General features: G+C 72.0%; 110 protein-coding genes and 1 pseudogene (2 of these 111 running past the window's edge). 67 read left to right on the forward strand and 44 right to left on the reverse strand.

From position 1 onward, the window contains the following. From ABZ810_RS12645 to ABZ810_RS12655, 3 genes are all read right to left on the reverse strand, one after another. On the reverse strand, positions 1–554 hold the 5' end (the start) of the coding sequence (locus ABZ810_RS12645) for a lysylphosphatidylglycerol synthase transmembrane domain-containing protein (RefSeq protein WP_358402558.1). 601 nt of this gene lie to the left of the window's left edge; the window shows 554 of its 1,155 coding nt (coding positions 1–554); the start codon lies at positions 552–554; the stop codon falls past the left edge of the window. Between the two features lie 130 nt (positions 555–684). Further along, positions 685–942: a hypothetical protein gene (locus ABZ810_RS12650; protein ID WP_358402560.1), complete on the reverse strand. Its 258-nt coding sequence runs from the start codon at positions 940–942 to the stop codon at positions 685–687. Positions 943–1,036: 94 nt separating this feature from the next. Further along, the gene (locus tag ABZ810_RS12655) at positions 1,037–2,578 is read right to left on the reverse strand and encodes a hypothetical protein (protein WP_358402562.1); all 1,542 of its coding nucleotides are present in this window, start codon (positions 2,576–2,578) and stop codon (positions 1,037–1,039) included. 130 nt (positions 2,579–2,708) lie between these two features. Between ABZ810_RS12655 and ABZ810_RS12660 the strand changes: the two genes are divergently transcribed. Continuing rightward, the gene (locus ABZ810_RS12660) at positions 2,709–3,398 is read left to right on the forward strand and encodes an HAD family hydrolase (protein ID WP_358402564.1); all 690 of its coding nucleotides are present in this window, start codon (positions 2,709–2,711) and stop codon (positions 3,396–3,398) included. A 178-nt stretch (positions 3,399–3,576) separates the two neighbouring features. Here ABZ810_RS12660 and ABZ810_RS12665 read toward each other — a convergent pair whose 3' ends face one another. Continuing rightward, entirely contained in the window at positions 3,577–4,458 is an 882-nt protein-coding gene (locus tag ABZ810_RS12665) for a hypothetical protein (protein WP_358402566.1), read from the reverse strand. A 112-nt stretch (positions 4,459–4,570) separates the two neighbouring features. Continuing rightward, positions 4,571–5,668, reverse strand: coding sequence for a ferritin-like domain-containing protein (locus ABZ810_RS12670; RefSeq protein ID WP_358402568.1), 1,098 nt, complete (start codon positions 5,666–5,668; stop codon positions 4,571–4,573). 216 nt (positions 5,669–5,884) lie between these two features. On the opposite strand from ABZ810_RS12670, the gene rimP reads away from it, so the two are divergent. The 13 genes from rimP (at position 5,885) to ABZ810_RS12735 (ending at position 20,905) form a co-directional block, all read left to right on the forward strand. Further along, entirely contained in the window at positions 5,885–6,559 is a 675-nt protein-coding gene (gene rimP, locus ABZ810_RS12675; protein WP_358402570.1) for a ribosome maturation factor RimP, read from the forward strand. Positions 6,560–6,584: 25 nt separating this feature from the next. Continuing rightward, positions 6,585–7,688 (forward strand): transcription termination factor NusA, encoded by a 1,104-nt coding sequence (gene nusA, locus ABZ810_RS12680; protein ID WP_358402865.1) that lies wholly within the window; start codon positions 6,585–6,587, stop codon positions 7,686–7,688. Between the two features lie 34 nt (positions 7,689–7,722). Beyond that, positions 7,723–7,995 carry a YlxR family protein gene (locus tag ABZ810_RS12685; RefSeq protein WP_358402572.1) on the forward strand — a complete coding sequence of 91 codons (273 nt, stop codon included), beginning with the start codon at positions 7,723–7,725 and terminating at the stop codon, positions 7,993–7,995. A gap of 110 nt (positions 7,996–8,105) precedes the next feature. Beyond that, the gene (gene infB / locus ABZ810_RS12690) at positions 8,106–11,219 is read left to right on the forward strand and encodes a translation initiation factor IF-2 (protein WP_358402574.1); all 3,114 of its coding nucleotides are present in this window, start codon (positions 8,106–8,108) and stop codon (positions 11,217–11,219) included. Between the two features lie 215 nt (positions 11,220–11,434). Continuing rightward, on the forward strand, positions 11,435–11,737 hold the full coding sequence (locus ABZ810_RS12695) for a DUF503 domain-containing protein (RefSeq protein ID WP_358402576.1): 303 nt from the start codon (positions 11,435–11,437) through the stop codon (positions 11,735–11,737). Between the two features lie 35 nt (positions 11,738–11,772). Next, positions 11,773–12,249, forward strand: coding sequence for a 30S ribosome-binding factor RbfA (rbfA, locus tag ABZ810_RS12700; RefSeq protein ID WP_358402578.1), 477 nt, complete (start codon positions 11,773–11,775; stop codon positions 12,247–12,249). An 85-nt stretch (positions 12,250–12,334) separates the two neighbouring features. Continuing rightward, the gene (locus ABZ810_RS12705; RefSeq protein ID WP_358402580.1) at positions 12,335–13,360 is read left to right on the forward strand and encodes a bifunctional oligoribonuclease/PAP phosphatase NrnA; all 1,026 of its coding nucleotides are present in this window, start codon (positions 12,335–12,337) and stop codon (positions 13,358–13,360) included. Further along, a complete protein-coding gene (gene truB / locus ABZ810_RS12710; RefSeq protein ID WP_358402582.1) occupies positions 13,357–14,235 on the forward strand; it encodes a tRNA pseudouridine(55) synthase TruB in 879 nt (292 codons plus the stop codon). The genes ABZ810_RS12705 and truB overlap by 4 nt, the downstream gene beginning before the upstream one ends. A 97-nt stretch (positions 14,236–14,332) precedes the next feature. Then, positions 14,333–15,019, forward strand: a complete 687-nt coding sequence (locus ABZ810_RS12715; protein WP_358402584.1) for a hemolysin III family protein — start codon at positions 14,333–14,335, stop codon at positions 15,017–15,019. A 320-nt stretch (positions 15,020–15,339) separates the two neighbouring features. After that, complete coding sequence (locus ABZ810_RS12720; RefSeq protein ID WP_358402586.1) at positions 15,340–16,290, forward strand: bifunctional riboflavin kinase/FAD synthetase; 951 nt, start codon at positions 15,340–15,342, stop codon at positions 16,288–16,290. 236 nt (positions 16,291–16,526) lie between these two features. Then, entirely contained in the window at positions 16,527–16,796 is a 270-nt protein-coding gene (gene rpsO / locus ABZ810_RS12725) for a 30S ribosomal protein S15 (RefSeq protein ID WP_358402588.1), read from the forward strand. A 373-nt stretch (positions 16,797–17,169) separates the two neighbouring features. Next, positions 17,170–19,509 carry a polyribonucleotide nucleotidyltransferase gene (locus ABZ810_RS12730; protein WP_358402867.1) on the forward strand — a complete coding sequence of 780 codons (2,340 nt, stop codon included), beginning with the start codon at positions 17,170–17,172 and terminating at the stop codon, positions 19,507–19,509. Between the two features lie 70 nt (positions 19,510–19,579). Beyond that, on the forward strand, positions 19,580–20,905 hold the full coding sequence (locus ABZ810_RS12735) for a pitrilysin family protein (RefSeq protein WP_358402590.1): 1,326 nt from the start codon (positions 19,580–19,582) through the stop codon (positions 20,903–20,905). Here ABZ810_RS12735 and ABZ810_RS12740 read toward each other — a convergent pair. After that, positions 20,895–22,010 (reverse strand): AI-2E family transporter, encoded by a 1,116-nt coding sequence (locus ABZ810_RS12740; RefSeq protein WP_358402592.1) that lies wholly within the window; start codon positions 22,008–22,010, stop codon positions 20,895–20,897. The genes ABZ810_RS12735 and ABZ810_RS12740 overlap by 11 nt on opposite strands. 119 nt (positions 22,011–22,129) lie before the next feature. On the opposite strand from ABZ810_RS12740, the gene ABZ810_RS12745 reads away from it, so the two are divergent. Next, complete coding sequence (locus ABZ810_RS12745) at positions 22,130–22,504, forward strand: phage holin family protein (RefSeq protein ID WP_358402594.1); 375 nt, start codon at positions 22,130–22,132, stop codon at positions 22,502–22,504. Here the strand turns inward: ABZ810_RS12745 and ABZ810_RS12750 are convergent. After that, entirely contained in the window at positions 22,476–23,297 is an 822-nt protein-coding gene (locus ABZ810_RS12750) for a VanZ family protein (protein WP_358402596.1), read from the reverse strand. The genes ABZ810_RS12745 and ABZ810_RS12750 overlap by 29 nt on opposite strands. A 65-nt stretch (positions 23,298–23,362) precedes the next feature. On the opposite strand from ABZ810_RS12750, the gene dapB reads away from it, so the two are divergent. From dapB to ABZ810_RS12765, 3 genes are all read left to right on the forward strand, one after another. Then, positions 23,363–24,106, forward strand: coding sequence for a 4-hydroxy-tetrahydrodipicolinate reductase (gene dapB, locus ABZ810_RS12755; protein WP_358402598.1), 744 nt, complete (start codon positions 23,363–23,365; stop codon positions 24,104–24,106). Further along, the gene (locus tag ABZ810_RS12760) at positions 24,103–24,645 is read left to right on the forward strand and encodes a transglutaminase family protein (protein WP_358402599.1); all 543 of its coding nucleotides are present in this window, start codon (positions 24,103–24,105) and stop codon (positions 24,643–24,645) included. The genes dapB and ABZ810_RS12760 overlap by 4 nt, the downstream gene beginning before the upstream one ends. Before the next feature lie 558 nt (positions 24,646–25,203). After that, positions 25,204–26,487: a DUF222 domain-containing protein gene (locus tag ABZ810_RS12765; RefSeq protein WP_358402601.1), complete on the forward strand. Its 1,284-nt coding sequence runs from the start codon at positions 25,204–25,206 to the stop codon at positions 26,485–26,487. 220 nt (positions 26,488–26,707) lie between these two features. Here the strand turns inward: ABZ810_RS12765 and ABZ810_RS12770 are convergent, their stop codons facing one another. Continuing rightward, on the reverse strand, positions 26,708–26,905 hold the full coding sequence (locus tag ABZ810_RS12770) for a DUF397 domain-containing protein (RefSeq protein WP_358402603.1): 198 nt from the start codon (positions 26,903–26,905) through the stop codon (positions 26,708–26,710). Further along, positions 26,902–27,330 (reverse strand): DUF5753 domain-containing protein, encoded by a 429-nt coding sequence (locus ABZ810_RS12775; protein ID WP_358402605.1) that lies wholly within the window; start codon positions 27,328–27,330, stop codon positions 26,902–26,904. The genes ABZ810_RS12770 and ABZ810_RS12775 overlap by 4 nt, the downstream gene beginning before the upstream one ends. Before the next feature lie 78 nt (positions 27,331–27,408). Between ABZ810_RS12775 and ABZ810_RS12780 the strand changes: the two genes are divergently transcribed. From ABZ810_RS12780 to ABZ810_RS12805, 6 genes are all read left to right on the forward strand, one after another. Then, positions 27,409–27,780, forward strand: coding sequence for a helix-turn-helix transcriptional regulator (locus ABZ810_RS12780; protein ID WP_358402606.1), 372 nt, complete (start codon positions 27,409–27,411; stop codon positions 27,778–27,780). Positions 27,781–27,924: 144 nt separating this feature from the next. Further along, the gene (locus ABZ810_RS12785) at positions 27,925–28,746 is read left to right on the forward strand and encodes a helix-turn-helix transcriptional regulator (protein WP_358402608.1); all 822 of its coding nucleotides are present in this window, start codon (positions 27,925–27,927) and stop codon (positions 28,744–28,746) included. A 70-nt stretch (positions 28,747–28,816) separates the two neighbouring features. Beyond that, a complete protein-coding gene (locus ABZ810_RS12790) occupies positions 28,817–31,948 on the forward strand; it encodes a PDZ domain-containing protein (RefSeq protein WP_358402610.1) in 3,132 nt (1,043 codons plus the stop codon). A gap of 114 nt (positions 31,949–32,062) precedes the next feature. Beyond that, positions 32,063–32,281: a hypothetical protein gene (locus ABZ810_RS12795; protein WP_358402612.1), complete on the forward strand. Its 219-nt coding sequence runs from the start codon at positions 32,063–32,065 to the stop codon at positions 32,279–32,281. Between the two features lie 114 nt (positions 32,282–32,395). Further along, the gene (gene mltG, locus ABZ810_RS12800; RefSeq protein ID WP_358402614.1) at positions 32,396–33,481 is read left to right on the forward strand and encodes an endolytic transglycosylase MltG; all 1,086 of its coding nucleotides are present in this window, start codon (positions 32,396–32,398) and stop codon (positions 33,479–33,481) included. 134 nt (positions 33,482–33,615) lie between these two features. Next, positions 33,616–34,215 carry a hypothetical protein gene (locus tag ABZ810_RS12805; protein ID WP_358402616.1) on the forward strand — a complete coding sequence of 200 codons (600 nt, stop codon included), beginning with the start codon at positions 33,616–33,618 and terminating at the stop codon, positions 34,213–34,215. Here ABZ810_RS12805 and ftsH read toward each other — a convergent pair. Further along, on the reverse strand, positions 34,212–36,263 hold the full coding sequence (gene ftsH, locus ABZ810_RS12810; RefSeq protein ID WP_358402618.1) for an ATP-dependent zinc metalloprotease FtsH: 2,052 nt from the start codon (positions 36,261–36,263) through the stop codon (positions 34,212–34,214). The two genes, ABZ810_RS12805 and ftsH, sit on opposite strands and share 4 nt — an antisense overlap. A 172-nt stretch (positions 36,264–36,435) precedes the next feature. Here ftsH and ABZ810_RS12815 point away from each other — a divergent pair, with 172 nt between their 5' ends. Next, positions 36,436–36,948, forward strand: coding sequence for an SRPBCC domain-containing protein (locus ABZ810_RS12815; protein ID WP_358402620.1), 513 nt, complete (start codon positions 36,436–36,438; stop codon positions 36,946–36,948). A gap of 50 nt (positions 36,949–36,998) precedes the next feature. On the opposite strand, the gene modA is transcribed toward ABZ810_RS12815, so the two are convergent. Next, positions 36,999–37,775 (reverse strand): molybdate ABC transporter substrate-binding protein, encoded by a 777-nt coding sequence (gene modA, locus ABZ810_RS12820; protein WP_358402622.1) that lies wholly within the window; start codon positions 37,773–37,775, stop codon positions 36,999–37,001. A 112-nt stretch (positions 37,776–37,887) separates the two neighbouring features. Here modA and ABZ810_RS12825 point away from each other — a divergent pair, with 112 nt between their 5' ends. Beyond that, entirely contained in the window at positions 37,888–38,577 is a 690-nt protein-coding gene (locus ABZ810_RS12825; RefSeq protein ID WP_358402623.1) for a uracil-DNA glycosylase, read from the forward strand. A 38-nt stretch (positions 38,578–38,615) separates the two neighbouring features. Here ABZ810_RS12825 and ABZ810_RS12830 read toward each other — a convergent pair whose 3' ends face one another. The 5 genes from ABZ810_RS12830 to ABZ810_RS12850 form a co-directional block, all read right to left on the reverse strand. Beyond that, a complete protein-coding gene (locus tag ABZ810_RS12830; RefSeq protein ID WP_358402869.1) occupies positions 38,616–39,482 on the reverse strand; it encodes a 1,4-dihydroxy-2-naphthoate polyprenyltransferase in 867 nt (288 codons plus the stop codon). A 2-nt stretch (positions 39,483–39,484) separates the two neighbouring features. Next, on the reverse strand, positions 39,485–41,125 hold the full coding sequence (locus ABZ810_RS12835; protein ID WP_358402625.1) for an MFS transporter: 1,641 nt from the start codon (positions 41,123–41,125) through the stop codon (positions 39,485–39,487). A 135-nt stretch (positions 41,126–41,260) separates the two neighbouring features. Beyond that, the gene (locus tag ABZ810_RS12840; RefSeq protein ID WP_358402627.1) at positions 41,261–41,803 is read right to left on the reverse strand and encodes a GNAT family N-acetyltransferase; all 543 of its coding nucleotides are present in this window, start codon (positions 41,801–41,803) and stop codon (positions 41,261–41,263) included. Positions 41,804–41,863: 60 nt separating this feature from the next. Beyond that, positions 41,864–42,373: a GNAT family N-acetyltransferase gene (locus tag ABZ810_RS12845; protein ID WP_358402629.1), complete on the reverse strand. Its 510-nt coding sequence runs from the start codon at positions 42,371–42,373 to the stop codon at positions 41,864–41,866. 103 nt (positions 42,374–42,476) lie between these two features. Continuing rightward, a complete protein-coding gene (locus tag ABZ810_RS12850) occupies positions 42,477–43,130 on the reverse strand; it encodes a CGNR zinc finger domain-containing protein (RefSeq protein ID WP_358402631.1) in 654 nt (217 codons plus the stop codon). 132 nt (positions 43,131–43,262) lie between these two features. Here ABZ810_RS12850 and ABZ810_RS12855 point away from each other — a divergent pair, with 132 nt between their 5' ends. Both ABZ810_RS12855 and ABZ810_RS12860 read left to right on the forward strand, forming a co-directional pair. Then, a complete protein-coding gene (locus ABZ810_RS12855; RefSeq protein WP_358402633.1) occupies positions 43,263–43,637 on the forward strand; it encodes a VOC family protein in 375 nt (124 codons plus the stop codon). A gap of 10 nt (positions 43,638–43,647) precedes the next feature. After that, entirely contained in the window at positions 43,648–43,956 is a 309-nt protein-coding gene (locus ABZ810_RS12860; protein ID WP_358402871.1) for an antibiotic biosynthesis monooxygenase, read from the forward strand. Positions 43,957–43,971: 15 nt separating this feature from the next. On the opposite strand, the gene ABZ810_RS12865 is transcribed toward ABZ810_RS12860, so the two are convergent. After that, complete coding sequence (locus ABZ810_RS12865; RefSeq protein WP_358402635.1) at positions 43,972–45,354, reverse strand: PLP-dependent aminotransferase family protein; 1,383 nt, start codon at positions 45,352–45,354, stop codon at positions 43,972–43,974. Positions 45,355–45,370: 16 nt separating this feature from the next. Here ABZ810_RS12865 and ABZ810_RS12870 point away from each other — a divergent pair, with 16 nt between their 5' ends. From ABZ810_RS12870 to ABZ810_RS12925, 12 genes are all read left to right on the forward strand, one after another. After that, the gene (locus ABZ810_RS12870; protein ID WP_358402637.1) at positions 45,371–46,396 is read left to right on the forward strand and encodes a DMT family transporter; all 1,026 of its coding nucleotides are present in this window, start codon (positions 45,371–45,373) and stop codon (positions 46,394–46,396) included. A gap of 349 nt (positions 46,397–46,745) precedes the next feature. Beyond that, positions 46,746–47,465: a hypothetical protein gene (locus ABZ810_RS12875; RefSeq protein WP_358402638.1), complete on the forward strand. Its 720-nt coding sequence runs from the start codon at positions 46,746–46,748 to the stop codon at positions 47,463–47,465. Positions 47,466–47,478: 13 nt separating this feature from the next. Further along, positions 47,479–48,060: a hypothetical protein gene (locus tag ABZ810_RS12880; protein WP_358402640.1), complete on the forward strand. Its 582-nt coding sequence runs from the start codon at positions 47,479–47,481 to the stop codon at positions 48,058–48,060. A gap of 55 nt (positions 48,061–48,115) precedes the next feature. Continuing rightward, positions 48,116–49,147 carry a hypothetical protein gene (locus ABZ810_RS12885; RefSeq protein ID WP_358402641.1) on the forward strand — a complete coding sequence of 344 codons (1,032 nt, stop codon included), beginning with the start codon at positions 48,116–48,118 and terminating at the stop codon, positions 49,145–49,147. Between the two features lie 140 nt (positions 49,148–49,287). After that, positions 49,288–49,485, forward strand: a complete 198-nt coding sequence (locus ABZ810_RS12890) for a hypothetical protein (protein ID WP_358402642.1) — start codon at positions 49,288–49,290, stop codon at positions 49,483–49,485. A gap of 386 nt (positions 49,486–49,871) precedes the next feature. Then, the gene (gene dapA, locus ABZ810_RS12895) at positions 49,872–50,795 is read left to right on the forward strand and encodes a 4-hydroxy-tetrahydrodipicolinate synthase (RefSeq protein ID WP_358402644.1); all 924 of its coding nucleotides are present in this window, start codon (positions 49,872–49,874) and stop codon (positions 50,793–50,795) included. Positions 50,796–50,862: 67 nt separating this feature from the next. Continuing rightward, entirely contained in the window at positions 50,863–52,551 is a 1,689-nt protein-coding gene (locus ABZ810_RS12900; RefSeq protein ID WP_358402645.1) for a ribonuclease J, read from the forward strand. A gap of 205 nt (positions 52,552–52,756) precedes the next feature. Beyond that, positions 52,757–55,303: a DNA translocase FtsK 4TM domain-containing protein gene (locus ABZ810_RS12905; RefSeq protein ID WP_358402647.1), complete on the forward strand. Its 2,547-nt coding sequence runs from the start codon at positions 52,757–52,759 to the stop codon at positions 55,301–55,303. A 230-nt stretch (positions 55,304–55,533) separates the two neighbouring features. After that, the gene (locus ABZ810_RS12910; RefSeq protein ID WP_358402649.1) at positions 55,534–56,280 is read left to right on the forward strand and encodes a RodZ domain-containing protein; all 747 of its coding nucleotides are present in this window, start codon (positions 55,534–55,536) and stop codon (positions 56,278–56,280) included. A 105-nt stretch (positions 56,281–56,385) separates the two neighbouring features. After that, positions 56,386–57,837 (forward strand): 30S ribosomal protein S12 methylthiotransferase RimO, encoded by a 1,452-nt coding sequence (gene rimO, locus ABZ810_RS12915; RefSeq protein WP_358402651.1) that lies wholly within the window; start codon positions 56,386–56,388, stop codon positions 57,835–57,837. Further along, the gene (gene pgsA, locus ABZ810_RS12920) at positions 57,834–58,505 is read left to right on the forward strand and encodes a CDP-diacylglycerol--glycerol-3-phosphate 3-phosphatidyltransferase (RefSeq protein ID WP_358402653.1); all 672 of its coding nucleotides are present in this window, start codon (positions 57,834–57,836) and stop codon (positions 58,503–58,505) included. Before rimO ends, pgsA begins: the two co-directional genes overlap by 4 nt. A gap of 15 nt (positions 58,506–58,520) precedes the next feature. After that, complete coding sequence (locus tag ABZ810_RS12925; RefSeq protein WP_358402655.1) at positions 58,521–59,033, forward strand: DUF1990 domain-containing protein; 513 nt, start codon at positions 58,521–58,523, stop codon at positions 59,031–59,033. 77 nt (positions 59,034–59,110) lie between these two features. Here the strand turns inward: ABZ810_RS12925 and ABZ810_RS12930 are convergent, their stop codons facing one another. Continuing rightward, positions 59,111–59,623: a hypothetical protein gene (locus ABZ810_RS12930; protein WP_358402657.1), complete on the reverse strand. Its 513-nt coding sequence runs from the start codon at positions 59,621–59,623 to the stop codon at positions 59,111–59,113. Positions 59,624–59,792: 169 nt separating this feature from the next. On the opposite strand from ABZ810_RS12930, the gene ABZ810_RS12935 reads away from it, so the two are divergent. The 7 genes from ABZ810_RS12935 to ABZ810_RS12965 all read left to right on the forward strand — a co-directional run bounded on the left by ABZ810_RS12935 (position 59,793) and on the right by ABZ810_RS12965 (position 66,127). Further along, positions 59,793–60,959 carry a histidine kinase gene (locus ABZ810_RS12935; protein ID WP_358402659.1) on the forward strand — a complete coding sequence of 389 codons (1,167 nt, stop codon included), beginning with the start codon at positions 59,793–59,795 and terminating at the stop codon, positions 60,957–60,959. 59 nt (positions 60,960–61,018) lie between these two features. Further along, the gene (locus tag ABZ810_RS12940) at positions 61,019–62,362 is read left to right on the forward strand and encodes a histidine kinase (RefSeq protein WP_358402661.1); all 1,344 of its coding nucleotides are present in this window, start codon (positions 61,019–61,021) and stop codon (positions 62,360–62,362) included. Next, entirely contained in the window at positions 62,355–63,011 is a 657-nt protein-coding gene (locus tag ABZ810_RS12945; protein ID WP_358402663.1) for a response regulator transcription factor, read from the forward strand. Before ABZ810_RS12940 ends, ABZ810_RS12945 begins: the two co-directional genes overlap by 8 nt. Before the next feature lie 78 nt (positions 63,012–63,089). Next, positions 63,090–64,385, forward strand: coding sequence for a CinA family nicotinamide mononucleotide deamidase-related protein (locus tag ABZ810_RS12950; RefSeq protein WP_358402665.1), 1,296 nt, complete (start codon positions 63,090–63,092; stop codon positions 64,383–64,385). 111 nt (positions 64,386–64,496) lie between these two features. Further along, positions 64,497–64,853 carry a helix-turn-helix transcriptional regulator gene (locus tag ABZ810_RS12955; protein ID WP_358402667.1) on the forward strand — a complete coding sequence of 119 codons (357 nt, stop codon included), beginning with the start codon at positions 64,497–64,499 and terminating at the stop codon, positions 64,851–64,853. A 159-nt stretch (positions 64,854–65,012) separates the two neighbouring features. After that, on the forward strand, positions 65,013–65,480 hold the full coding sequence (locus ABZ810_RS12960; RefSeq protein WP_358402669.1) for a DNA starvation/stationary phase protection protein: 468 nt from the start codon (positions 65,013–65,015) through the stop codon (positions 65,478–65,480). A gap of 140 nt (positions 65,481–65,620) precedes the next feature. Then, the gene (locus ABZ810_RS12965; protein WP_358402671.1) at positions 65,621–66,127 is read left to right on the forward strand and encodes a hypothetical protein; all 507 of its coding nucleotides are present in this window, start codon (positions 65,621–65,623) and stop codon (positions 66,125–66,127) included. Here ABZ810_RS12965 and ABZ810_RS12970 read toward each other — a convergent pair. The 4 genes from ABZ810_RS12970 to ABZ810_RS12985 form a co-directional block, all read right to left on the reverse strand. Next, positions 66,111–66,677, reverse strand: a complete 567-nt coding sequence (locus ABZ810_RS12970; RefSeq protein WP_358402673.1) for an NADAR family protein — start codon at positions 66,675–66,677, stop codon at positions 66,111–66,113. The genes ABZ810_RS12965 and ABZ810_RS12970 overlap by 17 nt on opposite strands. Positions 66,678–66,759: 82 nt before the next feature. Next, positions 66,760–67,920 (reverse strand): protein-L-isoaspartate(D-aspartate) O-methyltransferase, encoded by a 1,161-nt coding sequence (locus ABZ810_RS12975; protein WP_358402674.1) that lies wholly within the window; start codon positions 67,918–67,920, stop codon positions 66,760–66,762. A gap of 31 nt (positions 67,921–67,951) precedes the next feature. Then, entirely contained in the window at positions 67,952–68,473 is a 522-nt protein-coding gene (locus ABZ810_RS12980; protein ID WP_358402676.1) for a DinB family protein, read from the reverse strand. 79 nt (positions 68,474–68,552) lie between these two features. After that, positions 68,553–69,695, reverse strand: a complete 1,143-nt coding sequence (locus tag ABZ810_RS12985) for a hypothetical protein (protein WP_358402678.1) — start codon at positions 69,693–69,695, stop codon at positions 68,553–68,555. 133 nt (positions 69,696–69,828) lie between these two features. On the opposite strand from ABZ810_RS12985, the gene ABZ810_RS12990 reads away from it, so the two are divergent. Together ABZ810_RS12990 and ABZ810_RS12995 are read left to right on the forward strand one after the other, a co-directional pair. Continuing rightward, the gene (locus tag ABZ810_RS12990; RefSeq protein WP_358402680.1) at positions 69,829–70,146 is read left to right on the forward strand and encodes a hypothetical protein; all 318 of its coding nucleotides are present in this window, start codon (positions 69,829–69,831) and stop codon (positions 70,144–70,146) included. Further along, entirely contained in the window at positions 70,143–70,574 is a 432-nt protein-coding gene (locus ABZ810_RS12995; RefSeq protein ID WP_358402682.1) for a RidA family protein, read from the forward strand. The genes ABZ810_RS12990 and ABZ810_RS12995 overlap by 4 nt, the downstream gene beginning before the upstream one ends. Here the strand turns inward: ABZ810_RS12995 and ABZ810_RS13000 are convergent. Continuing rightward, positions 70,549–71,448 (reverse strand): LysR family transcriptional regulator, encoded by a 900-nt coding sequence (locus ABZ810_RS13000; RefSeq protein ID WP_358402684.1) that lies wholly within the window; start codon positions 71,446–71,448, stop codon positions 70,549–70,551. The two genes, ABZ810_RS12995 and ABZ810_RS13000, sit on opposite strands and share 26 nt — an antisense overlap. A gap of 187 nt (positions 71,449–71,635) precedes the next feature. Here ABZ810_RS13000 and ABZ810_RS13005 point away from each other — a divergent pair, with 187 nt between their 5' ends. After that, the gene (locus ABZ810_RS13005) at positions 71,636–72,064 is read left to right on the forward strand and encodes a PaaI family thioesterase (RefSeq protein ID WP_358402872.1); all 429 of its coding nucleotides are present in this window, start codon (positions 71,636–71,638) and stop codon (positions 72,062–72,064) included. A 45-nt stretch (positions 72,065–72,109) separates the two neighbouring features. Continuing rightward, the gene (locus ABZ810_RS13010) at positions 72,110–72,976 is read left to right on the forward strand and encodes an arylamine N-acetyltransferase (protein WP_358402686.1); all 867 of its coding nucleotides are present in this window, start codon (positions 72,110–72,112) and stop codon (positions 72,974–72,976) included. Positions 72,977–73,076: 100 nt separating this feature from the next. Here the strand turns inward: ABZ810_RS13010 and ABZ810_RS13015 are convergent, their stop codons facing one another. The 7 genes from ABZ810_RS13015 to ABZ810_RS13045 all read right to left on the reverse strand — a co-directional run bounded on the left by ABZ810_RS13015 (position 73,077) and on the right by ABZ810_RS13045 (position 78,145). After that, positions 73,077–73,844, reverse strand: a complete 768-nt coding sequence (locus tag ABZ810_RS13015; RefSeq protein WP_358402688.1) for an ABC transporter permease — start codon at positions 73,842–73,844, stop codon at positions 73,077–73,079. Further along, positions 73,841–74,569, reverse strand: a complete 729-nt coding sequence (locus ABZ810_RS13020; RefSeq protein ID WP_358402690.1) for an ATP-binding cassette domain-containing protein — start codon at positions 74,567–74,569, stop codon at positions 73,841–73,843. The genes ABZ810_RS13015 and ABZ810_RS13020 overlap by 4 nt, the downstream gene beginning before the upstream one ends. A gap of 88 nt (positions 74,570–74,657) precedes the next feature. Then, positions 74,658–75,311 carry a response regulator transcription factor gene (locus tag ABZ810_RS13025; RefSeq protein ID WP_358402692.1) on the reverse strand — a complete coding sequence of 218 codons (654 nt, stop codon included), beginning with the start codon at positions 75,309–75,311 and terminating at the stop codon, positions 74,658–74,660. Then, positions 75,308–76,480: a histidine kinase gene (locus ABZ810_RS13030; RefSeq protein WP_358402694.1), complete on the reverse strand. Its 1,173-nt coding sequence runs from the start codon at positions 76,478–76,480 to the stop codon at positions 75,308–75,310. The genes ABZ810_RS13025 and ABZ810_RS13030 overlap by 4 nt, the downstream gene beginning before the upstream one ends. An 84-nt stretch (positions 76,481–76,564) precedes the next feature. Continuing rightward, on the reverse strand, positions 76,565–76,858 hold the full coding sequence (locus ABZ810_RS13035) for a hypothetical protein (protein WP_358402696.1): 294 nt from the start codon (positions 76,856–76,858) through the stop codon (positions 76,565–76,567). Positions 76,859–76,867: 9 nt separating this feature from the next. After that, a complete protein-coding gene (locus ABZ810_RS13040) occupies positions 76,868–77,662 on the reverse strand; it encodes a DNA-formamidopyrimidine glycosylase family protein (protein ID WP_358402698.1) in 795 nt (264 codons plus the stop codon). 18 nt (positions 77,663–77,680) lie between these two features. Next, positions 77,681–78,145 (reverse strand): Rrf2 family transcriptional regulator, encoded by a 465-nt coding sequence (locus tag ABZ810_RS13045; protein ID WP_358402700.1) that lies wholly within the window; start codon positions 78,143–78,145, stop codon positions 77,681–77,683. Positions 78,146–78,429: 284 nt separating this feature from the next. Here ABZ810_RS13045 and ABZ810_RS13050 point away from each other — a divergent pair, with 284 nt between their 5' ends. After that, positions 78,430–78,570: a hypothetical protein gene (locus ABZ810_RS13050; RefSeq protein ID WP_358402702.1), complete on the forward strand. Its 141-nt coding sequence runs from the start codon at positions 78,430–78,432 to the stop codon at positions 78,568–78,570. A 150-nt stretch (positions 78,571–78,720) separates the two neighbouring features. Here ABZ810_RS13050 and ABZ810_RS13055 read toward each other — a convergent pair whose 3' ends face one another. Continuing rightward, a complete protein-coding gene (locus ABZ810_RS13055; RefSeq protein WP_358402704.1) occupies positions 78,721–79,944 on the reverse strand; it encodes an ROK family transcriptional regulator in 1,224 nt (407 codons plus the stop codon). A 260-nt stretch (positions 79,945–80,204) separates the two neighbouring features. Between ABZ810_RS13055 and ABZ810_RS13060 the strand changes: the two genes are divergently transcribed. The 6 genes from ABZ810_RS13060 (at position 80,205) to secA2 (ending at position 88,430) form a co-directional block, all read left to right on the forward strand. Continuing rightward, positions 80,205–81,473: an extracellular solute-binding protein gene (locus ABZ810_RS13060; RefSeq protein WP_358402706.1), complete on the forward strand. Its 1,269-nt coding sequence runs from the start codon at positions 80,205–80,207 to the stop codon at positions 81,471–81,473. A gap of 157 nt (positions 81,474–81,630) precedes the next feature. Next, on the forward strand, positions 81,631–82,602 hold the full coding sequence (locus ABZ810_RS13065; RefSeq protein ID WP_358402708.1) for a sugar ABC transporter permease: 972 nt from the start codon (positions 81,631–81,633) through the stop codon (positions 82,600–82,602). Continuing rightward, complete coding sequence (locus tag ABZ810_RS13070; RefSeq protein WP_358402710.1) at positions 82,599–83,495, forward strand: carbohydrate ABC transporter permease; 897 nt, start codon at positions 82,599–82,601, stop codon at positions 83,493–83,495. The genes ABZ810_RS13065 and ABZ810_RS13070 overlap by 4 nt, the downstream gene beginning before the upstream one ends. Then, on the forward strand, positions 83,492–84,937 hold the full coding sequence (locus tag ABZ810_RS13075) for a glycoside hydrolase family 3 N-terminal domain-containing protein (RefSeq protein ID WP_358402712.1): 1,446 nt from the start codon (positions 83,492–83,494) through the stop codon (positions 84,935–84,937). The genes ABZ810_RS13070 and ABZ810_RS13075 overlap by 4 nt, the downstream gene beginning before the upstream one ends. A gap of 383 nt (positions 84,938–85,320) precedes the next feature. Beyond that, entirely contained in the window at positions 85,321–85,992 is a 672-nt protein-coding gene (locus tag ABZ810_RS13080) for a hypothetical protein (protein WP_358402714.1), read from the forward strand. Positions 85,993–86,150: 158 nt separating this feature from the next. Further along, positions 86,151–88,430 (forward strand): accessory Sec system translocase SecA2, encoded by a 2,280-nt coding sequence (gene secA2 / locus ABZ810_RS13085; protein WP_358402716.1) that lies wholly within the window; start codon positions 86,151–86,153, stop codon positions 88,428–88,430. Between the two features lie 45 nt (positions 88,431–88,475). On the opposite strand, the gene ABZ810_RS13090 is transcribed toward secA2, so the two are convergent. Both ABZ810_RS13090 and ABZ810_RS13095 read right to left on the reverse strand, forming a co-directional pair. Beyond that, complete coding sequence (locus tag ABZ810_RS13090) at positions 88,476–88,937, reverse strand: DUF3237 domain-containing protein (RefSeq protein WP_358402718.1); 462 nt, start codon at positions 88,935–88,937, stop codon at positions 88,476–88,478. Positions 88,938–88,943: 6 nt separating this feature from the next. Next, complete coding sequence (locus ABZ810_RS13095) at positions 88,944–89,381, reverse strand: ester cyclase (protein ID WP_358402720.1); 438 nt, start codon at positions 89,379–89,381, stop codon at positions 88,944–88,946. A gap of 68 nt (positions 89,382–89,449) precedes the next feature. On the opposite strand from ABZ810_RS13095, the gene ABZ810_RS13100 reads away from it, so the two are divergent. Continuing rightward, entirely contained in the window at positions 89,450–90,019 is a 570-nt protein-coding gene (locus tag ABZ810_RS13100; RefSeq protein WP_358402722.1) for a TetR/AcrR family transcriptional regulator, read from the forward strand. Between the two features lie 6 nt (positions 90,020–90,025). Here ABZ810_RS13100 and ABZ810_RS13105 read toward each other — a convergent pair whose 3' ends face one another. Further along, a complete protein-coding gene (locus ABZ810_RS13105; RefSeq protein ID WP_358402724.1) occupies positions 90,026–90,829 on the reverse strand; it encodes an aminotransferase class IV family protein in 804 nt (267 codons plus the stop codon). Positions 90,830–90,891: 62 nt separating this feature from the next. Then, a complete protein-coding gene (locus tag ABZ810_RS13110) occupies positions 90,892–91,452 on the reverse strand; it encodes a helix-turn-helix domain-containing protein (RefSeq protein ID WP_358402726.1) in 561 nt (186 codons plus the stop codon). An 87-nt stretch (positions 91,453–91,539) separates the two neighbouring features. Here ABZ810_RS13110 and ABZ810_RS13115 point away from each other — a divergent pair, with 87 nt between their 5' ends. Beyond that, the gene (locus ABZ810_RS13115) at positions 91,540–92,457 is read left to right on the forward strand and encodes a DMT family transporter (RefSeq protein WP_358402728.1); all 918 of its coding nucleotides are present in this window, start codon (positions 91,540–91,542) and stop codon (positions 92,455–92,457) included. A gap of 44 nt (positions 92,458–92,501) precedes the next feature. On the opposite strand, the gene ABZ810_RS13120 is transcribed toward ABZ810_RS13115, so the two are convergent. Together ABZ810_RS13120 and ABZ810_RS13125 are read right to left on the reverse strand one after the other, a co-directional pair. Further along, on the reverse strand, positions 92,502–93,329 hold the full coding sequence (locus ABZ810_RS13120; RefSeq protein WP_358402730.1) for an alpha/beta hydrolase: 828 nt from the start codon (positions 93,327–93,329) through the stop codon (positions 92,502–92,504). A gap of 156 nt (positions 93,330–93,485) precedes the next feature. Next, a complete protein-coding gene (locus ABZ810_RS13125) occupies positions 93,486–98,471 on the reverse strand; it encodes a DEAD/DEAH box helicase (RefSeq protein WP_358402732.1) in 4,986 nt (1,661 codons plus the stop codon). Positions 98,472–98,592: 121 nt separating this feature from the next. Between ABZ810_RS13125 and ABZ810_RS13130 the strand changes: the two genes are divergently transcribed. After that, the gene (locus ABZ810_RS13130) at positions 98,593–99,864 is read left to right on the forward strand and encodes an alpha/beta hydrolase (RefSeq protein WP_358402734.1); all 1,272 of its coding nucleotides are present in this window, start codon (positions 98,593–98,595) and stop codon (positions 99,862–99,864) included. A gap of 17 nt (positions 99,865–99,881) precedes the next feature. Here the strand turns inward: ABZ810_RS13130 and ABZ810_RS13135 are convergent, their stop codons facing one another. After that, positions 99,882–100,616 (reverse strand): TetR/AcrR family transcriptional regulator, encoded by a 735-nt coding sequence (locus ABZ810_RS13135; protein ID WP_358402736.1) that lies wholly within the window; start codon positions 100,614–100,616, stop codon positions 99,882–99,884. A gap of 76 nt (positions 100,617–100,692) precedes the next feature. Here ABZ810_RS13135 and ABZ810_RS13140 point away from each other — a divergent pair, with 76 nt between their 5' ends. Beyond that, complete coding sequence (locus tag ABZ810_RS13140) at positions 100,693–101,646, forward strand: alpha/beta hydrolase (RefSeq protein WP_358402737.1); 954 nt, start codon at positions 100,693–100,695, stop codon at positions 101,644–101,646. 77 nt (positions 101,647–101,723) lie between these two features. Beyond that, on the forward strand, positions 101,724–101,918 hold the full coding sequence (locus ABZ810_RS13145) for a DUF3046 domain-containing protein (RefSeq protein ID WP_358402738.1): 195 nt from the start codon (positions 101,724–101,726) through the stop codon (positions 101,916–101,918). On the opposite strand, the gene ABZ810_RS13150 is transcribed toward ABZ810_RS13145, so the two are convergent. The 5 genes from ABZ810_RS13150 to ABZ810_RS13170 form a co-directional block, all read right to left on the reverse strand. Then, entirely contained in the window at positions 101,915–102,643 is a 729-nt protein-coding gene (locus ABZ810_RS13150) for a hypothetical protein (protein WP_358402739.1), read from the reverse strand. The two genes, ABZ810_RS13145 and ABZ810_RS13150, sit on opposite strands and share 4 nt — an antisense overlap. Positions 102,644–102,659: 16 nt before the next feature. Continuing rightward, on the reverse strand, positions 102,660–103,118 hold the full coding sequence (locus ABZ810_RS13155; protein WP_358402740.1) for a DUF350 domain-containing protein: 459 nt from the start codon (positions 103,116–103,118) through the stop codon (positions 102,660–102,662). A 9-nt stretch (positions 103,119–103,127) separates the two neighbouring features. Further along, complete coding sequence (locus ABZ810_RS13160) at positions 103,128–104,288, reverse strand: glutathionylspermidine synthase family protein (protein ID WP_358402741.1); 1,161 nt, start codon at positions 104,286–104,288, stop codon at positions 103,128–103,130. Positions 104,289–104,291: 3 nt separating this feature from the next. Then, positions 104,292–104,684 (reverse strand): hypothetical protein, encoded by a 393-nt coding sequence (locus ABZ810_RS13165; protein ID WP_358402742.1) that lies wholly within the window; start codon positions 104,682–104,684, stop codon positions 104,292–104,294. 209 nt (positions 104,685–104,893) lie between these two features. Beyond that, complete coding sequence (locus ABZ810_RS13170; RefSeq protein ID WP_358402743.1) at positions 104,894–105,754, reverse strand: ATP-grasp domain-containing protein; 861 nt, start codon at positions 105,752–105,754, stop codon at positions 104,894–104,896. Positions 105,755–106,011: 257 nt separating this feature from the next. On the opposite strand from ABZ810_RS13170, the gene recA reads away from it, so the two are divergent. From recA to ABZ810_RS13190, 4 genes and pseudogenes are all read left to right on the forward strand, one after another. Continuing rightward, positions 106,012–107,115 (forward strand): recombinase RecA, encoded by a 1,104-nt coding sequence (recA, locus tag ABZ810_RS13175; RefSeq protein ID WP_358402744.1) that lies wholly within the window; start codon positions 106,012–106,014, stop codon positions 107,113–107,115. A 215-nt stretch (positions 107,116–107,330) separates the two neighbouring features. Then, a pseudogene (gene recX, locus ABZ810_RS13180) lies at positions 107,331–107,915 on the forward strand (recombination regulator RecX); the annotation flags it as partial. A 436-nt stretch (positions 107,916–108,351) separates the two neighbouring features. Beyond that, positions 108,352–109,920 (forward strand): ribonuclease Y, encoded by a 1,569-nt coding sequence (rny, locus tag ABZ810_RS13185; RefSeq protein WP_358402745.1) that lies wholly within the window; start codon positions 108,352–108,354, stop codon positions 109,918–109,920. Between the two features lie 463 nt (positions 109,921–110,383). Beyond that, entirely contained in the window at positions 110,384–111,646 is a 1,263-nt protein-coding gene (locus ABZ810_RS13190) for an alpha/beta hydrolase domain-containing protein (protein ID WP_358402874.1), read from the forward strand. Positions 111,647–111,697: 51 nt separating this feature from the next. On the opposite strand, the gene ABZ810_RS13195 is transcribed toward ABZ810_RS13190, so the two are convergent. Continuing rightward, positions 111,698–112,028, reverse strand: the 3' end of a protein-coding gene (locus ABZ810_RS13195) for a prolyl oligopeptidase family serine peptidase (RefSeq protein WP_358402746.1). Its footprint extends 1,631 nt past the window's final position; the window shows 331 of its 1,962 coding nt (coding positions 1,632–1,962); its start codon lies beyond the right edge, outside the window; its stop codon occupies positions 111,698–111,700.

Consider the following 112,028-nt stretch of genomic DNA (forward strand, 5'->3'; position numbering starts at 1 on the left):
ACGAGCGTGAGCAGCAGGAACATCGGAACGGCCAGCGCCAGGGCCGCCGGGACCCGGGCGCGCGGGTCGGCCAGCAGCGCCAGCAGTCCGATGACGGTGTAGGCCGTGGTGGTGATGATGCCGCCGACCAGGATCACCGCGGCCGAGAGCTGGGCGGAGGCGCCGGTGCGGCGGAACTGGCGGAACGTGTAGACGACGCTCACCGCCGGTCCGGCCGGGAGCGTCGTCGACAGCGCGTTGCCCGCGTACGTGACGGCGAACGCGCGGCGCAGCGAGACGCGCACGCCGCCGACGCGCAGCAGCCTGCGCTGGAGCCGGGCGAAGGCGGCCATCGAGCCGGCCGAGGCCAGCACGACGACGGCCATCCAGCCCGGCTCGGCATGGGTGGCGGAGGCCCACATGGCGCCGAGGTCGGGTAGCTGGTCGCGCATCGCGATCAGGAACCCGGCCGCGACGGAGAGCATCACGACCTGCACGACGAGGCCGCGGTGACGGGCGAGCCAGGGGCGGGCGGGCGCCTCGGCGCGTTCGGGTGCCACGACTGTCTCAGCCATCCCCCGGTCACCTCGCAAGCTCGCTCGCCGTGGGCAACCCCCCGTCTCGCAAAAGCATTCCCCGCGGACGGGATCAGAATCGCAAAGTGATCCCCGTCACGTTCCGTCCGTCGCGGGTACTGCTCCGGGCTCACGTCCCGAGATCGGTCTCCTCGTGGAGCGCGGCCTCCTCGGCCGGTTCGTCGGGCGGCGGGAACGGGCCGCTGCCGCGCCACGACACCTGACGCTCGTACTCGTCGTCGCCGATCGAACCGCCGGGCTCGTCGTCCAGGTCGGGCGGCGGGCGGTCGACGTACCGCTCGGCGAGCGCGACGTCGTCGGCCTGCTCGTCGTCGCCCATGTCGTCGATGTTGTCCTCGGGATCCTTCTCCGGCAGGTACTCGGTCATGGCCCCCTCCATGGGTGGATCGTTCGCCGATCGTTTCCTGGAGGGGGCCCTTCCCGCCGTACGCCCGATTACGCCCGGCCGCGCACGGCGATGGTCATCCCCGGTCGCGGACGGCCACGAGGCCGCCGACGACGCCGACATACGCCGTCCCGTCCGGGCCGAGGGTGATCGGCGCCCAGTTGTTGTCGAACCACTTGCCGGTGCCGGTCAGCACCTTGAAGACGGTCCGGCCGGTGTGGGCGTCGACCGCGGTGAAGTACCAGGCGTCGATGAGGTCCTTGCGGGGCTCCTTGACGTACAGGTAGACCAGCCCGTTGGGCACGGAGGCCTTGGCGACCGTCGAGGGGGAGTGCTCCCCGCTCTCCCACACCGTCCGGCAGCCGCCGCCGCCCGGATCGACGTCCACCCGGCTGACGCCGCCGGCGTTCGAGCCGCCCGGCGGCAGCTCGAAGAAGTTGCGGTAGCCGTAGTTGTTCTCGACGAAGAGGCTGTTCCCGTACCCGATCAGCGAGTTGTCGGTCGCGCTCGCGCCGCTGCGGAAGACCGGGATCCGGCAGACCAGGCCGCCGTCCACCCGGCGCCGCACGATCACGTTCATCCGGTCGTCGGCGTTGTCGGTGATCGCCACGTACCTGTCGCCGAAGAAGGTCGGCGTGGTGCCCGACCCCTGGTCGATCTGGCCGGGCTTGCGTCCGCTGCCCCGGTCGTAGGGCTGGCGCCAGCGCACCTGCGGGGTGCCGTCGGCGGCGGCCTGCAGCCGGTAGAGGGCGTGGTCGGAGACGACCGACACGCCGTCCTCGGCGGCGGCGAAGGAGTTCTGGACGCCCTCGCGCTCGAACTGGACGTGCTTCACCGCGCCCGATCCGGGGTTGATGGTGCCGACCCGGCCGTTTCGGGTGATCCACCAGATGAGCCCGGTCCAGTCGGGGCCGACGGCGGTGATCGGGTCGCACTCGCCCCTGGGCCACGGGTTGGTCCAGGTGGCGCAGTCGTGCGGCAGGCGCGAGCTCAGGTCCCAGTCGTCGGTGACGGTGAACCGCCACGTGCCGTCCGGTGCCTTCTCGTGCGCGAAGCGGCGCACGTGGAACGCCGAGTCGGCCAGCACCGCGCGGTCCTGCGGGTCGAGGTAGTAGTAGGCGCCGCCCGAGGTGTCGGTGAGGACCTTGTCGAGGTCGAGGGAGAAGATCGCCTGGATCGTGGACGGGCGCTGCGGCAGCTCGTAGGTCGCCAGGTCCTGGAGGGTCTTCGGGTCGATCAGCCGGAGGGTGAACGTCTGGCCCTTGGTGCACTGCGCGACGATCAGGCCGGTGCGCTTGGCGAACGTGACGGTCGAGCACAACCCGGGCAGCGCCCCGCCCTTGGACTCCGAGCGCACCTCGGGGGAGCGTCCCAGCGGCCCCGCGAAGGGATAGGTGTCGGAGGCGTAGCTGTCGGCGTGCATCGACGACCAGCCCACCGGGCCCTGGTGTGGGTTGGCCGGGACGGGGGTCCCGGGCAGCGGTCTCGGTGTCGCGGGCCCGCCGACGTAGGCGGGCAGCAGCCCTCTGCCGGGCCCGTCCGGCACCGGCGCGGCGTGCGCGGGGAGGGCGGCTCCGAGGGCGAGCGCGCCGAGCACGCCCGCGATGAACCTGCGCATCGTTTACCCCATTAAATTGGTAGGGAATAGCGGATGGTGATCCTAGTGCCCCCGGTCGCGCCCGCCGGGAGTGATCTCCATCGCATACAGGGATCATCGTGACGGCCGGCCCGATGGTTACGATCCGGGCATGACGGTTGAGGCTGTGATCTTCGATTGGGGCGGCACGCTCACCCCGTGGCACGACATCGAGCTCGCCGGCATGTGGCGGCGGATCTGTACCGCGCACCTGGGTCCCGACGAGGTCGAACGCGCCGCCGCCGCGCTCGCGGACGCCGAGCTGGAGCTCTGGCGCCGGGGCACGCACGAGCACCGCAGCGCCACCCTCGCCGAGGTCTACACGCTGGCCGGGGTCGAGGCCACCGAGGCGATCCTGGCGACGCACTACGAGGCGTGGACGCCGCACACGTTCATCGACCCGGCCGCGCCGCCCCTGCTGGCGGCCCTCCGCGAGCGCGGCATCAAGGTCGGCGTCCTGTCCAACACGATGTGGACGCGCGACTGGCACGAGCGCATCTTCGCCCGCGACGGCGTGCTCGACCTCCTCGACGGCGCCGTCTACTCCAGCGAGATCCCGTGGACCAAGCCGCACGCCGGCGCCTTCCGCGCCGCGATGGACGCGGTCGGCGCCACCGACCCGGGAGCGTGCGTCTTCGTCGGCGACCGCCCCTACGACGACATCCACGGCGCGCAGTCCACCGGCATGCGGGCCGTCCTCGTGCCCAACAGCACCGTGCCCGTCCACGACGGCACCGTGCCCGACGCCACCATCGGCGCCCTCGGCGACCTCCTGTCGCACATCGACACCTGGTCCCGCTGACCGGCCGCCCGTCTTCGGGCGGAGCCGTCCTCAACGGCCCAGGAACGGGCCCTCGCGCTGAGCGCCCGGTCCTGGAACGGGGCGTTTCCTGTGGCTGAACCCCCGGTCAGTCCTGCGGCCGGCCGGTCGCGGAGTGGACGGCGCGCAGGGTGGCGGAGGAAACCCGGCCGAACGCCGGTCAGCGGGCGGGCGCGGCGATCTTGCCGATCCCGAGCGTGTTGGTGCCCGGCAGCAGGCCCGACTCCAGGTTCGCGACGAGGATCGGCAAGGTGAGCTCGGCGAGCCGGTCGGCCGCCTCCCTGCCGAGGGCCTGCCAGGGGCCGATGGCGAGGTCGTCGGTGATCCGTTCGACCGTGTCGCGCAGCTCGCGGCCCCCGGCGGTCGCCGCGCCGTCCGCGCCGACCAGCCCGCGCGAGGCCAGGCGGTCCCGCGCGGCCCCCCATTCGTCGCCGCTCCAGCCGCGGCTCGCGAACGTCTCGACCGGGGCCGCGCCGACCGCCGCGAACGAGACCAGCGCCTCCACGGGATCGAGCCCGGACGTCAGCAGGGCCGCCACATGCCCGTCGCCGCGGTGCTCGCGCAGGATGTTGATGGCCTGCCAGAGCACCAGATGCGGCTCGTCCGCCCAGGGCAGGTCGGCGTTGGCCGCCGCGATCGGGCGCCCGGCGGTGACGGCGGCCTCGGCCGCCCGCCGTGCCAGCCCGGCGGCCTCCGCGATGCCGGGATCGCCGATCCCGTCGCCGAGGAGGGCGCGGTACATGCGGTCCACCGCCTCCAGCCGCGCGGTGACCAGGACCTCGGGGGCCGCGATCTCCCATGCGGCGGGGACGTGCTCCCCGACCATGCGCGGGCTGAAGCTGTAGAACGCCGAAGCCGTCCGCTCACGGCCGGCGGCGCCGAGCGGGGCCGCCCGCCAGGCGAAGTAGCTGGGCCATCGGGTGTCCACGTCGAAGCCGAGTCCCGCCGCCTCCTCGAACACCTGGGGCGCGTACCAGAACAGCGCGTGGACGGGCTCCAGGTTGTGCCACATGTGGCGCGCGAAGCCGGGGTCGTCGATCATGATCTGCTCCTCATCCGCTGGTCGCGCGATCAGTTGACCGCACCCGAACCGTTAGGACAAGCGCGACTTCGTACGAGGTATTTCGTAGGCCCGCTAAACGGTGTGCGGGCCGTCAGAGGCCCGGGGTCGGCCTGGGGGGCAGCGACGAGGACGGCAGCCCGGGGAACGCGGCGTGGGTCAGGGGCAGGCCGCCGGACGTCCGCCACCGCACCGCGCGGACCATGGCGTCCTGCGCGGACCGGCAGGCCTGGGAGCGCAGCTGCGGCGTGTCACCGCCGGCCAGGCGCACGTACGCCAGGATGAGATCGTCTTCGAGCCTGGCCGCGAGCTGGGCGGCCGTCCGGGCGGAGGTCACCCGCACCGGCAACCGGTAGGCCGCGGACGCCGCCACCGGCCTCGCCCCCCGCGCGGTGAGGAGCGCCGTCAGCGTGTCGCGCCCGTCGCGGTGAACGTTCCAATGCTCCTGGGCCGCCTGGTGGGGCGACCCGGTCAGCCGGGAGCCCAGCACGCCGTATCCGTAGACGGCGACGTGCTCGGCGGCCAGGGCCGCCTGCAACGCGGGCAGGGTCGACGCCCGGCTCGGCGGTGTCACCGCGGCAGGGGACGAAGGGGAGGCCGAGGACGGGGACGCGGACGGTGAGGGGGCAGGTGAGGCGGGGGGCTGGGAGCCCTGCGCGCCCGTCCTGCCCGCCGCCGTCCCGGACGTTCCGGCGTGGCCCGCGGCGCAGACGCCCATCGCGGCCAGGAGCTGGGCGAGGCCGGCCCCCGCCCGGCCCGCGTCCGCCGCGTGGCGGGCCGCCGTCCGGCCCTCGGCGGCACGGAGGTCGGCCAGCGCGCTGGAGGCCCGGCCCGGCGCCTGCTGGGGGCTGGGGGCCTGCGGAACGGACGGCACCGTCGGGGCGGGCGACCCGTCCGCCTGCCGTCCCGAGCCGGGCACGTAGTGCCGCCGTAGCACCGCCACGTGCTCGCGGTGATGGGCGAGGGCCGGGTCGATCTGCCCCGCCAGGGACGCGTGGGCGCCGCGCGCCGCCTCGTACCGGCCGATCAGATCCTGCTCGGCGGCGATCGCTCCCGTCAGGAGGGCGACGTCCGGGCCGGGCGCGGGGGCTCGGGCGGGCTCCCCGCCCGAGCAGCCGCACAACGCCGGCAGGACGACCAGGGCGGTCCCGCCCAGCACGGCGCGCCGCGACGGCCCGGGGCCTTCTGGCAAGGGGGCTCCTCACCGGTGATTGCGGGTCCGGGGCCGGACCCCGGAAGACGGCGTGATGTCGGCCCGTGGCGAGTCGTCCGCCCATCAGGCCAGCTCAAGCATTCCATATCCGGCGCGCCGGTGAGCTCTCCGAAAGACCGCTGCGGTGTCCGGCTGTCGATAGTCTTGAGTGGACAACGGACACGCGACGGTGCCGGAACAACATGAGGAGGTCCCATGGGCGTCGAGTCGGGCGACGGCAGCGCTCAGCGGGGCCCCGGCGGCCGCCCTCCCCGCGACCAGGCCGTCAGCGCGCTGACCGCGCTGCTCGAGCCCGCGGTGGCCGAGGCGGGCTTCGACCTCGAGGAGGTCGACGTGCGGCCGGCCGGCCGGCGTCGCCTGGTCAAGATCGTCGTGGACGCCGACGGCGGTGTGAGCCTCGACGACGTCGCCGAGCTCAGCCAGACCGCGTCCGAGCTCCTCGACGGCTCCGACGTCATGGGCACGGCGGCCTACGTGCTCGAGGTGACGTCGCCGGGCGTCGACCGGCCGCTCACCGAGCCGCGGCACTGGCGGCGCGCCGTCGGCCGGCTCGTCGTGGCCCCGCTCACCGCGGGCGGCCAGATCGAGGGCCGGGTGGTGGAGGCCGACGAGTCGGGCGTGGTGCTCGACGTCGTCGCCAAGGGCAAGGGCGCCGCCAAGGGCCAGGGCAAGGGCCACAAGGCCAAGGGCGCGGGCGGCCCCAAGGGCCCGAAGACGACCAGGCGCCGGTTCGGCCTCGACGAGCTGGGACGCGGGCGGGTCCAGGTGGAGTTCCGCCGCCCCGGCGACGTCAACGACACCGCGCACGCGGACGACGCGGACGACGCCGGCGACGCCGGCCAGACGCGTTCTCCGGCTGAGCCGGACTAGAGGGGGGAACCTCGTGGACATCGACATGACCGCCCTGCGGAGCCTCGAGAGCGAGAAGGACATCTCGCTCGAGGTGGCCGTCAAGGCGATCGAAGACGCACTTCTGATCGCGTATCACCGTACGGAGGGCGCCGCTCCCAAGGCCAGGGTCGAGCTGGACCGCGCCACCGGGCACGTGACCGTGTGGGCGACCGAGACCGCCACCGAGACCGGTGCCGAGGGCGACGCCGAGGGGGCGCCGGCCCGGGAATACGACGACACCCCCGAGGGTTTCAGCCGTATCGCCGCGACCACCGCCAAGCAGGTGATCCTGCAGAAGCTGCGCGACGCGGAGGACGAGCTCACGTTCGGCGAGTACGCCGGGCGGGAGGGCGACATCGTCTCGGGCATCATCCAGCAGGGCAAGGACCCGCGGAACGTGCTGGTCGACCTCGGCAAGATCGAGGCGATCCTGCCCCCGCAGGAGCAGGTGCCGGGCGAGTCCTACGACCACGGCGAGCGGCTCCGGGCGTACGTGGTGCAGGTCCGCAAGGGCCACCGCGGCCCGTCGGTCCAGCTGTCGCGGACCCACCCCAACCTCGTGCGCAAGCTGTTCGCGCTGGAGGTCCCCGAGATCGCCGACGGCACCGTGGAGATCGCCGCCATCGCGCGCGAGGCCGGCCACCGCACCAAGATCGCGGTCAGGTCCCGCAAGCAGGGCGTCAACGCCAAGGGCGCCTGCATCGGACCGCTGGGCAGCCGGGTGCGCAACGTGATGCACGAGCTGCACGGCGAAAAGATCGATATCGTGGACTGGTCGGACGACCCGGCCGACTTCGTCGGCAACGCGCTCTCGCCGGCCCGCGTCACCAGCGTCGAGGTCGTCGACGCCGACGCGCGGGTGGCCCGGGTGATCGTGCCCGACTACCAGCTGTCGCTGGCGATCGGCAAGGAAGGCCAGAACGCCCGTCTCGCCGCCCGGCTGACCGGCTGGCGTATCGACATCCGGTCCGATACCGAGCAGCCGCCCGCCCCCGCGGCGGAGTCCGGCGAGGAGCCGTCCGGTTCCAAGGTTGCGGAGTCCGGCGAAACAGGATCAACTACATCAGGAGACCATGCGACAGGTCCTGCCGACGCCTCGGCGCGGTAGACTCATGTCATGTGGCCGGACGGTCCCGCTACGCATGTGCGTGGGCTGTCGGGTTAGCACGGTCAAGTCCGACTTGCTGCGCCTCGTGGTGGTCGAGGGTGTTCTCACCCCCGATCTTCGGGGGCGGCTACCGGGCCGGGGCGCCTATGTGCATCCCGACCTGGGGTGTCTCGAGCTCGCAGAGCGTCGTCGGGCGTTCCCTCGGGCCTTTCGCCTGGCGGGGCCGCTCGACACCAGTGTGCTGCGGGACCGGTTTGCGGCACTCGCCGCGCAGCAGCAGGATGACCGAACGGTAAGCGACGTCTAGTCGGAGAGCAGGTCGAGATTGCTATGAGCGCTCGATGAGCACGCCGCGATGAGTACGGCAAGTTAGCGACGGTCCGGTGGCCGCACCCCCGGACCGAGTAAGGGAGTGCAGTGGCCAAGGTCCGGGTTTACGAACTCGCCAAAGAGTTCGGAGTTGAGAGCAAGGTCGTCATGGCCAAGCTCCAGGAGATGGGCGAGTTCGTACGATCGGCCTCCTCGACGATAGAGGCGCCGGTCGTTCGACGACTCACCGAAGCTTTCCAGTCAGGGTCCGGCAAGCCGGGCCAAAAGGGCGGAGCCAAGAAGCCTTCGGCTCCGCGCCCCGCCGCACCGCGGCCGGGGCCGGCCAACACCGAGGGCGCCCGTCCCGCGGCGCCCAAGCCCGCCGCACCGCGCCCGCCGGCGCCCAAGCCGAGCCCCGCGGCGCCTGCCGCGCCCGCCCCGGCGGCCCCCGCGGCCCCGTCCGGCGGTGGCGGCCCCAAGCCGGGCCCGCGTCCCGCGCCGGGTCCCGTTCCGCCCGTCCCCAGCACGCCGGTGCAGCAGCCCGCCGCGGCCAAGGGCCCGAGCGCCCCGCCCGCGGGCGGCGAGCGCACCGGCCAGCGTCCGGCCCAAGGTGGTCAGGGCGGTCAGGGCGGTCAGGGCGGTCAGGGCGGCCAGGGTGGTCAGGGTGGTCAGGGTGGACGCGGCCCCAAGCCGGGCCCGCGACCCGGCCCGCGGCCCAGCGGCCAGGGCGGTGGACGCCCCGGCGCCCCGCGTCCGGGCAACAACCCGTTCAGCTCGACCAACACCGGCATGGGCCAGGCGCCCAAGCCCGGTCCCCGTCCGGGCCCGCGCCCGGGCGACGAGCGCCCGCAGCGTGACGACCGTCCGCCGCGCGACGACCGCCCCCGTGGCGACCGTCCCGGCGGCCCGCGTCCGGCGGCGCCCGGCGGCCGTGGTCCCGGTGGCCCGGGCGGCCCCGGCGGCCCGCGTCCCGGTGGCGGCGGTCCCGGCGGTCCGCGTCCCGGCGGTCCGCGTCCGAGCCCGATGAGCATGCCGTCCTCGCGTCCCGCGGGCAGCCCTGGTGGCGGCCCCGGCGGTGGCCGCGGCGGACCCGGCGGCGGCCGTGGCGGCCCCGGCGGACGTCCCGGCGGCGGCGGTGGCGGCGGTGGCCGTGGCGGGCCCGGTGGTCGTCCCGGTGGAGGCGGCGGCTTCGGCGGCCCCCGCACCGGCACGGGCGGCGGTCCCGGCGGCGGTCGTCCCGGTGGTGGCGGCGGCTTCGGCCCCCGTCCGGGCGGCGGCGGTCGTGGCCGTGGCGGCACGCAGGGCGCCTTCGGGCGTCCGGGCGGACGCCCGGCGCGCGGTCGCAAGTCGAAGCGGGCGCGTCGTCAAGAGTTCGAGAACATGCAGGCACCCGCCGCCGGTGGCGTTTCCGCGCCGCGCGGCCACGGCAAGTCGATCCGGCTTCCGCAGGGCGCCACGCTGACCGACTTCGCGGAGAAGATCGGCGCCAACCCGGCGTCGCTCGTCGCGATCATGATGCACCTCGGTGAGATGGTCACCGCGACGCAGTCGGTGAGCGAGGACACCCTCAAGCTGCTCGGCGTCGAACTCGACTTCGACGTGCAGGTCGTCAGTCCCGAGGACGAGGACCGCGCGCTGCTCGAGTCGTTCGACATCGAGTACGGCGAGGACGAGGGCGACGAGGAGCACCTCCAGGTGCGCCCGCCGGTCGTGACCGTCATGGGTCACGTCGACCACGGTAAGACCCGCCTGCTCGACGCGATCCGCAACGCCAACGTGGTGGCCGGCGAGGCCGGCGGCATCACCCAGCACATCGGTGCCTACCAGGTCCAGACCGAGGTCGACGGCCAGGAGCGCAAGATCACCTTCATCGACACCCCGGGTCACGAGGCGTTCACCGCCATGCGTGCCCGCGGTGCCGACACCACCGACCTGGTGGTGCTGGTGGTCGCGGCCGACGACGGCGTCAAGCCGCAGACGACCGAGGCGATCGACCATGCCACGGCGGCCGGCGTGCCGATCGTGGTCGCGGTCAACAAGATCGACAAGGAGGGGGCGGACCCCAACCGGGTGCGCGCCCAGCTGACCGAGTACGGCCTGGTGGCCGAGGAGTTCGGTGGCTCCACCCAGTTCGTCGACGTGTCCGCCCGCGAGGGCGTCAACATCGACGGCCTGCTGGAGGCGGTCGTCCTGACCGCCGACGCCGAGCTGGAGCTCAAGGCCAACCCGGACATGCCCGCTCAGGGCTCGGCCATCGAGGCCCACCTCGACAAGGGCCGCGGTGCCGTGGCGACCGTGCTGGTCCAGCGCGGCACGCTGCGGATCGGCGACTCGATCGTCTGCGGCGTGGCCCACGGCCGCGTCCGGGCGATGCTCGACGAGAACGGCAACAACGTCGAGGAGGCGCTGCCGTCCCGTCCGGTCGAGGTGCTCGGCCTGACCGCGGTGCCCGGCGCCGGCGACAACTTCCTGGTCGTCGACGACGACCGGGTGGCCCGCCAGATCGCCGACAAGCGGACCGCGCGCAAGCGCAACGCCGAGCTGCTCCGCAGCCGCAAGAGCAGCTCCCTCGAGGAGCTGTTCAAGGACCTCGAGCGCGGCGAGCGCGACGAGCTCCTGCTCATCCTCAAGGGCGACGTGTCCGGTTCGGTCGAGGCGCTGGAAGACTCGCTCCTCAAGATCGACGTGGGCGACGAGGTCAGCCTGCGCGTCATCCGCCGCGGCGTCGGCGCGATCACGCAGGACGACGTCAACCTGTCGCTGGCGTCCGAGGGCGCGGTCATCATCGGCTTCAACGTGCGTCCCGAGCGGAACGCGCAGGAGCTGGCCGACCGCGAGGGCGTCGACATCCGGTACTACTCGATCATCTACCAGGCGATCGAGGAGATCGAGGCGGCCCTCAAGGGCATGCTCAAGCCGGAGTTCGAGGAGGCCCAGCTGGGCACCGCGGAGATCCGCGAGATCTTCAAGGTGCCGAAGATCGGCAACGTCGGTGGCTCCATGGTCACCTCGGGCCTCATCCAGCGCAACGCCAAGGCCCGCCTCGTCCGCGACGGCGTCGTGGTCTCCGACAACCTCACGGTGTCGTCGCTGCGCCGCTTCAAGGACGACGCCACCGAGGTCCGCGAGGGCTTCGAGTGCGGTATCGGTGTCGGCTACAACGACATCAAGATCGGTGATGTCATCGAGTGCTTCGAGATGCGGGAGAAGCCCCGCGACTAGGCGCACCCGGCGACCGGGGGCGGGCCCGCGCGGGCCCGCCCCCGGCCCCGGAAAACCACATGACGTGACGCCAGGTGGAACCAATAACCTGGCGTCATGTCATGCCGGGGGACCGGCGATGGATCCCGTGTGTCCGGGACGACGTTCTGCCCTGGGAACACCCGGGCCCGCCGTCATCGTTCACACATCGAGAAAACCCTGAGGTGAACGCTTAGGTGTACGTGGGTGCGCTGACACTCGACCTGTTGCTGGGCGACGTCCATTCGCTCAAACAGAAGCGCGCGGTCGTCCGGCCGGTCATCGCCGAGGTGCAGAAGCGCTTCCCGGCGGTGGCCGTCGCCGAGACCGGGAACAACGACCTGCATCGGCGGGCGGAGATCGGGATCGCGGTGGTCGCCGCGACCGCGGCCAACGCGAGCCGGGTGATGGACCAGTGCGAGCGGCTGGTGGCCGAACGCCCTGAGATCGATCTGCTGTCGGCGAGGCAGCGGCTCTTCAGTGACGAAGACGAGGACTGAGTCCCCGGCGGGGACCCTAGAGAGGGAGTGCGATCATGGTGGACGCAGCTCGGGCGCGTAAGCTGGCCGATCGCATCCAGCAGATCGTCGCCGAGATGCTGGAGCGGCGGATCAAGGATCCGCGGCTCGGCTTCGTGACCGTGACCGACACCCGGATCACCAACGACCTGCGCGACGCGACCGTCTACTACACCGTCTACGGTTCGGACGGCGAGCGCGCCGAGACCGCCGCGGCGCTGGAGAGCGCCAAGGGGGTCATCCGGTCCGAGGTGGGCAGGCAGACCGGCGTCCGGCACACGCCGAGCCTCACGTTCGTGGCCGACTCCATCATGGAGAACGTCGCGCACATCGACGACCTGCTCGCCAAGGCGCGGGCCAAGGACGCCGAGGTGGCCAAGGCGGCCCAGGGCGCGGCGCCGGCGGGGGAGGCCAACCCCTACCGCACCGAAGACGATTCCGACGAGCTTGACGAATCAGACGACGACGGGCGCGATGGCGAGGGACACTCGTGACTGTGAGCTCGTCACTGTGAGTGAGCCGGTCGGCCGCGGCGTGAGCGAGCTCCCGTCCGCGGCCCCGAGGCGAACGGGGGGCGCTGTGAGCGGTCGAAGGCATCTGTGGCCTGCCCTGGAATGGGATCGGGCGCTGGAGGCGGTCGGAGCGGCGGACGAGGTCTGCCTGGCCTGCCATGTGTCGCCGGACGGCGATGCGCTCGGTTCGATGCTGGCGCTCGCCCAGGCCCTGCGCGACCTGGGCAAACGCTGCTACGCCTCGTTCGGCCAGCCGTTCGCGGTCCCGGCCAGCCTGCGGTTCCTGCCCGGCCAGGACCTCCTGGTCGAGCCGGGCCGGATGCCCGCCGCGCCGACGTTGATGATCACGCTGGACGCGGCCGGCGCGGACCGGCTCGGCCCGCTCGCCGACAACGCGGCGCGCGCCGACGAGCTGATCGTCATCGACCATCACGAGTCCAACACCGGCTTCGGCGGCGTGCGGCTGGTCGACCCGGCGGCGGCCGCCACCTCCGTCCTGGTGGACGAGCTGATCCGGCGGCTGGGCGCCACGCTCACCAGCGACATCGCCCTCGGCCTCTACGCCGGGCTCGCCAGCGACACCGGCTCGTTCAAGTACCCCTGCACGACGCCCGAGGTGCACGAGCTGGCCGCGCGGCTGATCGACGCGGGCGTGCGCCCGGACGCGGTCGGCCGCGAGCTCTGGGACCGCGCGCCGTTCGGCTACCTCCAGGTGCTGGCGGGCGCGCTGGGCCGGGCCCGGCTCGAACGTGACGCCGCGGGCGGCCTCGGCCTGGTCTGGACGACGATCTCGCGGGCCGACCGGGAGGCCCAGAGCGTTCCGTACGACCAGCTCGAAGGCGTGATCGACCAGCTGCGCCGGGCCGACGAGGCCGAGGTCGCGGTGGTGCTCAAGGAGACCGACGACGGCGACTGGTACGTCTCGACCCGCTCCAAGGGCGGGGTCGACGTCGGCCGTGCCTGCGTCACCCTGGGCGGCGGCGGTCACCGGCTCGCCGCGGCCTTCAGCACCCGGACCGACCCGGCGGTCACCATCGACCGGCTGCGCGCCGTGCTGCGCGGGCCCCTCGACGACGCGGAGATCAGCGCGTGACCTCGACACCGTCCGGGCTCGTCATCGTCGACAAGCCCGCCGACTGGACCTCGCACGACGTCGTCGGCAAGCTGCGGCGGCTGGCGAGGACCCGCCGCGTCGGCCACGCCGGCACCCTCGACCCGATGGCGACCGGCGTCCTGGTGGTCGGCGTCGAGAAGGCCACCCGCCTCCTCGGCCACCTGGCCCTCACCGAGAAGAGCTACGACGGCACGATCCTGCTCGGCCGGTCGACCAACACCGACGACGCCGAGGGCGAGGTCACCGCCACCGCCTCGGCCGGGGGCGTCGCCGATGCCGCCGTCGCGTCCGGCGTCGCCGCGCTGACCGGAGAGATCCAGCAGGTCCCTCCGCAGGTCAGCGCCATCAAGGTGAACGGGCAGCGGGCCTACAAGATGGCCCGCAAGGGCGAGGAGGTCGAGCTCAAGGCCCGGCTCGTGACGATCCACGACTTCTCGATCCTGGAGATCCGCCGCCACGACGAGGTGATCGAGGTCGACGTCTCGATCACCTGCTCGTCCGGCACCTACATCCGCGCGCTCGCCCGCGACCTCGGCGCCGCGCTCGGCACCGGCGGCCACCTGACCGCCCTGCGCCGCACCCGCGTCGGCCCGTACGACCTGAGCATGGCCCGCACGATCGAGCAGCTCACCGAGGAGCTCCGCGTCCTGCCCATGGCCGACGCGGTCTCCGCCGCCTTCCCGCGCCGCGACGTCACCGCCGACGACGCCCGCAAGGTCATGCACGGCGGCAAGCTCCCCGCCACCGGCCAGGGGCCGGGCCCGGTCGGCGTCTTCGCCCCCGACGGCACCCTTCTCGCGCTGGTCGAGGAGCAGGGGCACGCGGCCAAGCCGCTGGCCGTCTTCGTCCCCTGAGCCCGACGTGGCGAGAGTCACGCCCCGGCCCCGGTGCGCTCCAACCTACGGTTGCGTAACCTACGGATGCGTAGGTTCTATTGGGGAGGAGGTGCCCATGACCACTGTGTCCCGTGAAGCCCGGGAGTCACATCAGATCCCCGAGGCTCCGTCGCCCACGAAGCCCCGGCTCCGCGGCTGGCTGCACATCGGCGCTTTCCCCGCCGTGCTGGTCGCCGGTCTGGTCCTGGTCGCGCTGGGCCCGTCGCTGGAGGCGAGGTTGTCGTCGGCGGTGTACGTGGCGATGTCGGGCCTGCTGTTCGGGATCTCCGGCACGTACCACCGGCAGACCGACAACCGGATGATCGAGGTCCTGCGCCGGTTCGACCACGCCAACATCTACCTGATCATCGCGGGCACGTACACGCCGTTCGCCGTGCTGGCCCTCGACGGGGTGACCCGGATCGTGGTGCTCTCGGTCGTCTGGACGGGGGCCGTGGCCGGGGTGGTCTTCCGGACGACCTGGGTGGGCGCGCCGCGCTGGTTGTACGTGGCGCTCTACATCGTGCTCGGCTGGGTCGCGGTGTTCTTCGTGCCGCAGTTCCTGGACGGGGCGGGCTGGGCGGCCTGCGTCCTGGTGGCGCTCGGCGGCGTGGCCTACAGCGTGGGCGGCGTGGTCTACGGGACGCGGCGTCCCGACCCCTCGCCCAGCTGGTTCGGTTACCACGAGGTCTTCCACGCGTGCACGCTCGCCGCGTACGTCATGCAGTACGTCGCGGTCTCCCTGCTCGTCTACCGCGGCTAGATCCCGTCCACCGCGCCCGGCTCCGCTCCACCGCGCCCGCCTCCGGTTCACCGTGGGCGGGCGCGTCTACCGGGGGCGCCCGTCTACGGGGGGCGGAGGCGGAAGTCGGCCTGGACGGCGCGGTGGTCGGCGCCGACCGCACCCCGGCGGCCGCGGTGTCCCGGACGGGGCACGTTTTCACTACCGGCGAGTAGACTGCTCCGTGCGGACGCGCCCGGGCGTTCCGGATGCAAGGGTGAACGGCGACCCCCTCGGTCGTGACGTCATGCGACGCATGGCAGTCTGTGAGGCGACAGGACCTCCAACGCAGGGAGAGCATGGTGCGGCGCTGGCATGGCCTCGACGAGGTTCCCGCCGACTGGGGCAGGTCGGTGATCACCATCGGTGTCTTCGACGGCGTCCACCGCGGCCACCAGCGGATCGTCGGCAGTGCCGCCGAGGGTGCCCGCGAGCGCGGGCTGAAGTCGGTCGTGATCACTTTCGATCCGCATCCGGACGAGGTCGTGCGGCCGGGCACGCACCCGCCGCTGCTGAGCTCCACCAAGCGCCGCATCCAGCTGCTGGAGGGCCTGGGCACCGACGCCGTCGTGGTCGTGCCGTTCACGCTGGAGCTGTCCAAGGTCGGCCCGGACGAGTTCGTCCAGTCCGTGCTCGTCGACCGGCTGCACGCGGCGCACGTCATCGTGGGGGAGGACTTCCGCTTCGGCCACAAGGCCAAGGGCGACGTCGCGCTCCTCAAGGAGCTGGGCGAGAAGTACGACTTCACCGCCGAGGGCGTGCCGCTGGTCGCCAACGGCGACAAGATCTCCTCCACCGGCATCCGGACGCGGCTCGAGGCCGGCGAGGTCGAGGAGGCCGGGCACGCGCTGGGCCGCCCGCACCGCGTCGAGGGCGTGGTGGTCCGCGGCCACCAGCGGGGCCGCCAGCTGGGCTTCCCGACCGCCAACCTGGAGACGCTGCCGCACACCGCGATCCCGGCCGACGGCGTCTACGCGGGCTGGCTGGTCTGCGACTCCGACCGTTACCCCGGCTTCCGCTGGCCCGCGGCGATCTCCATCGGCACCAACCCGACGTTCGAGGGCGCCGGCGAGCGGACCGTCGAGGCGTACGCGCTGGACCGTGACGATCTCGACCTCTACGGCGAGCACATGGCGGTCGACTTCCAGGCCCGCATCCGCGACACGCTCAAGTTCGACTCCATCGAGGCCCTGATCGAGGAGATGCACCGCGACGTGGCCCGCGCCAGAGAGATCACCGCGGCCGGGTCCTGAGCCGTCCCCGGGCCGTTCCGACGCCGTCCCCGGGCCGTTCCGCCAGGCTGATCACGGTCCGTTCCGTGCCGTCACAGGCCGCCTTTCGGGCATGGTACGGTGAAGAGTCGCCGGGACAAGGCCCCGGCGCGGCTGGCTGCACCCTCATGTGGCCGACCACTTTCCATACGCACCATGCGGACCCGCCCTCGTTGCGCGCGGGATCTGCGGGTGACGAGCATTTCAGAAGGAGCCTCGTGTCGCTCGACACCGCCACCAAGAACAAGATCATCGCTGAGTACGCGACTGCTGAGGGTGACACCGGATCCCCGGAGGTCCAGGTCGCGCTGTTGACCCGCCGGATCAACGATCTGACGGAGCACCTCAAGGAGCACAAGCACGACCACCACAGCCGCCGCGGCCTCCTGCTGCTGGTCGGCCGTCGTCGTCGGCTCCTCAAGTACCTGCAGAACAAGGACATCAGCCGTTACCGGCAGCTGATCGAGCGACTCGGTCTGCGCCGCTAGTACGGTGGGAGGGAGTGGCCGTGGCGTCGGGCCCTGCTCGCAGCAGGGGCAGGTGCGCCATCGCCCGCGGTGTCTCCCAGGGGGCGACCCCGGGGAAGGCCGCGAGTGACTCGGCCACTCCCTTCTTCATTTCTCCGGCCGGAACGCGACAAACATGCACGTTCAGGCCGCAAACTGGATAACGAGCCTCGCAGGCGGCGCCCTGGTGCGGCCGGTCCTCGGTAGTGGCTCTCGGAGCACGTTCCCGCCCGTGCGGCGGAGATTCCGGATCCGCGAGCTTCGATCGAAGACCGGCATTGCGTAAACAGCCACGGGAGGCGGCCGCGGGGACCGTTCGAAACCTGGGAGGTTTCCCGTGACAGAAGCTGTGCGCATCGATGGAGCGCAGAGCACCGAAGCCGTGATCGACAACGGTTCCTTCGGCACCCGTACCATCCGATTCGAGACCGGCCGGCTCGCCGGTCAGGCGGCCGGCTCGGCCGTCGCCTACCTCGACGACGAGACGATGGTCCTCTCCGCGACCACCGCCTCCAAGAAGCCCAAGGACAACCTGGACTTCTTCCCGCTGACGGTCGACGTCGAGGAGCGCATGTACGCCGCCGGGCGCATCCCCGGCTCGTTCTTCCGCCGTGAGGGCCGTCCCTCCGAGGACGCCATCCTCACCTGCCGTCTCATCGACCGCCCGCTGCGCCCGTCCTTCACCAAGGGCCTGCGCAACGAGATCCAGGTCGTCGAGACGATCATGGCGCTCAACCCCGACCACCTGTACGACGTCGTGGCGATCAACGCCGCCTCGATGTCCACGCAGCTGGCGGGCCTGCCCTTCTCCGGCCCGATCGGCGGCGTGCGCGTCGCGCTGATCGAGGGCCGGTGGGTCGGCTTCCCGACCCACCCCGAGCTGGAGAACGCCACGTTCGACATGGTCGTCGCGGGCCGCGTCCTCGAGGACGGCGACGTCGCGATCATGATGGTCGAGGCGGAGTCCACCCCGGGCACGCTCAAGCTCGTCGGTGACGGCGCCACCGCGCCGACCGAGGAGACCATCGCCGAGGGCCTCGAGGCGGCCAAGCCGTTCATCAAGGTCCTGTGCAAGGCGCAGAGCGACCTGGCGGCCGTCGCCGCCAAGCCGACCGCCGAGTACCCGATCTTCCTGGACTACCAGGACGACGTGCTCGACGCCGTCACCGCCGCCGTCTCCGCCGACCTGGCGCAGGCGCTGACGATCGCCGGCAAGCAGGAGCGCGAGTCCCGGCTCGACGAGATCAAGGCCGGCGCCGCCGAGAAGCTCGGCGCCGACTTCGAGGGCCGCGAGAAGGAGATCTCCGCGGCCTACCGCGCGGTCACCAAGAAGCTCGTCCGCGAGCGGGTCATCAGCGACGGCCTTCGCATCGACGGCCGCGGCGTCAAGGACATCCGCCAGCTCAACGCCGAGGCGCACGTGATCCCGCGGGTGCACGGCTCGGCGCTGTTCGAGCGCGGCGAGACCCAGATCATGGGCGTGACCACGCTCAACATGCTCCGCATGGAGCAGATGATCGACACGCTCAACCCCGAGCGCACCAAGCGCTACATGCACAACTACAACTTCCCGCCGTACTCCACCGGTGAGACCGGCCGGGTGGGCTCGCCCAAGCGCCGCGAGATCGGCCACGGCGCGCTCGCCGAGCGGGCGCTGCTGCCGGTGCTGCCGACGCGCGAGGAGTTCCCCTACGCGATCCGCCAGGTGTCGGAGGCCCTCGGGTCCAACGGCTCCACCTCGATGGGCTCGGTCTGCGCGTCCACCATGTCGCTGCTCGACGCGGGCGTGCCGCTCAAGCAGATGGTGGCCGGCATCGCCATGGGCCTCATCCACGAGGGCGGCGAGTACGTCACGCTGACCGACATCCTCGGTGCCGAGGACGCCTTCGGCGACATGGACTTCAAGGTCGCCGGCACCCGTGACCTGATCACGGCGCTGCAGCTCGACACCAAGCTCGACGGCATCCCCGCCTCGGTGCTGGCCGCCGCGCTCAAGCAGGCCAAGGGCGCCCGCCTGGCGATCCTGGACGTCATGCAGGAGGCCATCGAGGCCCCGGCCGAGATGAGCCCGAACGCGCCGCGGATCATCACCATCAAGGTCCCGGTCGACAAGATCGGTGAGGTCATCGGCCCCAAGGGCAAGATGATCAACTCGATCCAGGACGACACCGGCGCCGACATCACCATCGAGGACGACGGCACGATCTACGTCGGCGCCACCGACGGCCCGTCCGCCGAGGCCGCGCGGCAGGCGATCAACGCGATCGCCAACCCGCACATGCCCGAGGTCGGCGAGCGTTACCTCGGCACGGTCGTCAAGACCACCACGTTCGGCGCGTTCGTGTCGCTGCTGCCCGGCAAGGACGGCCTGCTGCACGTCTCGCAGATCCGCAAGCTGCACGGCGGCGCCCGGATCGAGAACGTCGAGGACGTCATCAACGTCGGCGAGAAGATCCAGGTCGAGGTCACCGAGATCGACCAGCGCGGCAAGTTGTCGCTGGTCCCGGTCGACGTCATCGAGCGCGAGCGCGCGGAGAAGGGCGACGACGACGCCGGGGACGGTGTCGAGGACGACGCGGCCCCCGCGGCCGAGTCCTCCGGCGGCGAGCGGCGTTCGGAGGGCGGCGGCGACCGCGCCCCGCGCCGGCGCCGCACCCGCCGCGGCAACGACGGCGGCGGCGACCGCAACTCCTGATCCCGATCCGGCCGGCCTGCCCACCTCGGGGCAGGCCGGTCGGCCTTTCTACCCGAGGATCGTGAACCCCGTGACGATTCTGGCGAGTGCGCAGGAGCCCGGCACCACCCACACCGTGCACCCCGGCGCGGACGGCTCCGGCGCCGTCCGCCGCTCGGTGCTGCCGGGCGGGCTGCGCGTCATCACCGAGACGATGCCGACCGTTCGGTCCGCCGCGTTCGGCATCTGGGCCGGCGTCGGCTCCCGTGACGAGGCGCCCGCCGACGCGGGTGCCAGCCACTACCTGGAGCACGTGCTCTTCAAGGGCACCCACCGGCGCTCGGCGCTGGAGATCTCGGCGGCGGTCGACGCGGTCGGCGGCGACCTCAACGCGTTCACCGCCAAGGAGTACACCTGCTACTACGCGCGGGTGCTCGACGCCGACCTGCCGCTGGCGGTCGACGTCGTCTCCGACATGGTGGCCTCCTCGCTCAACCGGCCCGAGGACGTCGAGTCCGAGCGCGGTGTGATCCTCGAAGAGATCCACATGCGCGACGACGACCCGGGCGACCTCATCCACGACGAGTTCTCCACCGCGCTCTACGGCGACGCGCCGATCGGCCGGCCCATCCTCGGCACGGTCGACTCGATCAACGCGCTGAGCCGGGACCGCATCCACGGCTACTACCGCCACCACTACGTGCCCGACAACCTCGTGGTCGCGGTGGCCGGCAACATCGACCACGACGACGTCGTCCGGATGGTCGAGCGCGCGTTCGCGGGCCACCTCGACGGTGCCGCCCGGCCGCGCCCGCCCCGCCTGAACGGTGAGCCGGCGGCCGCCGCGCCGACCGTGCGGGTGGTCGACAAGGACACCGAGCAGGCCCACGTGGTGCTCGGCGGCGTGGGCGTCTCCCGCACCGACGAGCGCCGGTTCGCGCTCGGCGTGCTCAACGCGGCGCTGGGCGGCGGCATGTCGTCCCGCCTCTTCCAGGAGATCCGGGAGAAGCGCGGCCTGGCCTACTCGGTCTACAGCTACACCTCGCAGTACGCCGACACCGGCGTGTTCGGCGTCTACGCGGGATGCCAGACGGCCAAGGTCGACGAGGTGTTGTCGATCTGCCGTGACGAGGTCGGCAAGGCGGCCGCCGGCGGCATCACCGACGAGGAGATCGAACGCGGCAAGGGGCAGCTGCGCGGCGCGATGGTGCTCGGCCTGGAGGACACCGGTTCCCGGATGAGCCGCATCGGCAAGAGCGAGCTGGTCTACGAGTCGCTGCTGCCGGTGGACGAGGTGCTGCGCCGCATCGACGCCGTCACGCCCGACGACATCAGGGCGGTCGCCGCGGACGTGCTGGGCGCCCCGCAGGCCCTCACCGTCATCGGGCCGTTCGGCGACCGCGACTTCAGCTTCTAGCCGGCGCCGGCTCCGCCGGCTCCGCCGGCTCCGCCGGGTCGGTGCCGGGTTTGTCGATCGTCGAGCTGAGCAGTCCCGACAGCCATTTCTTGGACGGGTCGGTGTCGAGCAGCAACGCCCGGACGAGCGTGCTGAGCGGCACGGCCAGGATCGCGCCGAGCGGGCCCAGCACCCAGGCCCACAGGATCAGCGACAGGTTGACCAGCGTGACCGACAGGCCGACGGCGTCGCCGAGGAACTTCGGCTGGATCAGCGACTGGATCACGAAGTTGATGACGCAGTAGGCGACGATGATCCAGAGCATCCGGACCCAGCCGCCGTCGAGCAGGCCCAGCACCGCGGGCGGCGCCAGCCCGATCACGAAACCCACGTTCGGGATGTAGTTGGTGAGGAAGGCCAGCAGCCCCCACAGCAGCGGCACCGGCACGTCGAACGCGTAGAGCGCCGCCACGTCCAGCACCGCGACGATCAGCCCGAACACCGTGCTGACGACCAGGTAGCGGCAGGTGTCGCGGGCGAAGCCGCGCAGCGCGCCGACGAGGTCGGGATGGCTCCCGGCGAGCCTGTCGAGCTGCCGCGACAGCCCGGTCGCGTCGATGCACATACCGAACAACATCAGCACGATGAGGATGATCGCCGAGCCGACGCTGAGCAGCCCGTTGAAGAACGCCTGGACGAAGCTGAACAGCTGGCCCGGATCGAGCTTGGACATCGCCTCCTGGAGCTTCTGCTGGTCGATGCCGTGCTCGGCGAGCTCCTTGGTGACGCTCGCGACCAGGTCGTCGAACTGCGAGGAGTAGCCCGGCAGCAGCGAGGCCAGCTGGGCGGCCGACAACGCCAGCGCCCCGCCGAGGCCCAGGAGCAGCACGATCAGGACGAAGAGCGGCACCGCGACGCAGACCCAGAACGGGGCGCCGCGCCGGTCCAGCCACTGCCGCAGCGGGCTGACCGCGATCGTCAGGATGAGCGCGAGGAAGGCCGGGCCGGCGAACGAGGACGTGGCCTTGAGCCCGGCGACCGCGAGCACGGCGGCGCCGAGGCCCACCATGGCGACCAGCCCGGGTGACCACGGCTGCCCCGCCGTGGACTGCGGCGAACGGTTCATCCCCACCCCCGATGATCATGACTGGTGTTCCCGTGCGTCACGGGTCGCTAACACTCCGTACGAAATGATCGTTAGGCGCCGTCCATGATCGGGTAAGCCTCCCGATCGAGGGGGTGTCCATGAAGATTCTGATCAGGGTGCTCATCAACGCCGTGGCGTTGTGGGTGGCCACGGCCCTGGTGGACGGCATCACCGTCACCAGCGACACCGCGGCGAAGCGGGCGGGGACGTTGCTGGCCGTGGCGGTGATCTTCGGCATCGTCAACGCGTTCATCAAGCCGTTCATCAAGGTGCTCGGCTGCGCGTTCTACGTGCTGACGCTGGGCCTGTTCGCGCTGTTCGTGAACGCCGCGCTGCTGATGCTGACCAGCTGGGCCGCCGGCAAGCTCAACCTGCCGTTCCACGTCGACTGGTTCTGGCCCGCCTTCTGGGGCGCGATCATCATCGGTGTCGTGAGCTGGCTGCTCAGCCTGTTCGTCGCGGACGACGACTGAGCCCGTCGCGGGACCGGGCGTCGGCGAAGCGCAGCCCCGACGCCCACCCCGACAGCCCCCGGTGGTCGGGGACGAACGCGATCACCGCGTGCGCCAGCAACAGCAGCAGCACCAGGGACGACTCGATCAGCAGCAGGAGCAGCAGCGGCCCGGTCGAGACCTGCACCAGGAGCCGCCACCGGGGCGGGGGAGAGCCGTCCGGCCGCACCGGCCGCAGCAGCACGGCCCGCTGCCCGGGCGACCGGCCGCCGTTCAGCAGCGGCAGCAGGATCAGCAGCACGCCGCCCGGCAGCCACCAGGCCAGGATCGGCTCCAGGCGCACCTCCGTCGCCCGGTCGAACGCCCCGTCGCCCAGGCAGTACTCCGCCGCCGAGACGGTGACCAGCAGCCCCTGGCCGACGACGATCACCAGCGCGGCGTCGCAGGCCATCCCGAGCAGCCGCCGCCGCCCGGTCACCGGCCGCGGTGCCGCCCCGGGCCGCAGCAGCGGCGCCGCCAGCGCGCCGATCAGCGTGCCGAGCGTGCCGGACCACAGGTCGTCCACGCCGAACGTGCGCCACGGGATCGCGACGAGCTGCGTCAGCTCGACGCCCAGCGAGGCCAGGAAGCCGATCAGCACCGTCGCCGCGACACCGCGCCCGGACACATGCCGCACGAACACGCCCAGCGGCACGAACAGCGCGACGTCGAACACCCGCACCTGCAACGCCGGATTGCCCAGCACCAGGTCCGGGATCGGCAGGGTCACCAGCACCACCGCCGCGACCGCGTACACCACCCCGTACCCCCGCATGAGCTGCAATCTGCCAGGTCGTTCCCCGCGATAGGCTCAACCCGGAGTCAAGGCAGGAGGCGATCGTGATCAAAGTTGGGGTGCTGGGCGCGCGCGGCCGCATGGGGGCCGAGGTGTGCCGGGCGGTCGAGGGCGCGGACGACATGCGTCTGGCCGCCGCGGTCGACGAGGGCGACAAGCTCGACGCGCTGACGGGCGCGGAGGTGGTCGTCGACTTCACCCACCCCGGCGTGGTCATGGGCAACCTGCGCTGGTGCGTCGAGAACGGGCTGCACGCGGTCGTCGGCACCAGCGGCTTCGACCCGGCCCGGCTCGACGCCGTGCGCGGCTGGCAGGCCGCGAGCCCGGGCGCCAACGTCCTCATCGCCCCCAACTTCGGCATCGGCGCCGTGCTGATGATGCACTTCGCGCAGAAGGCCGCCCCGTTCTTCGAGTCGGTCGAGATCGTCGAGCTGCACCACCCCAACAAGGCCGACGCCCCGTCCGGCACCGCCTACCGCACCGCCGAGCTGATCGCCGCGGCCCGCGCCGAGGCGGGCACGCCGCCCTCCCCGGACGCCACCACCTCCGAGCTGCACGGCGCCCGCGGCACCGACGTCGAGGGCGTGCACGTGCACTCCGTCCGGCTGGCCGGCATGATCGCCCACCAGGAGGTCCTGCTGGGCGGCCACGGCGAGGTCTTCACGATCCGGCACGACTCGATGAACCGCGAGTCGTTCATGCCCGGCGTCCTGCTCGCCGTGCGCGCCGCGCCGACCCTGCCCGAGCCCCTCGTCGTCGGGATCGACGCCCTGCTCGGCCTCGAATGATCTTCGACGCCGAACCCTGGGACTACCTCGCCGCGGACTTGGCCATCGACCTCGAGCACCCGCTCGTCCAGGCGACCGCCTCGGCCCTGCGCACCGGCGATGACATCGCCTACGCCAAGGCCGCCTTCGAGCACGTCCGCGACGAGGTCGAGCACAACCTGGACGTCCGCGACCCCCGCGTCACCTGGCGCGCCTCCGACGTCCTCGAACAGCGGGTCGGCCTCTGCTACGCCCAGGCGCACGCCCTCGTCGCCCTGCTGCGCGCCGGCGGCATCCAGGCGGGCCTGTGCTACCAGCCGTTCGACGTCCTGCACGGCCTGGCCGCCGCCCTCATCGACGACCGCTGGGTCCGCCTCGACCCGCGCGGCAAGGACGTCGAGTTCTCCGCCGCCGAGGACCGCCTGGCCTTCCCGGGCACCCCCGTCCACCCTGTGGTCTATGCTGCCCCGCACTCCGTCGTCCTGAGGGCCTTGCAAACCCACACGGACGCCCTGGTGCTGGCCGAGACCGCTCTCCCCACCTCTGCCGTCCTGAACTGACGCCGTCGGGCGGGGCCAGGGTGTGGCGGTGCTACAGGTCAGCCCATTGCCCGGTTAAATCATTAGGCCCCTTCGGGGATTTGGCGGCACCGGTCACCCCTTTGGCTAGCGCCTATCGCCCGACTGCGGGTGGGTACGGTCTGCAAAAAGCGGCATCGATAAGAAAGTAGGCGACCGGTCCCACTTTTCCGCCATTGTGCGGGTGCTATTGGTGGCTGATGTTCGAACTTTGGAGCCGCGCGAAGCGCGGGTTTCGGCACAACCTCAGGCGGTCACGCACCCTCCCCCTAATCGCATCCTTAGGTTTCTGGACCTGGGCCAACGTGACAGCAACTCTCGGAGGGGCGGGAGTGTGCGCGGCGGGTCAGTTTGGCTCTGCTCAGCCGTCCACCTGCGGAAACCGGCTTAGACTCCGACTCACCCGTGCCGGGCCACGCACCCACCGTAGGACGAACAACCCCGCCCGATTGGCGCCGGTGCAAGAGATGGCCACCTGCGGCCTTTGAAATGTCCGTAATCAACCAATCGCAATCCGTGACGGTCGATATAATCTAAGATATGTGTTCGATCGTCGCGGATCTAGAGACCGCTTCCACCGCAGAACTGGTGGAAGCGGCAGCTGCGATCGCCACACAGCTTGCGCACAGGCCTCTACCTGACTCGGGTGCCGCCTGCATGGAATTGGCCGAGGGTTTGGCACGCGTATTCGATCAAGGTGAATTCGCGTTGGCCGCGATGATCGCGGTGGTGGATCGCACCGGTGAAATGAAGAACTGGGGGTTGCCGTCCACGCAGGCGTGGTTGCGGTGCCGTCTGGGGATGCGCGAGGGCCGCGCCAAGGAGCGCGTCACCCTGGCCCGGCAGCTCCCGCGCCTGGAGCGCGTGAGTAAGGACATGGCCGCCGGTGACCTGTCGCTCGGTTATGCGGCCACCGTGGCTGACGCCGTGCAGCGGTTGAACGATGAGGACTGCGCTAAGGCCGAGGAGATTTTGCTGGACGCTGCTAATGATGGGCTGGCGGCGGGCAAGGTCGCCAAGCTGGGCCGCAAGATCCATGACCTGGTCTCGGAACAGAGCGGCACAGAGAAGGCGCCCGAGGACGTGCAGCGCGGCTACGAACGCTCCTGGCTGACGTTCAACAGGTCGTTGGATGGCGGGTCGTATGTGAACGGGTGGCTCAACCCCGAGGACACCGCGATCCTGGATGGCACCCTCGGTCACCTGGCCAAGCCAGCGGGCACCGACGACCGCCGTGATCTGGGTGAACGGACCGCCGCCGCGCTGACGACGGTGCTGTCGCGGGGACACAAGCCCACCCGCGTCACCGTCATCGCCAACCTCGAGACGTTGATGGGCGATGACGCGCCTGGGTGGTTGCGCGATGGCACCCAGATCCCGGCCGAGCAGGTTCGGCGGCTGGCGGTCACCGCTGGTGTCTCGCCGCTGCTGCTGGGGCGCGACAACGTGCCGCTCTACCTGGGGCACACGGTGCGGATCGCCAGCCGGGGTCAGCGGCGGGTGCTGGAAACCCAGTACGCCACCTGCGCGGTGCGCGGGTGTGAGGTGCCGGGGTTCCTGTGCGAGGTCGACCATGTTGATGGATGGGCGCTGGGTGAGAGCCCGACGAACATCGACAAGCTTGCGCTGTGCTGTGGCTGGCACAACCGGTGGAAACACACCCACCCGGCACAGATGCAGATCAGCAAGGACCAGCACGGGTTGTACGTCTACCGGACGCTGCCCCCGGACGGGGTCGCAAGATCCAGACGTGGCAGATGGCCGACGGGACGATCACCCGATCCCGGTGATGATCCCTGGGGCGATCACCACCTCGCAGCCTGAGCCCACCCTCGCGACATGCGGCCTCATGGCCCGGCGGTCACCACACCCCGGGCCTACAGGCGTGCCCCGGCCACTCTCCGTCGCACCTTCACCCGCAGCCAGCCGCGTCATAGACCCTGCATCAACCACCACGGCCGCCGAGTCCGGCGACCTGCCGCAATCGCCTCCCGAGCCTCCGCTTTAGCTGCTCCTGCGCTACAAGGCGTCAGCTCGGGTCGTGCTACTCGGTCTTGATGTTCCTGATGAGTGTGCGCCATTGGGCGGCGTCGAGACTCAGCTCAGGGCCACTGGGGTCCTTGGAGTCGCGGATGTGAACGGAGGCGCCAAGCTCGGCGACCTCGACACAGGCGCCCCCGGACCCGCCGCTCTGGCTGCTCTTCCGCCACACGGCGGCGGATCGGTTCTTCTGGTGGGTCATCGCTCTCCCCAAGCCGAAACGATCGCGTGAAGGGATTCTTCGGGGCACATCGCCTTCGTACGCATGAGATCGTACGACCAGACGGAGTCCTTGACCATGTCGGGCTGCTCGACGAACCACCCGCTGCTGGGACCGTCGACATAGACCGCGTCGGGCGCGTCTTCGAAGCTCAGGATCTGGAAAGCGCCGTCGAGAGCGGCGTGGGCGCCCGCCGCCAAGGGCAGGACTTGCAGCTGCACGTTCGGAAGCGTCATCACCTCGCGAAGGTGCTCGGCCTGGGCTCGCAGGGTCTCCGCGTCGGCGAGCGGGCGCAAGAGCACCGCTTCGTCGATCACGAACAGGCCGTTCGGAGGTGCCTCGCCCGTCAGCAGGGCCTGTCGCCCCAGACGCGCGTTCACGAGGTGATCGATCTCCTCCTGCTGCACGAAACCACTCCTCGGTCCGGCATCGGCTGCTAGCGTACCTAGGTACATTAAGCTAATGAACCTAGGTACGATAAGCGAATGAGCGGAATCGAGCGGATCACCGGGCCTTTGCTCGACGTGATCGAGCAGCTCTTCGACGCCCATCAGCGGGGTGTCGAGCTGCACGGGTGGCCGATCGTGCAGAGCACCAAGAGGGCGGGGCCGACCGTCTACCGGGTGCTGGACCGGCTGGAGGACGCGGGCTGGGTGACGGCGCGGTGGGAGGAGCAGGACCCCGAGCTCACCCGCCCGCGCCGCCGCTTCTACCGGCTCACCCCGAACGGCGTCGCCGAGGTGCGGTCCCTGCTGGGCGAACGGCGACCGGCCGCGCTCGATCCCGGCGCGCCGCCCGGGCGGCCGGCGCCGGGCACGGCGTTCTGGCGGCGCGGCTTGAGTGGCGGTGCCCGATGAGCGTTCACCTTGTGGGGGCCGGCGTGCTGCTCGTGCTCGGTCTGGTCGAGTACACCGAGTTCGGGCCGCGGGCCGCGCGGTGGATCGTGCGGTGGTCGGCCCATCGAGGCCGAGCCGTACACGGGGGGCTCCACGGTCCGGCGGATGTTGCTCGGCTCGCAGTTGCGGAGGCTGCGTGAGGAGCCGGGCATCCGCCGCGAGGAGGCCGGCTACCGGATCCGTTCCTCGGATTCGAAGATCGGGCGCATCGAACTCGGCCGGGTGGGTCTTCGTGAGCGGGACCTCCGGGACCTGCTCGACCTGTACGGGGTCATCGACGAGACCGAGCGGGATGCGATCTTCAAGCTCGCCAGCGAGGGCAACACGCCGGACTGGTGGCATCGCTACAGCGATCTGCTGCCGTCCTGGTTCCAGACCTACATCGGGCTGGAGGAAGGCGCCGAGCTCATCCGCGCCTTTGAGAACCAGTTCGTGCCCGCCCTGCTCCAGACCGAGGACTACGCCAGGGCGGTGATCCGCGCCGGTTTCCCCGGGGACGAGGAGGGCGAGATCGAGCGGCGGGTGGCGCTGCGGATGGAGCGGCAACGGCGGCTCATCGCCTCCGGCGCCCCTCGCCTGTGGGTCGTCATCGACGAGGCGGCGCTGCTCCGGCCGATCGGTGACGGGGGCGTGATGCGGGGCCAGATCCACCGTCTTCTGGAGATGAACCAGGAGACCAACGTCACGATCCAGGTCCTGCCCATCGAGGCCGGCCACGTCACCGAGGGCTGCGCGTTCAGCCTGCTGCGGTTTCCCGACCGCGAGCTGCCGGACGTGGCGTACATCCGCAACCTCAGCGGCGCGGTCTACCTGGACAAGATCGAGGCGGTGGGGGTCTACAAGGCGGCGTTCAACCACATGTGCGTCAACAGTCTCGACCTGCACCAGACCTCGGACTGGCTCGCTCGGAGCCTCCGGCGCGGGTGATGTCGCGGCGGGGGAAGGCTTTGCCGGGGGTTGGTCTTTTGTTGGGGGTGGGGGCGGCAGGTTTGTAGGGATGTCGGGCTACTTCCGTTTTCCTGATGTGCGCGAGGACCTGGTGGTCTTCGTGGCGGACGACGACCTGTGGCTGGTGCCGACGGAGGGCGGGCGGGCCTGGCGGCTCACCGCTGGGGTGGCGGAGGTCGGGTATCCGCGGATCTCACCGGACGGGACGCGGGTCGCGTTCGTGGGGGAGGGCGAGGGGCCCAAGGAGGTCTACCTGCTGCCGCTGGACGGCGGGAACGCCCGGCGGCTGACCTATCAGGGGGCCAGCTGCGTCGTCAGTGCCTGGGACGCGGGCGGGTCGATCGTCTACGCCAGTGACGCGGGGCAGCCGTTCGCGGGACGGCGGTGGCTGCACCGGATCGCGCCGGGTGGCGGGCTGCCCGAGCGGCTGCCGTACGGGCCGGCGGGCTCGGTGTCGTTCGGGCCCCAGGGCGGGGTGGTGCTGGGGCGCAACACCTCCGACCCGGCGCGGTGGAAGCGGTACCGGGGCGGCACGGCGGGCAACCTGTGGATCTCCGACGGCGGGCCGTTCCGGCCGCTGATCGCGCTGGACGGCAACCTCGCCGCGCCCTGCTGGGTGGGCGACCGGGTCTACTTCCTGTCCGACCACGAGGGCGTCGGGAACGTCTACTCGTGCACCGAGGCCGGCGGCGACCTGCGGCGCCACACCGACCATGAGGACTTCTACGCGCGCAACCTGGCGAGCGACGGGCGGCGGCTGGTCTACCACGCGGGCGCCGATCTGTACCTGCTGGACCCGGGGGAGGAGGCGCGGCGCATCGAGGTGCAGCTGGGCACCTCGCGGTCGCAGCTGGACCGGCGGTTCGTGGACGCCGCCATGTACCTCGACGGCGCGACGTTGCGGCCCGACGGGACGGGGCTGGCGATCACGACCCGGGGCAAGGCGTTCACGTTCGGGAACTGGACCGGGCCCGTCCAGCAGCACGGCGCCCGCTGCGGTGTCCGCTACCGGCTGCTGAGCTGGCTGAACGACCAGGAGCGCATGGTCGCCGCGGCGAGCGACCTCGGCGACCGGGAGATGCTCGTCGTGATGGACGCCGGCGGCGCGCAGACGCGGTTCGAGGCGGCCGACACCGGCCGGATGACGTCGCTCTCGGTGTCGCCGGTGAACGACCAGGTGGCGATCACCAACCACCGCAACGAGCTGCTCCTGGTGAACGCGGGCGACCCGCGCACCCCGGCGGTCCGGCTCGACGCCAGCCCGTTCGGCGCGATCGAGGACCCGGCCTGGTCGTACGACGGCCGCTGGCTCGCCTACACCTACCCCGACAGTGCCCGGACGACGGCCATCAAGATCTGCCGGGTGGGCACCCGGGAGACGCGGATCGTCCTCGACCCGGTGCTCAGGGACCGCGCGCCCTCGTTCGACCCCGGCGGACGCTACCTGTACTTCATCGGCGCGCGGGTCTTCAACCCGATCGACGACTCGCTGCAGTTCGGCATGGGATTCCCGCTCGGCGCGCTGCCGTACGCGATCGCGCTGCGCCCCGACGTCCCGCCGCCCGGCGAGGGCGAGGACGCCGAGCCCGCCGAGACGCTCGAGATCGACTTCGACGGCATCGAGCGGCGGGTGGTGCCGCTGCCGGTGCCCGAGGCCCGGTACGCGCGGGTGGAGGGCATCGAGGGCAAGGTGCTGCTCTCGTACCACCCGATCGAGGGCATCCGCGACACGCTGCTCCACAGCGCGCTCCTCCAGTACGACCTGGGCGAACGGAGGCGGCGGCAGCTCGCGTCCAGGATCAGCGACTTCCGGGTCAGCCGGGACGGGAGCACGCTGCTCTACCGCGCCGGGCAGCGGCTGCGCGTGCTGCCCGCGGGCAAGGACGTGCCCGACGGCGACGCGCCCGGCCGGGCGTCCGGCTGGATCGACCTGTCGCGGGTGAAGGTGTCGATCTGGCCCGAGGGCGAGTGGGGCCAGATGTTCCGGGAGGCCTGGCGGCTCCAGCTCGACCACTTCTGGGCCGAGGACATGTCCGGGCTCGACTGGTACGGCGTGTACGACCGCTACAAGCCCCTGGTGGACCGGGTGAGCACCCGCAGCGAGTTCTCCGACCTCCTCTGGGAGGTGCAGGGCGAGCTGGGCACCTCGCACGCGTACGAACGCGGCGGCGCGTACCGCCCGCAGCCCGCCTACCCGCTCGCCCATCTCGGCGTGGACTGGGCCCTGGAGAGCGGCACCGGCCACTACGTGGTCGCGGGCATCGTGCACGGCGACCCGTGGGACGCGGCGGCGACGTCGCCGCTCAACCGTCCGGGCGTGGACGTCCGGGTGGGCGACGTGGTGCTCGCGGTGAACGGGCAGTCGGTCGGGCTCGGCTTCGGCGGCCCGCAGGAGCAGCTGGTCAACCAGGTCGGCCAGGAGGTGCGGCTGACGTTGCGGCGCGGCCGGCAGGAGCCGTGGACCATCGAGGTGCCGACGCTCCGGGACGAACGGCCCGGCCGGTACCGCGACTGGGTGCGGGGCAACCGGCGGCTCGTCCACGAACGGACCGGCGGCCGGGTCGGCTACCTGCACGTGCCCGACATGAAGGCGGGCGGGTTCGCCGAGTTCCACCGGGGGTTCCTGGCCGAGTACGACCGCGACGCGCTGATCATCGACGTGCGCTTCAACGGCGGCGGCCAGGTGGGCGGGCTGCTGCTGCAACGGCTCATCCGGCCCCGGCTCGGCTTCGACCATCCCCGCTGGGGCGTGCCCGAGCCCTATCTCCGGGAGTCGCCGGCCGGCCCGCTGGTCGGCCTGATCAACGAGTGGACGGGGTCGGACGGCGACGTCTTCGCGCACGCGTTCAAGGTGCTGCGGCTGGGCCCGCTGGTCGGCAAGCGCACCTGGGGAGGCGTGGTGGGCATCCATCCCCGGCACCGGCTCGCCGACCGGACGATCACCACCCAGCCGGAGTTCTCGTTCGCCTTCGATGATGTCGGCTGGCGGCTGGAGAACTACGGCACCGATCCCCACATCGACGTGGACATCACCCCCCAAGACCATGCAAAGGGATGCGACACCCAGCTTGAACGTGCCATGGAGACCGCCCTCGAACAGCTGGCGACACGCCCGCCGCACCGGCCGGATCCCGCCGACCGGCCCCGTTTCGAGGCGCCGAAACTCCCGCCCCGCCCGTGATCGCGGCTCGTTCACCGCAGATCTCCGGTCGCCTGACCTCGACGTTACGTTCCCCCGGGTACTGGTCGTAGTGGTGCAGGTCATGCACCTCCGCGAAAAAGGGGGAAATTCCTGATGGGTGTCTTCGACAACGCCAAGGACAAGGCCTCGGACATGGCCGACCAGGCCAAGGAGAAGGTCGGCCAGTCCGGCGACAGGGCTCGCGACGACGGCGGGGACTCCATGGAGCAGGGCCGCGAGCAGGGCGACAACCTGCAGGACCGGGCCCGCGAGCAGGGTGAGAACCTGCAGGACCAGGCCCGCGAGCAGGGCGAGAACTTCGACCGCCACTGAGGCGTTCCACCTCGGTGAACTGAGGTCAGGCGGGGCGCGCGGGGTCACTCGCGCGCCCCCTTCGTTACTATAAGTACGTCATCGACTACACAGAGTCGTGAGGGGATGGCGGCGGTGGGCAGTCTCGAACGGCGCGACCTGACCTGGCCGCTCGCGGTGGGAGCCGTGCTCCTGCTCGTGCTGGCGGGCTGCGGCCTCGCGTTCGGCGGCATGGTCAAGTCCGCGCTGGCGCCGGACGACTTCGAGGGGCGCGGGCAGGGCGAGGCGATGGTCCGGATCGAGCCCGGCCAGTCGGCCCGCGAGGTCGGCACGGCACTGGAGGAGAAGGGCGTCGTCGCCAGCGACGACGCGTTCATCAAGGCCGTCGAGGGCTCGGCCAGGGCCGCCGCGCTGCGCCCGGGGCTCTACCGGCTGCGCCGGGAGATGAAGGCCGCCGACGCGCTCGGGCTGCTGTTCGACCCGGCGGCGCGCGTCCAGCGCAAGGTCACCGTGCGCGAGGGGCTCCGGCTGGACGAGACGCTCACCGTCCTGGCCAGGGGGTCGGGCATCCCGCGCGCCGAGTTCGCCAAGGCCGCCGCCGACCCGTCCGACCTGGGCCTGCCCTCGTACGCCGACGGGCGGCTCGAAGGTTTCCTGTTCCCCGCGACGTACCCGATCGAGCCGGGCCAGGACGCCAAGGCGGTGCTCGCCGCGATGGTCCGGCGTTTCCGCCAGGCCGCCGCCGACCTCGACCTGGAGAGCAGGGCCGAGGCGGTGCGGCTGACGCCGCTCCAGGCCGTCACGATGGGCAGCATCGCCCAGGCCGAGGGCGGCACCGCCGCCGACTACCCGAAGATCTCGCGGGTCGTCTACAACCGGCTGGAGTCGGGCGGGCGGCTGCAGCTCGACACCACCGTGCTGTACGCGCAGCGCCGCCACGACCTGCGGGTCTCCGAGAGCGACACCCGCGTCGACTCGCCGTACAACACCTACACCAACGACGGCCTGCCGCCCGGCCCGATCTCCAACCCCGGGGAGGCCGCGCTCAAGGGCGCGCTCAACCCGGCCAGGGGCGACTGGACGTTCTTCGTCACCACCGACCCGAAGAACCGCGTCACCCGGTACACCGCGTCGGAGTCCGAGTTCGTCCGCTTCCGGGAAGAGCTCAACCGCGCACTGGACGCCATGCGCGACCAGCCGTTCCCGACCAGGCGTCCGTGACCGGGGCGAACGCCTGACGCCGCACCGCCGCCGTGGCCGCATCCGGACTCGGCCCGTCGTTGCCGCGGATTGATTCGCGCCCGACCCTGGGGTGGGGAACGGGGCCAGGCCGAGCGTGGTCGGGAGTCGTGGCCGTGAACTGGACCGGACGGGAGATCACCGGCGGCGCGGGGGACGCCCTGATGTGGTTCGACCTCCTCCGCGAGGGAGGCGAGCTCCGGCCGTTCCATCCGCGGCTGCGGCTGAGGCCCGCCGAGTTCGCCGTCGCGGAGCGGCCCGCCGACTACGCCCGCCTCTACGCCGTCGACGCCGAATGGACGCACGTCGGCTCGCCGTTCGGCCTCGACCCGTTCCGGCACGCGGGCCACGCCCTCGCCAACGGCGGGCGCGAGGAGCGCGCCATGCGGGACGCCGTCCTCCAGTGGCGCGAATGGCACCGGAACCTCGTCACCGTGACCAGCCTGCGGCTCATGATCCACCACGAGGTCTGGCACTCCTTCTGGTACGAGGAGATGGACGAGCTGGTGCCGGTGTTCGACCATCCGCGGCGTGGTCACTACGGGCTCACGGCGGCCTTCTCCGACGCTCCCCGGCTCGGGCTCTTCGGCCCGTACGTGCTGTCCATCCTGCTTCTGGCCGAGTACTTCTCGGGCCGTTTCGAGGTGCTCACGTCGGAGCCGGGATTCCGGCGGTGGCACGCGGAGATGACGGGCGGCATCCCCGCGCCCGGCTAACCCTTCGACAGGTCCGGGCGTTCGCCGGGAGTCTCGATGGACGCGCTGTCGGGGCGGCGCTCGATGCCCGCGGCGGCGTAGGCGGCGGCCTCGTCCAGGGTCTCCTGGTCCAGCAGGGTGGTGGCCAGGGACTCGAGCCTGTCCCGGTTGTCGCGGAGCATCCGGAGGGCCTCGTCGTAGCAGTCGTCGACGATGCGCCGGGTCTCCTCGTCCACGGCGTCCAGGGTGCCCTGCGCCGCGTACTGCGCCATCGGGTCCGCGCCGTCGGGCGGCAGGACCGACAGCGGGCCGATGCGCTCGGACATGCCCCAGCGGCCGACCATGCTGCGGGCGATCCTGGTGACCTGTTCGAGGTCGCTCTCGGCACCGGTGGTGACGACGCCGAAGACCAGCTCCTCGGCCGCCATGCCGCCGAGCGCGCCGATGATGCGGCCGCGCAGGTAGTCCTCGTCGTAGGCGTACCGGTCGCCCTCGGGCGTGGAGACGGTCACGCCGAGCGCGCGGCCGTGCGGCACGATGGTGATCTTGCGTACCGGGTCGGCGCCCGGGTGCAGCATGCCGAGGAGCGCGTGCCCCGACTCGTGGTACGAGGTGCGGCGGCGTTCCTCGGGCGGCATCACCAGCGAACGGCGCGTGCCGAGCTGGACCTTCTCCAGCGCGGTGTGGAAGTCGGCCATGTCGACCGCGGTCTTGCCGCGCTTGACCGCGAGCAGCGCCGCCTCGTTCACCAGGTTGGCCAGCTCGGCGCCGGTCATGCCGGGCGTCATCTTGGCGATCGCGGTGAGGTCGGCGTCCGCCGCCAGCGGCACCTCGCGGGTGTGCACCCCGAGGATGGCGACGCGGCCGTCCAGGTCGGGCGGCGAGACGGCGATCGTGCGGTCGAACCGCCCGGGGCGCAGCAGCGCCGCGTCGAGGATGTCGGGCCGGTTGGTGGCGGCGATGACCACCACGCCCTCCGACCCCGAGAACCCGTCCATCTCCGTGAGGATCTGGTTGAGCGTCTGCTCGCGCTCGTCGTGGCCGCCCATGCCGGCGCCGCTGCCGCGGGTCCGGCCGATGGTGTCGATCTCGTCGATGAAGATGATGGACGGCGCGGTCTTGCGGGCCTCGGTGAACAGCTCGCGCACCCGGGCGGCGCCGACGCCGACGACCATCTCGATGAACTCCGACGCGGCGGCCGAGTAGAACGGCACGTCCGCCTCACCGGCCACGGCGCGCGCCAGCAGGGTCTTGCCGGTGCCGGGCGGGCCGGTCAGCAGCACGCCGCGCGGCACCCGGGCGCCCAGCTTGCGGTACTTGCCGGGGTCCTTGAGGAAGTCGACGATCTCGCTGAGCTCGTCCTCGACCTCGTCGATGCCCGCGACGTCGGCGAACGTGGCGCGCTTCTCGTCCGGCGTGACCGGCTTGGGGGAGCGGCCGAACGAGCCCATCAGGCCGCCGCCGGCCCCGCCGGACATGCGCCGCTGGATCCAGATCATCGCGGCGATCCAGAGTCCGACGAACAGCAGCACCGGCAGCAGCGACAGCAGCAGGTTCGCCAGGAAGCCGCGGTCCTCGGAGACGGGCTTGGCCTCGACGACCACGCCCTTGGCCACCATGTCGCTGTAGACCTTGTCGTCGGCGAACGAGGGGCGCAGCGTCTCGAACTTGGTGTAGGTCTTGTCCTTGTCGGACTGCCCCGGGATCTGCTGCGCCTTCTTGAGGTCGCCCTGGATCTGGTAGCCCTTGGTGTAGACGTCCTTGACGTTCCCGGCGGCCACCTGCTGGGTGAACGCGGTGTAGGGGATCGTCGAGCGTTCCTCCTTGCCGGTGTAGTGCATCGACAGGAAGCTCAGCGCGAAGACCAGGAGCAGCAGCGCCCAGAAGAGGTAGGTGTTGCGGCCCGGCCTGAAGCCGCCGCCCTTGTAGTCGTCGCCGCCCTTGCGGGGTTTCCCGTCCTTGCCGTCGGTGCGGGCCGGCACGCCCTCGGCGCGCCATGGCTGGTCGGGATCGTTGCGCGGCGGCACGGACTGGCGCTTGTCGGGCTGTCTCGGCTGGTTGGACGGCACGACTGATCTCCCCGTTGCGCATCCTCCGGCCCCCCGCCGAAGTGATCAAGACCTTCCCGTCCTCGACCGCCCGAAACGGAGCGGGTCCCGGAGCCCTCTTGCGCTGGCTAATGTCTTTAGCTAACGTTTTGGCTAACTAGATTAGCTAAGAAGGAAAGGCAAGGAGCCTCTCGTGAAGATCCGCCGCATCACCCTCGGGACCGCCGCCCTCCTCCCGCTGTCCGCCGCCGGCCTGTTCGCCTGGGGCACGCTGGCCCCGCACGAGGTCCGCACCTCGGTCGAGATCGCCGCCCCGGCCGACAAGGTCTGGCAGGTGCTGACCGACTTCCAGAGCTACCCCGAGTGGAACCCGTTCATCGTCAGCGTCCAGGGCACCGCCCGCCAGGGCACCCGGCTCGACAACACCCTGCGGGGCTCCGACGGCGGCACCATGAACTTCAGGCCGAGGGTGCTGAAGGCCGACCCGGGCCGCGAGCTGCGCTGGATCGGCCGGACGTGGGTCCCCGGCATCGTGGACGGCGAGCACTACTTCCTCATCGAGCCCGCCGGGAACGGCACGGTGCGCCTGACCCAGGGCGAGCGGTTCAGCGGAGCCCTCGTGCCCGTCGCGGGCGGCCTGCTGCGGATGGCCGACGAGTTCGACGCGATGAACGCCGCCCTCAAGGCCCGCGCCGAGCGCGCGTGATGACGTGCCCCTGGAGCCCGGCGGCCTCAGGTGACGCCTCGCGTGACGTCTCAGCGGCCGGGGGCGGGAGTGGAGAAGCCGTGCTTGTTGAAGAGCGCGCGGGCCGTGGGCGAGGACAGCCAGGCGACGAACGACCGGGCCTGGTCCAGGTCCGCGCCGTCCTTCACGGCCATCGCGGGATAGGTCGCGGTCACGTTGTCGTCCGCCGGGATGGGCACGCTGCTCGCGGCGGCCCCGGCCGAACGCAGGTCGGTGATGTAGACGATCCCGGCGTCCGCCTCGCCGCCCCGGACCCGGTCGAGCACCGCGCGGGCGCTGACCTCCTCCGACGTCCACCGCACGGTGACGCCGGCCCGCGCGAAGACCTCCCGCGCGTAGCGGCCCACCGGCACCGTGCCCGCGCCCACCGCGACGCGCAGCCCGCGCCGTGTCAGGTCGCGCGGCCCGCGGATGCGCTGGGGGTTGCCCGGCGCCACCGCGATGGTCATCGAGCCGAGCGCGACGACGCGCCGCGGCCCCGTCAGATGCTCGGCCACCGCGTTCATGGACGTCTCGTCGGCCGTCACGAGCACGTCACCGGGGTTGTGGTCGTCGACGCGTTCGGCCATCTCCTGCGAGCCGCCGTACACCGGCTTCATCTTCACGTCGCGGTGCTCGCGCCGGTAGGCCGCGCCGAGCTCGCGGCCGACGTCGGTGAGCGACGAGGGCATCAGCACGGTCAGCGTTCCCTCGCCCGGCGCCCGGCCGCAACCCGCCGCCAGGGCGGCGAGAGTCGCGATAAGCGCGGCAAAGGCGGTGACATGCCGCCGGAGGGGGGAGTCGGGCATATGTCGGCATCCTAGAGTCGGGGGCCCTTCCCTCCCGTGATTCGCCGTGGCGTGTCAGACCTCGGCAATAGGGTTTCCGGTAGCTGAAGAATCCTTCCCCGGAGAGGTCCCGATGTCCTTCGACCTGATGGAACTGCTGCCCGACGGCTGGCGCGAGCGGCTCGACCCGCTGCTCGACCCGATCGGGACGGCGGCGCTGAGCGCGTTCGTGGCGCAGGAGTACGCGGCGCGGACGGTCTACCCGCCGCAGGACGACCTGTTCAACGCGTTCCGGCACTGCACCTACGACAAGGCGCGGGTGCTCATCCTCGGTCAGGATCCCTACCACGGCGCCGGGCAGGCGCACGGCATGAGCTTCAGCGTGCGCGACGGAGTCCGCTTGCCGCCGTCGCTGCGCAACATCTACAAGGAGCTCGCGGCCGACCTTGACGTGCCGGTCGCCAAGACCGGCGACCTGACGGCCTGGGCCGACCAGGGCGTGCTGCTGCTCAACGCGGTGCTGACGGTGCGCGAGGGCGAGGCCGGGGCGCACGCGGGCAAGGGCTGGGAGGAGTTCACCGACGCCGCCATCCGGGCACTCAACGACAAGCCCGAACGTGTCGTCTTCGTGCTCTGGGGCGCCTACGCCCGCAAGAAGGCCAAGCTCATCACCGGCGTGCACCACACCGTCATCGAGTCGGCGCACCCGAGCCCGCTCAGCGCCAAGAAGTTCTTCGGCACCCGGCCGTTCAGCGCGGTCAACAAGGCGCTCGCCGACGCGGGCGAGCCCGAGATCGACTGGGCCGTGACCCCGCGCCCCTAGACCGGGCCGGGACGCCTGGAGCGCCAGGCCGACGGCGCCTAGAGCGCCAGGCCGACGGCGAGCAGCACGCCATAGGCGATCTGCAGGCGGCCGGTCTCGCCCAGTACGGGGATGAGGGCGGGGCCGGTCGCGCCGTGCAGCACCTTCTGCGTCGGCGGCACCGACAGCGGGGCGGCGAGCAGCGCGATCAGCACCCAGGGGTGCGGCGCGGCCAGCGCCAGCACGAACATGAACGGCAGCGCGGCGCACGCCGCGTACAGCACCCGCGTCCAGCGGTCGCCGAGCACCACCGCGAGGGTGCGCTTGCCGGAGACCTCGTCGGTCGGGATGTCGCGCAGGTTGTTGGCGACCAGCAGCGCGCACGCCAGCAGCCCGATCGGCACCGCCGCCGCCCACGCCTCCCACGGGACGCCCTCCACCTGCACGTACACCGTGCCGACCACGGCGACCAGCCCGAAGAAGACGAGCACCGAGATCTCGCCGAGCGCGCGGTAGCCGTAGGGGTTCTTGCCGCCGGTGTAGAACCACGCGGCGAGGATGGCGAACGCGCCCACCAGCAGCAGCCACCAGGTCGTCACCGCCGCCAGCACGAACCCGGCGATCGCGGCGAGCGCGAAGCAGCCCAGCGCCGCGGCCAGCACCTGCTTGGGCGCGGCGACCTTGGAGCCGACCAGCCGCAGCGGCCCGACCCGTTCCTCGTCGGTGCCGCGCACGCCGTCGCTGTAGTCGTTGGAGTAGTTGACCCCGATCTGCAGGATCAGCGCGACGAACGCGGCCAGCAGGGCGCGCCACCACACCGCGCCGTCCGCACCGATCGCGATGCCGGTGCCGACGACGACCGGCACGAGGGAGGCGGGCAGGGTGCGGGGCCGGGAGCCGGCGACCCATTGGGAGAGCGTGGCCACAGTCACCGTTGGTTCTCGTGGGACGACAGAGTTTCCGGCTCCGATTGTCCCCGATGCCGATCACTGCTCGGACGCAGCCGCAACGACAACGCCAGCCCGGCGGCCAGGATCAGCGCCGTGGCCAGGGCGCCGCGCCGCGCGGCCGTGGCGAGGCTCTCGTCGGCCGCCGCCGCGACGGCCGGGGTGAGATGCGCCTCCCGGGCGTACGTCCCGGCGCTCTCGCGCAGGTCGTGCGCGATCGCGGCGCGCTGCTCGGCGGGCAGCCCGGCGTTCTCGAGCCGGTCGTTCATCGCGTGGCCGAGGCTGGTGGCGAACACCGTGCCGATCACCGCGATCCCCAGCGCGGCGCCGACCTGGCGGGCCGTGGACTGCGTGCCGGACGCCTGGCCCGCGTGCTCGGGCGGCACGTCGGCCAGCGAGACGTTGGTGAGCTGCGCCGAGGTCAGGCCGAGGCCCAGGCCGTACAGCAACATCCAGGGCGCCAGCCCGAGCCCGCCGGTGGACGCGGTGATCGTCAGCGCCAGCGCGAGTACCGCGACCACCTCCATGACCATGCCGATCTGCACGGCGCGGTGCGCGCCGCGCTTGCCGGCCAGCCGCCCGGCGTAGCCGCCGGACAGGAACGCGCCGAGCGCCAGGGGCAGCAGGGCCAGGCTGATCTGCAGCGGGGACGTGCCGTGCACGCCCAGCAGGAAGAGTGGAAGGACGAAGACCAGGCCGAGCTCGCCGACGTTGATCAGCGCGCCGGCCAGGTTGCCGCGCCGGAAGTTGGGGATCTGGAAGAGGGTCAGGTCGAGCAGCACCGGCCGCCCGGCCGCCGCTCGCGCCCGTTCCACGATCACCAGCGCGGTGAGCAGCACCGCGCCCAGCGCCAGCACGACCGGAACGGGCGACAACCCGGCGATGGACCCGCCGCCCGCCGAGGGGTTGGGCGTCCACCAGCCGTACGTCTGGCCCTCGATGATCCCGCAGACCACCGCGCCCAGGCCGAGCACCGACAGCAGGCCGCCGAGCCAGTCGATCCCGCGCGGCCCGGCGCCCGGCAGCCGGGTCTCGGGCATGAGCGCGAACGCCCCGGCGATCAGCAGCACGCCGAGCGGCAGGTTGACGCCGAACGCCCAGCGCCAGCCGCCGCCGGTCGCCAGCGCACCGCCCAGCAGCGGGCCGAGCGCGGCCATGCCGCTGATGAGCGAGCCCCAGATGCCGAACGCCACGGCGCGGTCCCGGCCGGTGAACATCGCGTTCACCGTCGACAACGTGGCCGGCATGATCATCGACGCGCCGACGCCCTGCAGCGCGCGCGAGCCGATCAGCTGCGGCGCACTCTGCGCCAGCGCCGCGAGCACGCTGGCGACCATGAAGACGGTCACGCCCAGCACGAACACGCGCCGCCGCCCGATCACGTCGGCGGCCCGGCCGAACGGGATCAGCAGCGCGGCGAACACCAGCGCGTAGACCGAGTTGACCCACTCGGCGTCGGACGTCGTCAGCCCCAGCCCGTCCACCATCTGCGGCAGGACGACGCCGACGATGGTGGCGTCCACGACGATCAGCGACACGCCGAGGCTGATCACGACCATCGCGAGCCAGCGGCGGCGGCCGGACGCGGCACCGGCCGGCGCCGGCGCGCGCGGCGGCGTCATGGATGTTGTCAATGGACGTCCCGAAGCTGATCAATAGACCCTGGAGGCATGCGCTTCAAACATACGGGCGGGCCCGCCGTGGCTCTCACCGGGTCGGTGTTAACGGGGCCTTAAGGCACCGTCAAGGGTCTCAGGTCACCCGTCGGTGATGTCGGTGTGGAGGCGGATCTGGCTGATCGGCTCGCCCATGTCGAGGGTGCGGGCGGTGCCGTCGGGCGCCCAGCCGGCCGAGCCGAGGAAGGTCCGGGTGACCTCGTCCGCCTCGAAGACCCAGCTGATCAGCGTGCCGACGCCGTCCTCGCGGAGCAGGTCGACCGAGGCGGCCAGCAGCCGGCTGCCGTGCCCGACCCGGCCGTGCATGGGGTCGACCAGCAGGGTGATCAGCTCGGCGGTCCGCGCCGGATCGTGGTCGGGCTCCTCCGCGGGGCCGTGCGCGGCGAAGCCCACGACCAGGTCGGAGGCCACCGCGACGAGCAGCCGGTGCCGCGGCGACGGCGGCGCGGTCGCTGCCTCGGCCCAGCGCTCCCGCCACACCTTGGCCGCGTCCTGGCTGGTCACCTGGTCCAGTACGGCGGGCGGCAGCAGGTCGCGGTACCCCTGGCGCCACGCGCGCACCTGGATGTCGGCGACGGCGGCGGCGTCCGCGCGCCTGGCGGGGCGTACGCCCGCATCGGCCATGGGTTCTGCGTCCTCTCGTCCGGCTCCACGCCCCGCCCGGAGGGCGCGGCGCCGCCAAGCCTAGAGGGCGATCTCGTACCGGACCTCGTCGAACGCGTGTCCCCACAGCTCGTGGCGGCGTTGCTCGCCGGCGGTGAACCCGGCCCGCTCGTAGAAGCCGCGGGCCCGGGCGTTGCTCTCCAGCACCCAGAGCGTGACCCGGTCGCGGCCGGCCTTGCGGCTCTCGGCCATGACCCGTTCGACCAGGGCCCAGCCCACCTTGGCCGACCAGTGCTCGGGTGCGACGTACAGCGAGTAGAGCTCGACCGCGTCCGGGTGCGGCGGCAGGTCGCGTTCCGGCCCGAAGGCCGCCATGCCCAGCGGTGTCCCGTCGGCGGCCTCGGCGAGCAGCGTGCGGGCCTCGGGCGCGCCGGCGAACGAGGCGAGCCGCCGCTCGAACGCCTCGGGGCCGGTGGCCTCGTCGATCAGTTCCTGCGGGAGCAGCCCGGCGTAGGCGGCGCGCCAGGATCGGGAGCGGACGTCCTCGATCGCCACCACGTCCCCGGGACCGGCGAATCGGATGAGCGTCATCGCCCGAGCCTAGGGCGTGTCTCGAGGTCGGCGTCCGTGGCGAGCGGCGTCCAGGTGCGTGCCTGGGCGGCGCGGAGTAGGGCAGTCGACCTCGAGACACGCCCTAAGTGCGCTCCCGCGGCGGGGTCGCGGCATCGGACGCTTCGCCGCCGGGCACCTCACCGCCGGATACGCCGGGCGCGCCGGACCCGGGGGCCGGGCGGCGGCGGGCGCGGTAGGCGCGCGTCTTGGTGCGGTTGCCGCAGACCCGCATCGAGCACCAGTTGCGGGAGCGGTTCTTGGACGTGTCGAGGAACGCCCAGCGGCAGGTGCCCTCCAGGCACACCTTCAGTCGCGGCCAGCTGCCGTCGGCCACGGCGTCGAGCACGGCCGCCGCCAGCCGGGCGAGCGCCGCCGGGGCGCCGGCGCCGAGCGGGACGAGCACCGGCCGCTCGCCGGCCAGGCTCAGCCGGAGCGGCAGCCGGGCGAGCACCGCGTCCAGCTCGGGCGGGAGCGGCTCGCCGGTCGGCGCGTGGTGGTCGTGCATGGCCTCGCGCAGGCCTTCGCGCAGGTCGCGGGCCATTTCGAGATCGCCCTCGTCCGGGGCCGCCGCCGTGCCCGGGGGCTGCCCGGCGGCGAGGAGCCCCCGGCCGGCCAGCCATGCGCCCAGCTTGGCGGGCGTCGCGAGCTCGTCGGCGTCGCACTCGACGTCGCGGGTGTTGACGAAGTCCCGGAGCAGCAGGGCGGAGTTCGACTCGGGACGGGATGTCGCGTTCATCGTCCCTCCTCCCTGTCAAGGGGACTCTATCAAGGAACGACACCGGTATTCGGTTTTGACCGGTTGCGCCGACCGGTGACACCGTCATAGCGTGTTAGACGGTGTCGATGACAAGAGCAAGGAGATCCGGACGTGACGGAGGCGGTGGACGTGGTCCCGCGGGTGACCCATCTGGCGATCGACTGCGACGACCTGGACGGCATGGCCCGGTTCTGGGGCGCGCTGCTCGGCATGAAGGTGACCGAGCGCGACGAGGTCTGGCTCGAGCTGGAACGGCTCGGTGAGGGCGGTCCCGTCCTGTCCTTCCAGCGCGTCCCGGAGGGCAAGCAGGTCAAGAACCGGCTGCACCTCGACCTGACGGTGCCCGACCTCGACGCGGCCGGGGTCCACGCCCGCGCGCTGGGCGCCAGGCCGGTCAGTGCGCTGATGGGCAGCGACCCGGAGGCGCCGTTCCAGGTCTGGCAGGACCCTGAGGGCAACGAGTTCTGCTTCGTGACGGGAGGCTGACGCCGTGCTGATGCGCGTGTGGAAGGGCTGGACGCGGCGGGCCGACGCCGACGAGTACGAGGACTACATGCGCCGCACCGGCGTGGTGGGCTACCAGGCGACCGAGGGCAACCTCGGGATCCACCTGACCAGACGGGAGGTCGGCGACAACACCGAGTTCTGCTTCGTGACGTTCTGGGAGTCGATGGACGCCGTGCGCACGTTCGCCGGCGACGACCCCGAGCGCGCGGTCTTCTACCCCGACGACGACCGCTACCTGGTCGACCGCGACTGGGTGGTCACGCACTACTCGGTCGTCGACGGCGCCGGGCACCCCTAGGCCGCGCCCGCGGCCCTAGGCGCGGGCCCGGGCGATCGCGCCGGCCAGGCGCCGCACCCCCTCGGCGATCTCGGCCTCGGAGGTCGCGCACGCGAAGCTGAGCCGCAGGTGCGGCGCGGGCGGCTCGGCCGGGAAGAACGGGCGGCCGGCGCTGACCAGCACCCCGGCACGCAACGCCGACTCGGCGAGCGCGACGTCGTCGATGCCGTCCGGGAGCCGCACCCACATGTGCGGGCCGCCGGACGGCCGGTGGTACCGCACCTCGGGCAGGTGCCGCGCCAGCGCCGCGCAGAGCGCGTCCCGCCGGGACTTGAGCGCGGTGCGGACCGCCCGCAGATGGCGCGGCCAGCCGGGGGAGCTGACCAGCTCCAGCAGCGTCTCCTGGAGTGGCCGGGCCGGGAAGAAGCCCTCGACCATCTGGACGGCCCGGATGCGCTCGGCCACCGGCCCGCGCGCGATCACGCCGGCGATCCGCATGCTGGCGGACGTCGCCTTGGTCATCGGGGCCACGTAGACGACCCGGCCGTCCAGGTCATGGTTGATCATCGCTGCCGGGGCGGTGTCGATGGCCAGATGGCGCGCGAAGTCGTCCTCGATCACGAACGCGCCCGCCGCGCGGGCGACGGCGATCACCTGGGCGCGGCGTTCGGCCGGCATCCGGGCGCCGCTCGGGTTGCTGAACGTGGGCTGGCAGTAGAAGACCCGCGCCCCGGTCATGGCGAACGCCTCGGCGAGCAGGTCGGGCCGGACGCCCTCCGCGTCCGCGGGCACCGGGACAGGCTGCAGCCCGTTCGCCCGCGCGATCGCGAGCACGCCGAGATAGGTCGGCGACTCGACGAGCAGCGGCGCCCCCGGCCGCAGCAGCGCCCGCAACGTCGAGGTGAGCGCCTGCTGGCCGCCCGAGGTGATCAGCACGTCGGACGCGGTGAGGTCGCCGCCGGCCGACCGCGCGAACCACGTGCGCAGCCCGGCGAGCCCGTTGAGCGGCGGCGTCTCCCAGGCGTCCGGGCGCCGCGCCGCGCGCGCCCCGGCGGCGGCCAGCGCCCGGAGCGGTTGCAGCGACGGATGCAGGTAGCCGCCGCTGAGCGGTATCACCCCGTCCGGGGCCGGGGTGAGCAGCCAGGTCACCCCGGCGGCGTCGACCGAACGTTCGCCCAGGGCGACGGACTGCCAGCCCAGGTCGGCGCCGCCCGGCGCGGGCGCGGGCCGTTCGGCGGCGAACGTGCCGCTGCCGGGCCGGGTCACCACCAGGCCCTCGGCGGCCAGCAGCCCCAGCGCACGCGACACCGTGACCGGGCTGACCCGGTGCCTCTCCACCAGCGTCCGGCTGGACGGCAGGCGCTCGCCGGCGCGGAGCCGGCCCACTTCGGCCCGCAGCCGATCGGCGAGAGTGCCCACACTGCTATCCTGTTGCATGAGAGAAAACGATAGCGCTACTGCCCCCTCTCCGATAGCGCTCGGCGGGCTCGGCGGCTTCGGGCTGGCGGCCCTGGGCGTGCTGGCCTTCTCCTTCTCGTTCCCCGGCACGGTCTTCGCGCTCGACGGGCTCGACCCCCACCTGGTCGGCTTCGGCCGCGCCGCCGTGGCCGCGCTCCTCGCCGCCGCGCTCCTCGCGGCCGTCCGCGCGAAGCGGCCGCGCGGACGCCAGTGGGCCGGGCTCGCCGCCGTCGGCGGCGGCGTGATCTTCGGCTTCCCGATCCTGACCTCGCTGGCGCTGGACGGCGGCGCCTCCTCCGCGCACTCGGCCGTGATCATCGGCCTGCTGCCCGCCGCGACCGCCGTCATGGCGGTGCTCCGCGCGGGCGAACGGCCGTCCCCGGCGTTCTGGCTGGCGAGCGGGGCGGGCGCGGCGTGGATCACGGGGTTCGCCCTCGTGCGCGGCGCGGGCCACTTCACCACCGCCGACCTGCTGCTGTTCGCCGCGCTCGTCGTCTGCGCCGTCGGCTACGCCGAGGGCGGCCGCCTGGCTCGCGAGATGCCCGGCTGGCGGGTCATCTCCTGGGCCCTGGTGCTGGCCGCCCCCATCACCCTCCCGGTGACGATCTGGCTGCTCGCCACCACGGAGCCGCACTGGACCGGACGCGCGGTCTCCGGGTTCGCGTACGTGTCCCTGATCTCGATGTACCTCGGCTTCTTCGCCTGGTACGCGGGCATGGCCAGGATCGGGATCGCCCAGGCGAGCCAGGTCCAGCTGGCCCAGCCGATCCTGACCCTGGTCTGGTCCGGGCTCTTCCTGGGCGAGCTGGTCGACGCCACCACCGGCCTGGCGGCCCTCGGCGTGCTCGTCTGCGTCGCGCTCACCCAGCGCACCCGCGTCCGCCGCGGTCCCGCCCCCGGCCTGGCACCCGCGCCCGTCGCGGTCTCCGTCACGGCCTCGGCGCCCCCCTCCGCGGGCCTGGCCGGCTCGTCCGGGCGTTCGACATCGGGGGCGCCGAAGTAAAGGTCATCGACCCGGGGACATCATTCCGGTGTTTTGATCATGCACTTATCGTCCTCCTGTACCAAAGGTCTGGCCGGGGTGGACGCTGATCCCTAAGCTTTGCCGACATGACGGACATGGGGGAGCAGTGCGGTCAGGTCCGCCGGGTCGGTAGGCGCACCCGGAGGCACGTCGAGGCGGCCGCCCGCTGAACCGGGCGGAACAGGCGGCGGCCCAGCTGCGGCACGTCAAGCGGCTGGCGGAGGAGCACGGCCCCGCCCTGCGACAGGCGTTCACCCTCCTGCTCGACGGCGCGCTGACCGGGCCGGCGGGGGACCGGCTGCTGGACGAGCTGGGGGAGCGGCACCGCATGGCGCGCTCGGGCTTCTACGCCGCCTTCGACGCGGTCGAACGGCTCGCCGCGTCCGGTAACACGCCCGGCGGGTTCGGCGACCTGGCGGCGTCGGGGAGCGTGCTGCGCGTCGGCGAGCCGTACATCCCCGGGCCCCCGCGCGGCGGCCGGCGGGCGTCCGCGGACGTCCGCGGCGGATCGCCCGAGGCGCTGACCCGGCTCGCCGCCGAGCTCGGCCGCGCGGGCCGGGGCTGGCAGGACGCCGGCCGGGCGCTGGCGCACATCCTCGGCGGCCTCGGGCTCGGCACCGGACCGGCGCAGGACGTCGTCCGCGCCGGCGAGCAGGTCACCGCCCGGCAGGCCGGCATCGCCCGCCGCCGCGACGAGCTGCTGAGGGCCGACGACCGCGCCGGCCGCGCCGAGCGCGGGCGGCGCCTGTGGAACGACTACACCCGCCACTACCTGCCGGGGTTCGGCGAGGGCACCCGCGACGTCGGGCTGACCGCGATGGCGTGCGACCAGACGACCGCGTCCCTCCAGGCCATGGCCGACCCCGACGGCTGGATGAAGCGCGGGCCGATCGGCCAGTTCGCGGGTCTCGTGCACGGCGCGCAGCACCCGGTCGCCTTCCCCGGCCCGGCGGTCGGCTGGGACCTGTGGGGGCGCGACCCCGGGCGCCTGCACGCACCGCAGGTGCCCTCGCTCATCATCGGCGCCGTGACCAGGGGCGCCCCATGAGCCGGAGCGCGCCGTGACGGACCACGACGTCACCGAGGTGTGGGTGCCGGTCGCCGCGACCGGCGCCGTGCCGGTGCTGCTGACCGACAGCCGCCGCCTGGTGGTCGCCTTCGCCGACGAGGCGGCGCTGCCGCCCGAGCTGCCGCCCGACTGCGCCGAGTGGCAGCGGCTCCCGGTCGAGCAGCTGGCCATGGTGTTCCCCGAGGACGTGGCGCTCTTCCTGGAGCCCGGCGGCCAGATCGTCGAGCTCGGCGGGCCCAGGGAGCGGGCGACCGCGCTGGTCCGGGCCGCCGCGGGCTTCCAGCGGGACGAGATCGGCATGCCGGAGCTGATGGAGGTGTTCCGGCGCTCGGTCGTCTACTGCCAGGCGCCCGGCGACCCCGGCTTCCTCGCGCACGCGGGCACCGTCGCGGTGTTCAGCTCCCTGGTCACCCTCACCCAGGCGCTGGGCGACACGGCCTGGTTCGCCAGCACCGGGCGGGACGTCCTCGACCAGCTCCCCGCCGGGTACGAGCTCTTCCTCGATCCGCTGACCCCGCACGCCACCGGCATCCCGAGCACCGTCGAGGGCGCCGGGCGGGCCGACCACGCGTGATCATGATCTCGCGTGAACCTGTACGGGTTTGTCGGCGTCTGTCCTGGTGATGACCATGATCCGCGTAGTTCTCAAGAAGTTCGCCTGGCTGGCCGCGTACACGCTGGGGCTGGTGGCCCTGCTGCTCGCCGGCGTCTGGGTGTGGTGGCAGCCCGCGCCCGCCGCGCGCGGCACCGAGGTGAACGCCCTGTGGGCCCGGCACCAGTGGGTGGGGGAAGCGCACACCGAGGCCGAATACCGGGCGCTCGGCACGCTCCTCCGCCAGAACCGGATCACCGACGTCTACTTCCACGCCGGGCCGTTCGAGCCCGACGGGAGCGTCCCGCCGGCCAAGTACCGCAACGCCGGAACGCTGATCAAGGCGATGCGCGCGCACGCGCCGGGCGTCCGGGCGCACGCCTACCTGGGCCAGATCCGCAAGGTGCGGGGGCACGGGCTGGTCGACCTGGACGACCCGGCGGTACGGCAGCGCGTCCTGAAGACCGACACGATCTTCCTCGACCTCGGGTTCGACGGGATCCACTACGACTTCGAGCCGATCTACACCGGCGACCGGGCGTTCCTGACGCTGCTCGACCAGACCCGGGCGCTCACCAGGCCCCGCGGCCGGCTGCTGTCGGTGGCGATCGAGCAGCTCACCCTGGTCGACGCTCTGCAGCCGGTGTACAAGGCGGTCCTGCCACAGGGCTGGGGCCGGTTCCATTACCCGCCCCGGCCGACCCGGGACTACCTCGTCGCGCTCGCCGACCGCGCCGACCAGGTCGCGATCATGACGTACGACGTGTCGCTGCCCACCCGTTCGCTGGCCGGCTGGCACTTCGCCCACCACACCGAGCAGACGCTGCGCCTCATCGGCGACCGCACGACCGTCTTCATCGGCGTCCCCACCTACCGGCCGCTCATGGACTGGGCGGAGGACCTGCCGGGCGCCCTGCGCGGCGTGCGGCGCGGCCTGGACGCACTGGACAGGCCGCCCGCGCGGCCCTTCGGCGTCGGGGTCTACGCGGAGTGGACCACCAGCCCGCAGGACTGGGCCCGTTACCGAGCTACGTGGCTGCCGCGCGGGTCAGCAAATGTTGGCGGTTAGGAAACCCCCCTTGTCACGTTCCTTTTTCCGCGTTTTCGCAGGTCAATTCGCTAGTTGCAGGGGCCCTGACATCGGGTAGGGCTGGGTGCGTGTCAAAACCCCTCCTGGCGGACGGACAAGGGAAGTGGGGAACGAGCCCGATGAGCATTGAGCAGACCGCGTGGCGCGATGCCGAGGCGCTCAGCGAGATGGCGACCGAGTTCGCCGGCTGGCGGCTCGGCCGTGGAGGCTCGGGGCACTACTGGGCCGTGCGAGGCAACGACCTCGTCCGGACCCGCAACGTCGAGGAGTTGCGCGCTCGTCTGCACGAACTCACCACCATGAAGCGGAGCGCCTGACTCCGTCCCGTACGGCGTGCTCCCGGACCCACCGCGCCGTACGGGTCGAACCCCCAGGAGGCCGTGTGCGCACGTTATCCAACCGAGTCCGGAAACTGGCCGGACTGACCCCGTAACGCGGCATTTGCGTGCCACGATGTGGATGTAGAAGCCGTCGCCGCGCGTACCCCCGAGCGTGTGGCGGCGGCTTCTTCCCGTTTTCCGTCGGCCGCCGGTCTTCGGCGGGCAACATTCCGCCGCACCGGCCCCTTCCGGGCCGCTCCACCCCGGGGCGACGCGGGCCCCGCCGGGCACGAGCCTCCGGAGACCCGCGAGCACGGCCGCGGAGACACACGGGGAGGGGCCTGCGGGTCCACGACGACCGGCGGGAACAGTACCCTTCGTGCATGGCACCCAGCACAACGAGCGACGCGCCGTTCGGGCGGATGTTGACCGCCATGGTCACCCCGTTCACCGCGGACGGCGCGGTCGACTACGACGGAGCCGCGCGCCTGGCGACCTATCTGGTCGACGAGCAGCGCCATGACGGCCTCGTCGTCAGCGGCACGACGGGGGAGTCGCCGACGACGAGCGACGCGGAGAAAGAGCAGCTTCTGCGCACGGTGATCGACGCGGTCGGTGACCGCGCCTGCATCGTGGCCGGTGCCGGCACCAACGACACCCAGCACACCCTGCGGCTGGCCCGGGCGGCGGAGGCCGCCGGGGCGGACGCGCTGCTGGTCGTCACGCCGTACTACAACAAGCCGCCGCAGGAGGGGCTGCTGCGGCACTTCACGGCGGTCGCCGACGCCACCGGCCTGCCCAACATGCTGTACGACATCCCGGGCCGCACCGGGGTGCCGATCCAGACCGAGACCCTGATCAGGCTCGCCGAGCATCCGCGCATCGTCGCGGTCAAGGACGCCAAGGCCGACCTGTTCGCCTCCTCGCACGTGATGGCGGCGACCGACCTGATCTTCTACTCGGGAGACGACGCGCTCAACCTGGCCTGGCTGTCGATGGGGGCGGCCGGGTTCGTGAGCGTGGTCGGCCATGTCGTGGGCGCCGAGCTCCATGAGATGATCGACGTATACCGGGCCGGTGACACCGGACGGGCGCTGGCGATCCACCGCCGGCTGCTGCCCGTCGTCACCGCGATCATGACCCGTACGCAGGGCGCCATCGCCGTCAAGGCAGCGCTGAACCTGCAGGGCCTCATCCAAGGGGACACCGTGCGTCCCCCGCTGGCCGAGGCCTCGCCGGAGTTCGCGGCGCGCCTGCGTGAAGACCTGATGAACGGGGGAGTCAAAATGCCGGAGGTCACTTCGTGAGCCGAGCTCACCGACAAGCACAGCAGTCCATGGCTCACATGGCGCCGAGCCGCAAGGTGAGGCGCGCGTGAGTCATCCTCATCCCGAACTGTCCGATCCGCCCGCGCTGGCGCCCAACGGCCTGCGCATCGTCGCGCTCGGCGGCCTGGGGGAGATCGGCCGCAACATGACGGTGTTCGAGTACGGCGGACGCCTGCTCATCGTCGACTGCGGCGTGTTGTTCCCCGAGACGGAACAGCCGGGCATCGACCTGATCCTGCCCGACTTCGAGTACATCCGGGACCGGCTCGACGACGTCGTGGCCGTCGTCCTGACGCACGGCCACGAGGACCACATCGGCGCCATCCCGTACCTGCTGCGGGAACGCCGCGACATCCCGCTGGTCGGGTCGAGGCTGACGCTCGCCCTGCTCGAGGCCAAGCTCACCGAGCACCGCATCAAGCCGGTGACGGTCGAGGTCGCCGAGCACGACAGGCAGAGCTTCGGCCCGTTCGACTGCGAGTTCCTGTCGGTCAACCACTCCATCCCGGACGCGCTCGCGGTCGCCATCCGCACGCCCGCCGGGATGGTGCTGGCGACCGGCGACTTCAAGATGGACCAGCTCCCGCTGGACGGCCGCCTGACCGACCTCCCGGGGTTCGCCAGGCTCGGCGCCGAGGGCATCGACCTGCTGATGTCCGACTCGACCAACGCCGAGGTACCGGGCTTCGTCACCAGCGAGCGCAACATCGGCCCGGTGATCGACGACGTCTTCCGCACCGCCGAAGAGCGCATCATCGTCGCCTGCTTCGCCTCGCACATCCACCGCGTCCAGCAGGTGCTCGACGCGGCCGTCGCGAACCGCCGCAAGGTGTGCTTCGTCGGCCGCTCGATGGTCCGCAACATGGGCGTCGCGCGCGAACTGGGCTACCTCCAGGTGCCCGACGAGATCATGGTCGACGTCAAGGACCTCGAGCACATCCCGGCCGACAGGCTGGTGCTGGTCTGCACCGGTTCGCAGGGTGAGCCGATGTCGGCGCTGTCCCGCATGGCCAACCGCGACCACCAGCAGATCCGCATCACCGAGCGCGACACGGTCATGCTGGCGTCCTCCCTGATCCCGGGCAACGAGAACGCGGTCAACCGCGTCATCAACGGCCTCACCCGCTGGGGCGCCCGCATCGTGCACAAGGGCAACGCCCTCGTGCACGTCTCGGGCCACGCCTCGGCCGGCGAGCTGCTCTACGTGCTCAACATGACCAAGCCGGGCAACTTCATGCCCATCCACGGAGAGTGGCGGCACCTGCGGGCGCACGCCAAGCTCGCCTCGCTCACCGGCGTGCCCGACGACAACATCGTCATCGCCGAGGACGGCGTGGTGGTCGACCTCGTCGACGGCCAGGCCAAGATCGTCGGTGCGGTGCCCGCGGGCTACGTCTACGTGGACGGCCTCTCCGTGGGCGAGGTCACCGAGACCTCGCTCAAGGACCGCCGCATCCTCGGCGAGGAGGGCTTCGTCTCCATCGTCATCGGCATCGACTCCACGTCCGGCAAGCTCGTCGCCGGCCCGGAGATCCACGCGCGCGGCGCCGGCATCGTCAACCAGGACTTCGACGACGTCATCGCCCGCATCGAGGGCGCCCTCCAGGACGCCGCCTCCAACGGCGTCAACGACACGCACCAGCTCAACCAGCTGATCCGCCGCACGATGGGCAAGTGGGTGAGCGACAACTACCGCCGCCGCCCCATGATCATCCCCGTCATCGTCGAGGTCTAGCCGTCGCCGGTCCGGATCCCCCGGCCCCTGTTCCGCTCGTCCGGAAGGGGACCGGGGGATCCGGCGTTCCAGGCCGTGTCCGCGCGGGTGTCCGCGCGGGTGTCACGCGCGGGCGTGGCACGCGGTGTGACGGGGGCGCGGGGCAACACGCCGGGGCGGGGTCTGGTCTGGGGAACCTCCGGGGTGTTTGGTTAGTCTCATCACCATGGCCACACGTGCGTCCGGGGGTACGAAGAACTCCTCGCGTACCCGGGCCAAGTCGTCCGGTTCGGCCCCCCGCAAGCGCCCCAGTGGCGGCGCCAAGGGTGGCGGTGGCCGCGGAGGCTCCTCCCGGGGACGTCCCCCCAAGCAGGATCCGATCCTCCAGGTGATCGGCGGCATCTTCAGCCTGATCGCCAAGCTCTACAGCCTGGCGGCGGTCGCCGTCGGCTCGGTGTTCCGCGCCTACGGGCAGGGTGCGCGGGACCTGGACGAGGAACACCGCCGCGACGGGCTCGGCCTGGCGCTGCTCGGCTCGTCCATCGTGCTGGCGTCGGTCACCTGGTGGCGGCCCGACGGCGTGGTGACCATCGCGCTGGAGAAGGTCGTCCGGGGCGGCATCGGCGTGCTGGCGATGGCGCTGCCGGTGCTGCTGGCGGTGCTGGCGTGGCGCACGCTGCGCCACCCCGAGCACAACGACGAGACCGGCCGGATCATCATCGGCATGACCGCGCTCGGCGTGGGCGCGCTGGGCGTGCTGCACATCGCGGCGGGCCTGCCGACCCCCGCCAAGGACATGGAGGGCGTGCGCCAGGCCGGCGGCGTCATCGGCTGGGTCGCGTCCGCCCCGCTCGAGGCCGCGCTCAGCGGCTGGGTCGCGGTGCCGCTGCTGCTGTTGCTGTCGGCGTTCGGCCTGCTGGTCGTGACCGCGACGCCCATCAACCGCGTCCCCGAGCGGCTGACCGACCTGTGGTCGGTCGCGACCCTCCAGGGCCGTCCGGTCCGTGAAGAGGACGAGGACGGCGAGGCCAAGCCCAAGCCCAGGAAGCGGCGCAAGAAGGGCGAGGACGCCGAGGAGCTGGAGGTCGGCGAGCACTCCAAGCCCTACGACACCCCCGTCCTGGAGGACCAGCCCAAGAAGCCCGGCAAGACGCGCGACCTGGCCGACGACCTGTTCGATCCGGAGCCGTTCGGGAGCGCCGAGGTGCCGCCGCCGGCCGCGCCCGCCGACGACGTGCCGCCGGACGCGCCCGATCCGACCCCCGCGCCGCGGCGGGCGGAGCAGCTGCCGCTGTCGTCGTCCGGCGAGATCTACGAGCTGCCCGACCCGGCGACGCTCCGCCCGGGAAGCATCGCCAAGCCGCGCACCAAGGCCAACGACACCGTGGTCAACGCGCTGACCGGGGTGCTGGAGCAGTTCGACATCGACGCGCAGGTCACCGGGTTCACCCGGGGGCCGACGATCACGCGGTACGAGATCGAGCTGGGCCCGGCGGTCAAGGTCGAGAAGGTCATCGCCCTCACCAAGAACATTGCGTACGCGGTAAAGAGCTCCGAAGTCCGGATCATCTCCCCGATCCCGGGCAAGTCCGCGATCGGCGTCGAGATCCCGAACGTCGACAAGGACATCGTCAGCCTCGGCGACGTGCTGGGCTCGCCGGCCGCGACCAACGAGCACCACCCGATGATCGTCGGCCTGGGCAAGGACGTCGAGGGCCGCACGGTCGTCGCCAACCTGGCCAAGATGCCGCACATCCTCATCGCGGGCGCGACCGGCGCCGGCAAGTCGACCTGCATCAACGGCCTCATCACGTCCATCCTGATGCGGGCCACGCCGGACGAGGTCCGCATGATCCTGGTCGACCCCAAGCGGGTCGAGCTGACGATGTACCAGGGCATCCCGCACCTGATCACGCCCATCATCACCAACCCCAAGAAGGCCGCCGAGGCGCTGGACTGGGTCGTCGGCGAGATGGACCGGCGCTACGACGACCTGGCGGCGTCCGGGTTCCGGCACATCGACGACTTCAACAAGGCGGTGACGGCGGGCAAGCTCGTCCCGCCTCCCGGCAGCGAGCGCGTCTACACGCCCTACCCCTACATGCTGGTGATCGTCGACGAGCTGGCCGACCTGATGATGGTCGCCCCGCGCGACGTCGAGGACTCGGTCGTCCGCATTACCCAGCTGGCGCGTGCGGCGGGCATCCACCTGGTGCTCGCCACGCAGCGCCCGTCGGTCGACGTCGTGACCGGACTGATCAAGGCGAACGTGCCGTCGCGGCTCGCGTTCGCGACCTCCTCGCTCGCCGACAGCCGGGTCATCCTCGACCAGCCGGGCGCGGAGAAGCTGGTCGGCCAGGGTGACGCGCTGTTCCTGCCGATGGGCGCCAGCAAGCCCATGCGCATCCAGAACGCCTACGTCTCCGAAAAGGAGATCCACGGCGTCGTGGACCACTGCAAGAGCCAGATGGAGGCGGTCTACCGCGAGGACGTGGCCGAGTCGGCCGCGCCCAAGAAGGAGATCGACGAGGACATCGGCGACGACATGGACCTGCTGGTGCAGGCGATCGAGCTGGTCGTCACCACCCAGTTCGGGTCCACGTCGATGTTGCAGCGCAAGCTCCGGGTCGGGTTCGCCAAGGCGGGCCGCCTGATGGACCTGATGGAGAGCCGCGACATCGTGGGCCCGAGCGAGGGCTCCAAGGCGCGCGACGTCCTGGTGAAGCCCGACGAGCTTCCCGGCGTCCTCACCGAGCTCCGCGGCGGCGGGTGAACTCTTCCTGACGCCCGGACGACGCCCGCCGCCGTCCGGGCGGCCGGAAACGGGCCTCCGCCCCCCCGACCTGCGAACAAGCCGATCTTGAGTCCGGCTGTCCGCGAATGATGCGAAATCTTGCCCTGTTTCGAACGTGTTGCCTGTCGCCGATCGGGCATGGCGGTTCCTAGGATGGTGGTCGCTGCACCGGGGTTGGTCGGCATGGCGCACTCTGAAGGAGGCTCCGCGTGAACATCGGTGAGACCCTGACGGAAGAGCGCCAGAAGGCCGGTCTCACCGTGACGCAGGTGAGCTTGCAGACACGGATCCGCGAAACGGTGATCCGTGCGATCGAACACAACGACTTCACGGCGTGCGGCGGCAACTTCTACGCGCGCGGCCACATCCGCAGCATCTCCCGCGTGATCGGCATCGATCCGGAGCCGCTCGTCCGCGCGTTCGACGAGTCGCACGGCGGCGCCCCGCAGCCGGTGTCGGCGATCACCGCGTTCGAGCCGGAGACGCCCGTCGCGTTCCGCGAGCGCCGCGCGCCCAACTGGAGCGCCGCGATGGCGCTCGCGCTGGTCCTCGTCGTGATCTACGGCATCGTCCAGGTGGTCGACGGTGACGGCGACCCGGCGAAGCGCCAGGCCCAGCAGGTGGCGGGCCCCGCCGTCAAGCCGACCCCGACGCCGACGCAGCCCAGCAAGGACCCGGTCGCCGTCGCGCCGCGCAAGAAGGTCGACCTCCAGGTCAAGGCGCGCCGCACGACGTGGATCAACGTGCGCGGCGACAAGGGCAAGACGCTGTTCAGCGGCATGCTCCGCACCGGCGACGTCCGCGACTGGTCCGCCAAGAAGAAGATCAGCATCCTGATCGGCAACGGTGACGGCGTGCGCCTGACCGTCAACGGCAAGGACCTCGGCGCTCCCGACTCCGAGGGCGGCGGCGTGGTCCGGCTGAGCTTCACGCCGGACGACCCCGAAGGTGCCTGACCTCTCCCGGATCGCCCTTTAAGGGGTGATGGGGCCGGTCGTTCGACCGTGCCAACACCCGCCCTCTGGTCGGTCCGGGGGTCCGGGACCATTACCGTAAGGGGCATGTCCACACGCCGCACGGTCTCGCTCGTCACGCTCGGATGCGCCCGCAACGAGGTCGACTCCGAGGAGCTCGCCGCCCGGATGGAGGACGCGGGCTGGGACCTGACCGAGTCGGCCGACGGCGCCGACGTGGTGGTGGTCAACACCTGCGGCTTCATCGACGCGGCCAAGAAGGACTCGATCGACACGCTGCTGGCCGCGCACGACTCCGGCGCCAAGGTCGTCGCGGCGGGCTGCATGGCGGAGCGGTACGGCGCGGAGCTCGCCGCGGCGCTGCCCGAGGCCGACGCGGTGATCAGCTTCGACGACTACGCGGCGATCGGCGAACGCCTGGACGACGTGGTCGAGGGCCGGGCCCGCCAGGCCCACACCCCCCGCGACCGCCGCACGCTGCTGCCGATCAGCCCGGTGGAACGCACCGCCGCGGCCCCCCAGGTCTCCATTCCCGGCCACGGCGACCTTCCCGAGGGCGTAGCGCCCGTGACCGGCCCGCGGGTCCTGCGGCGCCGTCTGGGCGGCGGGCCGGTGGCCCCGCTCAAGCTGGCGTCCGGCTGCGACCGGCGCTGCACGTTCTGCGCCATCCCGGCGTTCCGCGGCGCCTACGTGTCGCGCCCGCCGGCGGAGGTCCTGGAGGAGGCGCGCTGGCTCGCCGGGCACGACGTCCGCGAGCTGGTCCTGGTCAGCGAGAACTCCACCTCCTACGGCAAGGACCTGGGCGACCTGCGCGCCCTGGAGAAGCTGCTCCCGCAACTGGCCGCGGTGGAGGGCGTGGAGCGTGTCCGGGTCAGCTACCTGCAGCCCGCCGAGACCCGGCCCGGCCTGATCGAGGTGATCGCCTCGACGCCGGGCATCGCCCCGTACTTCGACCTGTCGTTCCAGCACGCCAGCGGCTCGGTGCTCCGCTCCATGCGCCGGTTCGGCGACCGCGAACGTTTCCTCGAACTCCTCGACCAGGTCCGTCGCCTCGCCCCCGACGCGGGCGTACGGTCGAACTTCATCGTCGGATTCCCCGGCGAGACCGAGGACGACCTCAACGAGCTGATCGAGTTCCTCTCGGCCGCCCGCCTCGACGCCATCGGCGTCTTCGGCTACTCGGACGAGGACGGCACCGAGGCCGCAGGCCTGGACGGCAAGCTCGACCCCGACGAGGTCGGCCGCCGTGTCGAGGAGGTGTCCGCCCTGGCCGAGGAGCTCACCGCCCAGCGCGCCGAAGACCGCGTCGGCTCGGAGATCCGCGTCCTGCTGGAAGACAAGGCCGACGGCGGCGACGCCTCCCGCGGGGACGCCGGAGCGGCCACGCCGGTGAGCGCATTCGAGGGGCGCGCCGCGCACCAGGCCCCGGAGGTCGACGGCACCGTCCTGGTCCGCGGCGAGGGGCTGGCCCTCGGTGAGATCGTCACCGCCACGGTCGTCGGCAGCGACGGCGTGGACCTCATCGCGGACGCGCCATGATCGCCGGCACGCCGGACCCGGCGGCCCCGGATCCGGCGGTGGACCCGGCCGCGGGGCCGGCCGTGAGTTCGGGCGCGGGCCCGGCGGCCGACCCGGTCCCGGGCCCGGGCGTGACCGAGCCCGCTCCGGCGCCGGTCAGCGTCTACAACATCGCCAACTACCTGACGCTCCTGCGCATCGTGCTGGTGCCGCCCTTCGTCTGGCTGCTGTTCCAGGACGGGACCGCCTGGCAGGTGGCCGCGTTCGTCGTCTTCGCCATCGCCTCGATCACCGACAAGATCGACGGTGATCTGGCCCGCAGCCGCAACCTGGTCACCGACTTCGGCAAGATCGCCGACCCGATCGCCGACAAGGCGCTCACCGGCGCCGCCCTCATCAGCCTGTCCGCGCTGGGCGAGCTCTGGTGGTGGGTGACCATCACCATCCTGGTCCGCGAGATCGGCATCACCCTGATGCGCTTGGTGGTGATCCGCTACGGCGTGATCCCGGCGAGCAAGGGCGGCAAGCTCAAGACGATGCTCCAGGTCCTCGCCATCGGCCTCTACATCCTTCCCGGCCCGTTCGACCCGCTGCGGTGGGCGCTCATGGCCGCCGCGCTCATCGTCACGGTCGTCACCGGCCTCGACTACGTCCTCCAGGCCTGGCGCCTGCGCCGCCGCGCGGCCTGACGGCGGGAGGCCGCGGTGAGCGACGACTTCACCTATCCCGAGGTCGGTGCGACGCGGACGCTGGACCTGCCCGGCGGTTACCGCCACATGCGGGTGCGGACGCTGGTCGGCGAGGGGCCCGAGGCCATGCGCGACGCGGCGGACGCGCTCATGGAGTTCTGGATGCACCGGGCGCTGCCGGTCCGCGTCGACGCGTCGGCCCGGCGGGCCGCTCCCGGGGTCAGCGTGGTCGTGGGCCTCGGCGTCGGCCCGCTTCGGCTCGAGGCGCCGTGCCGCGTGGTCTGGGCCGAGGACGAGGACGAACGGGCCGGATGGGCCTACGGGACGCTGCCCGGCCACCCCGTGGAGGGGGAGGAGTCGTTCGTGGTGCACCTGGACGGCTCGGGGGACGTGTGGCTGACGGTCACCGCGTTCAGCCGTCCGGCCGGGCGCCTGGCGCGTTCCGGCGGGCCGCTGCTGCCGTTCATGCAGCGTGCGTACGCGCGGCGCTGCGGGGCGGTCCTGCGCAGGCTCTGCCGCCCGCGCTGACCGCCGGGGAACGAGCGGTCCCAGGGGCCAGCCTGCGAAGAGCACTCCGGCGGGGAGGGGGCCCGCGCTCGGGGTGATCAGACGGGCCGGGTCTCGTTGTCGGCGGGAGCGGGCAGCAGGATGGTGGCGGCGGTGACGATCAGCCCGAGCACCGCGCCCGGGATCAGCGGGTTGACGCCGCTCCAGATGACCGAGGCGCCGGACGGGCACAGGTGCGCCAGGCCGAACGAGAACGCGCCGATCGTGTAGGCGACCAGCGGGACGCTCTGGTGCCGCCGCCAGGCGCGCTGGTCGTGCCGGTCGCGCAGCCCGCGCGTCCCGGCCCAGACCAGCAGCAGACCGGCGATCATGGCGCAGGCGACCGCGAGCGGGCCGAAGAGGGTGGACGTGTGGGCGTCCATGCTCGCGGCGAGCGGCTGCTCGCCGGACACCCTCGTGATCATCTGGCTCGGCGGGCCGTTCAGCTGCAGGATCCCCTTGACGGCGACCGTCAGGTACAGCGCCGACGATCCGGCGACCAGCAGGCTCGTGGCCGTGCGCAGCACGGCGTGCGGTGAGCCGAACCAACCGGTCCTCAGGCTCTGCTCCATGTGACCCCCCCGTCGGATGTGCTTTCCCGGCTCAGTCTTGCCGCCGTTGTGGGGGATTGATATACCCCGCTTTTCCAGAGCCATCCGGGGGTGACTACAACTAAAGTGATAGGCGGGCCGGTAGATCGGCTTACCGGGGCGGCCCAGGGCGAAACATAATCTTCGTGTCATGAGAGCCGCGGAAGAATGGCGTCCGGATCGCACGGACATCGGTTTGGCGTTCATGGTCGGGGCTTTCGGCGTCTTCGATTCGCTCACCAGCGACGCCAACAACCTGCTCGGCGGGCACCGGTTCGCGGCCGCCGCCGTGGTCACGGCGGCGGCGGTGACGTTGTGCTGGAGACGCCGGTGGCCGGTCGCGGTCGCGGCACTGAGCGCCGTGGCCCACGCGCTGGCCAACGCGCCCGTCCAGCTGATGCTGAGCCTCGGCTCGGCCGGATATCACGAACGCTCGGGGGCGCGGGTCGCCGGGGTGACGCTGTTCGCGGTGGGCCTGCACGCCACCGCGCTGACCGGCGAGACCAACCCGTCCGGCGTGCGTTCCCTGCTGTACGCGCTGATCTCGTTCGGCGGGGCCGCGGTGGCGGGGGCGCTGCTGCGCCGCTACACCGACGCGGCCGCCTGCCGCGAGTCGGCCCTCGCGCGTGAGCGTGAACGCTCGGTCGTCCAGGCGAGGTCGCAGGAACGGGCGCGGATCGCCCGGGAGATGCACGACGTGGTGGCCCATCGGGTGACCCTGATCGTCGTGGAGGCCGGGGCGCTGGAGGCCTCCGCCGGCCGCGGCGAGGCCTGGACGGTGAGCGCGGCGCGCCGGATCCGCGCGACCGGCCGCACCGCGCTGGAGGAGCTGCGCCAGATCATCGGGGTCCTGGCGCCCGCGGGGCGGGACGCCGCGCCGCTCGCGCCGCAGCCGGGGCTGGGCGCGATCGGGACGCTGGTCGAGTCGTTCCGCGGCGCGGCGATGCCGGTGACGTTCGCGGTGACCGGGCAGCGCAGGTCGCTGCCGCCGACGGCCGAGCGCACCACGTTCCGCGTCGTCCAGGAGGCCCTGACCAACGTCCTCAAGCACGCGGGCGGCGCCCAGGCGGACGTCCGGCTGGACTTCCGCAAGGACAGCCTCGCCGTCCGCGTCACCAACACGGCTTGCGGCGGAGCGGCGGGCACGACGGCCTTTCCGGCCGGCGGCGCGGGGCTCGAAGGAATCAAGGAAAGGGTGGCTCTTCTCGGTGGCCGCTTTACCGCCCACGGACTCCCCGATGGCGGTTTCGAGGTCTCGGCATTGATTCCCTTTGACGAAGTTCCCTGGGATTCCCGGAGCCCTTCCGAAAGCGAATGAGGAATGCCGGGGAGGGAAGATCCCCGGATGACGCGATGAAACAGGAGAGATCGAGGACCGTGACGACGACGGAGGCGGTGAAGGCCGGTGCGGCCGGTGGCGTGACGAGGGACGAGGCGGCGCCCGCCCGGGACCCGGCCGGGGCACGCCCGGCCGGCTTTCCCTGGAACGTGCCGAGCCGCCCGGTCGAGACGTGGCGCCCGGACCGGACCGACGTCGGGCTGTCGCTGATCACCGCCGCGTTCGGTGTCTGCGACTCGCTCACCCAGTCGGCCAACAACCTGCTGGGCGACCGGCGGTGGGAGGCGGCCCTGGTGACCGGCCTGGCCGGCCTCCTGCTGCTGTTCCGGCGGCGCTTGCCGATCACGGTGGCGCTGGCGTGCGGCGTCGTGCACATGATCGCGTTCGCGCCGGTGCACGTGGTGCTGAGCCTGTACGCGGCGGGCGCCTACAGCGCGGTACGGGCCCGGGTGATCGCGGTGACCGCGGCCGTCGGCGCGCTGACCGTCGCCGGGTCCCACTGGGATCCGGGCGGCTCGGTGGTGCGGGGCCTGATGTGGTCGTCGTTCTACATGGGCGCGACCGTGATCGGGATGTTGTCGCGGCGCTACACGGCCGCGTCCCAGGCGTACGCCGACGCGCTGGTGCGCGAGCGCGGGCAGCTGGTCGAACGCGCCCGCATCGACGAACGGGCCAGGATCGCCCGCGAACTGCACGACGTGGTCGCCCACCGGGTCAGCCTCATGGTCGTCGAGGCCGGCGCCCTGGAGACCTCGCCGGAGCGCGGCGCGGACTGGACGGTCAAGGTCGCCGGGCGGATCAGGGCCGGGGGCCGCAAGGCGCTGGAGGAGCTCAGGCAGGTCGTCGGCGTCCTGGACGACGAGGCGCCCGACGGGGAGCCGCCGCTGTCGCCGCGGCACGGCGCGTCCGACATCAGGACGCTCGTCGACGGCGCCCGGGAGGCCGGCATGGACGTCACGTTCACCGTGGACGGCACCCACGCCGGCCACGCCGGGCGAGACGGGCACGGGGACCGCGGGGACCGTGACGAACGGGATGATCGCGATCTGGAGCGGGTGCCGGCCGCCGTGGGCGGCACGGCCTACCGGATCGCGCAGGAGGCCCTGACCAACATCTGCAAGCACGCGGGCCGCCCGGCGGTCCGGGTGTGGCTGCAGACGCATCCCGAGCGCCTGGTGGTCCGGGTCGTCAACGATCCGCCGCGGATCGCGGGGACGGGCGCGCGCCTGCCCGGCCTCGGCACCGGCCTGATCGGGCTGCAGGAACGGGTGGAGTCGCTGGGCGGGGTGTTCGCGGCGCACCCCCACGAAGGCGGGTTCGTGGTCACCGCGGTGCTGCCCTTTGGTGGGACGGCCGCCGTTCAGGGGAGAGCGCATGATTGACGTCCTGCTGGTGGACGACGAGGAACTGCTCAGGTACGGGCTCAAGACCATCCTGGAGTCCGATTCCCGGCTCCGGGTCGTGGCCGAGGCCAAGGACGGCGCGCAGGCCGTCGAGCTCGGCCGCGCGCACATGCCCGACGTCGTCCTGATGGACATCCGGATGCCGGGGATGGACGGTCTCAGCGCGACCAGGTCCCTGATGGAGGGCACCCGGCCGCCCAAGGTCATCGTCCTCACCACGTTCGACCTCGACCAGTACGTGTACGACGCGCTGCGCGCGGGCGCGGTCGGGTTCCTGCTCAAGGACACGCCGCCGCCGGAGCTGATCCAGGCGGTCCGCACGGTCGCCGACGGGAACGCCATCCTGTCGCCCGCGGTGACCAGCCGGCTCATCACGCGGTTCGCCGAGCCCGAGCGCGACCTCAGCCGGCAGCGCCGCCTGGTGGAAGGGCTGACCGGCCGGGAACGCGACGTCCTGCGGCTGCTGGCCGAGGGCAGGTCGAACGCCGAGATCGCGGCGAGGCTCTTCATGAGCGAGGGCACGGTCAAGGTCCACGTCAGCCATCTGCTGGCGAAGCTCGCGGTGGGCAACCGGGTCCAGGCCGCGATCCTCGCCCACCAGGTGGGGCTGGTCGCCGACGCCTCCTGACCCGCACGGCGGCGGTAGGTTCGAGGGCGGGACCGAAGATCGCCGGTTCCGGGATCACCATCGGGAGGACGTGCCGACATGCGGATCGAGCTGCTCACCATCGGGGACGAGCTGTTGCTGGGCGACACGATCAACGGCAACGCGGCGTGGATGGGGCAGCGCCTGGCCGAGCACGGCGTCGAGGTCACCCGGAGCGTGGTGGTCGGCGACGAGCTGGACGTGATCATCGAAGCCGTGCACGAGGCCCTGGGCCGCGCCGAGGCCGTGATCACGACCGGCGGCCTCGGCCCGACCTACGACGACCTCACCCGCGACGCGCTGGCCAAGGCGGCGGGTGTGCCGCTCCGCCGCGACCCGACGCTGGAGAAGCGGCTGCGCGACCGCGTCGAGGCGGCCAGGCGCCCGCTGGCGCCGATGGCGCTGCGCATGGCGGACGTGCCGGAGGGCGCGAGCCTGCTCGGCAACACGGTGGGCAGCGCGCCCGGCCTGCGGGTCGAGCTGCCCGGGGGAGTGGTGTACGCGCTGCCCGGCGTGCCGTTCGAGATGCGCACGATCATGACCGAGGTGGTGATCCCGGAGCTGATCGAGGACTCCGGGCTGCACGAGGTCGCCCGCCGCACGCTCCGTACCGCAGGGGTGTGGGAGTCGGTGATCGCGACCAGCCTGGCCGAGGTCGAGGCGCTGGACCAGATCAAGCTGGCCTACCTGCCGTCCTCCGGCGAGGTGAAGATCCGGATCACCGCCACCGGGCCGGACGCCGAGCAGCGCCTCGCCGCCGCCGAGGACCGCGCCCGCGCGCTGCTGGGCGACGCGGTGTACGGCGCCGGCGACGACACGCTCGACCGCGCCGTCCACCGGCTGCTGGCCGAACGTGGCCGGACGGTCGCGGTCGCCGAGTCGCTGACCGGCGGGCTCATCGGGGCCGAGCTGACCGCCATGCCGGGCTCGTCCGCCACGTACGCCGGCGGGGTGGTCACCTACGCGACCGAGCTGAAGCACCGGCTCCTCGGCGTGCCGGACGATCTCCTGCGCGAGCACGGCGCCGTCCACCCGGACGTGGCGGCGGCGATGGCGGCCGGCGTCCGCGACCGGCTGGGGGCCTCCTACGGGCTCGCGGTGACCGGAGTGGCCGGTCCCGAATCCCAGGACGGCCGCCGCGTCGGAACGGTCTACATTTCTGTGGCCGGACCAGAAGATGAGCCGAAAGTGTTCAATCCGCGACTCCCCGTGCCCGGCGTCGGCGGCGAGATCCGCGGGGTGATCCGGCGAATGACCGTCGTCCATGCCCTTGAGCTGCTACGACGTGCAATTTTGGGGCTTGACGTGGAGCACGCGGCCCGTGAGGCTGAAGAAGATCGGGAAGAGAAGGGCTGATTACAGCGTTACGTTCCAAGCGAACACGAAATCCACGGTCTGCCACGCCCGCCTCCAAGCCGGGTACGGTGGAAGAGTCAGATGGTCCGAACTGAGGGAGGGAGCGAGACGATGGTCCTGCTTCGCCAGCTGCTCGGTGACGTACTGCGGCAGCTGCGGCTGCGCCAGGGACGCACCCTCCGTGAGGTGTCAGCGGCGGCACGAGTGTCCCTCGGGTATCTGTCCGAGGTCGAACGAGGCCAGAAAGAGGCCTCGTCGGAGCTGCTCGCATCGATCTGTAAAGCCCTGGGGGTCCCGCTTTCGCACGTGTTGAGAGAGGTGTCGGACCAACTGGCGCTCGCCGAGCTTCAGCACGAGCCCGTCATGGCGGGTGCGCCGCCCGAGCACGAGCGCATCTCCGACGAGCGCATCCCGGAGACGCCGGAGGAGATCACCGGCGAGCTCCGCGCCGACATGGTGGCCGCCTGATCGAGGCGGCCCGAGCCGCGCTCCCACCTGGGCTCCCAGCTCCCGCACAGAGCCCGGGTGTGGGCGGGCTCACCCCCTGCGCCTGCGTGATCTTGGCATAACGGGGCAGGTCCTCGTGTTGTAACGGACATACCGGAACGACGCGGAAGGAGCCCTACCATGGCCACGGTCAAGAGCACGCTCGACGAGACCGCGCAGAAGACCACCGGGGAGGCGTTGCAGGGCGCCCTCGTCGACCTGCTGGACCTTTCCCTGGTCGGCAAGCAGGCCCACTGGAACATCACCGGCCGCCACTTCAAGCAGGTGCACGAGCACCTGGACGAAGTGGTCGCACTGGCCCGCGAATACGCCGACACGGTGGCCGAGCGCGCCGTCGCGATCGGCGTGAACCCCGACGGCCGGGTCCGCACCCTCGCCGACCGCACCGCGCTGCCGCAGCTCGACGCCGGCTGGATCACCGACGACAAGGTCGTCGCCGCGATCACCGACGCGCTCGCGCAGATCATCGGGCGGTTCCGCGAGCGCATCGCGGCCACCGACGAGGCCGACCAGGTCTCGCAGGACCTCTTCATCGAGATCACCGCCGCGCTGGAGAAGCAGCACTGGATGTTCGCCGTCCAGAACTGACCCCGCGCCTGGCAGGGTGAACGGCCGCGCGAAGGCCCCGATCATGACGATCGGGGCTTTTCGCGTCCGGGGTCGTCCGGGTCGTCGCGGGTTTCGCGTCGGGGCGGGAACCGCGGAACGCCGCGCCGCGTCGAGAGATCATGGCCACCCTCAGGCGGATCATGGCGTTCGCCTCCCTCGCCGCCGTGACCGCCTGCGGCACGACGTCCCCGAGCGGCGGCAGGCCCTGCACCGCGATCGGCTCCCGCGAGGGCGTGGGCCTGGACATCAGGGCGCCCGACGCGGCCAGGGTCGACTCCGCCACGATGACGATCTGCTGGAACGGCACCTGCCGCACGTCCAGGGTGGAGCTCACGGCCTCCAGCGCCGCCGTCCCGGGGGAGTGCCCGGACGGCCCGCCCGACGGTGTCTGCGGCGCCTCCGCCTCGCCGACGGGCGACAAGAACGGCTTCGCCGACGTCCAGGGGCTGCCGAAGGCGCCCGTCAAGGTGACCGTCGACCTCCGTGACGCCGCGGGCGACCGCGTGCTCAGGCGGACGCTGGACGTCACCCCGCACGCCACGTACCCCAACGGCCGGAAGTGCGGCGAGGGCCGGCCCCAGGCGCAGCTCACCCTGGCCGGCGGCCGGCTCAGCGTGCGGCGCTGAGCCGTGCCCGGGCCTCCATGAGGGCGAAGCCGAGCAGATTGAGCCCGCGCCAGCGGTGCGGGTCCTCCGCGCGCTCGTCGGCCGCGGCCAGCCCGATGCCCCAGATCCGGTCGCGCGGGCTCGCCTCGACCAGGACCCGCGTGCCGGTGCCGAGCAGGTAGTCCTCCAGCTCGGGATGGGCGCCGAACTTGGCGACGTTGCCCGCCGCGACGATCTCGAAGCGGCCCGCCGTCCACGCCTCCTCGTCGAAACCGCGGATCTCCCGGCCGACGGCCTTGGCCTTCGCCGGGCTCGACGCGTCCAGGACGCGCGCGAGCGCCGCGTCGTCGCCGAACAGGCGCGCCTTGCCCGCCATCATCCAGTGCTCGGCCGTCGCGTAGCGCACGCCGTCGACGGTGAACGGGTGGCCGTCCCACCACTGGCTGAGCACCCCCGGGCCCACCCCGCCGTCCCTGGCCGGCCGGTGCCCCCAGAAGCACAGGTACTTGATCCGTACCCCCTCGTCGTGCAGGCGGCAGAGGTCGGCGACCGAACGTGCGTTGGCAGGCATGCGACGATGCTGGCCGAACGCTCCGCGCCGTTCAACCCGGTTTCAGGCGACCGGGCGTCGTCTCAGGAGACCTTCGGCGTTTTCAGGCGACCAGGCGGTCCGGGCGGTCGAGCCACACCGACTGGTTCCCGGGCGTCACCGTCAGGCCGAACCGCGCGCGGTCGGGGCTGCCCCAGGCGACCCACCGCAGGTAGGCCGCCTCCACCTCGTCCCACAACCGCCGCGCCCCGTACTGGTACACGGCGTGGTCGACGCGGCCGGGCTCGAACGTGGCGCACGCCCATGCGGGATCGTCGCCGGTGTCCTCGATCGCCCACACGCGCAGCGACCCGTCCGGCGCGGCCTCCAGATGCGACCGCACCCCTGGGACCAGCGCCGCGATCGCCACCTCCGCCCCCGGCGACTCGGCGATGACCGACCGGGGATCGAGGTGCGCCGCCGACCGGACGGCCTTCCCCCGCTGTTCGGCGGCCCGCTCAGGGCCCCCGAACCGCCGCCGCTGCGAGCGCAGCATCATGAACCCGGCCGGCCCGGTGAGGCGCCCCAGCGCCCGCCCGTCGCCCGTCACCGTCAGGTGCGCGAGATGGCCGATGCCCCAGCCGGGCGACCACGGCAGCACGATCACCCCGCCGGGCCTGCTCTGCTCGACCCAGGCGTACGGGATCCGCTCCACCCCGCAGGTCACGTGCACGCGGTCGTACGGTGCGCCCGCCGCGTACCCCTCCGCGCCGTCGCCCACGACCAGCAGGGGCGACAACCCGGCGTTCTTCAGGTTCCCGGCGGCCCCCGCCGACAGCGCCTCGTCGATCTCGACCGAGGTCACCGCGCCCGGCCCGAGCCGCCAGGTCAGCAGCCCCGACGTCCAGCCCGTCCCGGTGCCGACCTCCAGCACCCGGTGATGATCCAGCGGCCGCAGCTCCTGAAGGAAGATGACCACGATCCCCGGCGCCGAGCACGAACTGGTCCAGACGCCCGTGCCGCTCTGCGGGTCGCTGGCCCCGTCGTCCAGCTGGATCGCGATGGCCGTGTCGGTGTAGACCGCCTCCCACCAGGCCGCCGGATCCGATCGCCGGTCGATGGGGAACCCCTCGTACACCGGCCGGTCCGGTACCGCCCACCCCCGTCCGGGTGCGAACAGGTGCCGCGGCACCGCGCGCAGCCCGTCCCGCCAGCGCGGATCGGTGAGGCGCCCGGTCGACACGAGCAGATCGGCCAGGCCTTCGACTCGTTCGTCCGTGGTCATCCACCCACCCTGCAAAACCACGCGCCCCAGTTCAACCGCCGGCCGGGTCGTCCGCCGCCTCGGGATGGTCGCCGGTGGCCCCGTCGATGAGCTCGCGGGCGATGTCGAGATGGCCGGCGTGGCGGGCGGTCTCCTCGATCATGTGGATGAGGACCCAGCGCAACGTCACGGTCTGCCCCGACCAGGCGGTGCCGCGCGTCTCGACGTCCAGCTCGTCGACGACCGTGCCCGCGGCGGCGCGGGCACGCCCGTAGAAGGCGACGATGTCCGCCGTCGTCTCGTGCGGCTCGACCCGCAGATCGGCCTCCGGATCGTCGTCGTCGAACGGCAGCGGCTCGGTCTCCCTCCCGAACGTGGAGCAGAACCACTCGTACTCGACCGCGGCCAGATGCTTGACCAGCCCCAGCATCGTCGTCCCCGAAGGCGTCACCGGCTGGCGCAGCTGCTCGTCGTCCAGGCCCTGGATCTTCCACAGCACCACGTCGCGGTGCCGGTCCAGGCTGACCTGCAGGCTTTCCTTCTCATCGCCGGTCCCCGGCACGCTCCTGCGCATTCGCGCACCGTAGCACCGGCATAACAGCAGGTCGCACAGCGGCCGGGTACGCCGGGCGGGCGAGTGACGGGCCGGAAGCCTAGGCGTCCGGCTGAGGGCCCGGCTGAGGGGCCGGCCGGTCATCTGGCGGGGTTTCCGGCTGCGCGTCCGGAGCGTCCGGCCGGGCTTCGGGGTGGCGGGCGTAGCGGGTCAGGACCTCCTCCAGGTCGCTGACGATGGGGCGGAAGAATTCTCCGCGGGCGCCCTGGTCGGTCATGGTCGTGACGGCGAAGTTGAGGGCGCCGAATCCCGCCAGCAGGGCGGCGCAGCGCAGGAGTGCCTGCGGCACGCCGGGGATGATCGAGGGGCGGGGCTCGGCGCCCACCCAGGTGGTGGCCGTGGCCGGGTCGACGGCGATCACGCCCAGGAGCGTGAAGAACGCGAAGACGCCGAGACCGACCACGGTGGCCTGGACGATCTGGCGGGTGGCCAGGACGGTCAGCACGTTCCAGGTCTGCTTTTTCGTCAGCGCGACCCCGTCCAGGGCGAGGATCTCGTCGCCGAGACGGCTCGCGCTGGCCGCCACCGTGACGGCGGCGAAGAGGAGCAGGACGAGGACCATACGCGGCCAGGTGATGCTGTCGCCGAGCTGCCACATCTCCCCGGCGAAGAACGCGAGGAAGGTGACGAAGAGCAGCGTCGGCAGCGCGCGGCCGTGGAGGCGGGCGGAGTTGAGGAGGTCGTGCCAGGACTGCCGGGCGCCGATGCGGACCAGTGCGATCACGCCGAGGCTGACTCCGGCGTAGCAGGCGACCAGCCACACCGCCGCGACCACTTCGAAGACGATCGCGGTCACCAGCGCGGCGTTCATGGGCGAGAGCCGGAACTCCAGGCCGAGCGCCTGGTAGGCGTTCTCGCCCAGGGAGGCGAAGTCGACGAGCACCACGATCACCGGGACCGCGAAGTAGAGGACGAGGACGGCGACGAACGTCCACCAGGGCAGGACCCGGTGGTGCGTCCGCAGGGCGGTGCACGCCTGCCACGCCAGCCGGCAGGCCACGGCGCCGCTCAGGCCCATCCAGATGAACGCCGTCTCGTCGTCCGGCATCGCCGGGAGCGGGAGCAGCCCGCCCGCCAGGAATGCCAGCCCGGGCAGCATCCGCGGGATCACGTGGGTGCGCGGGTGCCATCCCGGCACCAGCTGGGGGAGGCCGGCGCGGACGAGGAAACGTTCGGTGTCCATGCGGATCAGCAAACAGGACCCGGCCCTTCCGCGCTCGCGCAACGCCGCGCCATCCCCGCGCCGGGCGCCGTTCACGTCGGGCTCCTACGGTGCGGCGCGGCCGGGGCGGTGAAGCTGCCCTACCTGCTGGCCGGTGCCGGGATGTTCTGGCTTCCCGTGGTACGAGGCGCTGCTGTTCCCGCTCGTCGCGCTGGCACCGGCGTCGCGGCTCGACTGGCTCCAGCTCGCCCGGACCCTGGTGGCCACGATCGGCGCCCTGCCCGGCGTCGTCATGCGCCTGGGCGACTCCTGGCTGCGTTCGGCGGTGGAGACCGGCCCGCCGCCCGACGTCGTTCCGGTGCTCCTGCTGCTGCTCGCGGTATCGGCCGTCCGGCTCGCCCTGCCGCGCGTCCGGCCGCCGCCCGCGCGCGGATCGCCGGTCGTGCCCGGTCTGCGAGACTTGGGAGCATGATCGATCCTGCGCCCTCCGTCCGCCTCGTCCGCAATGCCGACCTCGCCCAGACCGTCGACTACGCCTACGCGGCGGTGGCCGAGGCGCCGGTGCGGGCGATCTGGACGGCCGGGGCGTGCCCGCTGGACGCCTCGGGCGCCACCGTGGCGGCCGGCGACTTCGCCGGGCAGGCGCGGCAGGTGATGAGCAACCTGGTGGCGGCCCTGGAGAGCGCCAACGCCACGCTCCGGGACGTCGTGAAGACGACCGTGTACGTCGCGTCGTCCCGGCGGGAGGACCTCGTGGCGGCCTGGGACGTCGTCCGGGAGCACATGGGGGAGCACGACGCGCCCAGCACGCTGCTCGGCGTCGCCGCCCTCGGCTACGACGACCAGCTCGTGGAGGTCGAGGCCGTGGCGGTCATCATCGAGGAACGCCTGAACGGTTGAGCTCCGTGACCACGGTGTCGGCGAACTCCAGCGCCAGCGGGGTCAGCGCGTCCCACTGACGGGCCGCCCAGCCCGCGCCGAGCGGCGGCAGGCCGGAGATCGGGACCAGCCTGACGACGCCCGGCCCGCGGCCCCAGCCGGGCAGGGCGGGCAGGACCGCCTGGCCCACCCCCAGCTCCGCCAGCAGGAGGGCGGTGTCCCAGTCGGCCACGCTGGTGGTCGACGTCAGCCGCACGCCGTGGCGTTCGAGGTGCATCTCCAGGTGGACGCGGGACGTCGACCGTTCGGGCAGCTCGATGTGCCGGATGCCGGCCAGCTCGGCTGGCGTGACCGTGTCGCGGCGGCCGAGCGGGTCGTCGGCGCGCACGGCGAGCACCCAGGGCAGCTCGTAGGACGTCCGCTGCTCGACGCCGTCGAGGGGCGGCCCGACGGTGACCCAGGCCAGGTCGGCGTCGTGCGACCGGACCGCCTCCAGGCAGCGGCGGCTGGAGTCGGCCGTCACGAACTGGAGGTTGACCTCGGGGTGGCGGGCGCGGAACGTGGTGACGCCGGCTCCCATGAAATGCCGGACGGTCGTCGCACCGGTCGCCACCCTGATCGTGCCCGCGACGCCGCTCCGCAGGTCGTCCAGGCGCCGCAGCGCGTCGTCCAGCCCGGCGAGGCCCTGGGCCGCCGCCCGGCGGAGGATCTCGCCCGCCTGAGTGGGCGCCACGCCGCGCCGGCGGCGTTCGAGCAGGGTGAGGCCGGTCTCGCGCTCCAGGCGCCGCACGTGCTGGCTGACCGCCGACTGGCTGCACGACAGGGTGCGGGCGACGGCGCTCAGGTTGCGGGCCTCGCACACCGCGACGAACACCCGCAGGTCGTCCAGAGTCACAGACCCAAGTTATCTCTGGGGGATCGGCAAGTAAATCCGAGAATTGACTTGGGTGTGGCGGCATCGCAGGATCGACCACGAGGGCACCGGATCCGGTGACCCGTTTACGGGCGGCGACCTGCCCGGGGACGACCCGGGAACGTTCTCCGGGCAGGCGCCGACCCCCGTCGCCCGAGAGGGGCCGGTTGTGATCAACAACAGCGACGACCTGGCGGAACTGGGCAGGGAACTCGGCGCCACCCACCGCGGGCTCGACGACCGGATGGGCATCGAGCTCCTGGAGGCCGGCCCGGAACGGGTCGTGGCCCGCATGCCGGTGGCGCCCAACACCCAGGCGTACGGCACGCTGCACGGCGGCGCCTCCTGCGTCCTCGCCGAGACGACCGCGTCGCTGGGCGCCGCCATCCACGCCGGTCAGGGACGGATGGCCCTCGGCATCGAGATCAACGCCAGCCACCACCGCCCGGCGTCGTCCGGGCACGTGACGGCCGTGGCGACCAAGGTCAGCGCGGGCCGCAACCTCGCCACCTACGACGTGAGCATCACCGACGACGAGGGCCGCGCCGTCTGCACCGCGCGGGTCACCTCGATGCTCCGCGACCGCCCGGGCTCCTGAGCACCCCCCTTGCCGCCGGGCGATCACTGGGGCAGGCTCCCTAAGGTGTCGATCGACGTTGACGGATATCTGGCCCGGCTCGGGCTGCCCCGGCCGGGCGGCGGCCCGAGCGTGGCGGGCCTGCGCCGGCTGCACGAGGCCCATGTCGAGCGCATCCCCTACGAGGCGCTCGACATCCAGCTCGGCCGGATGACCTCGATCGACCCGTACTGGGCGGCCGAGCGCATCACGGCCAAGGGGCGCGGCGGCTACTGCTACCACCTCAACGGCGCGTTCTCCCTCCTCCTGCGCGAGCTGGGCTATGACGTGACCTGGCACCGCTCCGGCGGGCAGAACCACGGCGAGCCCCCGCCCGGCTCCGCCTGGGCCAACCACCTCGGGCTGACCGTCCACGGGCTGCCGGACGAGGAGTCGCCGTCGGGCGACTGGCTCATCGACGCCGGCATGGGCGACGGGATCCACGGGCCCCTGCCCCTGCGCTACGGCGAGTACACGCAGGGGCCGATGACCTTCCGGCTGTCGCGTTCGGACACCGATCCCGGCGGCTGGCGGTTCGACCACGACCCGGGCGGGTCGTTCGCGGGCATGGACTTCGCCCCGGCCGTGGCCGAGGTGGGGGCGTTCGCCGAGCGCCACGAGTACCTGTCGACCTCGCCCCGCTCGGGCTTCGTCCGCACCTGCGTGGTCATGCGCCGGGAGGCGCGCGGCGTCGACTCGCTCACCGGCTGCGTGCTGCGCCGGGCCGGCGACCTCGCCCCGCCCCGCACCATCGACGACCAGGCCGAGTGGTGGGCGGTGCTGGACGAGATCTTCGGCCTGCGCCCCGCCGACCTCGACCCCGCCGAACGCGCCGTGATCTGGGACCGAGTCCACTCCGCCCACAAGGAATGGCAACGCACCCGCCCCGCGTAGGGCTTGTCCCAGAACCGGCCGCTCCACCACGCGGTGCGCAGGCGCACACCCTGCGGAGCCGTCGTCGATCACCAGCCGAACCCGCCTCGGCCCCCGCGCCCTACGCATCGCGGCGGGTGAGGGCGGTGGCTGCCGCGGCGAGGGCGGCGGCCGCGTAGGCGGCCAGGAGCGCGAACGCGGCCAGCGGGGGGAGGGCCGGGTCGTCGGCGCTTCCCGCGATCTGCGGGGCCAGTCCGGTCGGCAGGAGAGAGGCGATCGCCTCGCCCTGGGCCGGGAACACGAATCGGGCGAAGACGGGGAGCACGAACATCACCGTGCCGATCGTGACCAGGGCGCTCGCGGTCGAGCGGAGCATGGTGCCGGCGCCGAGGCCGACGAGACCGATCACGGTGACCGAGAGGCCCGCGGCGAACGCGTCGGGCAGGCCGTCCGGCACCGAGGAGAAGGCCGCGATCGGTGCGGGCCGGTCGCCCGCGATCAGCCTGCCGAGGAGCAGTGCGGCGAGCGCGATCACCTGGCCGGTGACGAACGCGACCGCGCCGATCACCGCCGCCTTGGCGGCCAGCAGCCGGTGTCGGCGCGGCACCGCCGCCAGGCTGAGACGGATCGTCCCGGACGAGTACTCCGTCGTGATCATGAGGGCGCCCAGGGCCGCCAGGCAGAACTGTGCGAACGGCACGGCCAGGATCGCCGGGTCGGCGCCGGTGAAGGTCGCGCGCTCGGCCACGGACGCGCCGTCCCAGTCGGCCGTCATCAGCGCGGCCACCCCGCTCCCGGCGACGAGCGCGAGCACGGTCGAGGCCAGGACGTAGCGGGTCGAACGCACCGAGCGCAGCTTGCGCCACTCGGCGGAGATCACGGCGTTCATCGGGCGGCCCCTTCGGCTCGGTAGTCGACGCTGTCGCCGGTCAGCTCCAGGTAGGCGTCCTCGAGCGAGACGCCGCGCGAGGTCAGCCCGGCCATCGGCGCCTCGGCGAGCAGCCGCCCGCGCCCCACCACCAGGACGTGGTCGGCGGTCCGCGCCATCTCGCCCAGCAGATGGCTCGACACCAGGACGGTGCGGCCCTCGGCGGCCATGCCGCGCATCAGCTCGCGGATCCACCGGATGCCCTCCGGGTCGAGGCCGTTGACCGGCTCGTCGAAGAGCACCACGCCGGGGTCGCCGAGCAGCGCCGCCGCGACGCCGAGCCGCTGCCGCATGCCCAGGGAGAAGCCGCCGACCCGACGCCGCGCCACGCCGGAGAGCCCGGCCCGCTCCAGCACCGCGGCGACCCTGGCGCGGCCGATGCCGTTGCTGCGGGCCAGCCAGTCGAGATGGTCGAACGCGGTGCGGCCGCCGTGCACCGCGCCCGCGTCCAGCAGCGCGCCCACCTCGCGCAGCGGGTGCTCGAACGACGCGTAGGGCCGCCCGGCGACGAGGGCCTGCCCAGAGGTCGGCCGGTCCAGCCCGAGGATCATGCGCAGGGTGGTCGACTTGCCCGCCCCGTTCGGCCCCAGGAAGCCGGTCACCCGGCCCGGCCCGGCGGTGAACGACAACCCGTCGACGGCGGAGACCCGGCCGTACCGTTTGGTCAGCTCACGTACTTCGATCATGCGTCCACGATCGCGCCCGGCGAGGGCGCGGCACATCGGACCAGAGCCGACACTTCGGGGTCAGCCCAGGGGTGACATCCGCCGCGGTCTACCCGGCCAGGCCGGACTCGTAGGCGATGATCACGAGCTGGGCGCGGTCGCGGGCGTCGAGCTTGGTGAGCAGGCGTCCCACGTACGTCTTCACGGTGGCGAGGCTGAGGTGCAGATGCTCGGCGATCTCGCTGTTGGACAACCCGCGCGCGATGAGCGCGAGGACCTCGCGTTCGCGGTCGGTCACGCCGTCGAGCGTGCGCGGCAGGGGCCGGGCGGGCTCGGGCCGGGCCGCGAACTCCTCGATCAGCCGCCGCGTGACGGTGGGCGCGAGCAGCGCCTCACCGGCGGCGATGACGCGGATCGCGTCGAGCAGGTCGGCCGGCGGGGTGTCCTTCAGCAGGAACCCGCTGGCCCCCGCGCGCAGCGCCGAGAAGATGTAGGAGTCGAGGTCGAACATGGTGAGCATCAGGACCCGGACGGCCGCGGTCTCCGCCGCCTCGCGGATGCGCCGGGTGGCCTCGATGCCGTCCATCTCCGGCATCCGTACGTCCATCAGCACCACGTCCGGCATCAGGTCGCGGACCATCGCGACCGCCTCCGCCCCGGTGGCCGCCTCGCCGACGACCGACAGGCCCGGCGAGGTCTCCAGGAGGGCGCGGAAGCTGCCGCGCAGCAGCGCCTGGTCGTCGGCGACCAGCACCCGGATCACGCGGCCTCCCGACGGTAGGGGAGCGTCGCGGTCACCCGGAAGCCGCCCTCGGCGCGCGGGCCCGCCGCGAAGTCGCCGCCGTACATCGCCACCCGTTCCCGTATGCCGACCAGCCCGTGCCCGCCCGCCCCGGCTCCCGGCCCGGAGCCGGAGCCGGAGCCGGAGCCAGGGGCGGCGGACGAGGGCGTGCCGTCGTCGGTCACCTCGATCCTGACCCCCTCGGCGCCGCCCGCGACCGTCACCCGGCAGTGCGCGGGCGCCGCGTGCTTGACCACGTTCGTCACGGCCTCCTGGACGATCCGGTAGGTCGCCAGCTGCACCGCCTCGGGGAGGTCGTGGGCGTCGTCGATGGTGAGCCGGACCCGGACTCCCGCGTCCGCCACCCGTTCGGCGAGCTCGGGCAGGGCGGCGACGCCCGGGGACGGCGCCAGTCCGGCCTCGCCGGGCGAACGCAGCACGCCCAGCAGGCGGCGCATCTCGGCGAGCGCGTCCTTGCTGGTGGTCTCGATGACGCGCAGCGCCTCCCTGGCCTCCTCGGGGCGGCTGTCGGCGATGTAATTGGCGATCGACGCCTTCACCGCGATCAGGCCCATGCCGTGGGTGACCACGTCGTGCAGCTCGCGGGCGATCCGCAGCCGCTCGGCCACCACGATCTGCTGGGCGCGGTCGCGTTCGGCCCGGACGGCGGCGGCCCGCCGGGCCCGGACCCAACGCCCGGTCAGCCAGGTCGCCGCCATCAGCACCCAGGCCGTCACCGTGCCCCACAGCGCGGCCTCCCAGCCGTGGAACGGGTCGGTGGCGACGACGGCCGGGGCCGCGGCGGCCGTGAGCGCGAGCGCGCGCAGCGAACGGCGCGCCGGCTCGCTGACGGTGACCATGTAGAGCGCCAGCGCCACCGCGACGTACGCCCCCCACAACGCGCCGGTGACGTAGGCGACGACCCAGACGGCCAGCGCGGCGATCAGGGCGCGGAACGGCCAGCGCCGGCGGATCACGACGGTGGCCGCCAGCGCCGTCGCGCTGAGGCAGGCCACCATGAAGTCGAACGCGAAGGCCGGGCTGTCCTTGAGGAGGTTGCCCGCGATCAGGATCTGGACCAGCCCCAGCAACACGGCCGCCGCGATGTCGAGGGCGGTCATCAGCCGGGGGCGGCGGGTGTGCTCGGTCACCGGCGCACGGTATCCGAGCCGTTGTTTCCGCGCATCAGCCCGCTGTGGATCATCCTGAGGGATGACGGGGGGCGGGGTCGCGGGTCAGCCGTCGCTGGAACCCAGATGGCGGACGACGCTGACCTTGAAGTACGTCGGGCCGCCGCCCATCTTGGCCTTGTGGGCCACGACCCACTGGTCCTCGCCGACCTGGTAGACGTCCCGGCGCATGCTGATCACCCCGGCCAGCTGCGGCCGGAAGTTGAACGCCATGTCCTGCCCGGCCTCCCGCGCCGCGGCGAGGTCGTCGCCGACGGGCCGTACCTGGGAGACGTGCCACTGCCCGTTGGAGCTCTTGCGCTCCTCGACCATCAGGGCCCAGATCGCGGGGGACTGCACAGGTTCACCTCAAGACGGGGGCGGGGAGGGGGACGGCTGGCAGCGGGGGCACCAGAACGTGACACGGGGGCCGACGTCGGAGGCCTGGTCGGCGCGCTGGACGGGGGTACGGCAGCGGCGGCACGGGCGGCCCGCCCGCCCGTACACCCAGTGCTCGCGGCCGCGCCGGCGGTCGCCCGTCGTGATGTGCCCGTGCCGCTCCTTGTTGGCCTCCAGCAGGCGGTGGGCCAGCTGGACCATCGACGGCATGTCGGACACGTCGCGGATCGGCGTCCACGGATGGACGCCGCGCAGGAAGAGGACCTCGGCCTTGTAGACGTTGCCGATTCCGGCCAGCCGGGTCTGGTCGAGCAGCGCCTCGCCGATGGCCCGGTCGGGCTGCTCGCACAGCCGCCGCACGGCCTCGGCGCCGTCCCAGTCGGGCCCGAGGAGGTCGGGGCCGAGATGCCCGACCGCCCTGGCCTCGTCGGACGTGCGAAGGAGCTCCAGGATGCCGAGCGAGTAGCCGAGGGCCTGCCACTCCTCGTTGGCCAGGATCACCCGGATCCGGTGGTCGGAGGGCGGCGTGCCGGGGCGGCGGATCCGCCACGAGCCCTCCATCAGCAGATGGCTGTGCACGGTGAGGCCGCCGCCCACCCGGATCAGCAGGTGCTTGCCGCGGGCCACGACGTCCAGCACGGGCCGTCCGCGCAGGTCGGTCGTGGCCAGCTTCGGGATGCGGAAGTCACTGCGCGTCAGCGGCCGCCCGGTGAGCGCCTCGTCGAGGCGCCGGGCGGTCAGCCAGACGACATCGCCTTCCGGCACGTCAGCCGTCCCGTCCTGTCAGATGAAGGAGGGGCTTTCCCAGGCCGATGGGTCTTCGGTGAGCTTGCGGACCGGGGCGGGAAGCTCACCCGACGCTATGTGGGCGAGCGTCACCTGTTCGAGGATGGCGCGCTCGCTGGCGCGGAGCGCGATCCACACCTCCTGGAGCGAACGCGCCGGCCCCTCGTAACCGACGTGCTCGGGGCGTTCGCCACGGACGCCCAGCAGCGGGCCGTCGATGGCGCGGATGATGTCGGCCAGGGAGATCTGGTCGGCGGGCCTGGCCAGCCAGTAGCCCCCTTCCGGGCCGCGCTGGCTCCGGACCAGGCCGGAACGGCGCAGCTGGCCGAGGATGTTCTCGAGGAATTTGGGCGGGATCTGCTGGGCCTGGGCGAGCTGGACGGCGGTCACCGGATGACTTCCGGCCACCGCCAGCTCCGCGGAGGCACGCAGTGCGTAGTCGACCCGGGCGGACAATCGCATGAACGTATTATCCCTTGCCGATCGGACTGGTTGGGCTTACCAGGGCCGTCCCGCGCCCGACGGCGCCCTCCGGAAGCCCTCCAGAAGGCCGTTCGGAAGCCTTCCGGTAGGGACACCGAACCCTTTTCCGCCCGATTTCGCAACCCATGGGACGTATGCGTCTCCCCATGAGGTCTGACAAGAAATCATCCCTGTGGTGGATGGTGTTCCGCCTGATTCTTCAGGACCATTGAGTCACAAGGGGTACGGGGATGCGGTGACCCGCCGCGGAACGGGGAAGCACGATGACACCCACGGCACGATGGGCGGCGGCGCAACGACGCAAGCGTCAGATCATCAGCCAGACCGTCCGGGATCGCGCCATGCAGGACCCCAGGCGCCAGGCCAGGGACCACGACGAGGTCCGTCCGCTGGCCGCCGCCTGACACGCCTGCGGCTCCCGAAGAAGATCGACCCACCTGGATTCAGCACCCGCCGAGATTTCACACCCGCCAACCAGAACGATCGGCACGCCGACGCCTCCGCGCCCCAGGGACGCGGAGGCGTTCTTCGTTCCGGCTCGGTCCTCGGCGGCCTCAGTCCCCGGCGGCCGCGGAGAAGACCTCGTCGCGGGCCTGCTCCAGGGCGGCGTGGAGGGCGCCGCGCAGGACGGCGTTGCCCTCGACGGCGGTGACGGCGATGGTGGGGCTCGTGGGGCTGATGCGGTTGACGGCGTGCGAGATGCGGGTGGCCAGGGGCTGGCCGCCGGCGCGGCCCAGCTGGCCGGCCAGGACGACCAGGCCCGGGTCGAGGACGATGTTGACCGACGTCACGCCGTACGAGATGCGGTGGGCCAGCTCGTCCAGGAAGGCGCTGCCACGGTCCTCGTTCAGGGCGGCGGCCCGGACGCACTCGACGGCGGTGGGCTCGGTGAAGCCGTGCGCGTGGGCCAGTCCGCGGACGGCGTCGGCGCCGACCAGCGAGCCGTAACCGCCGGCCAGGGCCGGGATGCCCCAGCTGGTCGATTCGGTGAAGCCCTCGTCGGCCGGGTCGCGGCGGACGTCGCCCGAGGGAAGGGGCGCGCCGGGCACGGGCAGGTAGCCGATCTCGCCCGCGCCGCCGGAGCGGCCGCGGTGCAGCCGGCCGCCGAGCATGACCGAGAGGCCCATGCCGCGGTCGAGCCACATGAGGGCGAAGTCCTCGGCGCCCTGGGCGGCGCCGTACGCACGTTCGGCGACGGCGGCCAGGTTGACGTCGTTCTCGATGATCACGGGCCGCCGGAGATCGGTTTTCAGCCCAGCGAGAACACCCTCGTGCCAGGATGGCAGGTCGAACGAGAACTGCACGTCGCCGGTACGGGGGTCGACGACGCCGGGAGTCCCGATGACGAAGGCGTTCAGGCGTGAGAGCGCGACCTTGGCGGACCGGCAGGCCTTCGCGACCGCGTTGTGCACCGTCTTCACCGGGTCATCGGCCCCGTTCGGGTCGACTGTAACCTGGGCCGCGATACTGCCCGTGATGTCCGCGACGCCGGCAGTGACCCCGTCGGGGCCGACCTCGAGGCCCGCCACGTACGCGCTCGACGGCACCACCGCGTAGAGCGCCGCGTTCGGCCCCCGGCCGCCCGCCTGCTCCCCGACGACCTCGACCAGGCCGCGCTCCTCGAGCCGGGAGAGCAGCTGGGAGGCGGTGACCTTGGAAAGCCCGGTGTGCTCGCCGATCTGCGCGCGGGTCAGCGGTCCTTGCCCGACCAGCAGGTCCAGCGCGGCGCGGTCGTTGAGTTCGCGCAGCAGCCGTGGCGTCCCCGGTCGTCTGGACATGCTCGGCCCCTCAAAGTCTCAATCCGCTAACAAGCGGTTTTGTTTAGGAAAGTTTCTTGTTAGTTTACGCGCAAGCGCCTCGGAGGCCCAGACCGGGTGATGAGGCGCACATCGAGCGCCGACTGGCGAGCAGGGCGTCCCGCGGCCGGTGCGAGGAAGAGCTGGGCATGGCTGGACCCTAAAGGGTCCGGGCCCGCTCCACTGCCCCGACGGTCGGGGATGCACTCACGGTGATGCCATGCCGGAAAGGAAAAACCCCAGTGAAGTACACCAAGGTTGCGGCCGTAGCGGCCGCGATCGCCCTGGCCGCCACGGCCTGCGGCGGCGGCGATGAGAAGTCCGAGGGCGGCGCGGCCAAGGACCCGGCGAAGCTGACGGTCTGGATGATGGGCGAGGGCACGCCCGAGCAGACCAAGTTCCTCGACGGCGTCGAGACCGATTTCAAGCAGAAGCACCCGGGCACCGACGTCGTGATCAAGTACGTGCCGTGGCCGCAGGTCGCCACCACGTTCCAGAAGGCGGCGGCCGGCGGCGAGGGCCCCGACGTCACCGAGCTGGGCAACACCGACGTTCAGTCGCACATCGAGCAGGGCAACCTGGCCGACGTCTCCGCGCAGTTCGACAAGTGGGCCGACGGCAAGACCCTCAACAAGACCGCGCTGGAGAACGACCGGTCTGGCGGCAAGACCTACGCCGTGCCGTGGTACGGCGGCGTCCGCGGCGTGTGGTTCCGCAAGGACTGGTTCGACGAGCTGCAGATCGCGCAGCCCAAGACCTGGGCCGAGCTGTCCGCCGCGGCCAAGAAGATCCAGGACGCCAAGAAGGTCCCGGGCATCGGCGTGCCGAGCGACCAGACCAACGCCCTCCTCAGCTTCATCTGGGGCAACGGCGGCGACGTCGCGGTCAAGGAGGGCGACAAGTTCGTCGGCAAGCTCGACCAGCCGCAGGCCAAGGAGGCCGTGGACTTCTACACCGGCCTGGTGACCAAGGACAAGGTCGCGCCCGAGAAGTACATCGGCAAGCACGAGCTCGACGGCCCGCAGCGCGACTTCGCCCTCGGCAAGATCGGTATGTACTTCGACGGCAGCTGGGCCTTCAAGGAGATGAAGAAGATCTCCCCGAAGGACGCCGACAAGTGGGCGGTCTTCCCGATCCCGAGCAAGGCCGGCGGCAACGCGCCCGTCATGGCCGGCGGTTCCGACGTGGCCGTCTGGAAGGACTCCAAGGCCACCGACGCCGCGTTCGACTACATCGCGGTGCTCAACACCGCCAAGAACGCCCAGGCGTGGGCGGACTACAGCGGCTTCTCGTCCATGCGCTCGGACGTGAAGTTCAGCGACCCCAAGCTGGCGATCTTCACCGACATCGCGGGCAACACCAAGTTCCCGCCGATCAGCGCCGGCTGGGGCGAGTTCGAGCAGGCCAAGAAGGTGCTGCCGAACGCGATCAAGGCGATCATGCAGGGCAAGGCGTCCGACGGCGAGCTGAAGAAGGCCAACGAGCAGGCCACCACGCTGCTCAACCCGTAAGGCGGCGGTTCCTTCACCGGCGTCCCGGGGGCCTTCGGGTCCTCACCCCGAAGGCCCCCGGGATCTCCATCGCCTCACCGGCCTCCTCGCGCGCCCGCCCACACGTCAGCGCGCACATCAGCGCCCCGCCCATTTCCCGGCTGATCGGACTGAGTCCATGCTCGACACCGCCCCAGCGGTGCGGAAGACCCCGGATCGGAAGACCTCCGGCGCGGCACGCTCCCGCCGCCGGCCCCGCTTCGGGCCGTACCTGCTGATCGCCCCGACGCTGGTCGTCATCGCCGTCCTGATGTTCTGGCCGATGATCCAGATCGCGATCATGTCGTTCCAGAAGGTCGGCAACCGCCAGCTCCGCGGCGAGCCCGCCGAGCAGGTGGGCACCGAGAACTACAAGACGATCTTCAACGATCCGTTCTTCTGGCAGACGTTCAAGCACACCGTGCTGTTCGCGCTGGTGGCCGTGTCGCTGACGATGATCATCGGCACCCTGATCGGCCTGCTGCTGCACCAGCTCGGCCGGCGCATGGCGAGCTTCGTCTCGGGCGGCGTCATGGTCGCCTGGGCCACCCCGCCGGTGACCGCGGCGATCATCATCTCGTGGCTCTTCGGCTCCACCGGCGGCCTGGTCAACTGGTCCCTGGACCTGCTGCCCGACTGGCTCGTGGGCGGCGGCTGGGAGGACTACAACTGGTTCGCCACGCCGCTGTCGACCTACACGGTGCTGACGATCTGCGTGGTCTGGCAGGCCTGCCCGTTCATCGCGGTGTCGGTGCTGGCCGGCCTCAAGAGCGTGCCCAGCGAGCTGTACGAGGCGGCGCGGGTGGACGGCTCGGGCCCGTGGCGCTCGTTCTGGAGCATCACCTTCCCGGTCCTCAAGCCGATCTTCATGGTGCTGCTGGTCATGTCGATCATCTGGGACTTCAAGGTCTTCACCCAGCTGTTCATCATGTCCGGCCTGGCCAACCGAGACTCCTTCAACCTCTCGCTGTACGCGTACTCCGAGGCGTTCGGATCGCTCAACCCCAAGCTCGGCATGGGCTCGGCGATCGCGATGGTGCTCACGGTGATCCTGCTCATCGTCACGGCCCTGTACGTCCGGGTCATGGTCCGACAGGGAGAGACCAAATGAGTGTGAGCGCGAGCCCCCGCGCGGCGGCCCGGACGGGCGGCGGCCGCGCCAGGCGCAGGCGCCTGCTGCGCAAGGGCGCCCTCAACGGCGCCGGGATCCTGATCTTCCTGCTGGCGGTCTTCCCGGTCTTCTGGATGGTCTCCACCGCGTTCAAGCCGAACGACGAGATCTTCAGCACGACGCCCAAGCCGCTGCCGGCGCACCCCACGCTCGACCACTTCGACCTGGTGCTGAACGGCCAGATCGCGGAGACCTCGTTCTGGGTCTACTTCCGCAACAGCGCCATGCTCGCCCTCGTCACCGTGGTCGTCTCCGGCCTGCTGGCGGTCCTGGCCGCCACGGCGGTCGCGCGTTACCGCTTCACGTTCCGGACCACGTTCCTGATCATGTTGCTGATCGTGCAGATGGTGCCGCTGGAGGCGCTGGTCATCCCGCTCTTCCTGGACCTGAAGCAGCTCGACCTGCTCAACAGCCTGCCCGGGCTGGTGATCGTCTACGCCGGCTTCGCCGTGCCGTTCGCGATCTGGATGTTGCGCGGCTTCGTCGCCGCGGTGCCCAAGGAACTGGAGGAGGCCGCCGCCATCGACGGCGCCGGCCCGATCCGCACGTTCTTCCGGGTCCTGCTCCCGCTGATCGCGCCGGGCCTGGTCGCGACCAGCATCTTCTCCTTCATCACCGCCTGGAACGAGCTGATCTTCGCCTACACGTTCCTGGACGACCAAGACAAGTACACCTTGCCGATCATGCTGCAGTTCTTCTTCAGCCGTAGCGGCAACTCCTGGGGGCCCATCATGGCAGCGTCCACGCTGCTCACCATTCCCGTGATCATCTTCTTCCTCGTCGTCCAGCGCCGCATGGTGTCCGGCCTGACCGCCGGGGCGGTGAAGGGATGAGCGACGACGACCTCGGACGGCTGGCCCGCGGGACCCTGCTGCCGTCGTTCCCCGGCGCGAGCGCGCCCCGCTGGCTCCTGGACGAGCTGGAGAGGGGGCTCGGCGGCGTCACCCTCTTCGCGCTGATCGGCAACGTGCCGAGCCCGGAGGCGCTCACCGCCCTCACGGCCGAGATGCGCAAGGCCGCCGACCCGATCATCACGATCGACGAGGAGGGCGGCGACGTCACCCGGCTCGGCGGCCACCTCACCGGCAGCCCGTACCCCGGCAACGCCGCGCTCGGCGCCGTCGACGACCCCGAGCTCACCCGGCGGGTCTACCGTTCCCTCGCCGCCGAGTGCGCCGAGGTCGGCGTGAACCTCAACTTCGCCCCGTCGGTGGACGTCAACACCGCCGCCGACAACCCGGTGATCGGCACCCGCTCGTTCGGCTCCGACCCCGAGCTGGTCGCCCGGCACGCCGTCGCCTCGGTGATCGGCACCCAGGAGGCCGGCGTCGCGGCCTGCGCCAAGCACTTCCCCGGGCACGGCGCGACCATCGACGACTCCCATCTCGGCGTGCCGATCGTGGACGCCGACCTGGACCTCCTCGACCGCCGTGACCTGGTCCCGTTCCGGGCCGCCGTCCAGGCCGGCACCCAGGCGGTGATGACCGGCCACCTCAACCTGCCGTCCATCACCCGGGGCGTGCCGTCCACGCTCTCGTCCGCCGCGATCACCGGCCTGCTGCGCGAGCACCTCGGCTACCAGGGGGTCATCGTCACCGACGCGCTCGACATGGAGGGCGCCAGCGGCGCCATCGGCATCCCCGAGGCGTCCGTGCGCGCGCTGCTGGCGGGCGCGGACCTGCTCTGCCTCGGGCCGAACGAGCACGAGGAGAGCCTGCGGGCCGTCCTCGCCGCCATCGAACGGGCCGTGCACGACGGCCGCCTGCCCCTCGAACGCCTCCGCGACGCCGCCCGGCGCACCCAGGGGCTGAAGGACTGGCTGGCCGGCCAGACCCCCGGCGTGGTCGACCGTTCCGTCGGCGTCGAGGCCGCCCGCCGCGCGGTTCACGTGACCGGCGAGTTCCCCGGGCTGACCAGCGGCCCGCTCGTGGTCGAACTGGCCTCCACCGGCAACATCGCGGTCGGCCCGACCCCGTGGGGCCTCAACCCGTGGGTCCCCGACGCCGTGCGGGCCGAGGGCGACCCGGCCGAGGCGCCTGCCCTGCTGGAACGTGCCACGGGCCGTGGTCTGGTCATCGTTCTCCGTGACGCCCACCGGCACTCCGGCCAGCGCGCCCTCACCACCGCCCTCCTCCAGGCTCGCCCCGACGCCATCGTGGTCGAGATGGGCCTCCCGGTCTGGCTTCCCGAAGGCGCCGTCCATGTGGCCACTTATGGAGCGGCCCAGGCCAATGCCCAGGCCGCCGCCGAACTCCTGGGCCTCACGAGGGCCTGACCCGACCATCTCAGGCCCTCGCCTGACCCTCGGTCCCTGTGCTCGACGGCAGGCGGGACTCCGTGCCGGACGCGGCCGGGGCCCCGCCTGCTGAATGTCCTTCGAGCGTTCTTTCGGGGGTTTTTGGCGGTTGCCCTTGCTGGGCGTTGACGCGTGGACGATCGTTGACGCCGGATGGGGCCGGGGTGGCGCTGCGGTCTTTGTCCTGAAGATGCGAATCGCCTTGACGATCGTGACCGGAGGGGCGGATGGTACTGCTGACACGGAAGCGGGCCCGGGCTCGTCCAGGTCCATCCGTACGGCGCGAGGAGCTCGAAGTGGAACGGGAGCTCGACGTGGAACGGGAGTCGGCGGGGTACCTGGCAGAGCCGGTGATCTGACCCATGGGAACGCGTCGCGAACGGCTGACCGACCGGTCGTTCTTCGATCGGCGGTACCTCGTGGCGTTCGGGATGGCGGCGGTCTTCGCGGGCCTGGTGCTGCACTCGATGCCCGCCGTCGTCGGTTCGGGCGACGTCGATCCGCCGCCGCAGGCGCGGGCGCTGCTGCCGACCGGCCCCGCCGCGACGCCGACCGAGGCGTCGCCCACGCCGACCGAGACCCCGTCGCCCACGCCCACGCCGACCCAGAAGGCGACCTCCCGGCCACCCGCCGCGCTGCCGCGGGTGACGCTCGACTTCCCCGAGCGGGGCCAGCGGATCCCGGAGGACCGCGATTTCGTCGCAGGTGGAACGGTCCGCGACCTCGGTGACGATGACCTGCGGATCTTCATCTTCTCGGAGGAGCGGCGCCGCCACTACCTGGCCGACTACCGCGCCGAGAAGATCGGCGACAACCGGTGGGAGATCCGTTCCACCGGCATCGGCCGGGAGTGGGGCCGCGAGGGCGACCGGTACCTCGTCCAGGTCGTCCGCGCCGGCGGGCGCTGCCAGGACAAGCTGGACGGCCTCGAACTCGGGGACGACCGCTACCCGGCGTTCGACGACCTGCCGGACGGCTGCGCCGTCGCCGCCCAGGTACGGATCGTCGAGGCGGACACGGGCCGGCGCGGCTGATCGAGCCGGGCCGAGCCGCGTCGAGCCGGCTTGAGCCGGATCGCGGGTGCGCGCGGGGTGGGCGCGGACGGCGGCCCGGCCTGAGATCATTTGGGGGAACGGGCCGGCGCGTCCGCCCGTTCGACTGAAGGTGGTCCACGAGAGCGAGGGGGCTCGGCATGGCGCTGCGTGATCGTTTCCGGCGGCTGATCCAGAAGCCGGGGACCGTCGACCTGGCGCCCTACCAGGCCGTCGTCGCCGAGGCGGGCGACCGCGAGGACCGCGTCCGCGCGCTGTCCGACGAGGAACTGACCGCCGCCGCGGCGAAGCTGCGCGACGGCGACCTCGACCGGGCCGAGCTGTGCGCCCTCGGGCGTGAGGCCGCCCGCCGGACGCTGGGGGAGCGGCCGTTCGACGTCCAGCTCCTCGGCACCCTCGGGATGTTGTCCGGGCACGTCGTCGAGATGGCCACCGGCGAGGGCAAGACCTTGGCGGGCGCGCTGGCCGCCGCCGGGCACGCGCTGCGGGGCAGGCGCGTGCACGTGATGTCGGTGAACGACTACCTGGCGCGGCGCGACGCCGAATGGATGGGGCCGCTCTACGCCCTCCTCGGCGTCACCGTCGGCTGGGTCGGGCAGACGTCCACGCCCGCCGAACGACGCGCCGCCTACGCCGCCGACGTCACCTACGGGCCGGTCAGCGAGATCGGCTTCGACCTGCTCCGCGACCGCCTGGTCACCGCCACCGACGACCTCGTCCTGCCCGAGCCCGGCGTCGCGCTGATCGACGAGGCCGACTCGGTGCTGGTGGACGAGGCGATGGTGCCGCTCGTCCTGGCCGGGGCGTCCGAGCACGATCCGGCCGACCCGCTCTACGCCGACCTCGTCCGGCGCCTGCGGCCCGGCCAGCACTACACGACCGACGAGGAGGGCCGCAACGTCCAGCTCACCCCGTCCGGCGCCCGCGCGGTCGAACGCGAGCTCGGCGGGGTCGACCTCTACGCGCCCGGCGGCACCGACACGCTCGTCGCGGTCAACGTCGCCCTGCACGCCCAGGTGCTGCTGCAACGCGACGTCGACTACATCGTCCGCGACGGCGCGGTGAAGCTGATCAGCTCCTCGCGCGGCCGGGTGGCGCTCCTCCAGCGCTGGCCGGACGGCCTCCAGGCCGCCGTCGAGGCCAAGGAGGCCCTCGAGACGTCCGCCAGCGGCGAGATCCTCGACTCGATCACCGTCCAGGAGCTGATCAACCGTTACCCGGTGCGCTGCGGCATGACGGGCACGGCCCTCGCGGTCTCGGGGCAGCTGCGCGAGTTCTACACGCTGGAGATCGCGGTCATCCCGCCCAACCGCCCCCGCGTGCGGACGGACGAGCCGGACCGCGTCTACGCCACGGCCACCGACAAGGAGGTGGCCATCGCCGAGGAGATCGCGGACGTGCACGCCACCGGCCGTCCCCTCCTCGTCGGCACCCTCGACGTCGCCGAGTCCGAACGCCTCGCCCGCCGCCTCGAACGCGCAGGACTGGCCTGCGTCGTCCTCAACGCCAAGAACGACGCCGAGGAGGCCGCGGTCATCGCCGGAGCCGGCGCCCGCGACGCGATCACCGTCTCCACCCAGATGGCCGGCCGCGGCACCGACATCCGGCTCGGCGACGGCGTCGCCGACCTGGGCGGCCTCCTCGTCCTCGGCACCGGCCGCTACCACAGCAGCCGCCTCGACGACCAGCTGCGCGGCCGGGCCGGCCGCCAGGGCGACCCCGGCGGCTCGGTCTTCTTCACCAGCCTCGAGGACGACCTGATCACGCAGTTCGCCCCCGACGAGAAGCTCGACGTCAGCCCGGCCGACGACGGCCGGGTCGACGACAGGAACGCCGACTGGGTGATCGGCCACGCCCAGCGCGTCGCCGAGGGCGTCGACGTCGAGATCCACCGCAACACCTGGCGCTACAACCAGCTGATCGGTCTCCAGCGCCGCGAGGTGCTGGCCGAACGTGACCAGCTCCTGCGCGGCGGCCACGCCGACACCCTCCTCACCTCGCGCTGCGCCGAGCACCACGCCGAACTGGTCGAGGCCACCAGCGCCGAGCAGGTCGCCGAAGCCGCCCGCCAGGTCGCCCTCTTCCATCTCGACCGCTGCTGGACCGAGCACCTCGCCTACCTGGCCGACCTGCGCGAGGGCATCCACCTGCGCTCGCTGGGCCGCGGCCTGGACCCGCTGGTGGAGTTCAACCGCGAGGCCGTCCCCGCGGGCAAGAAGCTCCTCGGCCAGGCCGTCGACCGCACCGTCGAGACGTTCAACGCGCTCACCGCCGGGCCCGGCGGCATCGACCTGTCCGCCGCCGGGCTCCAGCGGCCTTCGGCGACCTGGACCTACCTGGTGCACGACAACCCGTTCGGCTCCCTGGACGAACGCGCGCTGCGCGGCCTCATCGCGATGTTCCGCCGCAAGGGCCGCTGACCTCAGCGCCCTCTCAGCGCCCTCTCAGCGCCGTCTCCGCGCGCCTCAGAGCACCTCGGACACCCGGTAGGCCACCCCGCCCTCGACCAGATAGCCCGACCCCACGCAGACGACGTCGTTCAGCCAGGCGTAACGTTCGTCGCCCGTCTCGAAGAGCGGATTCGTCCGGAAGTAGTACTCGGACGGATCGACCCGTTCGGCGTCGGGCGGGGGAGCGACCCAGCGCCCGCCGTAGGTCATGTAGACGGCCGCGCCGTCGTCGGTGCGCAACGTCAGCCGCACGTCGAGCAGCATGGTCCCGTCCGGCCGGAACAACGACCAGTCGCCACCGCCCTTCAGCACGTCACCGCGCAGCCGCGGACCTTCGAACGTCCCTCCCGCCGACCCGAACAGGATGCGCCGCCCGAACGGCCCCGCGCCCATGCTCACCGGCTTCTCCAGATCGACGACCATGTCGAACAGGAACGCCGTCCTGACGTCGGCGACGTCCTTCACCCTCGAATCCATGCGAGATCACCCCAGGTAGGCCAGCGCCGTGTCGGTGGACACGCCCGACTGCGAGCACAACGCCGCCAGGTCGAAGAAGAACAGCTCGCTCGCGATCAGGTCGTCCTTGAACGTGAACGAGATGAAGACCGGCAGCTCCGCCCGCCGGCCGTTCGGGGCCATTCCGAAGAACTCCCCGGTCAGGGTCATCCGCACCGTCCCCCAGCACACCAGGGTCTCGCCGTTGGCCGCGTGCCCCTCCAGCCGTACGTCGTAGTCGGGGAACATCGCGAAGAACCCCGCCAGCGCCCGCTCGTTCTCGTCCGTCCCGCGGGAGACCGAACCGAACGCGGGGGCCTCGAGCACCATCTCCGGATGCAGGACCCTCATCGCCGCCGGAACGTCCTGGCGACTCTTCGCCTCGGCCAGCGCCAGCGCCAGCCCGAACATGCGATCACCATCCATCGGATCCCTCCTTTCGACACAAAACATACGGTCGTACGTATGTATATTTCAATGGGAGGATGCCGACGATGACCACAGACGGACGACTCCTGCGCGGCGCCCGGTCCCGGCAGGCCATCACCCGCCACGCCGTGGACGTCGCGTCCCTGGAGGGCCTCAACGGCCTGAGCCTGGGCCGCCTGGCCACCGACCTGGGCGTGAGCAAGAGCGGTATCCAGACCCTCTTCCGTACGAAGGAGAACCTCCACCTCGCCACCGTGGAGACCGCGTCCCAGGCGTTCTCCGAGGCCGTCATAGCCCCGGCCCTTCCCGCACCCGCCGGCGCCGCCCGCCTGCACGCCCTGGTCGACCACTGGATCACCTACGCCGCGACGCCCCTCTTCGCCGGCGGCTGCTTCTGGGCCGCCAACCTGCCCGACTTCGACAGCCGCCCCGGCCCCGTCCGCGACGCCCTCGTCGGCCAGCACGAGGCCTGGCTGGCCCTCCTGTCCGGCGAGTTCGGCCACGTCACCGGCGCCCCCGACCTGGCCGCGTTCCAGCTGGACGCCGTCCTCATGGCCGCCAACACCGCCCTGCGCCTGGGTGACCGGGCCGTGGTCCCCAAGATCCACCAGACCCTCTCCCTCCTCCTGCCCTAGGCGCGGTCAGGGGGAGGTGAGCGGCTCGGCCTGGTAGGCGCGGTGCAGCAGGGCGATGAACGCGGGGGCCTCGGGGAGGGGCGCCGAGCCGATCCCGTGCACCGGTACGCCGGGCGTCCAGGAGTTCATGACCGCGGCTCCGGCCAGCGCTGGGAGGTCGTCGAGGGTGATCTCCTGGACGCGCTGCGGAACGCCGAGGCCGTCGAGCCGCCGCCGGACGATGCCCATGGTGATCCCGTTCAGCATCGCGGCGTCGGGCCACACCACGGCGGTGCCGTCCCAGAAGGCCAGATTCCAGATCGTGGCCTCGCTGAGCCGGCCCCGGCGGTCGGTGAACGCGGCGTCGTCGAAGCCCTGCTCGGCGGCCTTGCGCAGGAAGTACGTCTTGGAGACCTCGCCGACATGCTTCACGGCCGGGAGCGCCCGTTCATGCTCGACGGCCGTCAGTCTCAGCGGGCCCTCCGGGCCGGAGGCGGGCGGCCCGGTGCGGATCAGCACGTCGGGCTCCGCGTCGCGTCCCTTCGCGGTGACCTCCGCCGCGGAGGAGTACATGGTCGCCGTCAGCGAGACATCGGCCGGACCGGCCTCCAGCGCCGCCCGCACGCAGGACAGCACACGATCATCGGGCATCGCCCGGCCGAACAGCTCCTTCGACGCGGTGCTCAGCCGCTCCAGGTGCAGGTCGAGGCCCCGGATCCGGCCCCCGCGGACCTGCATGGCGGTGAAGTGGGCGTATCCCGCGAACGCGAGCGGCGCCAGCTCGCCGGCCGTCGCCGTCCGTCCGTTCCGCTGGGCAACGAAAAGACTCACTCTCCACCCCACGATGTCCGATGTTCTAGATCATCGAACAAGCTAGCCGCCCTCGAAGCCGCTCAGGCTTCAGGGAGCAGGACGGCGGCCGCCTCGCGGGCGATCTTGGTGGCGTCGCGCAGGCCGGCGACGCTGAACGTCACCACCGCGCCCTCGTGCAGGATCAGGAGCTTGTCCGCGAGCGCCTCGTCCCCGGCCAGGTCTGCGTAGAGCTTGCGCAGCCAGGCCTTCTGGCCCGCGGCGACGCGGTGGCCGGGGTGTTCGGGGTCGGGCAGTTCGGCCAGCGCGTTCACCATGGCGCAACCTCGGGCGCTCTCCTCGCGCAGCCACTCGCCCAGCGCGTCGAACGTGGCGAGGACGCGGTCGCGGGGGCTCCCCGCTTTCTCGACGCGATCGAGCAGGAACGTGCGCCAGCGGACATCGCGGGCGCGCAGGTAGGCGAGGACGAGCGCCTCCTTGGAACCGAAGCGGTCGTACACCGTCTTCTTCGTGACCCCGGCCTCGCCAGCGATCAACTCCATGCCCACCGCGCCGATGCCGCGTTCGTAGAAGAGCGCGCTCGCCACCTCCAGAACCCGCTTCGCGGCGGGTGTGAGCGGCCGGTCCTGGTCGACGACGGGCATCGGTCCCTCCTCCATGGGCTATACGACGAGTATACATACCGGTGTAGGTACAATAGGTATACCGGTATGTATACCACGGGAGGAACGTTGCCTGGCCGCACCGACGCTCTGCTCGCCACCGGATTCGTCCTCACCTGGAGCTCCGGCTTCATCGGGGCCGAGCTGGGCACCCGCGACGCCCCGGCGACGACCTTGCTCGCCTGGCGTTTCATCATCGCGTTCGGCCTCCTGGGGGCCTGGGCGATCTGGCGCCGCCGCCGCATCCCCCGCCGTGACCTCGCCCTGCACGTGATCATCGGGGTGCTCGGCCAGGCGGGTTATCTGTACGGGGTGTTCGCGGCGGTGGAGCACGGGGTCGCCTCCGGCACCACCGCGCTCATCTGCGCCCTCCAGCCGATCGTGGCCGTCGCGCTCGCCGTGCCCCTGCTGGGGGAGTCCGTCCGGGCGCGGCAGGTCGCGGGCTTCGTCATCGGCCTCGGCGGTGTCGCGCTCGTCGTCGGCGCCGACCTCGAGGCGGTCCCGGGCGTTCCGCTCCTCGCGTACACCCTGCCGGTCGGGGCGATGCTCGCCCTGGTCGCCGCGACACTCGTCGAACGGCGCACCCGCCCGCGCATCGGGCTCGTCGACGCGCTCACCGTCCAGGCCGGCGTCAGCGCCGTCATCTTCAGCGTCCTGAGCGCCGGTACCGGCACGCTCGCCCCGCCCGCCACGCCCACGTTCTGGATCGCCATCGCCGTCCTCGTGGTGGTGGCGATGTTCGGCGGCTACGGCCTCTACTGGATCAACCTCGCCCGCACCGGGGTCGCCCGCGTCTCCAGCCTGCTCTACCTCACGCCGCCCGCCACCATGGCCTGGTCCTGGCTGATGTTCGGCACCACCCTGACCCCGGTCTCCCTCCTCGGCGTCCTCGTCTGCGCCGTGGCCGTCGTCCTGATCCGCACCCGGGAGACATCAGTCCGGCGCCCGGCCCTCCCGGCCGCGAACCGCCCTTGCCGCGCCCCCTGACCAGGGGGCCTGGCCGGCGGGGTGCCGCCGACCAGGCCAGGTGGTCAGGACAGGTTCTTCTGCTGCACCGTCCACTGGGTGTTGCAGAGGCCGCAGCCGGGGCCGACGAAGAGCTGCTTGGCGGTGGTGTCGCCCTTGAGCTGCCACTTCAGCCAGGCCGAACCGACCCGGCCGAACTCGCCGCCGTTCGGCTGGCTGTAGGTGCCGAAGTGGCCGACGTCGAGGTTGCCCATGAACGCGGGCAGCCCCGCCGGAAGCCGGTTCCAGTCGTCCATCGCGTTGGGGTAGGCGATGTCGCTGGGGCCGCCGACGAAGTAGGTGATCGGAGCGTGGAGCCGGGCCAGCTGGTAGTTGTCGGCGTCGTCGAGCATGCCGCTGTTCCAGATGCCGGTCGTGGTCACGCGGCGGTCGGCGGAGACCTCGTAGGCCTCCAGGCCGCCGCAGGACTGGCCCATCACCGCGACCTTGGTGGTGTCGACCTTGCCGCGGTACTTGCTGCCGACGCGGGAGTTCTCGGCGATCGCCCAGTCGATGGACTCGGTGAGCATCTCGGGCGTGGTGCTGCCGCTCCCGCCCGGCCTGCCGTTCGCGATGACGAGGAAGCCGTGGGAGGCGAACTCCTTGAGGATGTTCTCGAACCACGTGCCGTCCGCCCGGCAGGCGCCGTTGCCCCAGGCGACGATCGGGAGCCGGATGCCGGTGGGAAGGGAGTCGGGGCGGTAGATGGTGTGGTTGCGGAGCCTGAGGGTGGTCTCGTAGTCGGCCGGGTAGGGCCCCGAGCCGCCGGGCGCGGCCTGCGCGGGACCGGCCAGCGCACCGACCGTCAGGAACGAGACGCACAGGACCAGGGCTCTCCGCAGGAGGCTCTTCATGGCGTCCTCTCTGGTGTGGGGGTGGGTGCCCGGAATGTCGCAGAGCGCACGACCCCCATCAATGCCTCCCGCCAGAGACTGGCGATATTGCCGATACCCCGCCCCCACCCATGAACCTCTCTGCGCGTAGCGGCGGGGCGCGGGGGCCGGGGGCGGTCAGGCGCGAAGGCGGAGGCCTCGGGGGGTGGGGTGGAAACCGGCGGCTTCCAGGGCGGCGGCCAGGGGTGAGTCGTTGATGGACTCGCCGTCGGCGCGCTCGACGGTGAGCTTGCCGAGGGCGCCTTCACGGACGGCCAGGGCGAGGGCATCGACGGCGGGTTGCAGGACTTCGGTGTCGTCGTCCCAGGTCAGGAGGGTCTTGCCGCCGCGTTCGACATAGAGGGCCAGACGGCCCTCGACGAGGACGACCAGGGCGCCGGCCTTGCGTCCCGGCTTGTGGCCGCTGGCGACCTCGTCCTCGCGGGCCGGCCAGGGAAGGGCGGCGCCGTACGGGTTGGCCGGATCGGCGGCGGCCAGGACGAGCGCACGGGCGCGGGTCTCGGGCGCGGCGGGCGTCGACCACCGATCGCCCGGGAACGGGGTCTCCCACGGGTCGGGCGCGGGAGCGGGCGCCGGACGGAGGGCGCGGAGACGGTCGACCGCGCCGGGGAGCGCGAACTGGGCGGCGCCCAGGCCTTCGACGAAGTAGCCGCGGCGGCACCGGCCGCCGTCCTCGAACGCGCGCAGGACCGGGTAGACGGCGGCGAAGCCTCCGGGAGTACGTTCGGCGGCGACTGCGCCGCGGATCACGATGCCGTAGCGGTCGAGGAGCGCCTCGGCGAGCGCGTGGGACCGGCGGGTGCCCGCCGTCTCGCGTTCGGGGAGCATCCACCAGCGTCCGGCCGCGGTCGGCGGGCCCGTGCGGGACGGCAGCACGGGACGGCCACGGCGGGTGGCGCGGGTGCGGTGCGCCGGACGGCCCGAGCCGATGGACGCGCGCAGGGGCGCGAGGGTGTCGTTGGTGAGATGCCCTGCCCAGACCAGGTCCCAGAGGGTGGTGACCAGGTCGGGGTCGTTGATCGTCTCGACGGCGTTGACGCGGTCGGAGAGATTGCGGAAGAAGAGGGCGCCGCCGTCGGCGAGCGCGTCGAGGATCGCCTGGTGGGCGGGCGTGAGGGTGATCTCCGCCGGCTCCGGCATGAGCAGCGGCGCGGTGTCGGCCAGGTAGAGCGAGACCCATCCGTCGCCGCCGGGCAGGCCGCCCTGGCCGGTCCAGATCACCTCGCCGGCCGACGTCAGCTCGTCCAGCTGGGCGGGGGAGTAGCCGGGCACTCGGGACGGCAGGATCAGCGACTCCAGGGCCGACGCGGGAACGGCCGCCCCCTGCAACTGCTCGATCGCCTGGACGAGGGCGTCGATGCCGCGCAGGCGGGAGCCTCCGGTGATGCCGTGCCAGGCGGGCAGGAACCGTCCGAGCGCATCGGGCGGAGACGGCTCGACCTCGGCGCGCAGCCGGGCGAGGGAGCGGCGGCGCAGCATGCGCAGCACGTTGTTGTCGCACCACTCGCCGGTCAGCGGGCCCGAGACCGCCTGGACCGGGAGGAACTCGCCCTCGACGACCCGCCCGTTCGCGCGCAGGCGCCGCAGGGATTCGAGGACGACGGCGTTGCCCAGCCCGAACCGGGTGGCGACGTCCGTCGAACGGAACGGCCCGTGCGTACGGGCGTGGCGGGAGACCAGGTCGCCGAGCGGGTCGTCCGCCGCCTCCAGGAACGCCTCCGGGATGCCCACCGGAAGCGGCGCCCCGAGGGCGTCGCGGAGCCTCCCGGCGTCCTCGACGGCCGCCCAGCGTTCCTCACCCGCGATCCGCACCCGGATCGCGCGCCGAGCCTCCTCCAACTCCACCAGCCACCGCCCCACCACAACCCCATCCGCGCTGCTCGGGTCCGCGCTGCTCGGGTCCGCGCTGCTCGGGTCCGCGCTGCTCGGGTCTGCGCTGCCCGTGTCTGCGCTGCTCGGGTCCGCGCCCTGGCTTGAGGCGTCTGGACGTCGTACGGCGTCCGCCGCGGTCGGGTCCCGCTCGGAGGTGTCCGCGTTCGCCGGAGGCTGGGACTGGTCTGTCGCCGCTGGATGCCGCGCGGGGGCGCGGGTTGGGTCTGGTGCGGCGGGCTGGAGGGTGCTTGCGGAGGCCGACGATGGGGTGGGATCGGTGGGTGGGGCCGTGCGGGCGGTCACTTCGGTGGTGGTAAGGGGGCCGAGGTCACGGAGGAGGTCGGCGATGCCTTCGAGGCCGCGGGCGCGGCGGTCGGGGGCGAGGCGCTGGAGCTCGCGCTCGGTGTCGGTGACGACCTGCGGGTCGAGGAGCTCGCGCAGGTCGGCCTGGCCGAGCAGCTCCGCCAGGAGGGCGGAGTCGAGGGCGAGCGCCTGGGCGCGGCGTTCGGCCAGGGGCGAGTCGCCCTCGTACATGAACGCGCCGACGTAGTGGAAGAGGAGCGAGCGGGCGAACGGGGACGGCTCGGGCGTCTCGACCTCGACCAGGCGCGCCTTGCGGCCGGAGACGTCGCGCATGAGCTGGATCAGGCCGGGGACGTCGAAGACGTCCTGGAGGCACTCGCGCATGGTCTCCAGGACGATCGGGAACGAGGGGTACTTGCTCGCGACCGACAGGAGCTGGGCGGCGCGCTGGCGCTGCTGCCACAGGGGCATGCGCTTGTCGGGGCGGCGCCGGGGGAGCAGGAGCGAACGGGCGGCGCACTCGCGGAAGCGGGCGGCGAACAGGGCCGAGCCGCTGAGCTCGTCGACGACGATGCGTTCGACGTCGTCGGGGTCGAAGACGGCGAGGTCGAGGCTGGGCGGCTCGTCCATGTCGGGGATGCGGATCACGATGCCGTCGTCGGCGTGCATGGCCTGCGCGTCGACGCCGTAGCGTTCGCGGAGGCGGCCCGCGATGGCCAGGGCCCAGGGGGCGTGGACGCGGGCGCCCAGGGGCGAGTGGACGACCAGGCGCCAGTCGCCGAGCTCGTCGCGGAAACGTTCGACCACGAGGGTGCGGTCGTCGGGCACGTGACCGGTGGCCTCGCGCTGCTCGGTGAGGTAGGAGACGAGGTTGGCCGAAGCCCATTCGTCGAGGCCGGACGCCGTGACGCGGCCGCGGGCGGCGTCGGGGGTGAGCTCGACCAGCTCGCGGGTGAACGCGCCGAGGGCCTTGCCCAGCTCGACCGGGCGGCCGAGGGCGTCGCCGTGCCAGAACGGGAGCTTGCCGGGCTGGCCGGGGGCCGGGGACACCAGGACACGGTCGGGCGTGATGTCCTCGATGCGCCAGGAGCTCGCGCCGAGCACGAAGACGTCGCCGACGCGTGACTCGTAGACCATCTCCTCGTCCAGCTCGCCGACGCGGGAGGCCTTCTCGCCGACGAGGAAGACGCCGAACAGGCCGCGGTCGGGGATCGTGCCGCCGCTGGTGACGGCGAGGCGCTGGGAGCCGGGCCGGTCGCGCAGCACGCCGGCGACGCGGTCCCAGACCAGGCGCGGGCGCAGCTCGCCGAACTCGTCGCTGGGGTAGCGGCCGGCGAGCATGTCGAGCGTGGCCTCGAGCGCGGAACGGGGCAGCGTCGCGTACGGGGCGGCACGTTTGAGCAGGGTCTCGAGGTCGTCGACGGGCCACTCGTCCATGGCGACCATGGCGACGACCTGCTGGGCGAGGACGTCGAGCGGGTTGCGCGGGTAGCGCAGCGCCTCGATCTCGCCGCCGCGCATACGTTCGGCGACGACGGCCGTCTGGACGAGGTCGCCGCGGTACTTGGGGAAGATCACTCCCTTGGACACGGCGCCGACCTGGTGGCCCGCGCGGCCGACCCGCTGCAGGCCGCTGGCGACCGAGGGCGGCGACTCGACCTGGACGACGAGGTCGACGGCGCCCATGTCGATGCCCAGCTCGAGGCTGGACGTGGCCACCACGGCGGGCAGGCGGCCCTGCTTGAGCGCGTCCTCGATGCCGGCGCGCTCCTCCTTGGACACCGAGCCGTGGTGGGCGCGCGCGATCTCGGCGGGGACCCCGCGTGCCGCGCCCGCCTGCGCCATCATCTCGGCCGGGCTGCTGCTGGGCGGGCGTGCGGGGCGGTCGGAGGCCGGGCCGGATCCGTCGGCCGGGGCCATGCCCTGCAGGGCGCGTTCGATGTCCTCCTGGGTGATGGGACGGGGGCCGTCGTCTCCCGGCGGGCTCTCCGGCCGCGCCTCGACCGCCCGTTCGTAGGCGAGCTCGTTGAGACGGCCGCACAGGCGCTCGGCGAGGCGGCGGGAGTTGGCGAAGACCAGGGTGGAACGGTGCGCCTGGATCAGGTCGAGCAGCCTGTCCTCGACGTGCGGCCAGATCGAGCGCTGCCGCGGGTCGGTGTCGCCCGAGTGGTCGACGAACTGCGAGATCTCGCCCATGTCCTCGACGGGCACCACGATGTCGAGGTCGAAGACCTTGTCGGACGGGGGCTGGACGACGGCCGCGGGCCGGGGGCCGCCGAGGAACGCGGCGACCTCGTCGACGGGGCGGACGGTCGCGGACAGGCCGATGCGCTGCGCGGGGCGTTCGAGCAGCGCGTCGAGGCGTTCGAGCGACAGGGCCAGATGGGCGCCGCGCTTGGTGCCGGCGACCGCGTGCACCTCGTCGACGATCACGGTGTCGACGCCGCGCAGCGAGTCGCGGGCCTGGGAGGTGAGGATCAGGAACAACGACTCGGGCGTGGTGATCAGGATGTCCGGCGGCCTGGTGGCCAGGCGGCGGCGCTCGTCGGCCGGCGTGTCGCCGGAACGGATGCCGACCCGGACGTCGGGCTCGGGCAGGCCGAGGCGGCGGGAGGCCTGCGTGATGCCGGTGAGCGGGGCCCGCAGGTTGCGTTCGACGTCGACGGCCAGGGCCTTGAGCGGGGACACGTAGAGGACCCGGCAGCGCTGCTTGGGGCTCGGCGGCTCCGGTGCTGCGGCGAGCCGGTCGAGCGACCACAGGAACGCGGCCAGGGTCTTGCCGGAGCCGGTCGGCGCGACGACGAGGGTGTTGTCGCCGCCCGAGATCGACTCCCACGCCCCCGTCTGCGCCGTGGTGGGCGCGGCGAAGGCCCCGGCGAACCACGCGCGGGTGGCCGGGGAGAAGCGTTCGAGCACGTCACCGCTCATGCCCCCATCTTGCCCCGGCCCTCCGACAAAACGCGGGGTGGCCTGCGTCACCGGGTCCGAGGGGTTGTAAGCAAGTGCTTGCTGGGTGGATCCTGGGCGCGGAACCGAGCGAGGAGCCTTCGTGACGTACGTGCTGTTGATCTTCGGCCTGGTCTGCCTGCTGCTCACGGCGAACGCCCACAGCGCTCGCCGCCGCCATGTCTCGGTGCTGGTGCCGAGCTTCTTCGCGGGGTGGCTCACCATCGAGATGGCACCGCACCTGCTCGTCGCCGAGGTCGCCGGGCTCGCGCTGCTGTCGGTGTACGGCGGGCTCGACGGCCCGGCCGGCTGGATCGGCCTCGCCGCGGGGTTCCTCGGGGCGGCGGGGACCGTCGTCACCATCGTCGCCGCGCGGCGGACCATCGTGACCCTGCGCGACTCGGGCGTCCCGCTCGACCTGGATCCCGAGGACGCGCCGCGCTACCCGTTCTCCCACATCGTCCTGCCCGGTCTGGCCTTCCTGCCCAGGCGCGGCGTGAAGGTCGAGCGCAACATCGTGTTCCACGAGCAGGGGCGGCTGCGGCTCAAGCTGGACGTCTACCGCCCGGCCGCCGAGGGGGAGGTGCACGGCAGGCGGCTGCGGCCCGGCCTGATGCAGATCCACGGCGGCGCGTGGGTGATAGGCGACAAGCGGGAGCAGGGCCTGCCGCTGCTCAAGCACATGGCCTTGCAGGGGTGGGCCGGGTTCAACGTGAACTACCGGCTCAGCCCGCGGGCCACCTGGCCGGAACACCTCATCGACCTCAAGCACTTCATCGCCTGGTACCGGGAGAACGCCGAGTCGTACGGGGCCGACCCCGACTTCCTGTGCGTGACGGGTGGTTCCGCGGGCGGGCACCTGACGGCGATGGTGGCGCTCAGCGCGAACGTGCCGGAGTTCCAGCCCGGCTTCGAGGACGTCGACACCAGCGTGCGGGGGGCCGTCCCGTTCTATGGCGTGTACGACTTCGTGGAGGCCGGGCCGTGGCCCGTGCCGATGGGGGCCACGCCGCTGGTCGAACGGATGGTGGTGAAGCGTTCCTTCAAGGAGGAGCCCGAGGCGTTCGCCTCCGCGTCACCGGTGACCTACCTGCGCCCGGACGCCCCGCCGTTCTTCGTCATCCACGGGAGCCACGACTCGCTCATCCCGGTGGCCGAGGCCCGGCGGTTCGTGGACAAGCTGCGCGACATCTCGACGTCGCCCGTCATCTACGCGGAGATGAAGGGCGGGCAGCACGCCTTCGACGTCTTCCCCTCCTACCGGACGGCGCGCGTCGTGGAGGGCGTCGAGCGCTACCTCACCGGCCTCCATCGCGAGTACGCGGCCGGCCGCGAGCCGCGAACCGCAGAAGACATCACCAACTCCCTCGGCTGAGGCCCTGCGGGACCGGGTCAGCCGCCGGTCCGGACGGCGTAGTCGTCCAGCCCATGGGCCAGGAGGTCCAGCCCGGTACGCAGGGTGGTGATGGCGCGTCCGGGTAGCTCGTCGTCCGGAACGCCCGCCAGGATCGCCGCCCGGACCGAGGCGATCGAGCCGCGGTGCACGGTGAGCAGGGCCTCGGCCGTGATGCGGGGACGGATGTCGGTCGGGTCCGCGTGCTCCTCGGCGGTGATGAGCTCGCACAGCGCGTCCGCGTAGCGCGCGTGGATGCGCCGTTCGCGCGCTTGCAGGGTCGGGCTCCCGGTCACGATGGCGGCGAGGGCCTGGGCACGGCCCCGGCGGTCGGCGTCGAACGCCATGCGCCCGTAACGGTCGAGGAGGAACCGCCGGACGGCCCCCAGCGCCGATTCGCCCTCGGGCCGTGCGCGTACGCAGTCAAGGAGGGCCGTCTCGAAGGCGTCGTCGTCGCCGTACACGAGGTCTTCCTTGGCCTTGAAGTGGTTGAACACCGTCTTCTCGGTCACCCCGGCCGCCTCGGCGATCTCGGCGACCGTCACCAGGTCGAACCCGCGTTCCGTGAAGAGCCGCGTCGCGGTCTCGGCGAGACGCCGCCTGGTCCGCTCCTTGCGCGTCGCCGGCGCCTCCTGCCGTTGTGGTGCGCCCTGCTGCGGTGGGCTCTGTCGCTGTGCGCCCTGCTGTGCGCCCTGTTGTGCGGCGGGTGCCGCCTGCTCCCGGGGATCGGCCATCGTCGCGCTCCTATTTACAGTGACTGAAGTAGATAATACAGTGACTGTAATAGAAGTCGCAAAGAGAGGCCGTGTCATGCCAGTGCTTCCCGAACTCGCCCCCCTGCTCGCCCGCGTCAAGGCGGCCCGCGCGCACATGCCGGACGCCTCGGTGCCGGTGGCCGAACGCCGCGCGCTCATCCATCGCGGGATGGACCAGCGCGCCAGGTCGGTGGCCCTGCCACCGCCTCCCGTCACGCGCGCGGACCATCAGGTCGAGGTGGAGGGCGGAGTCATCGCCGTCCGCTCGTACACGCCCGAGAGGGAGTCGCCGGGGCAGCCGCTGCCCGGCCATGTCTACGTCCACGGCGGAGGCTGGTGGCTCGGCACGCTGGACCACCGCGACACCCTGTGCGCGACGCTCGCGGTGGCCGCGGGGTGCGTGGTGGTCTCGGTGGAGCACCGGCTCGCGCCCGAGCACCGCTTCCCGATCCCCGTCCACGACTGCTACGCCGCCCTCGCCTGGGTCGCGGGCAACGCCGGGACGCTCGGCATCGACGGCACGCGGCTCTCGATCGGCGGGGACTCCTCCGGAGCCAACCTGGCCGCCGCGACGGCCCTGCTGGCCCGCGACCGCGGCGGGCCCTCGCTGGTGGCCCAGGTGCTGGAGATGCCGGCGCTGGACCTCACGATGGGGCAGCCGTCGGTGAACGGCGCCGAGGACGGGGTCCTCCTGACGCGTGACGACCTCGCCGCCGACCTCGCCCAATACTGCGACGAGGACGAACGGACCCACCCCTACGCCTCGCCGCTCCTCGCCCAAGAGCTGGCGGGGCTGCCGGACGCGCTCATCATGACGGCGGAGTTCGACATCCTCCGCGACGACGGCACCGCCTATGGCGAGCGGCTCGGGCGGGCGGGCGTCCAGGCGGAGGTCGTCTGCTGGGACGGGCACGTTCACGGGTCGCACGAGATGACCGCGATGCTGGAGTCGGCCCGGCACTGGCAGGCCCAGGTCGCCGACTTCCTGCGGGAGCGGTACAAGGTGTAGGCGGGGCAGAGGGCGGGCCGTCGGTGGCGGAGCGGAGTCCGGGCTGGTCACCACCGCGGATCGGATAGCGTGGCCTGGTGCGGCTCACAGTCTTCTGGGATCGGATGAATCAGCAGTTCGGCGAGGCGTACGCGCAGAGCGTCGCCAAGGACTACGTCATAGCCGAGCTGAAGGGACGCACCGTGGAGCAGGCACTCGCGGACGGTGAGCCCGCCAAGAGGATCTGGGCCGCGGTGGTCGCCACGTTCGACGTGCCGCAGTACCTCCACTAACCCCACACGGGCGGTGCGGCAGGGGAGAGGCCGGGGAATCTCCGCAGGAGGCGCGCGTGCGCCTCTTCGGGGGCGTCGACCGAGACCGCCGCCCATGACAGCGCCTCGGCCCAGGCGGTCGCGCCCTCGGTGGTGTCGCGGGCGAGCGAGGCCGCATGGCGGTGAGCGATCCGTACGAAACGTTCGCCGGTGGCCAGGGCGTCAAGGGCCGAGAGCAACAGCCGGGCGAGTTGCCGTTCGGCCTCCTCCCCAGGGTCGGAGCCCGTCCCGCTCTGGCCGGTACCGGTGGCGAGACGGGTCATGTCGGCATCGCTGACCTCGATGTGAGGGCGCACGGTTTCGCGAGGCTCTTCCGCCTGAGGCGCCGCCGCCACGGAGGCCGACACGAACGCTGATTTCGCCGCGGTCGCGGAGGCGGCGCCGAACTGCCGCTCGAAGCGGTCATGCGCGTACAGCGGCGCCGAACCACCACTGATCCGGGCCCCGAACCAGCTCAGGGCCGCCGCCCACGCCTCGGCATCAGGGTCCGCGACCGCGGCGAGCATCCGCGAATAGGAGTCCGCCCTGAAACGGACCGCCTCCAGGTGCCAGTGGCCGTCCGCCCGAGCCTGCCGTACGCGGTCGAGGACGCCGCCGGCTTCCGGCCCCGGCGCGGCGGCGAGGAGAACGTCCAGCCGCGCACGGTCGGCGGCGTTCAGCCGCAGTGACGGCCGCAGCCAGGGCACGGCAGTTCCGCCGGCGTCAGTAGGTGGCCACGGCGGTGACGACGCCGATCATCAGGTTGGCGACCGCGAGGAGGACCGCCGCCGGCTCCAGCTTGTCGTCGGCGTCGTCGGCGAGCTTCTTGATGCTGATGCCGACGACGCGGTCGAAGACCTGGGTGGCGACGGTCATGGCGACGATCCCGACACCGCCGAAGACCAGCGTGCGGGTGAGCCCCTCCACGAGGTCGCCGTGCGACGCGTAGATCGACACCGAGACGATGAGGCCGACGCCGACCGTCGAGGCCACCGCCAGGAGCGTGGCGTTCGGGTTGCGGTGGTCGCGGATCACGGTGATCAGCCGGCCGGGCGTCGCGAGGTCGGTCATGTAGAAGCCCACGACGAACAGCACCAGGCCCACCGCCGCGTAGGCCAGGAGCGCCCCGCTGCCCTCCAGCAGCACCTGGAGGAGGCTGTCGTCGTTGGTGACGGTGTTCATGGGGCTCCTTCAGAGGGGGATGCGGTGGGGGACGAAGGACGAGGTGTCGTCGGTGATGAGGCCTGATGTCTCACGGATGCCGAGCCCCGCCGACTCGTCGTGGACCACCCAGGCGCCCAGGACGGGGTGCTCACCGTCGAAGTCGGGCAGCGCGCAGAACTCCTGGAAGACGAAGCCCTCCGCGCCGTAGGTGCCCTCGGTGCGCGTCTCCATCCCGTCCGGCGTGACGATCCGCATGCTGGCGCCCTCGCGTCCCAGCAGCGGCTTCTGGACGAACGAGGTGAGCGTGGAGGGCGTGTTGAGGAACGAGGGAAGCAGGTTGGGATGGCCCGGGAACAGCTCCCACAGCAGCACCAGGAGCGCCTTGTTGGAGAGCACCATCTTCCAGATGGGCTCGATCCACGCGGTGGGGGCCTGGGGGACGTGGCGGCCGAAGGGCTCGGCGACGACCCACTCCCACGGGTAGAGCTTGCACAGCGTGCGGATCTCGTTCTCGTCCAGGTCGACGAAACGCCGGCGCCCCGGATTCCAGCCGAGGTCCTCCATCGCGATCGCCACCCCCCGCAGGCCCGCCTCCTCGGCGGTCTCCTGCATGTAGGCGATCGTCATGACCTCCTCGCCGGTCTCGTCGGCGTTGGTCCAGGCGAAGTGCGCCGGGTGGCCGTCGGGCAGACCGGGCAGGATCTCCTTCCACCGGGCCACCAGGCGCTCATGGATGGAGTTCCACTGGTCGTCGCCGGGATAGACGTCCTGCAGCCAGTACCACTGCACGATGGCGCTCTCGACCAGGGCGGTCGGGGTGTCGGCGTTGTACTCCAGCAGCTTGGCCGGGCCGGTGCCGTCGTAGCGCAGGTCGAACCGCCCGTACAGATGCGGGTCGCGGCGCCGCCACGACTCCTCGATCAGGGGCGCGACCCAGTCGGGTATGCCGAGCACGTTGTAGCGGCCGGTGGTGACGACGTGATCCACGGCCTGGAGGCACATGCGGTGGAGCTCCTCGACCGTCTCCTCGAGCGCCAGGACCTCGTCCATCTCGAAGACGTACTGCACCGACTCGTCCCAGTAGGGGCGGGGGAGGTGCTCCGGGTGCGCGGTCCGATGGAAGGCCAGCCCGTGCGACTCCACCTTCTCCGCCCAGTCGGCACGCGGAGTCGAACGTTCGCGTCGCATGCGTCAGCCGCCGGAACCGCTGTGGCTGCTGGACGAGCCGCCGAAGCCGCTCCGGATCGTCTTGCCGCCGGCGGAGGTGATGTTGGTGCCGCTCGGCATGTACTTGCTGCCCCCGGTGACACGGCCGCTGGTGGTGCGGACGCCGCCGTAGTACCAGAAGTAGCTGGAGTGCGAGCTCCGGGTCGTGGAGGTGCTGTCGGGGTCGTCGCAGAGGTCGTCGTCCACGACCTGGTAGCCGTCGCCCGGGGTGGCCGCGGGGAACGGCGTTGGCGACGACGAGGGGAACGCGGAGTCCTCGTCGACGACGCAGTAGGCGGTGACCGTGTCGCCGCCGTCGTCGTCCGACGAGCAGGACACCACCGACAAGGACAGCGCGCTCAGCATCCCGATCTTCACCGCGCGGGAACTGAGCCGGCGCCGGGACTCCTGTGGAGGCAAGCTGAACACGCCCTTCGAATCAGATTGCGGGCACCCCTGGGGTTCCGGACGGCTGGAGAGGACCCCTCATCGACAAGCGATCCGACAACACAGCGCCCAAAGCCTAGGGGCGATGTGTACTGAGACGGAAGGCACGCGCATTCCGGTTCCGTCACATTGCGGACGGCTCAATCGGGCACGGGCAGATGCGCGTAGAGATCCATGGGATCCACCGTCGACGGCAGGTCGCTCACCTGCCCGTCGCCCACCTCCACCACGCGCCATGCGCCGTCCGCGCGCCTGGCCAGATCGGTGGTGATGAACCGGCAGCCCAGGGAGCGCACGGCTGGCGCCACCACGTCCACATCAGGCTGGGGCTCGACACCGGGGCTGTCCGGATGCGGCCCCACCAGGACGGGCTCCCCGTCCACCCACCACACGCGCGCCTCGCCCCCGTCGCCGAACTCCTCGTACTCCCGCACGACCAGGCCGCCCGCCAGGAACTGGTCCTGCAACGCGATCATCTTGGCCACGATGGTGCGGAGCTGCCCGAGGTTGTGGACGTCCGGGACGAAGCATGCCTCGTTCCACTCGTGCTTGCGCGACTTCACGTAGTCCTTGACGACGGCCGGGCCGGTGGGCAGCGGCCGTACCAGCTCGCTCAGGTCGCCCGGATCCTCCAGCGGCGCCAGCGGGCGCCACACGCTGGACGGGGTGAGCCCTGCGAAGGTGTCGTGCCATCCCGGCAGCTCGTGCGCGCGCTGGTAGTCCTCCGGGTGGGTCAGCAGGACGGCGCCGCGCGTCTTGAGGGCGGCGGCGAGCGTGGCGTACTCCTCGCTGGTCATCATCCAGCCGCGGTACCAGACGGGCCCCAGGTCACCGGGCACCGCGCGAACCGCCGAATCGACGTCGCCCTGTTGCAGCGCGTCGTGATCGATCAAGGCGATCTCGCCGTAATGGTCCCGCACCGCGGCGGCCTCGCGGGAGAAATGGGGATCTACGCGCCGGGGGTGGAGCGGATCGACGCAGAAGAGAACGGTCAGCGTCATGATGCAACCCTCCGTGGACGGCGCCAGCGTACGGGTTCGGAACCCCCGTCTGCACGGAGATTCCCACCCAATCCGGATCGCGACAACATGATCGAACGAGTGTTCGGTAAGCTGTCCCGCGCATGCGACGTTATCCACAACCGCGTCGGAGTCTCCAAACTGTCGGTGGCTCCCCGTAACGTCGCCCACGACATCTCGAAATGAGGCCCGGGCGAGAGCCGTCAGGCCGGCGACGACAGACAGGACAAGGGGCAAGCATGGCAGCGAACGACCGGGAGAAGGCTCTCGAGACCGCACTGGCCCAGATCGAGCGGCAGTTCGGCAAGGGCTCGGTCATGCGGATGGGCGATGAGGCGCGGGCGCCGGTCGAGGTGATCGCGACCGGTGCGATCGCGCTCGACATCGCGCTCGGCATCGGCGGACTGCCGCGCGGCCGTGTCGTCGAGGTCTACGGGCCGGAAGGCTCCGGCAAGACGTCGATCGCGCTGCACGCGGTCGCCAGCGTGCAGAAGGCGGGCGGCATCGCGGCGTTCGTCGACGCCGAGCACGCCCTCGACCCCGAGTACGCCAGGAAGCTCGGCGTCGACATCGACGCGCTGCTGGTCTCCCAGCCCGACACCGGCGAGCAGGCCCTCGAGATCACCGACATGCTGATCCGCTCCGGCGCGATCGACATCGTCGTCATCGACTCGGTCGCCGCGCTCGTCCCCCGGGCCGAGATCGAGGGCGAGATGGGCGACAGCCACGTGGGCCTCCAGGCCCGGCTGATGTCCCAGGCCCTCCGCAAGATGACCGGTGCGATCAACCAGACCCAGACCACCGCCATCTTCATCAACCAGCTGCGCGAGAAGATCGGCGTCATGTTCGGCTCGCCGGAGACCACGACCGGTGGCCGGGCGCTGAAGTTCTACGCCTCCGTCCGCCTCGACGTCCGCCGCATCGAGACGCTCAAGGACGGCACCGAGGCGGTCGGCAACCGCGTCCGCGTGAAGGTCGTCAAGAACAAGATGGCCCCGCCCTTCCGGGTCGCCGACTTCGACCTCCTCTACGGCCAGGGCATCAGCAAGGAGGGCGGCCTGATCGACCTCGGCGTCGAGCACGGCTTCGTCCGCAAGTCGGGCGCCTGGTACACCTACGAGGGCGACCAGCTCGGCCAGGGCAAGGAGAACGCCCGCAACTTCCTCAAGAGCAACCCCGACACCGCCGACGAGATCGAGAAGAAGATCAAGGAGAAGCTGGGCGTCGGTCCCCGGGTCGACAAGGAGGCCGCGGAGACCGCCGGGGCCGCCAAGCCCGCGGCCGTCGCGGCCGCCGCGGCCTCGGGCCGCAAGGCCAAGACCCCCAAGCCGGGCGACTCCTGACTCCGTCTCACCCCTTGGTGAGTTCTGACAGGGAATCCGCCATTCAGGGTGACTCTTGACGAAGGTTAAGGAATGATCTCGTATGCAGGGCGGCGGCGCCTTTTCCGGCACCGGCAGACCGGTGTTCGGTCCTTCCCCGATGGCGCCGCCGCTCCCCGAGACCGGCTCGCTCCCCGAGACCGGCTCGGTTCGCGGCCCGTGTTCGTGCGGGGCGCGCCATGAGCGGCCGGCGCAGACGCCGCCGTGACCCCGGCGGGCCCACGGAGGGAAGCGCCGCCGCGGACGCGCCCCCGGCCGACCCGGAGGCCGTCGCGCGGGAGGTCTGCCTGCGCATGCTCACCACGTCCCCGCGCACCCGCGCCCAGCTCGCCGACGCCCTTCGGCGCAAGAACGTGCCGGACGACGTCGCCGACAACGTGCTCGGACGTTTCACCGACGTCGGCCTGATCGACGACGAGGCGTTCGCTCAGGCCTGGGTGCAGTCCCGCCACACTGGCCGTGGCCTGGCCAAACGTGCCCTCGCGGCGGAGCTGCGACAGCGTGGCGTCGACCACGAGACCGTCAGCGAGGCGGTGGAGGCGCTGGACCCCGAGCAGGAGGAACGCACCGCCCGCGAGCTCATCGCCCGCAAGGTCGCCGCCACCCGAGGCCTCGACCCCGCCAAACGCACCCGCCGCCTCGTCGGCATGCTCGCCCGCAAGGGCTACTCACCCGGTCTCGCCTACCGGGTGGTCAAAGAGGCCCTGGCCGAAGACGGCGCCGACCTCGACGACGCCCACGACCCCACCCCCTGGGATTGACCCGCCGGCGGTGGCGACGACACGCCCGGGGGGAATGACGGGGATCCTGACCGGGATCTGACTCAGGCTTACTCGATCGTGGAGAGGGATCGGGCAGGTGGGTGCGCTGATCGGGGAGGTTCTCGGGCGGTGAGCAACTCGTCACAGGCCCGTTCGGTTAGTCCGGAATGCCCGAGGTTTGCTTGCTCATTACCTCTATGCCGCTTACCGTTACGGCAGTGAGGAATTACTCCGCGCACAGCGGATTGCCATACGACTGGGCACGTTCGAGCAGTTGAGAGGTATAGAGGACCACGGCGTAACGGTTTCTCGGGTTCCGTTAGGCGGACGCCCGAGTGTCGTCGTGTACCCATATCGGCTGTGACGCGGGTGAAACCTCGCAGGACCAAGGGCTCCAATTCCCGATGGGGCCCCTGCGCGAGGAAGGGACCGCCCCATGGAGAGCGTCCTGCTGGGTGCCGCACTGCTGGTGACCCTGGTCGCTCTCGTCATCCTCGTCCTCCGCAGGCCCTCCGGTAAGGCGCTGGAAGACGAGCTGTCCCAGGTGCGGCAGGAGGCGGACGAGATCCGCGCCGCCGCCAAGACGGACGCCGAGGAGATCCTCGCCAAGGCCGAGACGCAGGCGCACCAGCTCGTCCAGACGCAGCGGGCGGAGCTGGACGAGGAGGCCCGCGCGCTCCGCGACGACATCCGTTCCCTCCGCGAGGATCTCGAACGCCGCGAGACGCGGCTGGCCGAACGGGAGCAGCGGCTGGACGGCGAGGTGCGCCGCCTGGAGGAGTGGGCGGGCAAGCTCTCCGAGGGCAAGCACGCCCTGGACGAGCGCAGGGCCGAGCTCGGCAAGGCCGAGGAGGAACGGCGGCAGGCGCTCGAACAGGTGGCCGGGCTGACGGCGGAGGAGGCCAAGTCCGAACTCGTCTCCGTCCTGGAGAACCAGGCCAAGCGCGAGGCCATCCCGATCACCCGGGAGATCGAGAACGCGGCGCGGCAGGAGGGCGAGAAGCGGGCGCGCAAGATCGTCACGCTGGCCATCCAGCGGGTCGCCAGCGAGCAGACCACCGAGTCGGTGGTGTCGGTGCTGCATCTGCCGGGCGACGAGATGAAGGGCCGCATCATCGGGCGGGAAGGCCGCAACATCCGGGCGTTCGAGTCGACGACCGGGGTCAACCTGATCATCGACGACACCCCCGAGGCCGTGCTGCTCAGCTGTTTCGATCCGGTGCGCCGGGAGGTCGGGCGGTTGACGCTGGAGAAGCTCGTGCTGGACGGGCGCATCCACCCGCAGCGGATCGAGGAGATCTACGAGCGCAGCAAGTCCGACGTCGAGCAGCTGTGCGTGCGCGCCGGCGAGGACGCGCTCGTCGAGCTGGGCGTCGCCGACATGCACCCCGAGCTGATCGCGCTGCTGGGGCAGCTGCGCTACCGGACCTCGTACGGGCAGAACGTGCTCAAGCACCTCATCGAGTCCGCGCACATCGCCGGGATCATGGCGAGTGAGCTGCGGCTGCCGGTGGAGCAGGCCAAACGTTGCACGCTGCTGCACGACATCGGCAAGGCCCTGACGCACGAGGTCGAGGGCAGCCACGCGCTGATCGGCGCGGAGATCGCCCGCCGGTACGGCGAGCACGAGGACGTCGTGCACGCCATCGAGGCGCACCACAACGAGGTCGAGGTCCGCACCGTCGAGGCCGTCCTCACGCAGGCCGCGGACGCGATCAGCGGGAGCCGCCCGGGGGCGCGCCGCGAGTCGCTGGAGGCCTACGTCAAGCGGCTCGAACGCCTCGAAGAGATCGCCCGCGACAAGCACGAGGGCGTCGAGAAGGTCTTCGCCATGCAGGCCGGCCGCGAGATCCGCGTGATGGTCAAGCCCGACTCCGTCGACGACATCCAGGCCCAGGTGATCGCGCGCGACATCGCGAAGCAGGTCGAGGACGAGCTCACCTACCCCGGCCAGATCCGCGTCACCGTGGTCAGAGAGTCCCGCGCCATAGAGTTCGCCCGCTGACCAAAAGTCCCGTCCACCGAGCGCCCATCGACTTCACCCCCTGAGCGCGCCACCGGGCCCGCACGCTGAGCCCGCCACGAGTTCGTGCGCTGTATGTGGCATCGGGCCTGCGCGGTGGGGCTGTGGGTTCCGGGGGAGGGACTGGCGATTTTGCCGATGCGCGGGGGAGGGGACGGCGGAGACGATCGGGCCAGCGGTCTGATCGGAAGGACGTCTCCTCATGGGCTTCGGGTTGTCTCGGGTGGGTCGGGCATGGGTGGCGGCCCTTGTCGTGGCCGCTATGGCTAACCCGGCCGCCTACGGTGCGACCGCCGCCTATGGCGAGACCGCCGCCCATGGTGGGACGGTCGCCCACGGTGCGACGGTCGCCCACGGTGCGACGGTCGCCCAGGGGGCGGTCGGCTATGGTGCGGCGGCTGCCCGGGGGGCGGCGGTCGGCCATGGTGCGGCGGCCGCTCACGGTGTGGGGGCTGCGCAGAGGGCGGTTGCGGGGGCTTCGGTTGAGGGGCCTTTGCCCGGGGCGTTGCCGGGGGATCCAAAGGCGGAGGAGATCGAGGGGACTTATCCCTGGCTGGCGACTGACGTTGATCTTGCGGCGCACGGCTACGTGGAGCAGGAGTTCTACGTGTCGGGCAGGGCGGACGCCTACAGCACGAGGGGTGAGCTCCTCGCCGAGGGCGTTCCCTACAAGACACGGGTGCTGGTGCGGAAGCCGCTCAAGAGGGCGCGCTTCAGCGGGACGGTGCTCGCCGAATGGCAGAACGTCTCGGCGGGGTTCGACCTGGACGCCCTGTGGACCCCCGACCAGCTGATGCGCGCCGGGTACGCCTGGGCCGGGATCTCGGCGCAGCGGGTCGGCGTCGACCAGTTGCGGGGCTGGAGCCCGGCGCGGTACGGGGACCTGGACGTGACCGGCGGCGGGCGTTTCACGGCGGACGAGCTGTCGTACTCGATCTTCGCGCAGGCGGCCAAGGCGTTTCGGAAGCCGCTGAAGGCGCGCACGCTGCTGGCGGTGGGGGCGTCGCAGTCGGCGGGCCGGATGACGGTCTACTACGACGCGGTGCTGCCCCAGACCGAGGCCGTCTTCGACGCGTACGCCACCATCGTCGGGTCGGCACCGAGCAGGGCGGGCCGGGAGCCGGTGTTCCATGTGCTGTCCGAGACCGACGTCCGGTCGCCCGCCCGGCCCGCCGAACGGGACGGCCTGCGGCGCTGGGAGGTCGCCGGGGCGGCGCACTCGGGCTGGTACGGACAGCAGTACCGGCAGCCGCTGCTCACCCGTGACCTGGGCGAGGCTCCCACCTACGACTGCGCGCGGCCGCCGTACAGCCGCGTGCCGCTCCACCACGTGATCGCCGCCTCGTACGCGCACCTGGTGCGGTGGGTACGCCAGGGGGTGCGGCCGCCCGCGGCGGCGCCGCTGGAGTTCGCCGCCGACGGGACGAAGGCCCGCGACGAGCTCGGGCTGGCGCGCGGCGGCATCAGGCTCTCGCAGGTCGAGGCGCCGCGGGCGCTCAACACCGGCGACAACTCGGGGGAGACGTTCTGCGTCCTCTTCGGCACGCACGTGCCGTTCGACCGGGCGCTGCTGGAACGGCTCTACCCGGCCCCCGGCCGCTACCTGTCGGCCGTCGTCCGCGCCGACGCGCGCAACCTGCGGGACGGCTACCTGCTGCCCGCGGACGCCCGCCAGAACCGCCGCGACGCGCTGAACGTCGGGCCCTAGACCGCGTGGGCGTCGGCCAACCAGGCACGGCCGGCGCCCACGCGCACCACCTCAGGTCTGCAGGGTGACGGGCGTGACGCCCCGCGGCGCGAAACCCAGCGTCTGGCCGTAGAACGCGAGCTCCGACTCCAGGCACGTGACGGTGGTCTCGGCGCGCCGGAAGCCGTGGGACTCGCCCTCGAACGTCAGGTAGGCGTGCGGGGTCTTCTTGGCGGTGAGGGCCGCGGCGAACCGTTCGGACTGGTCGGGCGGCACGACCGGGTCGTCCAGGCCTTGCAGGAGCAGGACGGGACACGCGGTGCGGTCGGCATTGGTGAGGGGCGACCGCTCCTCGTACGCGCGCTCGTAGCCGGGCAGCGGGCCGATGAGCCCGAACAGGTAC

The organism is Spirillospora sp. NPDC047279, assembly GCF_040643285.1.
Taxonomy (GTDB): domain Bacteria; phylum Actinomycetota; class Actinomycetes; order Streptosporangiales; family Streptosporangiaceae; genus Spirillospora.

What these genes read in the sequence shown, in the direction of transcription:
- ABZ810_RS12840 (WP_358402627.1), bottom strand. Translation starts at nt 41,803, where the DNA reads ATGGCCGATGCGGGCGTACGCCCCGCCAGGCGCGCGGACGCCGCCGCC.
- ABZ810_RS13170 (WP_358402743.1), bottom strand. Translation starts at nt 105,754, where the DNA reads ATGACGCTGACCGTTCTCTTCTGCGTCGATCCGCTCCACCCCCGGCGC.
- ABZ810_RS12655 (WP_358402562.1), bottom strand. Translation starts at nt 2,578, where the DNA reads ATGCGCAGGTTCATCGCGGGCGTGCTCGGCGCGCTCGCCCTCGGAGCC.
- ABZ810_RS13045 (WP_358402700.1), bottom strand. Translation starts at nt 78,145, where the DNA reads ATGCGATTGTCCGCCCGGGTCGACTACGCACTGCGTGCCTCCGCGGAG.
- ABZ810_RS12960 (WP_358402669.1), top strand. Translation starts at nt 65,013, where the DNA reads ATGGCCACGGTCAAGAGCACGCTCGACGAGACCGCGCAGAAGACCACC.
- ABZ810_RS12665 (WP_358402566.1), bottom strand. Translation starts at nt 4,458, where the DNA reads ATGATCGACGACCCCGGCTTCGCGCGCCACATGTGGCACAACCTGGAG.
- dapA (WP_358402644.1), top strand. Translation starts at nt 49,872, where the DNA reads ATGGCACCCAGCACAACGAGCGACGCGCCGTTCGGGCGGATGTTGACC.
- rbfA (WP_358402578.1), top strand. Translation starts at nt 11,773, where the DNA reads ATGGTGGACGCAGCTCGGGCGCGTAAGCTGGCCGATCGCATCCAGCAG.
- ABZ810_RS13090 (WP_358402718.1), bottom strand. Translation starts at nt 88,937, where the DNA reads ATGGATTCGAGGGTGAAGGACGTCGCCGACGTCAGGACGGCGTTCCTG.
- rimO (WP_358402651.1), top strand. Translation starts at nt 56,386, where the DNA reads ATGTCCACACGCCGCACGGTCTCGCTCGTCACGCTCGGATGCGCCCGC.
- ABZ810_RS13075 (WP_358402712.1), top strand. Translation starts at nt 83,492, where the DNA reads ATGAGCGACGACGACCTCGGACGGCTGGCCCGCGGGACCCTGCTGCCG.
- ABZ810_RS12930 (WP_358402657.1), bottom strand. Translation starts at nt 59,623, where the DNA reads ATGGAGCAGAGCCTGAGGACCGGTTGGTTCGGCTCACCGCACGCCGTG.
- ABZ810_RS12975 (WP_358402674.1), bottom strand. Translation starts at nt 67,920, where the DNA reads ATGACCACGGACGAACGAGTCGAAGGCCTGGCCGATCTGCTCGTGTCG.
- ABZ810_RS13095 (WP_358402720.1), bottom strand. Translation starts at nt 89,381, where the DNA reads ATGGATGGTGATCGCATGTTCGGGCTGGCGCTGGCGCTGGCCGAGGCG.
- ABZ810_RS12950 (WP_358402665.1), top strand. Translation starts at nt 63,090, where the DNA reads ATGCGGATCGAGCTGCTCACCATCGGGGACGAGCTGTTGCTGGGCGAC.
- ABZ810_RS12965 (WP_358402671.1), top strand. Translation starts at nt 65,621, where the DNA reads ATGGCCACCCTCAGGCGGATCATGGCGTTCGCCTCCCTCGCCGCCGTG.
- recA (WP_358402744.1), top strand. Translation starts at nt 106,012, where the DNA reads ATGGCAGCGAACGACCGGGAGAAGGCTCTCGAGACCGCACTGGCCCAG.
- ABZ810_RS12875 (WP_358402638.1), top strand. Translation starts at nt 46,746, where the DNA reads ATGGCGCGCTCGGGCTTCTACGCCGCCTTCGACGCGGTCGAACGGCTC.
- ABZ810_RS12785 (WP_358402608.1), top strand. Translation starts at nt 27,925, where the DNA reads ATGTTGCTCGGCTCGCAGTTGCGGAGGCTGCGTGAGGAGCCGGGCATC.
- modA (WP_358402622.1), bottom strand. Translation starts at nt 37,775, where the DNA reads ATGCCCGACTCCCCCCTCCGGCGGCATGTCACCGCCTTTGCCGCGCTT.
- ABZ810_RS13050 (WP_358402702.1), top strand. Translation starts at nt 78,430, where the DNA reads ATGACACCCACGGCACGATGGGCGGCGGCGCAACGACGCAAGCGTCAG.
- ABZ810_RS13120 (WP_358402730.1), bottom strand. Translation starts at nt 93,329, where the DNA reads ATGAAGAGCCTCCTGCGGAGAGCCCTGGTCCTGTGCGTCTCGTTCCTG.
- ABZ810_RS12945 (WP_358402663.1), top strand. Translation starts at nt 62,355, where the DNA reads ATGATTGACGTCCTGCTGGTGGACGACGAGGAACTGCTCAGGTACGGG.
- ABZ810_RS13160 (WP_358402741.1), bottom strand. Translation starts at nt 104,288, where the DNA reads ATGCGACGCGAACGTTCGACTCCGCGTGCCGACTGGGCGGAGAAGGTG.
- rimP (WP_358402570.1), top strand. Translation starts at nt 5,885, where the DNA reads ATGGGCGTCGAGTCGGGCGACGGCAGCGCTCAGCGGGGCCCCGGCGGC.
- ABZ810_RS12750 (WP_358402596.1), bottom strand. Translation starts at nt 23,297, where the DNA reads ATGCGGGGGTACGGGGTGGTGTACGCGGTCGCGGCGGTGGTGCTGGTG.
- ABZ810_RS12935 (WP_358402659.1), top strand. Translation starts at nt 59,793, where the DNA reads ATGAGAGCCGCGGAAGAATGGCGTCCGGATCGCACGGACATCGGTTTG.
- ABZ810_RS12795 (WP_358402612.1), top strand. Translation starts at nt 32,063, where the DNA reads ATGGGTGTCTTCGACAACGCCAAGGACAAGGCCTCGGACATGGCCGAC.
- ABZ810_RS12905 (WP_358402647.1), top strand. Translation starts at nt 52,757, where the DNA reads ATGGCCACACGTGCGTCCGGGGGTACGAAGAACTCCTCGCGTACCCGG.
- ABZ810_RS13140 (WP_358402737.1), top strand. Translation starts at nt 100,693, where the DNA reads ATGCCAGTGCTTCCCGAACTCGCCCCCCTGCTCGCCCGCGTCAAGGCG.
- ABZ810_RS13100 (WP_358402722.1), top strand. Translation starts at nt 89,450, where the DNA reads ATGACCACAGACGGACGACTCCTGCGCGGCGCCCGGTCCCGGCAGGCC.
- ABZ810_RS13070 (WP_358402710.1), top strand. Translation starts at nt 82,599, where the DNA reads ATGAGTGTGAGCGCGAGCCCCCGCGCGGCGGCCCGGACGGGCGGCGGC.
- nusA (WP_358402865.1), top strand. Translation starts at nt 6,585, where the DNA reads ATGACCGCCCTGCGGAGCCTCGAGAGCGAGAAGGACATCTCGCTCGAG.
- ABZ810_RS13055 (WP_358402704.1), bottom strand. Translation starts at nt 79,944, where the DNA reads ATGTCCAGACGACCGGGGACGCCACGGCTGCTGCGCGAACTCAACGAC.
- ABZ810_RS12685 (WP_358402572.1), top strand. Translation starts at nt 7,723, where the DNA reads ATGTGCGTGGGCTGTCGGGTTAGCACGGTCAAGTCCGACTTGCTGCGC.
- ABZ810_RS12770 (WP_358402603.1), bottom strand. Translation starts at nt 26,905, where the DNA reads ATGACCCACCAGAAGAACCGATCCGCCGCCGTGTGGCGGAAGAGCAGC.
- ABZ810_RS13020 (WP_358402690.1), bottom strand. Translation starts at nt 74,569, where the DNA reads ATGATCGAAGTACGTGAGCTGACCAAACGGTACGGCCGGGTCTCCGCC.
- ABZ810_RS12790 (WP_358402610.1), top strand. Translation starts at nt 28,817, where the DNA reads ATGTCGGGCTACTTCCGTTTTCCTGATGTGCGCGAGGACCTGGTGGTC.
- ABZ810_RS12850 (WP_358402631.1), bottom strand. Translation starts at nt 43,130, where the DNA reads ATGAACGCGACATCCCGTCCCGAGTCGAACTCCGCCCTGCTGCTCCGG.
- ABZ810_RS12660 (WP_358402564.1), top strand. Translation starts at nt 2,709, where the DNA reads ATGACGGTTGAGGCTGTGATCTTCGATTGGGGCGGCACGCTCACCCCG.
- ABZ810_RS12955 (WP_358402667.1), top strand. Translation starts at nt 64,497, where the DNA reads ATGGTCCTGCTTCGCCAGCTGCTCGGTGACGTACTGCGGCAGCTGCGG.
- secA2 (WP_358402716.1), top strand. Translation starts at nt 86,151, where the DNA reads ATGGCGCTGCGTGATCGTTTCCGGCGGCTGATCCAGAAGCCGGGGACC.
- ABZ810_RS12860 (WP_358402871.1), top strand. Translation starts at nt 43,648, where the DNA reads ATGCGCGTGTGGAAGGGCTGGACGCGGCGGGCCGACGCCGACGAGTAC.
- ABZ810_RS12890 (WP_358402642.1), top strand. Translation starts at nt 49,288, where the DNA reads ATGAGCATTGAGCAGACCGCGTGGCGCGATGCCGAGGCGCTCAGCGAG.
- ABZ810_RS12845 (WP_358402629.1), bottom strand. Translation starts at nt 42,373, where the DNA reads ATGACGCTCATCCGATTCGCCGGTCCCGGGGACGTGGTGGCGATCGAG.
- ABZ810_RS12765 (WP_358402601.1), top strand. Translation starts at nt 25,204, where the DNA reads ATGTGTTCGATCGTCGCGGATCTAGAGACCGCTTCCACCGCAGAACTG.
- ABZ810_RS13125 (WP_358402732.1), bottom strand. Translation starts at nt 98,471, where the DNA reads ATGAGCGGTGACGTGCTCGAACGCTTCTCCCCGGCCACCCGCGCGTGG.
- ABZ810_RS12995 (WP_358402682.1), top strand. Translation starts at nt 70,143, where the DNA reads ATGATCGATCCTGCGCCCTCCGTCCGCCTCGTCCGCAATGCCGACCTC.
- ABZ810_RS12870 (WP_358402637.1), top strand. Translation starts at nt 45,371, where the DNA reads ATGAGAGAAAACGATAGCGCTACTGCCCCCTCTCCGATAGCGCTCGGC.
- ABZ810_RS12985 (WP_358402678.1), bottom strand. Translation starts at nt 69,695, where the DNA reads ATGGACACCGAACGTTTCCTCGTCCGCGCCGGCCTCCCCCAGCTGGTG.
- ABZ810_RS12715 (WP_358402584.1), top strand. Translation starts at nt 14,333, where the DNA reads ATGACCACTGTGTCCCGTGAAGCCCGGGAGTCACATCAGATCCCCGAG.
- ABZ810_RS12780 (WP_358402606.1), top strand. Translation starts at nt 27,409, where the DNA reads ATGAGCGGAATCGAGCGGATCACCGGGCCTTTGCTCGACGTGATCGAG.
- pgsA (WP_358402653.1), top strand. Translation starts at nt 57,834, where the DNA reads ATGATCGCCGGCACGCCGGACCCGGCGGCCCCGGATCCGGCGGTGGAC.
- ABZ810_RS13135 (WP_358402736.1), bottom strand. Translation starts at nt 100,616, where the DNA reads ATGGCCGATCCCCGGGAGCAGGCGGCACCCGCCGCACAACAGGGCGCA.
- ABZ810_RS13080 (WP_358402714.1), top strand. Translation starts at nt 85,321, where the DNA reads ATGGGAACGCGTCGCGAACGGCTGACCGACCGGTCGTTCTTCGATCGG.
- ABZ810_RS13065 (WP_358402708.1), top strand. Translation starts at nt 81,631, where the DNA reads ATGCTCGACACCGCCCCAGCGGTGCGGAAGACCCCGGATCGGAAGACC.
- ABZ810_RS13155 (WP_358402740.1), bottom strand. Translation starts at nt 103,118, where the DNA reads ATGAACACCGTCACCAACGACGACAGCCTCCTCCAGGTGCTGCTGGAG.
- ABZ810_RS12650 (WP_358402560.1), bottom strand. Translation starts at nt 942, where the DNA reads ATGACCGAGTACCTGCCGGAGAAGGATCCCGAGGACAACATCGACGAC.
- ABZ810_RS12980 (WP_358402676.1), bottom strand. Translation starts at nt 68,473, where the DNA reads ATGCGCAGGAGCGTGCCGGGGACCGGCGATGAGAAGGAAAGCCTGCAG.
- ABZ810_RS12970 (WP_358402673.1), bottom strand. Translation starts at nt 66,677, where the DNA reads ATGCCTGCCAACGCACGTTCGGTCGCCGACCTCTGCCGCCTGCACGAC.
- ABZ810_RS13110 (WP_358402726.1), bottom strand. Translation starts at nt 91,452, where the DNA reads ATGCCCGTCGTCGACCAGGACCGGCCGCTCACACCCGCCGCGAAGCGG.
- ABZ810_RS12825 (WP_358402623.1), top strand. Translation starts at nt 37,888, where the DNA reads ATGTCCTTCGACCTGATGGAACTGCTGCCCGACGGCTGGCGCGAGCGG.
- ABZ810_RS13015 (WP_358402688.1), bottom strand. Translation starts at nt 73,844, where the DNA reads ATGAACGCCGTGATCTCCGCCGAGTGGCGCAAGCTGCGCTCGGTGCGT.
- rny (WP_358402745.1), top strand. Translation starts at nt 108,352, where the DNA reads ATGGAGAGCGTCCTGCTGGGTGCCGCACTGCTGGTGACCCTGGTCGCT.
- ABZ810_RS12740 (WP_358402592.1), bottom strand. Translation starts at nt 22,010, where the DNA reads ATGAACCGTTCGCCGCAGTCCACGGCGGGGCAGCCGTGGTCACCCGGG.
- ABZ810_RS12760 (WP_358402599.1), top strand. Translation starts at nt 24,103, where the DNA reads ATGATCTTCGACGCCGAACCCTGGGACTACCTCGCCGCGGACTTGGCC.
- ABZ810_RS12885 (WP_358402641.1), top strand. Translation starts at nt 48,116, where the DNA reads ATGATCCGCGTAGTTCTCAAGAAGTTCGCCTGGCTGGCCGCGTACACG.
- ABZ810_RS12745 (WP_358402594.1), top strand. Translation starts at nt 22,130, where the DNA reads ATGAAGATTCTGATCAGGGTGCTCATCAACGCCGTGGCGTTGTGGGTG.
- ABZ810_RS12835 (WP_358402625.1), bottom strand. Translation starts at nt 41,125, where the DNA reads ATGACGCCGCCGCGCGCGCCGGCGCCGGCCGGTGCCGCGTCCGGCCGC.